Raw genomic sequence first — 112,259 nt, 5'->3', positions numbered from 1 at the left:
GATGATCAGACAGATCATCGTGGCAATGATGGCCAGCTTGAAGGACCGGAGGAACACCTCCGTATAGCCCCCCATCTGCACGAAGTTATCCAGAGTAAAGCCGCCGTCGGCGGAAGAAAAGGCGTAGACCACCATAATGACAATGGGGGCCACCACGAAGATCGCCATCCATACCTCGTAGGGTACGGCGAACCGGGAGAGCTTATTCTTCATCCCCGCTCTCCTCCTCGTCCGTCTCCAGAGAGGCGTCCGCCAGCTCCTCATACTCCTCGGAGTAGGAGCTGTAATCTCCGAACTGGCCGGAGTATTCGCTCTTTTTCATAATGTGGAAGCCGTCGGGATCGATCTTCACGCCGATGCGGGCGCCCTCCGGGGAGTGATCCGTGGTCTGAATGAGCCACTTGAAGCCCCGGAAGTCCACAATGATATCGTACTGCATCCCCTTGAAGGTGACGCTGGTGACGGTACCTACCAGCTGTCCCTGCTCCACGGGGACGATGTCAATATCCTCCGGACGGATGACCACGTCCACCGGCTCGTTGGGTGCGAAGCCGCCGTCCACGCAGGGAAACTCCCGACCGTACATCTTCACCACATTGTCCCGGACCATGACGCCGTTCAAAATATTGCTCTCACCGATGAAGTCCGCCACGAAGGCGTTCTTCGGCTCGTTGTAGATATCCTCCGGGGTGCCGATCTGCTGGATACGGCCCTTGTCCATCACCACCACGGTGTCGGACATGGTCAGGGCCTCCTCCTGATCGTGGGTAACGTATACAAAGGTAATGCCCATCTGCTGCTGGATCCGTTTCAGCTCGATCTGCATATCCTTCCGCAGGCGCAGGTCCAAGGCACCCAGCGGCTCGTCCAACAGCAGCACCTTGGGCCGGTTCACCAGCGCACGGGCAATGGCCACACGCTGCTGCTGGCCGCCGGAGAGCTGATGGATCCTCCGGTGCTCAAAGCCCTTCAGGCTCACCACGCCCAGCATCTCTGTCACCCGCTGCTCGATCTCGTCGGCAGGCACCTTGGCGATCCGCAAGCCAAAGGCGATGTTTTCAAAGACATCCAGATGGGGAAACAGGGCATACTTCTGAAAGACAGTGTTGATCTGCCGCTTATGCGGCGGAACGTCATTGATCCTCACACCGTCAAAGGTGACGTCTCCCGACGTGGGCGTCGTGAAGCCGCCAATGATCCGCAGCGTCGTGGTCTTGCCACAGCCGCTGGGGCCAAGCAGTGTGAGGAATTCGGAATCGTTGATATACAGATTGATGTGATCGAGAACCAGCTCGTCGTCAAACGCCATGCAGAGGTCCCGCAGGCGAATCAACTCTTTGGACATTTATCCTCCCCCGTTCGTTAAATAATATCTACCTCTTTTCTCTGTTCAAAGGGAGGCCTTGCGGACAGGCCTGATATCTCTCGTTGAAATTTGGCAGATTCACTATATATAAAAAGCGAAGAAATGTCAATGAATATTTTCCCCTGTTTAAGGAAAATTCTGCACGGTGGAGAATTTTACTCGTTTTTGCCGGAGATTTCCGGGGAATGGCAGAAGAAAGCCCCGGCTGCACCGGGCAGCCGGGGCGGCGATCAGCCGAAGTATTTCTCCCGGAAGGGGACGCTCTCCACCTGAAAGCTGCGGCCCCGGAGGTAATTCAGCAGGCCGGCGTCCGTGGGGAAGTCGAAGGTCAGGCGGTAGGAATACAGAGCCTGCCGGGTCTCGCCGTAGCGGCGGTTCACCGACCCGTCGCCGTACTTGCCGTCCCCCAGCAGGGGGCAGCCCAAGTCCGCCATGGTGGCACGGATCTGGTGGGTGCGGCCCGTCAGCAGCTCCACCTCCAGCAGGGACAGCTCCCCACGGGTCTCCAGCGTCCGGTAGCGGGTAACGGCGGTCTTGCCGCCGGGAACGGGCCTGTGGTATACGGCCACCTGCTTTTTCTTTTCGTCCTTCAGCAGGAAGCAGGATACCTCCCCCTGCGGGGGCCGTGGCGCACCCACGGTGATGCAGAGGTAGCGTTTGTCGATCTCCCGATCCCGGATCTTCTGGTTGATGATCCGCAGGGTCTCGGCGTTTTTGGCGGCGATGACGATGCCGCCGGTGTTGCGGTCGATGCGGTTGCACAGCGCCGGGGTGAAGGCGTTCTCCCACCGGGGATTCCACTCCCGCTTCTGGTAGAGGTATGCCTGAATGTGGTTGATGAGGGTGTTGACCTTCTCCGTCTCGTCGGCGTGGACCACCAGACCGGGGCGCTTGTTCAGCAGCATCAGATTCTCGTCCTCGTAGACGATATCCAGGCTGGGGCGGAACAGGGTGAGGAACAGATTATCCTCCCTGGGCTTGTCGAAGAACTCGTCGTTGATGTATAGTTGCAGCACGTCCCCCTCCTGCAGGCGCTGATCCCGCTGGGCCCGGCCTCCGTTGACCTTGATGCGCTTGAGGCGGATGTACTTTTGCAGCAGGGCCGGCGGCAGCAGCGGCAGGGCCTTGGAGACGAAGCGATCCACCCGCTGTCCGGCGTCATTTTTCCCGATGGTCAGCTCCCGCATGGCGTGTTTCCTCCTTTGATGGATGCTGTTTAAGGCTATTGTACCTGATTTTCGGAAATTGTCAAAATATTTCGCAGAAAATGTTTGACAAGCCGGGTGCAATCCTCTATAATACTATTCGTGTCATTAAGAGGTGTACTATGCGATTGAATGTAAACCGACTGCTGCATACCCCCGACGCCAGTCAGGAGGTCCGGTTTGAGATGGATCTGTCTCAGCTGGATTTCGGCGGCGCTGCGCCCATTATCCGTCCGGTCACTGTGGAAGGCCGTATTCGGAATCAGGCCGGGGTTCTGCTGTGCCAGCTGGAGATGCATACGACGCTGCACTGCGTGTGTGACCGGTGCATGGAGGAGTTCGATGCGCCCAAGTCCGTTTCTTACTCGTGCGTTTTGGCCGAGGAGAAGCAGGAGGAGGACAGCGACGAGATCATCCTGCTGGAGCACGACGAGGTGGATCTGGCGGAATTGGCCAGAGATGCGTTCATTCTCGACATGGACACGAAAACTCTTTGCTCCGAGGACTGTAAGGGTCTTTGCCCCGGCTGCGGCGTGAACCTCAACCGGGAGCCCTGCCGCTGTAAAAAGCAGGTGGATCCGAGGCTTGCCAAGCTGGCCAGTCTCCTGCAGGAGAAGGAGTAAAGCGCTCTCTATACTATCAATTACTGCTCAGGCAGTTAAGACCAAGGAGGTGTCAACATGGCAGTACCCAAGGGAAAAGTATCCAAGCAAAGACGCAACAAGAGACGCAGCTCCGTGTGGAAGCTGGCGACTCCCGGTCTGGTGGCCTGCACCAAGTGCGGTGCGCTGCATCTGCCTCACAGAATGTGCCCGGAGTGCGGTACCTACAATGGCCGTGAGGTCAAGCAGGTCAAGTCCGTGGCCGCTGGCAAATAATGATCGTGTGTCCTTGACAGGCGGGAAGCGTGGCTTTCCGCCTGCTTTTCTTTTTGCAGGGAAGGTCTGTATGTATGGTGCCTGCTTCGGCGGGATATCATGGTCTGTGCCGCAGCATGGGTGATGCCGTGCCACGGCAGAAGATCGCCGCGGGGTGGTCGGAGGACACAGCTGCGAAAAGCCTGCCGCCATGCACAGAACGCAAGGCGCAAGCTTCATAATGAATCAAGCGCAGGGGAGACGAGCCGTCTCTCCTGCGCTTTATTTTACTCCATCTCATCCAGCGTCAGCCGGAAGCTGGGGAGGAAATGCTCCCGGAAATAGGTCAGCTCCGGCAGATGAAAATCATCCAGCGCCTGCTCCGTCTGCTCCGCCGCCCGGCGGAACTCCAGATTCCCGGCCTTCAGCTCCTCCAGACATTTGATGTGGGCAGACAGCTTGTCCGCCGCCTTCACCAGTTCCTCCACCTCCGGGTCTGTGGGGGTCAGGGCCTCGGCAAAGTCCGGCTGCAGCTCCGGCGGCAGCATCCCCACCAGCTTGCCGCAGGCGATGTGCTCCACCTGCTTATAGGCATCCCGGATGGCGGGATTGTAGTACTTGATGGGGGTAGGCAGATCCCCGGTGAGGATCTCGCTGGCGTCGTGGTACAGGGCCGCCACCGCCACCGTGCCGGGGTCCACCCGGCCACCGAAGCAGCGGTTGCGGATCACCGCCAGCGCATGGGCCAGCACTGCCACCTGATGGCTGTGCTCCTGAATGTTCTCCGGCTGACTGTTACGCATCAGCGCCCAGCGGGAGATGAACCGCATCCGGGACGTATAGGCAAAAAAGTGTTCCATGTTATGTCACCTCTCCCATCAGGATATCGTTTACTACGCCTGTGATCTTCACATGACGAACGGTGTTATGGTAATCCTCCTGTGTCTGCACCTCCACCGGCATATAGTTGGGGGCATGGCCGGCGGCGCAGCCGTCCTTGCGCTGCTCGAAGAGCACGGGATAAGTCTGGCCCACGCAGCCCTGCAGATAGGCACGGTGCAGCTCCGCCGCCACCGCCGACGCACGGGCGGCACGCTCCTCCTTCACCGGGCCGGGGACCTGCTCCATCTCCGCCGCCTTGGTGCCGGGGCGGATGGAGTAGGGGAAGATGTGCATCTGGGCAAAGTCGCAGCGGCGCAGGAAAGCCAGCGTCTGGGAGAACTCCTCCTCCGTCTCGCCGGGGAAGCCGCAGATCAGGTCCGTGGTGATGGCGGGCCGGGGAAAGTACTGCCGCAGCAGAGTCACGGACCGGAGGAACCGGGCGGTGTCGTACCGGCGGTTCATGCGCCGCAGGGTGGCGTCACAGCCGGACTGCATGGACAGGTGGAACTGGGGGCAGAGGTTGGGGAGCCGGGCGGCCCGGCGGCAGAAATCCTCCGTCACGGTGCGGGGCTCCAGACTGCCCAGCCGCAGGCGCATCTCTCCCGCCGCCTGCGACACCGCCTCCAGCAGGTCGATGAGGCTGCGGCCGTCCTTGAAATCCTGTCCCCAGGAGGAGATCTCAATGCCGGTAAAGACCACCTCCCGGTAGCCCTCCCGCCGCAGCTGCTCCGTCTGGCGCACCGCCTCCTCCAGCGGTAGGGACCGCACCGGCCCCCGTGCGTAGGGGATGATGCAGTAGGTGCAGAAGTTGACGCAGCCGTCCTCCACCTTCAGCATGGCCCGTGTCCGGGCCGCCATGCCTCCGGCAGGCAGCACCTCGAAGGTGCGGCGGCGCAGGGCCTCATCCACCGCCACACGGCTGCGGTGGTCCTCCGCCGCCTGCTCCAGCAGGGTCAGAAACTCCATCCGGTCGCCGGTGCCGCCGATGAGGTCGATGCCCAGCTCCTGAGCCTCCGGGGTGTGGGTCTGCACATAGCAGCCGCAGGCAGCCACCACGGCCTGGGGATTGCGGCTCTTGGCCCTGCGGATCATCTGCCGGGATTTTTTATCGCTGACGGCGGTGACGGAGCAGGTGTTGATGATGTAGGCGTCCGCCGGGGACTCAAAGTCCACCAGCGTGTGGCCACGCCGCTGAAGCTCCTGCTCCATGGCCTGCGTCTCGTATTGGTTGACCTTGCAGCCGAGGGTGTAAATAGCAACTCGCATGGGGATTCTCCTTGCACTTTGCGGTTTTCTCCGATATAATAAGAATTTGTCTACATTATACGGTATCCGGCCGCCGGTGGCAAGAGGGTCTTTGCCCCTCCCCCCTGTCCGGCGCCGGTTTTTCTGAAAAAACGGGAGGTCTGCGCTATGATCTATCTGGACCACGCCGCCACCACGCCCCTGCCGGAGGCTGTGGCGGATACCATGTACGATGTGCTGCGCCATCAGTTCGGCAATCCCTCCGCCCAGTATCCTCTGGGCCGGGAGGCCAAGGAGCTGGTGGAGGAGGCACGCCGCACCATCGCCGGGGCGCTGGGGTGCCAGCCATCGGCCCTGCACTTCACCTCCTGCGGCACGGAGTCGGACAACTGGGCCATCCGGGCCGCCGCATGGCAGGGCCGCCACACGGGGCGGCACATCATCACCACTGCTGTGGAGCACAGCGCCGTGCTGGAGCCCTGCCGCCAGCTGGAACAGGAGGGGTATGAGGTCACCTACCTCAAGCCCGACCGCACGGGGCATATCTCCGCCGGGCAGGTGGCGGAGGCCCTGCGGGAGGACACGGTACTGGTGTCCGTGATGCTGGTGAACAACGAGACGGGGTGTCTCTTCCCTGTGGCGGATATCGCCCGGCTGCTGAAGGAGCGGGGGAGCCGTGCGCTCCTCCACTGCGACGCCGTGCAGGGCTTTCTGAAGGTTCCCTGCGCTCCGGCGGGGTGGGGCGTGGATCTGATGAGCCTGTCCGCCCACAAGATCGGCGGCCCCAAGGGCATCGGCGCTCTGTACGTCCGTCCGGACCTGCGGAACCTGCGGCCCCTGCTGGCCGGCGGCGGGCAGGAGGAGGGGCTGCGCTCCGGCACGGAGGCCACCGCTCAGATAGCGGGCTTTGCCAAGGCCGTGGCGCTGCGGCAGGAGGGGCTGGAGGAAAAGCTTGCCCACATGGCCCGCATCAAGGCCTACTGCCGGGAGCGGCTGCTGAGCATCCCCGGCGTGGTGCCGGTGGGCGGCGGCGAGGCCCCCCACATTCTGGCGGTATCTCTGGTGGGCTATCCCAGTGCCAACGTCATCAACGATCTGGGCAGTCAGGGCATCTGCCTGTCCGCAGGCTCCGCCTGTCACCGGGGCAAGGCCAGCCGGGGCTATGCCGCTCTGGGGCTGGATAAAAGGACCGCCGCCGGGGTGCTGCGGCTCAGCTTCGGGCCGGAAACCACGGAGGGCGACATCGACGCCCTGTACGAGGCGCTGCTGCGCCACAAAAATACGAGATTTTCCATGCTGTGAGGTTAACCATGCTGCAATGTCTGAAACGTGAACCGGGCTTTTACCGGTATCTGTGGGGTCTGACCGGCCCCATCGCCCTGCAAAACCTTATCACCTTTACACTGGGCCTGATGGACACGCTGATGGTCAGCTGGCTGGGCAACACCCAGATGGCCGCCGTCACCACCGCCAACGTGCCGGTGTTCCTGCTGATCTCCATCGTGTTCGGCGTGCAGAGCGGCCTGAGCATTTTGGTGAGCCAGTACTGGGGCAAGCGGGATATGGAGCACATCAGCCGTGCCATCGGCGTGGCGGCCATGCTGGGTACCGGCCTGACGGTGGTGCTGGCGGCGGTGCTGTACCTGTGGCCGGTGGAGATCATGGATCTGCTGTCCAATAACCATGAGTTGTCGGTGCTGGGTGCGCCGTATCTGAAGCTCATCGGCATCTCCTATGTGTTCAATATGCTCTCGTCCCTGTATGTCAGCGCCCGGCGCAGCGCCGAGGACGCCGGCTTCGGCATGAAGCTGTTTGCCATGTCCACGGTGCTGAACACGGGGCTGAACTACCTGCTGATCTTCGGCAAGTGCGGCCTGCCTGCGCTGGGCATTCAGGGTGCCGCCGTGGCCACCCTGTTGGCCCGCATCACAGAGTTCGCCGTGTGCAGCTTCTGTGCCGTCCGCAGCAGGCTCCTGCCCATCCAGTGGCGGGCCTTCTTCCGCCCCGGCTGGGAGATGCTCCGGCGGTTCGTGAAGTACTCCTCCCCTGTGGTCCTCAATGAGACGGCATGGGGCCTCGGCAACAGTATGCTGACGGTGATCTTGGGCTACACCGACAACTCCGTAGAGATGCTGGCAGCCAACGCCGTGATGGGCAACCTCAACCGCCTGTTCCTGGTGGTGTGCTTCGGTCTGGGTGCCGCCACCGCCGTGATAATCGGCAAATCCATCGGTGAGGGCCGCAGCCATCAGGAGGTCATGGACCTGAGCCGGACACTGTTGGTGTTCACGGCGCTGGTGGGTGCGGGGCTGACGGCCCTGTCTCTGCTGCTGGTGCCGACGCTGTTCGTGCCGGTGGTGTTCCCGCTGTTCAAGCTCTATGGAGAATCCGCCGCCATCGCCACGGCGCTGGCGGTGACGGGCTTTCTGTCCATCCCCCTCCACGCCTACTCCATCTCCGCCGTCACCGGCGTGCTGCGGGCGGGCGGCGACGTGTTCTGGTCCACCCTGCTGGACGTGGGGCCCCAGTGGTGCATGGCCCTGCCCCTGACGGCGCTGCTGGCGCTGGTGCTGAAGGCGGACTACTGGTGGATCGCCGCCGCCATCCAGTCGGAGAGCCTGCTGAAGGTGCCGCTGTGCGCCCTGCGTATCCGCACGGGACAGTGGATCCACGACGTCACCGTCCGAAAGGAGCGTGGGCAATGAGCCTGTTCGTCTGCCCCATCTGCGGGGCGGCGTTGGAGCGGGAGCCGGGGCGCTACCGCTGTCCGGCGGGCCACAGCTATGACGTGGCCCGTGAGGGCTACACCCATCTGCTGCCCGCCAACCGCAAGCATTCCAAAATGCCCGGTGACGACAAGGGCATGGCCGCCGCCCGCAGTGCCTTTCTCAGCAAGGACTACTACGCCGCCCTGCGGGATGCCCTGTGCCGTCTGGCGCTGGACTATGCCCCGGAGCATCCGGCGGTGCTGGACACCGGCTGTGGCGAGGGATACTACGCCAGCGCCGTCTACCGGGCGCTGCGGGATGCCGGAAGGATGCCGTGCATGGCGGGGACGGACATCTCCAAGGCCATCCTCCGCCGGGCCGCCAAGCGGGAAAAGGATGTGGAGTTCGCCGTAGCCTCCTCCTATCACCTGCCGGTGGCGGACCGATCCATCGATCTGCTGCTCAACTGCTTCTCTCCGCTGGCGCTGGAGGAATTTCGGCGGGCGCTCCGGCCCGGCGGCACGTTTCTCTATGTGGTGCCGTCGGAAAAGCACCTGTGGGAGCTGAAGCAGGTGCTCTATGACCACCCCTATCCCAACGAGGTGAAGGAGACTCCCTACGAAGGCTTCGCCTACGCCGAGATCCGCCATGTGGAGGACCGCATCCGGGTGCTGGGGCAGGAGGACCTCCACGCCCTGTTCCAGATGACCCCCTACTACTGGAAAACTCCCAAGTCCGGCTGTCAGCGTCTGGCGGCGCTGGAGGAGCTGGCGGTCACCATCAGCTTCGATATCCATGTCTTTCGCCGGGAGGCGTGAGGCTGCCAAAGCTTTCTCTGCCGATGGGCGCTGCTATGCAGCGCCCACTTTTTGTGAAACTCTCTGTTTTTTCTTGACATATTGCGCTCTATATTATACATTATAATCATAATTTGTCGTCATCTGGTGTAAAAAAGGAGGTATCCCATGAACCGTTTGTTCCGCCGCCTGTCGCTTCTTCTGTGCGTCCTACTGCTGCTGATAACGGCTCTCAGCGGCTGCGGTACATCCCCTGCCGCTCCCTCTGGCCCCTCCACACCTCAGGCCCCCACGGCGGAGGACGAGGCCCTGCGCCGTGCGCCCTTCCAGCCGGTCATTACCTGTGAGCTGGCCGGGGAGGCGGAGACCCTGACGGAGGAACAGCAGCAGGCCATCCTCTCCTATACCACCATGCTTTGCACCGCTCTGGCCCGACCCGATGATCCTCTGCCGGAGGAGCCCTATACCACGGACACCCTGCGTCAGGAGGCACTGACCCGTGGCTTCCTGTGGTCCAGCTATATCTGGGGGGAGCAGCGGGTACAGGTGTATCCCATGAACCCTATTTACCGCAGTGAGGATGCGGTGGAGGTGTGGGCCTCTCTCCGGGTGGAGGCCAATTATTCCAGCGACCTCACCCAGACCACCGGCGATACCTTCGGCTACGGCTCTCTGCACCATCTGACCCTGAACCGTACCGCCCAAGGCTGGCAGGTGGTGGGCGACGACTGCGAGGAGTCCGATCTGTGCGGCTATCTCAGCGGCTGCGGCACCGCCTCCCTCCCGTCGGAGGACATCCTCGCCGGCATCCAGAATTATCTGGACCTGCGGGCCGCCGTCATGGCCGGGCGAACCCCCGCCGCCCCGGCGTGCTGCACCGCTCCCCTGCGGGAGGATGCACAGGCTCTGGCGGAGGCCGCCGTGGACGAGTACGCCGTCATTTACGATGTACAGTGCCGCCCCGCCTACTTTGCCCCCATGCAGCAGAGCGGCGAGACGGTGCAGGTGACCTTTCGGGAGATCCTACGGGTGGATCACCTGCGGCAGGGCGTCATCGCCGCCACACGGACCTCCGTGGATCATACCCTGACCCTCCGGCGGCAGACGGACGGCTCGTGGCAGGTCTGCGGCGACAGCTATGAGGCGCTGGGACACACCTGCGCCGTCACGCCCTGATGGGCAGCTTTTTCAGGATATAGCTTTAGGAAAAAACCGGCAGACGCATGGCGTCTGCCGGTTTTTGTTGGCTGCACCGCCATCGGCATGGTCATGCCCAGATAGGTGATCATCTCGCCGTAGTAGGCAAATGTATAGGAGATGAATCCGTACAGCAGGCTAAAGAGCACCATCAGCACCTGTCCGATGGGGTTTCCCTTGGCGTTGAAGATAAGCGACGTGACGCCTATCAGCGAGGCGGCCAGCGTCAGATAATTCTCCCGGTCAAAGACGCAGAAGGATCCGACGATGAACACCACCGACAGGCCCCACAGGAGCCTCTCGGCTCTGGAAAAATATTGCAGCAGCTTTCTCCACATAAGGTCGGCCTCCAAAAAAACAGCACCCGCATACACATCTTCTAAGACCTGACGATGTGCAAACGAATGCTTTCCCATCTACTGCTCGGTAGCAATATCCATATAACAGGAATGTTTTACCATGAAAACCTGCAAAATTTCCCATAAACGACAGGGCGGCGCAGAGTTTTTCTACGCCGCCCTGTGGGTTTTATGGTTTTCTCATGGGGTGTGTGGGCTTCCCTGCCCCGTTACCGCAGCGCCACGCCCTCCGGCGTGAAGCGCAGGCTGCTCTCATAGCAGGCCCGCACGGCCCGGACAAAGGTCTCCACGTCCCGGCTGCCCATGGTCTCGAAGCAGGAGTGCATGGCCAGCTGGGCCATGCCGATGTCCACCGTGGGGATGGGCAGCTTGGTGTCGGCGATGTTCCCCAGCGTGGCCCCGCCCATCTGATCGGGGCGGTTGGCGTAGTGCTGCACCGGCACCTCTGTCCGGCGGCAGAGCTCCGTAAACACGGCGGCGGACACGCCGTCCGTGGCGTAGCGGGGGGAGTGCTTCACCACCACGCCTCCGTTGGGCACCGGGGCCTCGTTGGTGTCCGCCAGCTCCGGGTGGTTGGGATGGCGGGCATGGCCATTGTCGCAGGAGAGCATCATGCTGTCCGCCAGCAGCGCCCGGTGGTCGGCGGCGGAGAGGCCCAGCGCCTCCGAGATGGCCGCCAGCGTCTCCGGCAGGAATACGGAGGCCGCCCCCTGCTTGGTCTCGGAGCCGATCTCCTCGTTGTCAAACACGCACAGCACCGGCACCATGTCCCGCTCCTGCGCCGTCAGAAAGCCCTCGGTGCAGGCAAACACACAGGCCAGATCGTCCAGCCGGGGGGCCGACACGAACTCGCCCTCCGGCCCCCAGACGGTCCCCGGCTGGTTGTTGTACAGCACCAGATCCCCGGCTACCACGTCCTCCGGGGCGCAGTCCGCCGTTCTGGCCACCTCCCGATAGAAGCTGCCGCTGCCGGTTCCGGCAGCGTACAGGGCCACCAGATCACGGGCCGGGTCGTACTTGACTCCATTGTTGGTCTCCCGGTTCAGGTGGATGGCCACACGGGGGATCAGGGCCACATCCCGCTTCAGATCCACCAGACGGGCCTCCAGTCCGCCCTCCCGGCGGACCAGTACCCGACCCGCCACACTGAGGGGCCGATCCAGCCAACTGTCATTGATCATGCCGCCATAGCGCTCGGCGGACAGGCGGATATATTCCCCTGTCAGCTCCGCATGATCCCGCAGACGGAAGCAGGGAGAGTCGGAATGGCTGGCGGTCAGCAGGAAGCCGGCGGGGGCCTCCTGTGGGATGCGGAAAGCCATCAGAGAGGAACCGTTCTTGGTGGTGAAGTACTTCCCTCCTGCCGTCAGCTGCCACCGGCCGGGCCGCAGCTCCGTGTAGCCCTCCCGCAGCAGACGCTGGCGCAGCTCCTCCACGGCGTGGAAGCAGTCGGGGCTGCGCTGGATGTATTGCAGCATTGCAGAGATCATCTTATTCTTCCTTTCTCATCATGGGTGGCTGCTCTCCCGGAGAGCAGCCACAGCGTATGGTATGGAAAAAGGGTGCGCTGCCGGAAGCAGCACACCCTTTCGGACGGTGTGGTTCAGTGCAGAAGCAGCGTCAACAGCCAGATACACAGGCCGAGGCCGCCCAGAAACGCCAGTGCGATCAGCAGGGACGCCTTCATGGTGCCCAGCAGGAACGCCCATCGGTCGCCTCTGGACAAGGGCGGCACATAGTCGCCGTCGGACGGCTCCTGTTGCTTCTTCCGGGAGGTCCCCTCTTTATGACCGAACAGGGGCGGTCGGTCCAAACCGGACATATCCGCTACCGTGCGGCCGTCGTCCTCCCACTCCTTGTGCTGGTCGCTCATGCCTCGTCGTACAGATGGCAGACCACATAGTGGCCCGGCTCGATCTCACGCTGCTGAGGCACCTCGGTCTTGCACTTCTCCATGCAGTTGGCGCAGCGGGTATGGAACTTGCATCCAGCCGGCGGATTCGCCGGGGAGGGAATGGAGCCCTCCAGCACGATACGATCCATCTTTACCGTGGGATCCGGCACCGGGATGGCAGAGAACAGGGCCTTGGTGTAGGGGTGCAGCGGGTTGCGGAAGATGTCCTCCGTAGCGCCGTACTCCACCAGATTGCCCAGATACATGACACCCACCGTGTCGGAGATGTACTCCACCACGGACAGATCGTGGGAGATGAAGAGATACGTCAGGTTGTACTTTTCCTGTAGATTCTTCAGCAGGTTGATGATCTGAGCCTGAATGGACACGTCCAGAGCCGACACAGGCTCGTCGCAGACGATGAACTCCGGGTTCAGGGCCAGCGCACGGGCAATGCAGATACGCTGCCGCTGGCCGCCGGAAAACTCGTGAGGATAGCGGTCCTTGTGGAAGGGCTGCAGGCCACAGTTATCCATGACCTGATCGATGTAATCATCGAACTCCTCCTTGCTCACCAGACCGTGCTCACGCACTGCCTCGCCGATGATCTCGCCCACGGGCATACGGGGCTGCAGAGAGGAGAAGGGATCCTGGAAGATGATCTGCATCTTCGTGCGCATATCCCGCATTTCCTTGTCGGAGAGGGCGTACACATCCTTGCCGTTAAACAGCACCTGACCGCCGGTCTTTTCGCCGGCCAGACGCAGGATGGTGCGGCCGGTGGTGGTCTTGCCACAGCCGGACTCGCCCACCAGACCCATGGTAGTGCCGCGCTTGAGGTTAAAGGTGACGCCGTCCACGGCCTTCACATGGCCTACGGTCTTGCTGATCATACCGCCCTTGATGGGGAAGTGCTTCTTCAGATCCTTGACCTGCAGAATGTACTGGGGATCATACTCCACCGGCGTTTCAACGGCTTTCTTCTCGTGTGCCATGGTTATTCACCCACCTTTCCGTCAAAGTAACGATAGCAGCTGACCATATGCGTGGGGGAGAGCTGGATCATGTGGGGATACTCGCCGCTGCACTTCTCCACCTGCATCTCGCAGCGATCCTTGAAGTAGCAGTAGTCCGGCATATTGATGGGGTTAGGCACCTTGCCGGGGATGGAGTACAGCTTATCCACCTTCTTGCCCACCACGGGCTTGGAGGCCATCAGGCCGATGGTGTAGGGGTGGGCGGGATTGGCGAAGATCTCCTCCACCGTACCCTTCTCCACCACACGACCGGCGTACATGACCACCACGTAGTCCGCCATCTCTGCGATAACACCCAAGTCGTGGGTGATGAGCATGATGGAGGAATTGATCTTGTTCTTCAGGTTCCGCAGCAGATCCAGGATCTGGGCCTGAATGGTCACGTCCAGAGCCGTGGTCGGCTCATCAGCGATGATCAGCTTGGGGTTGCAGGACAGGGCCATGGCGATCATGACACGCTGGCGCATACCGCCGGACAGCTCGTGGGGGAACATATTGTACACGCCCTCGCAGTTGGCGATACCGGCCATCTCCAGCAGGTGGATGGAGCGTTCCTTGATCTCCTCCTTGCTCTTACCCTCGCCGTCGTGGAGGGCAATGACCTCGTCCAGCTGAGCGCCGATGCGGAACACCGGGTTCAGGCTGGTCATGGGCTCCTGAAAGATCATGGACATATAGTTGCCCCGCAGATTCTGCATCCGCTCCGTGGGGGTCTTGGTGATGTCGTAGCACTTGCCGTTGCCGAGGTTCAGACGAATTTCGCCGTCCACGATCTGGCCCTGCGGCCGCTGCAGCAGCTGCATGATGGAGAGGCTGGTAACGGACTTACCGCAGCCGGACTCGCCCACCACGCCCACGGTCTTGCCGATGGGGACGTCGAAGGAGACGCCGTCCACAGCACGGACGGTACCCACATCCGAGAAGAAGTAGGTATGCAGATTCTCGATCTCCAGTGCGTTGTTGGGATCCTTCATCTGAGTCAGATACTCGGACTCCGGCACATTCTTGCGCTTATGGCGCTTTTCCAGCTGATCTGTGATGCGGCGATTCTCACGGGAGATGCGCCGGGATTCCTTAGCGGACAGATAGCCGGTCTCATTCTTCTTAGACATACAGGCTCCTCCTTTCTCAGCGCTTCATCTTCGGGTCGAACGCATCCCGCAGACCGTCGCCGGCCAGATTGAAGGCCAGAACCGTCAGCAGAAGCAGCAGACCGGCGGGGATCCACACCCACCAGTAGTTGGTCAGCACGTGGGTGTTATTCACGTCGCTGATGATGTTGCCCCAGGAAGCGAAGGGGAACTTCACGCCCAAGCCAAGGAAGGACAGGGTGGCCTCGGTGATGATCACGGAGCCCAAGCTCATGGTGCAGTTGACGATCAGCTGAGGAATGACGTTGGGGATCAGGTGCTTGAAGATCCGGCGGGAGACGCTGATGCCACAGGCCTCGGTGGCCGTCATGAACTCCTGCTCACGCAGGGACAGGATCTGGCCACGGACCAGACGGGCGATACCGGCCCAGCCCAGGAAGCCCAGGATCAGCATCAGGTATATCATTCGCAGCCAGCCATCCACACGCTGAGCGTCCATGGCGGCGCCCAGAATGATGATGATGGGCATGGAGGGGATGCAGTAGAAAATATCCACCACACGCATGATGAGGTTATCCACCCAGCCGCCGAAGTAACCGGCAATGCCGCCGAAGATGACGCCGATGACCGTCTCAATGATGATCACGATGAAACCGATCATCAGAGACACACGGCCGCCGTACATCAGTCGGGTCAGCATATCCATGCCGTAGCCGTCGGTACCCATCAGGTGCTCCTTGCTGGGAGCGGAATACTTATCGTACTGGCGGCTGGTCTGCTCCTGCAGAACGGACCAGCTGTTGGTGGCAGCGTCGAAGGAGATATCATACTCCGCCGTAGCGCTCTGGGGCGTGTCATCAGGCATCTGACTGTCGTCGGGGGTGATGGCGCTGTTGGTACCGTCCTCCTCATCGGTGGCGGGTTCCTCATCCACGATGAGGGACTCGTCGGTGTAGGTGAACTTTTCGCCGCCGGCGTTGATGGTGTCGATGAGCTTATCCTTGAAGTCACGGGACAGGAACACGTCTGGCATCAGAGCCTGCACCACGTAGGGGCTGACATAGGCCACCTCGGTGGTGCCGTCCATGACGCTGCCGCTTTCATCCACGGTGTAGGTCTTGCCGTTCGCCGTGAAGGTATCCGCACCGTCGGTGAGATAGGCCTTCAGGGCCTGATAGGTGAACTCGAAGGACAGGGTGGCGTCCGAAGCGGAGGGACTCACCACGCTCTTGTAGGCAAGACCCACCACCTGACCATTTACGGAGACGCTGTAAAAGTCCTCCGCCTCCTTGGTCAGGGTGAATCTGTTGTCACGGTAGGTAAAGCCGTCCTTCTGCTGTTGGATGGCCAGCATAGCCTGCGCCTGAGCAGGCAGGCCGAACACGGAATCGTCCGCCGAAGAATAGCGGAACTCCGTATTCTTGATGACCGCCGCAAACTCCCGGCGGATGGTCTTATCGGCGTAGAAGAACTTATCCTGCTCATAGGGGGAGATCAGTCCGCCGATAAAGGAGAAAACAAACATGAACACGAGGATCGCCATACCGGTCACCGCCAGGCGGTTCCGGAAGAAGCGCTTGGCCACCAGCATACCGGGGGACAGCACCTTCACACGGCGGTCGTCGTTCAGAGAATAGTGCTCCTCCGCCGGCTTCTGGTCGGCGTGCTCGATCTCTTCATTCAAAGTATCCTTCAGATTCTCGTTATGATCTGCCATCGTTTATTTCCTCCTTTCTTAAGCGATACGTACACGGGGATCGACCACCGCATACAGGACGTCGGAGATCAGGTTGCCCAGCAGGGTCAGAATCGCCAAAAACGTCAGATAGAACATGGAGAACGGGATATCGCCGCCCACCATGGCATTATACGAGGTCATGCCGATGCCGGGGATGCCGAACAGGGTCTCGGTAATCAGAGCGCCGGAAAACAGACCCGGCAGACTGCCGCCGATGATGGTGACCAGCGGGATCAGCGTGTTGCGGAAGGCGTGGTGATAGATGACCTTCCGCTCGGACAGGCCCTTGGCCCGTGCGGTACGGATGTAATCGGCGTTCAGCACCTCCAGCATATTGGTGCGGGTGTAGCGCATCAGGGAACCGACGCTGATGACCACCAGCGTCACGATGGGCAGCACCAGGTGATGTGCCTTGTCCCAGAACTGACCGGCTGCAGACAGCTGCTGATAGTTACGGCCGATGAGACCGTACAGGTCGAACCAGCCCAGCTTCACGGAAAAGACCAGCTTCAGCAGGGATGCAAAGAAGAACGTAGGCAGGGAGATACCGGCCAACGCAAAAACAGAGATGGCATAGTCCGTCCTGCTGTACTGCTTGGTGGCAGCCAGCACGCCCAAGGGGATGGCAATGATGATCTCCAGAATGAAGGCGATACCGCCCATGATGAAGGACAGCCACACCGTTTCGTTAAACTTCTGGAGCACCGGCACCGTGTACAGCCAGCTGTCACCGAAGTTGCCAGTGAACATCTCGCCCATCCACGCAAAAAAGCCGGAAATGATCCCGCCGTTCATATGATACATCTCTTCCAGCTGGGCCAGCCACTCCTCATAGCCCTTGGAGCCGGGCGCCATAGCCTTCTGCTGTGCCATTCTCTCGATATAGGACGTCGGGAGACAGCGCATCAAGCCATAGATGATGAACGAAACAAAGAACAGGATCACAATGGAAATCAGTATTCTTTTCAAAACATATTTTCGCACAAATTCAACCTCCGTTCTGATGATACAACGGGCCGGCGCCGCTCAGACGCCATGCCGCAAAGCCCACTGCACATCAGGCAGCGACCTGCATATTTTTTGAAAGTCGCTTCCCGATATGCAGCCGGGGCGAACCGGTGACCGCAGTGGCCACCGGTTCGCCGGGTCTGCTCAGTCAGTCAGCAGGACTGACCGGATGCCATTATAAGCAAATTGCTTACTTCAGCTCCATGTTCTGAATCTCGCTCATCCAGCCATAGAAGGTGGTGATATCGGGAGTCACAGTGTCGATGTTGACACGCTCGGTGCTGAAGATGATAGCGTTCTGACGCTGATAGACAGGCACCTCGGTAGCCCAGTCAACGATGGTGTCCAGGCAAGCCTTGTACAGGGTCTTACGATAGGACTGATCCAGAGACTTACGAGCCTCCAGGATCATGTTATCCAGCTCCTCGTCAGCGACGCAGTACATGTAGCTGGAGTTACCCTGATCGGGACCACCCATGGGGTTGTAGCCATTGCCCATGTCGCCGTTGAAGTCGGCAACGTCGGCGTAGTAGATCTGATACATATCAGGATCCACAGTGGCGTTCCAAGCGGCACACCACATATCTACCTGACGGGCCCGGATGCCATCCCACAGAGCGGTAGAATCGGACAGGTCGGTGACCACGATATCCATACCGATCTCAGCCAGGGCCTTCTTAGCCTCGGTGACCATCATGAAGGAGGGGTGGTTGCCGGTACCGTCGGCAGGGATCTGAACCTCATACTGCATCTTGGCACCCTCAGGAGCGGCAGTGATCTTGCCGTTCTCGACGGTATAGCCGGCGGCCTGGAAGAAGCCCAGAGCAGCGGTCTTAGCGGCGGCATACTTGTCATCGGCGCTCATGCCGGAGGTGTAGATGGGCTTGCCATCGACATCCACGGAGAAGGCCACCTGATAGCCGGCGTCAGTTGCCTGAGGAGCAGCCCAGGAGGTGTTGGAGATGGGGTAGTTGATCACGCTGGCACGCTCGCCATAGTAGGACTCGACGCTCAGCTCACGGTAAGCGGCAAACACAGTGGCCAGACCCTTACGCAGGTCCTTGGAGGCCTTGGAACCGGGATCGCCGCCCACGTTCACGGCCACAGAGGAGATGCCCATGTAGCCGTAGCCCAGGTTATCCACGGTGTTGACGGTGATCTTGTCGCCGTTCAGCTCGCCGTTGCTGTTCTGCTGCTGGATAGCGTTCACGGTGTCGGCGCTGAAGGAAGGATCGGCGATATCAATGGTGCCGGTGACGACGCCGTTGAGCTTATCGGTCTCCTGAGACTCCAGGAAGTTGACGTACTTGATCTTGGGAGCGCCCAGATAGTAGGAATCGTTGGCCTCGAAGTTCACAGTACCGTTCTCGAACTTAACGAACTTGTAGGGGCCAGCGCCCATGGGCTGGGTGGTGACGGAACGGACATGGGACAGATCGCCCTTGTCGAAGCCGAACTTGTTGTTGGCGTAATCGTACTTGTCCTTCTCACCATAGTAGTGCATAGGAGCGATCATAACGCCCAGCTGATACACGGCGGTAGCGGAGACCTCGCTGAGCACAACACGCATGCTGTAATCGCCGGTCTTCTGGATACCGGTGATGCTGGCAGCGGACTCACCGAAGGTGACAGCCTTGGTGGAGGCGGCGTACACATCCGCAGGCAGCAGATCGGACAGAGCGGAACCGGCAGTCTCAGCCTCCATGGCGGAGAAGTTCCAGTCATACTTGGCAGCAATGGCCAGGAAGAGATCCTTAGCGGTAGCATCGTCAGCCAGGCCATCGAAGCCCCAGCCGGCAGCAGCGGCCTTGACATCGCCCTCGGCAACGCCGGCGTTAGCGACCATGTAGTCCACGATCTCCTGAGCGAACTTCACACCGCCGTCGTTGACGGCATCCCAGAAAGCCTTCTGAGTGGCCTCGTCAACCACGGAGAAATCAGTGCTGCCCTCACCCAGCTCGCCCAGATACTTGGACATGGTGGACATACCGGAACGGTACTCGGCCATACCCTGAATGGGCTGAGCGTACAGGGTGGCACCACCGTCATAAGTGGGGTCGCACAGAACGTACATGGAGAAGATGACGTCGTCGATGGTGATGGGCTCGCCATCGGAGAACTTCAGATCGTCACGCAGGGTGAAATCATAGTACACGGTGCCGTCGGGGTTCTCGCTGACGGTCATGTCGGCAGGACCATAGTAAGTATAGTCGGTGCCATTGTAGCTGCGGGTCTCGCCCTTGATGCCCTTCTCAACGATAGCGCCAGTACGGTCGCTAGTGAGCAGGGGGAGTGCGGTCATGATGTAAACATCCTGATCGTAAGCAGTCTCTGAGAAGAAGGGGGAGAACTTGCTGCTGAACGGGGAATAACCCACGACCAGCGTGTCTTTTGCGCCGGAATTGCCGCCATCTTTCTTGCCGCATCCGACGACCAAGCTCAGGCACATCACAACGGAAAGCGCAAGAGCAAGGATACGAGTTACTTTTTTCATTGGGATCCTCCTTAAATATATTTGAACAAAACGGATATCGCTATCCGACGTTCACACATGAAGCATCAGTCCGCTGTTTCCTTCGGCGGCCCTTCCCACGGCAGGGTCTGCACATAGCGCCGCAGCAGCCATGCCACGGCCAGAAGCGCCGCCTTCAGCAGAAGGCACAGCAGCAGCCCCGCCAGCCGTCCCGCCGTCCCGTGGACGATCATGCACAGCGCCGTTCCCAGTATTCCGGCCCCGGCGGCGCACATCACCAGCACGGCCCGTCCCGGCAGCGCCTGAACGGTGGCCTTGTAGACGTAGGCCCGCAGCGTCTCGCCGCCGGACGTCAGCCGCACCAGCGCCCAGACGACGCTGCCCACGGCTCCCACCTCCACGAGATAGGGCAGGATCTGGAACACACAGTGGGACATGGCCTCGCCGGAGAAGCCTCCCGCCAGCACCAGCACCACCAGCACGATCCCCAGCGCCCACAGCCGCAGGAGCACCTGCTTCCAGCCGTCCCCGGCAAAGTGGAAATGGCTGCCGTCATAGATATAGGCCCCGGTAAGATCCCGATGAAAATCGTTGAGATAGGCACGGCGGCCAGCCTGTTTTTTCTTCTTGTCAGCCATGCCTGCTCCTTCCGAGGGCCGCCTCCGGCAGCCGCTGAGATCATGGTACACACAGTAGGCGTACATTTATTGCCTTTCTGTGAACACCGATGTTTCTATGATTCTACCACAGTTCCGTCTGCATTTCAACACAAACATCAACTTTTTTTGTCATTTTGCAGAATTTGTACCTTCACCCCGGTTTTTTTGGTAAATAGCAGATTTCCGAAGAAAAATTTCGGCAGAAGTAACAAAGTTTCACAGGAATATCAGCACATGAAAAAAGCTCTGACTTCCTCCGGCATCATTTTCCATGGCCGTCGGTCATCTTTCCTCTCAAATGACGTGCCGCTTCATCGACACTTCCGTCTCCCGCTTCCGTATCCATTTTCGGATACAACTGTCTACGCAAAGAGCGGCAGGACCTGCGTCAAAGGGGGGAGAACCGCCGTAAGGCGGTTCTCCCCCTTTGCTATTCTTTCTTCCCCACCAGATCAGTCGATGGTCTTCATGTCAAAGGTTTCGCCGGTGGTGGTCTTCCAGACCATGGCCGTGATGACCTTATCATTTCCGTTCCGGTCCAGCACCTTGCTGCCGTAAACCGCCACATACTGGTTGGATCCGCTGCCCAGCGCCGCCGTATACAGAGACGCCGTGCCGGCGGAGATGGTGTTGCCGTCATCCGTCAGGATAAACTTGCTGGTATTATCCCTCTGACCGATGTTGATGGCCATATTCTTGGTCTCGGAATCTCCGGCCTGCTTGCTGATGTCAAAGGTGTTGTCCAGAATCGTGATCCCGGCCGTGCAGTTCCAGCCGATGCGTTCGATCTTTACCGGACGGGTGCTGGTGACTTTGTTGTTCACGAAGGTAAACTCCTTCAGGGAGTGGACACTCTCATCTGCGCCGGTACCCCAGTAGCCGGTGCCTGCACGCCACCAGATGGGGTTGGAGTTATTGGCATAGATCGCATTGGTGTAGTTGTTGAAGGTGCAGCCGTCAAAGATTGCCTTCTCCGCCGGGCAGGAGCCCACGACGATACCGTTGAAGGTGCAGTTCTTGAAGGTGATGGAGTGCAGATAGCTCCACGGAGAGGTGTACATCTGGATATCGAAGCTCACCACGCCGTTGAAGGTCATGTTCTCGAACACCACATCGCTGTTGCCGGGAACCAGCATATAGACGGAAGTATCCTTCAAATTGTCGATGGAGGAATAGCCCGTGGCGGCGCTGTTGATGGTGCCGTTTTTGAACACAAAGGTGTATTCGCCAGCCTTTGCCGGGGCCGCAGCATAGCTGTTCAGCTTGGTGCTGCCCAGCATCACACCCTTGCCGGTGTAGCCGGAACTATGCTCGCTGTAAGCGATATCGCCGGCATCCGTGTTGCCCAGCGCGACTTCCACCGGATCATGCTTGCCGGTAGCCTCGTTGGTGGGGATATCCGCCAGCGTCAGATTGGTGTTCAGGGCCTCGTGAGAGGTCACATAGGGCATCGCCGGATACTGGGCGTTGGCATCATAGGTATTGTTGAAGCTGTCGCTCTCCACGGTGTCCTGCGCAGCCACCACAGTGATGGCGATGCCGTCAATAGACTTATTCATGTAGTCGTTGCCGGCGCTCTCCTGCATCTTGCCGGAGATGGTCAGCACATCGGCATCCACGGTCTCACCGTTCTTGGCGGCCAGATGGTGCTCCTCGCCCAAGGCGTAGGCCGCACCGTCCAACGTCACGGCCCAGTCGATGACGTTGTTCAGCTCGGCATCGCCCCGAATACCGCTGATGACCAGCTTGTACTTCAGGGCCAGATTGCCGTTGTTCACCACACGCAGCTCCGGCAGGGTATAGGTGCAGCCCGGCTCCCACAGAACCTGCTCGCCCGCAGCAGCCTTGACCCAGTTCAGTGTCTTGCCCTCGGCGGAGACCCACTGGCCAGCGGCATCCTTCATTTCCAGCGCCACATCCAGCTTACCGGCCTGAATTTTGTTGACGTTGGTGCTTGCGGTGTCGGTGAACTATGCGAAGGTAGCGCCTACCAACATGGCCAGGCACAGAACCATGGCCATGACGCTGCCCAGCAAGGCCCGTTTGGTACTCTTGCGGTTTGTCATAGTATCTTCCCCCTAATTTTTTTGCATGTGCGGGTCTTGGCCGTTGGGCTTTTGCGGAAACTGCCACAAAGGGAATACGGATCGCCACAGCCCGTGTGAGCACTGGCTTCGCAATAACAGACGCATTTTTCGGAAATCCGTATTTTCCTTGAACCCTCCTTATCGTTTCTTTGAAACGATAAAAGCCCATGGGCTTTTCGCCGCACACTTGATAGTTGCATCATAACACCGTTTCCACCAAAACGCAAGTACCATTCGTCAAATTTCGTCATCATTGATAAATCCATCCCTCTACTTTTACCGGATATGTGCAAGAAAGGGACGTATTCGGCACACTCCCTCTGAAAACCGCATTATGTTGCTTACCTCGAAGCCCTATGCCTTCGCAAGCATAAAAAGAGGAGATATCCTTTCGGATATCTCCTCTTGTGTTGGCGCCACCTATCTTCCCGGGCCGTCTCCAGCCAAGTATTGTGGGCAGAAGCGAGCTTAACTTCCGTGTTCGGGATGGGAACGGGTGGACCCTCGCCCTAATCAGCACCAACTATGAAAGCTTACACCTTCAAAACCGAACAAAGAAGAGGATGGAAGGAAGGCCATTGCCTGCATAAATCGTAGGTCAAGCCCTCGGGCTATTAGTACCGGTCAGCTGCATACATTACTGCACTTCCACCTCCGGCCTATCAACCAGATCGTCTTTCTGGGCCCTTACTCCATAAAGGATGAGAGATCTCATCTTAGGGAGAGTTTCACGCTTAGATGCTTTCAGCGTTTATCTCGTCCGTACATAGCTACCCAGCTATGCCCTTGGCAGGACAACTGGTGCACCAGAGGTACGTCCATCCCGGTCCTCTCGTACTAAGGACAGCTCCCTTCAAATCTCTTACGCCCGCAACAGATAGGGACCGAACTGTCTCACGACGTTCTGAACCCAGCTCGCGTGCCGCTTTAATTGGCGAACAGCCAAACCCTTGGGACCGAATACAGCCCCAGGATGCGACGAGCCGACATCGAGGTGCCAAACCTCCCCGTCGCTGTGGACGCTTGGGGGAGATCAGCCTGTTATCCCCAGGGTAGCTTTTATCCGTTGAGCGATGGCATTTCCACTCACATACCACCGGATCACTAACTCCAACTTTCGTTACTGCTCGACCCGTCGGTCTCGCAGTTAGGCTCGTTTATGCGTTTACACTCAATGCACGATTTCCGTCCGTGCTGAACGAACCTTTGAGCGCCTCCGTTACTCTTTTGGAGGCGACCGCCCCAGTCAAACTGCCCGTCTAACAGTGTCCCCCGACCGGATTCACGGCCGCAGGTTAGGAAACCAGCAATACAAGAGTGGTATCCCACCGGTGACTCCACATAGCCTGACGACTATGCTTCCAAGTCTCCCACCTATCCTGTACATGCATTACCGATTCCCAGTATTAAACTGCAGTAAAGCTCCATGGGGTCTTTCCGTCTAGTTGCGGGTAACTGGCATCTTCACCAGTACTACAATTTCGCCGGGCGGGCTGTTGAGACAGTGCCCAAATCATTACGCCATTCGTGCGGGTCAGAACTTACCTGACAAGGAATTTCGCTACCTTAGGACCGTTATAGTTACGGCCGCCGTTTACCGGGGCTTCAATTCAATGCTTCACCTTAAGGTTGACATCTCCTCTTAACCTTCCGGCACCGGGCAGGCGTCAGCTCATATACGTCATCTTTCGATTTAGCATAAACCTGTGTTTTTGGTAAACAGTTGCTTGGGCCTATTCACTGCGGCCCCTTTCGGGGCTCCCCTTCTTCCGAAGTTACGGGGTCAATTTGCCGAGTTCCTTAACAACCCTTCTCCCGTTGGCCTTAGGATTCTCTCCTCATCTACCTGTGTCGGTTTGCGGTACGGGCACCTTAGCATACACCGGAGCTTTTCTCGCCTCTCAGCATCGCAGACTTCCCTACTATATTTCAGTCCCTTTCGCCCAGCTCTACCAACGGCTGGGTTCTGCTATCTGAAAGTGTCCTTCCGGTTTAAGGTTCGGTGGCTACGGAATTTCTACCGTATGTGCATCGACTACGCCTTGCGGCCTCGCCTTAGCTCCCGGCTTACCTTGGGCGGACGAACCTTCCCCAAGAAACCTTAGATTTTCGGCCATTATGATTCCCACATAATTCTCGCTACTCATTCCGGCATTCTCACTCGTGTACAGTCCACCGCTCCTTCCGATGCGACTTCACCCCCATACACGACGCTCCCCTACCACTGTCTTTAGACAATCCCAAGCTTCGGTTGTATACTTAGCCCCGTTACATTTTCCGCGCAGAGTCACTCGACCAGTGAGCTATTACGCACTCTTTTAATGAGTGGCTGCTTCTAAGCCAACATCCTGGTTGTTTTCGCAACTCCACATCGTTTTCCACTTAGCATACATTTGGGACCTTAGCTGTGGGTCTGGGCTGTTTCCCTTTTGACAATGAAACTTATCTCACACTGTCTGACTGCTATCCATCAATTATCCGGCATTCAGAGTTTGATAGGGTTCAGTAAGCTTATCGCCCCCTAGCCCATTCAGTGCTTTACCTCCGGTAATCTAAGATAACGCTAGCCCTAAAGCTATTTCGGGGAGAACCAGCTATCTCCGAGTTCGATTGGAATTTCTCCGCTAACCACAAGTCATCGCCGGTCATTGCAACGAACGTGCGTTCGGCCCTCCATGAGATTTTACTCTCACTTCAGCCTGCTCATGGTTAGGTCACCCGGTTTCGGGTCTATGGCAACGAACTTTATGCGCCCTATTCAGACTCGCTCTCGCTTCGCCTCCGGTACTGAATACCTTAAGCTTGCTCGTTACTATAACTCGCCGGACCGTTCTACAAAAAGTACCTCATCACACTTTAACGTGCTTTGAGTGCTTGTAAGCACAAGGTTTCAGGTTCTCTTTCACTCCCCTCCCGGGGTCCTTTTCACCTTTCCCTCACGGTACTGCTCCTCTATCGGTCATCAGGTAGTATTTAGGCTTGGATGGTGGTCCACCCGTTTTCCCGCGGGGTTTCACGTGTCCCGCGGTACTCTGGATACTCGCTGTCAGCTTCCTCTTTCACGTACGGGGCTCTCACCCTCTGTGGCCGGCCTTCCCATGCCGTTCTGTTAGATTCTTCTGATCGTGATGCAAGTCCTAACCCCGGAGAATAAATCCTCCGGTTTGGCCTCCTCCGTGTTCGCTCGCCACTACTTACGGAATCTCGGTTGATGTCTTTTCCTCGCCCTACTTAGATGTTTCAGTTCAGGCGGTTCCCCACGTACACCTATTTTGTTCAATGCACGTTACTGGAGTATTGCTCCAGTGGGTTTCCCCCATTCGGAAATCTCCGGATCACAGGATATTTGCTCCTCCCCGAAGCTTATCGCAGCTTGTCACGTCCTTCGTCGGCTCCTGATGCCAAGGCATTCCCCTTGCGCTCTTTATAGCTTGACCTATTAGAGATATTTTGGTTCTCTATAGTTGAATTATGCAGGCAATCACAGATCTAGCAAAATTGTAATTGTTACCCTCTTCTTTCACAGAAGTGTTCCACAATTAAAATTCACAACTTTTCTTTCAAGTTTCCTTGAAAGACCTCTCTGTTGCCTTGCTTTCATCACTTTCTTCTTTGTTCAGTTTTCAAGATGCAAGCTCCAGCCTCTTTTGAAGCCAGATCTTAAGATCCAATCCCTTGGGTCTTAAGATCCATCCGCAAAATGGAACTCTGGTGGGCCCGAGTGGGCTCGAACCACCGACCTTACGATTATCAGTCGTACGCTCTAGCCAGCTGAGCTACGGGCCCATGCGAAGGTATTCTCTTGGTGGAGATAGTCGGGATCGAACCGGCGACCTCCTGCTTGCAAGGCAGGCGCTCTCCCAGCTGAGCTATATCCCCGTGCTATCTGTCGTTCCGCCTGCCGGCGTATACCCTCTAAATTAAACAATGAACAAACTCAGTCCCATTCGGCTGACCAGGATGTTACAGCCAAGCCCGTAGGCTCGCTGAGGTCTCCTTAGAAAGGAGGTGATCCAGCCGCTCGTTCTCGAACGGCTACCTTGTTACGACTTCACCCCAATTATCGAACCCACCTTCGACTGCGCCCTCCGAATGGTTAGGCTACAGGCTTCGGGTGTTCCCGACTCTCATGGTGTGACGGGCGGTGTGTACAAGGCCCGGGAACGTATTCACCGCAGCATGCTGATCTGCGATTACTAGCGATTCCGACTTCATGTGGGCGGGTTGCAGCCCACAATCTGAACTGGGACGGCTTTTAGGGGTTCGCTCCACCTTGCGGTTTCGCATCCCTCTGTTGACCGCCATTGTATTACGTGTGTAGCCCAGGACATAAGGGGCATGATGATTTGACGTCGTCCCCACCTTCCTCCGTTTTGTCAACGGCAGTCTCGCTAGAGTGCTCTTGCGTAGCAACTAACAATAGGGGTTGCGCTCGTTGCGGGACTTAACCCAACATCTCACGACACGAGCTGACGACAACCATGCACCACCTGTCTCTACTTTCCCCGAAGGGCACCTAACATATCTCTATCTCGTTAGTAGGATGTCAAGCCCTGGTAAGGTTCTTCGCGTTGCTTCGAATTAAACCACATAATCCACCGCTTGTGCGGGCCCCCGTCAATTCCTTTGAGTTTCAACCTTGCGATCGTACTCCCCAGGTGGAATACTTATTGTGTTAACTGCGGCACGCAGGGGGTCAGTCCCCGCACACCTAGTATTCATCGTTTACAGCGTGGACTACCAGGGTATCTAATCCTGTTTGCTCCCCACGCTTTCGCGCCTCACCGTCAGTTGTCGTCCAGCAATCCGCCTTCGCCACTGGTGTTCCTCCTAATATCTACGCATTTCACCGCTACACTAGGAATTCCGATTGCCTCTCCGATACTCAAGAAAAACAGTTTCAAATGCAGTTCACGAGTTGAGCCCGTGGATTTCACATCTGACTTGCCTTCCCGGCTACACGCCCTTTACACCCAGTAAATCCGGACAACGCTTGCCACCTACGTATTACCGCGGCTGCTGGCACGTAGTTAGCCGTGGCTTATTCGTCAGGTACCGTCTTCTACTCGTCCCTGACAAAAGAAGTTTACAACCCGAAAGCCTTCTTCCTTCACGCGGCGTTGCTGGGTCAGGCTTGCGCCCATTGCCCAATATTCCCCACTGCTGCCTCCCGTAGGAGTCTGGGCCGTATCTCAGTCCCAATGTGGCCGGTCAACCTCTCAGTCCGGCTACTGATCGTCGCCTTGGTGGGCCGTTACCTCACCAACTAGCTAATCAGACGCGAGGCCATCTTTCAGCGATAAATCTTTGACATCAAGGCCATGCGACCCCAATGTGTCATGCGGTATTAGCAGTCGTTTCCAACTGTTGTCCCCCTCTGAAAGGCAGGTTCCTCACGCGTTACTCACCCGTCCGCCACTGTCCTCTACTTCACTTGGACGAATCCTCGATCCGTAGATTCTCGTTCGACTTGCATGTGTTAAGCACGCCGCCAGCGTTCGTCCTGAGCCAGGATCAAACTCTCTATAAATCGTATCAACACAGCGTCTCCGCTGAGCTAATCTCGTTACAGAGCTATTTGTCATAGCTTCAAAAACTTTTTATACTTAGCTTCGCAGGTAATTGACTTAACCCTGCTCCACCAAGTTTCGTCGCACATTTTCATGTGCTCCCGTCTGGTGCTTTTGTTCGTTCATTGTTTAATTTACAAGATACACGCCCGCTTCTGCGGAACATTCATTATTTTACCACAAACGCTTTGCATTGTCAAGAACTTTTTTCAAGGTTTTTAACTTTTTATCGAAAGCCTTTATGGTTGCCGCCCTTGCGGACAGCTTATTTAGGATACCACTCACGAGGACGTTTGTCAAGAACTTTTTTCGGCTCTTTTCGAACTTTTTCGCTTCGGTCCCCCGCCGCTCACCTCCCGGCGAACAGCTTGTTTACTTTACCACACTCCCCTCTCCTTGTCAACGACTTTTTTCCTTATTTTCAACTTTTTTCAACGCTTTGTAATCCCTGTCAAAATCTGGGCTTATATCTTCCCTGCCATCGTACACTTTTCCTTCCCTTGACATTTATGATACACTATTCCTATATTGGACGAATGTTGGACAGGGTTCGGCATGGGGTGGACAGTCCAAAAGCGTTCTGTTTCTGTCCGATTCCCTCCGCTCCGCAGAAGTTTCTCTCACCAGCGTTTTCAGCCGGAGTGTACGCCATAGGTGGACACGATATCTATTTCGTTTTGACCGATTCATCCTCCTGCGGATCCACGATGCCCTATCATGATATCTCTATGATATCCTTATTCCATGTAGCTTACCCGCTGCTTTGTTTGCATCTCTTCCTCGATCTCCATTCGCTCCCTCTCCTGTTTTTACATCCCCCATTACAATAATGTGAGGTTTCCTATGAACGATTTTTTCACCGGCGTGCTGCCATGGCTTCTCTGGGTCGGACGCATCGCTCTGTCCGCCGTGGCGGTCCTGCTTTTGATCCGCTGCGGGCGCACCTTACTCTCCGGAGGGAAACAGGAGAGCTGGGGCTTTCTCAGCCTCTCCAACGGCGCACGCTATCCGCTGTATCACTGGGAGAACATGATCGGCCGGGCCAGACAGGCGGATATTCGCATCAATTTCCCATCCGTCTCCCGCAGCCACGCCGCCCTGTGCCGGGACAGCGAGGGCATCTGGCGCATCTACCCCATCCGCACCGGCGGCACGCTGCTCAACGGCACGGTGGTGGAGCGCCCCACCGCCCTGAATCCCGGCGACGCCCTCTCCATGGGCGGGGTGGATATCTACTTCTTCCCCGACCAGAAGCAGGCCCGTCGGCCGGTCCGCACCGCCGCCTCCCCCGGGACGCTATGGCTGCTGACCCTGTTTCAGGTGCTGATGTTCCTGCAATTCCTTCCCGGTCTGACGGCCGAAGCCACACTGCCGGTGTGCATCGGCTTCGGTGGGCTGGTGCTGCTGTCGTGGGTCTTTTGCTCCCTGCGCCGCACCGGCTCCCGTGGGCTGGAGGTTCTGGCACTGCTGCTGACCACCGTAGGCTTCGCCGTCACCGCCGCCTACGACTCCCACTCCTTATATAAACAACTGGCCGCCGTGGTGCTGGGTATGGGGATATATCTGCTGATGGATCGGGTCTTGCAGAGCCTGCCGCTGGCGTTGAAGCTCCGGTGGCCGCTGGTAGCCGCCGCATCAGCGCTGTTGGCCTTCAACGTACTGTTTGGGCAGCGCATCTTCGGCGCCAAGAACTGGATTGCCATAGGCCCTATTACCTTCCAGCCCTCGGAGCTGGTGAAGATCGTATTCATTCTGGCGGGGGCCGCCACGTTAGACCGCCTGTTTGCCAAGCGGAACCTCATTTTCACCATTCTCTTCTCCGCCTACTGCGTGGGGTGTCTGGCCCTGATGAGCGACTTCGGCACGGCGCTGATCTTCTTCGTGGCATTTCTGTGCATTGCCTTTCTCCGCACCGGCGACCTGCCCTCCATCGTGATGATCACCGCCGCCGCAGGCTTTGCCGGGGGCATCGTCCTGCGCTTCAAGCCCTATGTACTGGCCCGATTCGCCGTGTGGCGGCACGCTTGGGAGTATGCCCAAGAGGAGGGCTATCAGCAGACCCGCACCATGTCCGCCGTGGCCTCCGGCGGTCTCTTCGGCGCAGGGCCGGAGGAGGCGTGGCTGAAATATGTGGGCGCCGCCAACACGGATCTGGTGTTCGGCGTGGTATCCGAGGAGTTCGGCCTGCTGCTGGCCCTGTGTGCTGCAGCCGCCGTGATCCTGCTGGGCATTTACGCCCTGCGGGCCGCCGGGCGCTCCCGCTCCAGCTTTTACGCCATCGCCGCCTGCGCCACCGCCGCCATGCTGGTGTTCCAGACCACCCTCAACGTGCTGGGTTCCGTGGACCTGCTGCCCCTGACCGGCGTCACCTTCCCCTTCGTCTCCATGGGCGGCTCCAGTATGCTGTCCTGCTGGGGGCTGCTGGCCTATTTGCAGGCGGCAGCGCCGCCGCCCGTATCCGTCAAGGCGGCCCCCAAGGCTCCGGCTCCCGCCGTCAAGCCGCCGCAGGCCACCGGTTTTCTGGATGAACTGGGAGTCGCCACGGACGACATCTTCGGAAAGGAGGATGCCCGATGAAGCAAGTGAAATTCCGCTCCGTCCTGCTCCTGCTGCTGATCGTACTGCTGGGGCTGGGGCTGGCGCTGTTCTGCCTGCGCTACACCTTCCGGGGGGAGGCGTGGGCCTCCTTCTCCGCCAACGGTCATGCCTACACCGACGGCGTGGTCCGCACCGGTCAGGTGCTGGACCGCAACGGCACCGTCCTCTATGACGGCCCCTCCGGCGTCTATCACGAGGACAGCGCCCTGCGGCAGGCCACCCTCCACGCCGTGGGAGATCAGCTGGGGAACATCTCCACCTCGGCGCTGGAGGCGTTCCAGTCCCGGCTCATCGGCTTTGACCCCCTCACCGGCACCCTATCCGGCGGTCACAAGGTGTATCTCACCATAGATGCCGACCTCAGCCGAACAGCGTGGGAGGCGCTGGACGGCCGCAAGGGGGTGGCCGCCGTGTACAACTATCAGACCGGCGATATCCTCTGCATGGTCTCCAACCCCTCCTTCGACCCCGCCGACCCGCCGGAGATCAGCGACGACGACAGCGACTATGAGGGCGTGTATCTGAACCGGCTTCTGTCCGGTCTGTACACCCCCGGCTCCGTGTTCAAGGTGGTCACCACCGCTGCGGCGCTGGAGCAGCTGCCCGGCGTGGAGGAGCGCACCTTCACCTGCGACGGCAGCGTTACCATCGGGGATCAGGTCATCACCTGCCCCTACGCCCACGGGGAGATGGATCTCTCCGACGCCTTCGCCCGCTCCTGCAACGGGGTGTATGCCCAGCTGGCGGTGGAGCTGGGGGCCGACGTTTTGCAGGACTACGCCCGGCAGGCGGGGCTGCTGGAGGGCTTCTCCGTCAGCGGCATCCCCACGGTCTCCGGGCTGTTCACCGCCGGGAGCGGCGGCGATCTGGGCTGGTCCGGCGTGGGACAGTATGAGGACATGGTGAACCCCTGCGCCATGCTGGCACTGATGGGCTCCATTGCCTCTGACGACAGGGCCGCCACGCCCCGGCTCCTGTACCGGGAGACCGGCGTACTGGGGCTGCCCGCCGCCATTCCCGCCAAGGAAAAGCGGGCCGCCGTGTTCACCGCCGAGACCCGCCAGACCCTGCGGGACATGATGGCCCACAACGTACAGGAGACCTACGGGCAGTCCCGGTTCGGGGATCTGGCGGTCTGCGCCAAGTCCGGCACGGCGGAGGTCAGCGACGGTGCTCCTCATGCGTGGTTCGTGGGCTTCGTGGACGACAACACCCTGCCGCTGGCTTTCGTGGTGGTGGTGGAGCACGGCGGCAGCGGCTCCGACGTGGCCGGCTCCGTCGCCGCTCAGCTGCTGGAGCAGGCACAGAGTTAAAAAATATCCGCTTCCGGTGTAGTGGAAGCGGATATTTTTTACAGGTATTTCACCAGCTGCTCCATGGGCTTGCGTTCCGTGTGCAGCCGGGCGGGATGGGCTCCCTCGGCGGGATAGCCCAGCGGCAGCATGGCGATGGGGACAAGACCCGCCATCTCCGGGAAGGCCGCCGTCAGCTTCTCCGGGTCGAACATCCCCACGTAGGTGGTGCCGAGGCCCAGATCCGCCGCCTGCAGCATCATCTGGGTCACGGCGATGGTGGCGTCGATCTCGCCGTGGTTCTTCCCGTCATCCTCCCGGTTCCATGCCTCCGCCGGGTCATAAGCCACCGCCAGCAGCACCGGCGGATGGAAGTGGCAGCCCATGCAGGCGTCCGCCTTCGCCATGGCCTCCGGGCTTTGCAGCACGAAGATGCGCTGGGGCTGGTTGTTATGGGCGGTGGGAGCGTTGCGTCCCGCCTCCAGCACCTGCTGCAGCAGGGCATCCTCCACCGGCCGGTCACTGAACTTACGCAGGGAGTACCGCTGCGCCGACAGCTCCGCAAAATTCATATCCATTCCTGCCTTTCTTCAGATAGTGTCCCCATTATACCATGTCCCGTCGGCGGTTGCCAGAAAAATTTTCTGCCGGGGCTTGACAAGTGTGTGCCGGACGCATATAATACTCCACAACAAGTACACAGCACAAACCTGTGAGAAAGAGAAGTAGTCGGTGCGGCAATTCCTTCAGAGAGCCCCGGATGGTGGGATCGGGGCGGTGAGCGGCCGGTGAATGGACTTTTGAGGGCGGACCGAACGGCGCAGGCCAAGTAGGGACCGACGGGAGCCCCACCCGTTACCCACCGGGGTGCGTATGATGGTACGCAGAAGCGAGCGGACGCCGCTGGGCGTCAATTTGGGTGGTATCGCAGAAGCAATGGCTTTTGTCCCATGTGGGACGAAGGCCGTTTTTTTATTTTCCGCAGGCCCCGGCACGGCCACGGGATCATCTGCCGCCTGAGATCATTTTTAGGAGGATACCCGTATGAAAAAGAAGAATCTGATGAAGTCCCTGACGGCGCTGGTACTGTCCGTGCTGGTGGTGCTGAGTCTGGCCGCCTGCGGCGCCAAGCCCTCTGACGGCGGTAAGGATGCGGATAAGGACGGCTATACCGTGGCCATCATCAAGCAGATGGATCATGCCTCGCTGGATGAGATCGCCGATGCCATTGCCGCCCGGCTGGATGCCATCGCTCAGGAGCAGAACGTCTCCATCCACTATACCATCACCTCCGGGCAGGGGGATCAGTCGGTGCTGAAGCAGCTGGCGGATCAGGCCGTGGCCGATCAGGTGGACGCCATTATTCCCATCGCCACCACCGCCGCTCAGGTGTCCGCCGTGGCGGCTGAGGACAGCCGGACGCCGGTGGTGTATGCCGCCATCTCCGATCCCGATACCGCCAAGCTCACCGGCATCGACTATGTTACCGGCACCAGCGATGCGCTGAATACCGAGTACATTCTGGACATGATGCTGGCGCAGGATCCCGGCGTCTCCAAGGTGGGGCTGCTGTACTCCCTGTCCGAGCCAAACTCCACCAAGCCCATTGCCGAGGCCAAGGCGTATCTGGAGCAGCACGGCATTACCTGTGTGGAGCAGACTGCCAACACCAACGATGAGGTAGTGGCCGCTGCCGCCGCCCTGATCTCCGCCAAGGTGGACGCCGTGTTCACCCCCACCGACAATGTTATCATGGCCGCCGAGCTGGCCATCGCAGACGATCTGGCCAAGGCCGGTATCCCCCACTATACCGGGGCTGACTCCTTTGTCCGCAACGGTGCCTTCGCCACCTGCGGCGTCAACTACACCGAGTTGGGCGCACGCACCGCCACGCTGGCCTATCAGGCCATGACGCAGGGCATGGACGGGATGGAGGACTACTACCGGATGGACGGCGGCATCATCACCGTCAACACCGACACCGCCGCCGTGCTGAAGGCCGACTACTCCGTGTTTGCCCAGATGGCCCAGCTGGTGGAGGTCACCACCACCAAGGACTAATGCTTTCCGACTGACTTTCCGAAAGGAGCCGAATCATGCTGCTTGTCGTACAAACTGCACTGGAGCTGGGCTTTCTCTATGCGCCGGTGGCGCTGGCGCTGTTCCTCAGCTTCCGGGTGCTGGACATTGCCGATCTCACCACCGACGGCTGCTTCGTGCTGGGGGCCGCCGTGTCCGTGACCCTTACCGCCGCCGGGCATCCCCTGCTGGCCGTTCCGGCGGCCATGCTGGCGGGGGCGTGCGCCGGGTTCATCACCGCCTTCCTCCAGACCCGGCTGTCGGTTCCCTCCATTCTGGCGGGCATCGTCACCAATACGGGGCTTTACACCATCAACCTCATGGCCATGGGCTGGCGCTCCAACGAGAGCCTGCTGGGCAGCGACACCGTATTTACCCTGCTGCGCTCCACCGGGTTGGGCGGTAACTGGTATGAGCTGGTGCTGGCCGCAGCAGTGACGCTCCTGTGCGCCGGTCTGCTGGCGCTGTTTCTGGGGACCCGGCTGGGACTTTCCATCCGAGCCACCGGCGACAATCCCGATATGGTCCGGGCCTCGTCGCTGGATCCCACCTTTACCGTCACCGTGGGGCTGTGCCTGTCCAATGCGCTGACGGCTCTGTCCGGCGCCATGGTGGGACAGTATCAGAAAACCGTGGACATCAACTCCGGCACCGGCATCGTGGTCATCGGGCTTGCGTGTCTCATCATCGGCGAGACCGTGCTGGGCCGCCGCACGGTGTATAAGGGTATTCTGGCGGCGCTGGTGGGTTCCGTGGTCTATCGCTTTATCTACGCCGTGGTGTTTTACACCAAGGTGGTGCCGGTGGAGTGCCTGAAGCTGCTCACCGCCGTCATCGTGGCGCTGGCCATTGCCGCCCCCGGTCTGCGGCGCTGGGCCGCTTTTCAGAAGCAGAAGCACAGCCGAAAGGAGGCCGCCTGATATGCTGGACATCACTGCCATTTCCAAGACCTTCCACCCCGGCACGCCCAATGCCCGGCAGGCTCTGCGGCAGCTCTCCCTGCATCTGGAGGATGGGGAGTTCGCCACCATCGTAGGCTCCAACGGCGCCGGGAAGTCCACCCTGTTTGGAGCCATCGCCGGGAGCTTTTACACCGACGAAGGACGCATCCTGCTGGACGGTACGGATCTGACCTTCCAGCCGGAGCACCGGCGCAGCCGGGTCATTGGGCGGCTGTTTCAGGACCCCATGCGGGGGACCGCCCCTCACATGACCATCGAGGAGAATCTGGCGCTGGCCTATCTGCGGGCCTCTCACGGAAGTCCCTTCCGCCGCATCACAGCCAAGGACCGGGAGCGGTTCCGCAGCCAGCTGGCCCAGCTGGACATGGGACTGGAGGATCGGATGCACCAGCCGGTGGGGCTGCTGTCCGGCGGTCAGCGGCAGGCGCTGACGCTGCTGATGGCCACCATGGTGCCGCCGAAGCTGCTGCTGCTGGACGAGCACACGGCGGCACTGGACCCCGCCACGGCGGACAAGGTGCTGGAGCTGACCCGGCGCATCGTGGCGGAGCACCGCATCACCTGTCTGATGGTGACCCACAACATGGCGCAGGCCCTGTCTCTGGGCAACCGCACCCTGATGATGGCGGAGGGCTCCATTGTACTGGATGTCTCCGGGGCAGAGCGGGAGGGGCTCACGGTCAATGACCTGCTGGAGCGCTTCCGCAGCGGCGCAGGCCATGCGCTAGATAATGACCGGATCCTGCTTGCGTGAGGGGATGTTTTGATTGCCGCCGGGGGTGCTTTCGATGGAATGAGCCTCCGGCGGGTAACTTTTCCCGGTTACTCTTTTTTGCCTCCGGCGGCCCACTTTTCCCACCAGCTGGAAAAGTGGGCAAAAGAGCCGTTTGAAACCGATGGTTTCAAAACTTCCTTTGCTCTCAAGAGTTGCGTTCGCTATGGGCTGTAAAGGGAATTGACTCTGCAACAGACCCGCTGCCGCTCCCACTCAGGTGAAGGGGCGTGTGGGTCTATCGCTGGGAAATGACAGGCTATCTCTATGGTGATAGCCTTCAGCTGTCATGATACGTCTCGCTCTTGTTGTCTCCGACGGGTAACTTCGGTGAGAACGTGCCTCCGGCGGCCTACTTTTCCCACCAGCTGGAAAAGTAGGCCGTCGGAGACACGTTCCTTATACAAAAAAGCTACAGAAAGAAAGTCACCCGCCGGAGGCAAAACAATGCACATAAAATATTGAAAGTCAGCACAAGGCCCCCGGACGGGAGGAATTTTCACTCCTTCTGTCCGGGGGTCTTGTAATAGATCATCCAAATAAACAGCAGCCCCATCCCGCGGGTCATTCTTCCTGACTATATCTCGACATATATAATTAGGTGTACCATCGATGGCCAAGAAGCTTGCAGGATGGGCGGATTTTGCCTGACAAAGCCTTGTTTGCTCCCGCTCATCGATGGTGGCCTTACCGCTCCAGACGGTGCATGGCCCCGGCAGTCAGCAGCGCTGCGCCCAGGGGCAGGACGTCCTCGTTGAACACCACCTTCGGATTGTGCATGGGCTGGCCGTAGCGGGGGTCCTCCTGAGGTACCCCCGCCCCCAGCAGCAGGTAGGCGCAGGGCAATTCATAGGTGTAGGAGGCGAAGTCCTCGGAACCCATACCCCCCTCCTTCAGCCGGTAGACCTTCTCCCGGCCCAGCAGTGTCTCCGCCAGCGCCGCCATATCCTCCGTCAGGGCCGGATCGTTTTGCAGCGGCGGGGCCGAGGCCAGCTCCTCCATCTGCGCGCTGCCCCGGAAGGCAGAGGCGATGCCCTCCGACAGTTGGCGGATGCGCTCCATGATCCGGGCCGTCACCGCCCGGTCAAAGGTACGGACCGTCCCCTCCAGCACCGCCTCATCGGGGATGATGTTGGGAGCCTGTCCCGCCTGAAACCGACCCACCGTCACCACTGCCGGGGTCTTGGCGGGAAGCTCCCGGCCGGTGATCTCCTGCAGGGCCAGCCAGATCTGGGCGGCGATGCCGATGGGGTCCACGCCCGTCTCCGGCATGGCCCCGTGGCAGCCCTTTCCCCGCACCGTGATACGGAACAGGGTACAGCCCGCCATGAAGGTCCCGCTGCCGCACAGCACCGTTCCGGAGGGGGTGCCGGAGTGAACGTGGAGGGCCAGCGCCTCGCTGGGGGCCGGAGCTTGCAGGACTCCCGCCGCCAGCATGGACTTGGCACCGGTGAAGCCCTCCTCGTCCGGCTGGAACACCAGCTTCACCGTGCCGGAGAGCTCCTGCCGGTGCTGCATCAGCAGTTGGGCCGCACCCAGCAGCATGGCAGTGTGCATATCGTGGCCGCAGGCGTGCATACAGCCGTTTTCCGACCGGAAGGACAGGCCCGACTGCTCCTGTCCCCGGAGGGCATCCATGTCCGCCCGCAGCAGGATGCAGCGTCCGGTGTCAGTTCCGGTGACGGTGGCGGTCAGGCCGCCGCCCAACTCCTGCGGATGGTATCCCATCTCCGTCAGCCGCCCCTTGACATAGGCCACTGTCTCCGGCAGAACGGCGCCTGCCTCCGGATTCTGGTGCAGGCGGCGACGATCCGCCGTCAGCTGAGGCTGCATGGTCTGCGCCTCCCGGCGTAGTTCCTGAATATCCATGGTATTCGCTCCTTTTGTTGTTGGTTTTTCTATGATTATACACACTGTGGTGGGAGAAATCTTGCATATTTTGAAAACAGCAGCGCCGGAAGCAAATATTTTTTCCGGAGTCCCTTGACATCTTCTTCCGCCGGTGGTATAGTACTACCAACCTACCGAATTAGTAGTATTATTAAAAACGATCATCGGCCCTTGCCGCATGGAAAGGAAGCGCTGTTATGTCCCGCATTTATCCCTCTGCCGATCAGCTCATCGGCCACACTCCCCTGCTGGAGCTGACCCATCTGGAGAAGAAGTACGGTCTGAAGGCCCGGCTGCTGGGCAAGCTGGAGTATCTCAACCCCGCCGGCTCCGTGAAGGATCGTATCGCCCGTGCCATGATCGATGACGCAGAGGCGAAGGGCCTGCTGAAGCCCGGCAGCGTTATCATCGAGCCTACTTCCGGTAATACCGGCATCGGTCTGGCCTCCGTGGCCGCCGCCCGTGGCTATCGGGTCATCATCGTCATGCCGGAGACCATGAGCGTGGAGCGCCGCCAGCTGATGAGGGCCTACGGCGCCGAGCTGGTGCTGACGGAGGGCTCCAAGGGCATGAGCGGCGCCATTGCCAAGGCGGAGGAGCTGGCCCGTGAGATCCCCGGCGGCTTTGTCCCCGGTCAATTTGTCAATGCCGCCAATCCCAAGGCGCACTTCGAGACCACCGGCCCGGAGATCTATGAGGATACCGACGGCAAGGTGGACTACTTCGTGGCCGGTGTCGGCACCGGCGGCACCATCACCGGTGTGGGGCAGTATCTGAAGTCCCGGAACCCGGAGGTGAAGGTGGTAGCCGTGGAGCCCAAGAGCTCCGCCGTTCTCTCCACTGGCGTGGCCGGCGCCCACAAGATCCAGGGCATCGGCGCAGGCTTCGTGCCGCAGGTGCTGGATACCAGGGTCTATGACGAGATCATCCCTGTGGAGAACGATGATGCCTTTGCGCTGGGTAAGGAGATGGGTCGCAGCGAAGGCGTGCTGGTGGGCATCTCCTCCGGTGCTGCGCTGTGGGCCGCCATTGAGATCGCCAAGCGGCCCAGCAGCGAGGGCAAGACCATCGTGGTGCTGCTGCCGGATACCGGCGACCGTTATCTCTCCACACCGCTGTTTGCCGACTGAGGCTCTTCCTTTGCTATCTTCTTTTTCCTTTTACTCTTTTTTACCCCTCTCTCTGCCCGAAAGGGCAAGGGGCAAAGACCCGGTATCCTGTCGATACCGGGTCTTTGCTCTGTTCTTTTCCGGTGGTGCTTACAGTCCCAGCAGCTTCGCTTTCAGCACGGCGGCCACGGTCTTGCCGTCCTCGATCTCGCCGGAGAGGCACCGTGCCAGCAGCGTATCGAAGGGGAGGCGCCGCACCTGCAAAAATTCGTCGGCATCGGGGTGCGTTGCCCCAAAGGTCAGGTCACGGGCCAGATACAGGTGCAGCACCTCGCCGTAGCAGCCGGGAGAAGGCAGAACGGCCCCCAGCGGCTGCCAGCGAGTGGCCTCGGCGCCGGTCTCCTCCCGCAGTTCCCGCCGGGCCGTAGTCAGCGGGTCCTCGCCGGGCTCCCGCTTTCCGGCGGGGATCTCCAGCAGCGTCCGGCCAAACACATAGCGGTACTGCTCCACCAGCACGGCGCAGTCCTCGTCATCCAGCGCCAAGATCCCCACGCCGCCGGGGTGGCGTACCACCTCCCGTGTGGAGGTATTGCCATTGGGCAGGGACACGGTATCCACCTGCACGTCGATGATGCGGCCATGGTAGATCTCCCGGCGGGAGAGCAGCTGTTCGGTCAGGTTCATAGTGATATCCTCCTTGCATTCTTTCTGCAGTATACCACGGCAGAGGCTGTGTGCCAAGAGGGCTTCTCTATCAGCAGTGTGGCGCATATTTCGGGCTTGTAATCAGCGGTGGAACGTGGTATACTATATGCCACACTTCAGGAAAGGAGCGCTTCCCATGGAAAAGCGTGGCATTAAGATCGCCGCACAGAACCGCAAGGCGTACCACGACTACTTCGTGGAGGAGCGCTATGAGGCGGGCATCGAGCTGGCCGGAACGGAGGTCAAGTCCATCCGGGGCGGGCGGGTGAATCTGAAGGATTCCTACTGCGTGGCCAAGGATGGTGAGCTGTTCGCCCTGAGTATGCACATCTCCCCCTATGAGCAGGGCAACATCTTCAACAAGGATCCGGATCGGCCCAAGCGGCTGCTGATGCACAAGCGGGAGATCCGCAAGCTCCACGATCTGCAAAAGCAGGACGGGTATGCCCTGATCCCTCTGAGCCTGTATTTCAAGGACAGTCGGGTAAAGGTGGAGCTGGGGCTGTGCAAGGGTAAGAAAAACTACGACAAGCGGGACGCCATCGCCAAACGGGACGCCAAACGGGAGATGGACCGTGCCATGCGGGAAAAGAACCGCTGACGCCTGATAAAAAGGAGAATGGATATGAGCAACCCTATTGTGACCATCGAAATGGAAAACGGCAAGAAGATCGTGGCGGAGCTGTACCCCGACATCGCTCCTCAGAGCGTGCGGAATTTCATCTCCCTCGCCAACGCCGGTTTTTATAACGGCCTGATCTTCCACCGCTGCATCTACGGCTTCATGATCCAGGGCGGCTGCCCCGACGGCACCGGCATGGGCGGCCCCGGCTACTGCATCAAGGGCGAGTTCGAGGCCAACGGCATCCGCAACGACCTGCGCCACACCCGTGGTGTGCTGAGCATGGCCCGTGCGCAGGATATGGACTCTGCCGGCAGCCAGTTCTTCATCATGCACAAGGACTCCCCCCATCTGGATGGACAGTACGCCGCCTTCGGCATGGTCATCGACGGTATGGACGTGGTGGACGAGATCGCCTCCCAGCCCCGGAATATGCTGACCAACAAGCCCAAGAAGCCGCAGGTGATGAAGTCCGTCACCGTGGATACCCAAGGTGTGGAGTACCCGGAGCCGGAGAAGCTGCCGGACCCCTTCCACAGCTAAGGAAATAACCGTCCGGGTGGGGGCGACCTCACCCGGAACGGTAGAAATATACAGTCTTTTCCCATACTTCGATACGGGGCTGCACCGGTTTCGACGGGGGTGTGGAGGCTGGATAAGCGGGCGGCGGCGCCTGACCGCCATAAAACGGGCAACTTAAAAATTAACTGACAACAATCGTATTGCTGTCGCTGCCTAACTAAGGGCAGCCGTCTGAACCGGAGAGGCCACAGGCCGGGGAAGGCGTCGTTGATGTGGCGGACGTGCGGCGGGTAAGAGTTGCCCCGCCCATGCATCATGACTCTACCAAGCCGTGCAGTCTGGGCAGTGCCTGCACGGGGCGGGAATCCTGAATCTGTCCTGCGCCCGGAGAAGGTCTTGTTAAAGCGCTTTCGGACAGGGGTTCGACTCCCCTCAGCTCCACCATAAGTCCACCGTAATTTTGATAGAATTACGGTGGACTTTTTCTATGCCCGAAAACCGCTTGAAATCAAGACTTTTGCCGTTTTTGAGCATAAACGAACCCCGCCGCAGAGCGATTCTGCAGCGGGGTTTTGTGCTTTACATGGGTTTTGTGGCTTTTTTGTCGTTGTAATCGTTAAACAGCTGGGGTAATCGTTGAACTGCTGGAGTATTCGTTAAACTACCGAGGTATTCGTTAAACTACCGAGGTATTCGTTAAACAGCCGAGTTCTGACAATACTCCTTATGAGAAAATCGGCGATGAAGTGCGGTCGCTGGCGGATTTAGCGTCTTTTGAGATACCTTCGTCATGGGAGTGGTGCCGGGTAGGCGACCTTTTCTCAAATATGCCTGGGCTTGCGTACAAAAAGGATACCCTCGCTATAAAGGCGGACAAAATGATAAGGGTACTGCGTGGCGGAAACATCGGTGGAGAGCAGTTCTATTTTAAAGGCGACGATGTTTTTATCTCAAGTGAGCTCGTAAAGCCGGAGCTGTATTTACGGTGTGGAGCGCTGTATTGACGATGAACTGCCCTTTGAGATACCGGAAAATTGGTGTTGGGCACGGCTCGGAAGCATCTCTTCTTATGCAGAAACCAAGCAAAAAGTAAACGCTGCGAATGCTGATTCTGCTATATGGGGGCTTGACCTTGAGGATATTGAGAAAGGTGGCAGATTGATTGTACGCAAAACTGTCGGTGAACGAAAAGCTATAGGCCATAAGAAGCGCGGCACGACAGAGCCATTCCCGTGATCGTTCACGGCAGGGCGCTGATCGAGAACTGCTGCGATAATGTTGCAGGTCGAAAACGATCGCCATGAAACAGCCACGGATCATTATGATATATCCGCACCGGAGGGCTCAGTTTCCGTCCCTGTCGGCAGCTCCACCGCAATGGTGGTTCCCTTATCTGAGCTCTCCTCTACCCGGACGCAGCCGCCGTGGAGATCGGTGATCTCCCACACCAGCGAAAGCCCCAACCCTACGCCGCCGTACTCCCGGCTGCGGGACTTATCCACCCGGAAGAAGGGCTGGAAGATGCTCCGCCGATACTCCTCCGGAATGCCGTAGCCGGTGTCGGAAACACAGATCAGGAGCTTTTCCGTCTTCTGCGTGACGCGGACCCACACCGAACCGCCGGGTCGGTTGTACTTGACGGCATTCTCCGTCAGGTTGAAGATCAGTCGGTAGATCAGTGCATCGCTGCCGGTCATAATACCGTCGCCCTCCGCCGTCAGCGTGACGCCCAGCTTATCTGAGAGCGGCGCAAGATCTGTGAAGATCTCCTCGATCATGGGAGCGAGCTGGATCCGCTCGTTCCGCGCCACCTGCTGCAAATTGCTCATCTCCAGCAGCGTCTTGGTCATCTGTATCAGCCGTTCCGTCTGCTCACGCAAAAGCGTGAGGAACTCCGCCGTCTCCGGTCGCACATCTGGATGCTCTGCGGAAAACAGCTCCAGCTGCGCCTGCATCAGCGCCAGCGGCGTGCGCAGCTCGTGGGCGGCGTTGCCGGTGAACTGCCGCTGGGCGGCAAAGGCGTTGTTCAGCCGCTCCAGCATCTGGTTGAACGAGCGGCTCAGCTGCCGGAACTCCGAAATAGCATCTTCATCGATCCTCATATCGGCAAGATTGTTCAGCTGCACCTGCTCCACCTGCGAGGCAAAGCTGCGAAGGGGCTTGAGGGCGCGTCCGCTGACAAAATAGGCGAGGATGCCGCTGAGCAGCGTTACCGCCGCTGTGATGTACCAGTTGGTGGTGCGGAAGCGCCCCTGCGCCCCATTGACGACGATGGTCAACTCCTCGTTGGGCGCTATGAGCTGCGGGTCAAAGCTCTCCGCTCCGCCATCATTCAGGATCGCCGTGCCGCCGCCTTGTAAACTGTCCGCAATGGTGTCCATATAGTACACACCGGAGGAACACAGCAGCAAATTCATGGTCACGCAGGTGATGCCGATGAGCAGGACGGACATCAGCGTGATGCGCCACTGCAGGGAAAGCCGCTTCATGCCTCCTCGCCTCCCATCAGATAGCCCTCGCCGATGCGGTTGCGGATGGGGTCATAGCCCAGCACGGTGCGGAGCTTTTTGCGCAGGGCGGAGATGTGGACGCGAATGGAGTTGCTGAAGCTGTCCACGCTATTGTCCCAAACGTGATCCATCAGCTCCTCCTGACTTACCGGCCTTCCTTGATGCACCATCAGGTATTCCAGGATCCCCGTTTCCTTCCGAGTGAGCGTCAGTGTCTGCCCGTTGACGGTGGCAGTACGGGAGCGGGTGTCAAAGGTCAGGCCTCCGCAGCTTAGCAGCACATCCTGCTGGGTGAACTGCCGCAATGTCAGGCTGCGGATGCGGGCCTCCAATTCAGCTAAGTGGAAGGGCTTCGCCAGATAGTCGTTCGCCCCGGCATCCAGCCCCTGCACCTTGTCCTCCACTTCGCTGCGGGCGGAGAGGATCAGCACCTTTGTCTCCCGGTCGGTCTGCCGCAGGGTGCGCAGCACCGTCATGCCGTCCTTTTTCGGCAGATTCAGATCAAGAAGTACCAGATCGTAGCGCTCCACGCCCAAAAGCTCCAGAGCCTTCTCCCCGTCGTAGCAGTAGTCCACGCTGTAGGCCAGCCGCCGCAGGCTGCGGACGATGGTTTCGCACAAGGCGCGTTCGTCTTCAATAACCAAAAGGTGCATGAGAGCCCTCCTTTTACATTTCTTCATGTTCACATTGTTCTTAATTATAGCAAAAACAGATAAGGTTTGTGTTAAATTTTTCTTCTTAACAGGGACTTTAACTCCCCTGTGCTATGATGACGGCAGAAAAAGTGAAGGGGTGATAAATTTGAGCCATGTAAAAAAGGCGGTGGCGCAGGCCATGTTGCTGGTTGTGGGTATCGCCATGCTGTGCTTCGGTGTCTGGCGGGGCGAGGCGGCGACGGTACTGAGCAAAGCGATCAAATTATGTCTGGAGTGTGTGGGCATTGGGTAAGAAAAAACGCGGCGTATCTCAGGTACTGTCCCGCTTCCGTGGCTGGATACAGGCGGGGGCAGCTTTATTGACCAACCTGCGTCTGCCGAACTTTCTCAAGGGCAAACTGTATCAAGGCGCAGGGAAAACCGTATGTGTACCCGGGCTGAATTGCTACTCCTGCCCGGCAGCCTCCGGTGCTTGTCCTATCGGGGCGTTTCAGGCGGTAGTGGGTTCTTCCAAGTTCAGCTTTTCCTATTATATCACAGGCTTTCTCATTTTGCTGGGAGTCCTGCTGGGACGCTTTATCTGCGGTTTTCTGTGTCCCTTCGGGTGGTTTCAGGAACTGCTGCATAAAATTCCCACGAAAAAGCTCTCCACGAAGAAGCTGAAGCCCCTGACCTATCTCAAGTATGCCGTCCTGCTGGTGATGGTTTTCCTGCTGCCGGCGCTTCTGGTGAACGATGTTGGCATGGGAGACCCGTTCTTCTGCAAATACCTCTGCCCCCAAGGCGTGCTGGAGGGAGCCATCCCGCTGTCCCTTGCCAATTCCGGCATCCGGTCGGCGCTGGGCAAGCTGTTTACATGGAAATTCAGCATCCTGCTGTCGGTGATCGTGCTGAGCGTACTGTTCTACCGTCCCTTCTGCAAGTGGCTCTGTCCGCTGGGAGCGTTTTACGCACTGTTCAACCGGGTGTCCCTCTTCCAGATGAAGGTGGATAGGAACAAATGCGTCTCCTGCGGGAAATGCGCCAAGGCCTGCAAAATGGATGTGGACGTGACAAAAACGCCCAACCATACCGAGTGCATCCGCTGTGGGATGTGCATCCGCGCCTGTCCCACCAACGCCGTCAGCTTCCGCTACGGCTTTGGAGACGGCAAAAAAGAACCTGTAAAACCTGCAGATAAATTAAAAACGGAGGAAACAAAATGAACGTAAAGAAAATCATCACACTGCTGCTGGCAGCACTGCTGGTGCTGTCCCTGGCCGCCTGCGGCAAACAGGGCAGCGACGACATGACAAAACCCGACGGCGAGCCCAAGAACGCCCAGGAGGCGGCCGCTATGTACAAGGACCTGATGGATCAGGAGAATGCCATTCTGATGGAAAACCAGTCCCTTTGGGAGAAGGTGTTCCTGTCCGCCGACAAGGGCATGACCACGCAGGAGGACGGCAAGAACTACGGTGATTTCCTGCTGGACACCATTGAATCCGCCAAGGACAAGTTTACCGCCGACGAGCTGAAGCTCCTGCGCCAGGGCGGCGAGAAGATCCGGGAGATCGAGCGCACCCTGGCCGCCATTGAGGCCAAGTTCCCCGATGCGGCTCCCAAGGCCCCGGGCAACGGTGACAGCATCCCTGCCGACAGCCCCACGACACCCGGCGACAGCGACAAGACGCAGAAGTTCCCCGCTTTCGAGGGCAAGGACCTCAACGGCAACACCGTCAAGAGCGATGACCTGTTCTCCAAGAACGCCGTCACCGTGGTGAACTTCTGGTTCACCACCTGCAATCCCTGCGCGGGAGAGCTTGCCGAGCTGGATGCGCTGAATAAGGAACTCGCAGAGAAGGGCGGCGCACTCATCGGTGTCAACACCTTCACGCTGGGCGGCGACGAGGCTGCGATTTCTGAGGCGAAGGATGTGCTGGCCAAGAAGGGCGTCACCTATCAGAATGTGTATTTTGACTCAGATGGTGAGGCGGGAAAGTTTACTGCCAACATCTTTGCTTATCCCACCACCTATGTGGTCGACCGCAACGGCAATATCGTGGGCGACCCCATCGTGGGTGCTATTACGGAAACGAAGCAGGCGGAGGCACTGCAAGCCCAGATCGACAAGGCACTGTCCGCCGATAAGGGTTGACCCAAGATTTTCAGAAAGTGTCTACGATGAAGAAAAAAACATCGTAAGCCGGCACATTCTGCGCACCATTGCATCGCCTCTGGCAAGCAAGCACCTATCCTATCGAAATGGCCTTTGAAGGCGAAACCGGAGCATCAGAGGGGGGCATCCTTGGAGGCCCCTGCTCCATCAAACAGGGATTGGACGAACACCTATTTCTTCAGCGGCGGTTTCGCCGTAAAGTGTTCGCTCTGATCCGCAGCAGAAAAGCGCCGTCTTGGAAGCGATTCCGGGACGGCGCTTTTTACTATCCGCACATTCGATTTCCGCTATTCCTCCTGCTGCTGTGATTACAGAAAGGAACGGGAGGGTATGCGAATGGAGAGATTTGTCGCAGATGAACGATGCCGTTACCTGCGAACATCCCTTTGCGTAATACAATAACCACAGAATCAAATGAAAACTAAACGGCCTGAGCCCTGTGCAGTACAGGATTCAGACCGTTCAGATCGCTTAATTCTTATTTTGTCTAACTTTGGGGGCGCTTCACACTGGCGCGCCGCTCTTTTTATCACATTTCGCTAAATTCCCGGATGGGGCTTACTTCTTCAGCTTCTGATCCACCACCTCGTGGAGCATGGCGGTGAAGTCCGCCACGGTCATGGCACCCAGATCCTCGCCGGTACGGGTACGGACGGAGACGGTACCCGCCTCCATATCCCGGTCGCCCACCACCAGCATATAGGGGATCTTCTCCAGTGTGGCCTCACGGATCTTCTTGCCGATCTTCTCGTTGCGGCTGTCCACCTCCACCCGGAAGCCCTCTTGCCGCAGCTGCTGGGCCTGCTGGGCGCAGTAGTCGGCGGCCCGGTCGGTGATGGGCAGCAGGCGCACCTGCTCCGGCATCATCCAGGTGGGCAGCGCACCGGCATACTCCTCGATGAGGTAGGCCAGCGTCCGCTCGTAGCAGCCCAGAGAGGTACGGTGGATGATATACGGCAGGGCCTTATTGCCGTTTTCGTCGATGTAGTACATCCCGAAGCGCTCGGCCAGCAGCATATCGATCTGGATGGTGACCAGCGTATCCTCCTTGCCGTACACGTTCTTATACTGGATATCCAGCTTGGGGCCATAGAAGGCGGCCTCGTCGATGCCGATGGAGTAGTGAACGTCCAGATCCTTCAAAATCTTCTCCATGGTGCTCTGGGCGTGATCCCACTGCTCCGCCGTACCCTCGTACTTGTTGTTGGGGTTGGCGGGATCCCACTGGGAGAACCGGAAGGTACACTTATCCAGCAGACCCACGGTGCCGAGGCAGTACTTGGCCAGCGCCAAGCAGCCCTTGAACTCCTCCTCCAGCTGATCGGGACGCAGCACCAGATGGCCCTCGGAGATGGTGAACTGGCGCACACGGATCAGGCCGTGCATCTCGCCGGAATCCTCGTTGCGGAACAGGGTGGACGTCTCGCCCAGCCGCATGGGCAGGTCACGGTAGGAGCGCTGGCGGTTCAGATACACCTGATACTGGAAGGGGCAGGTCATGGGCCGCAGGGCAAAGCACTCCTTCGTCTCGTCATAGGGGTCGCCCAGCACGAACATACCGTCCAGATAGTGATCCCAGTGGCCGGAAATTTTATACAGGTCCCGCTTGGCCATCAGGGGGGTCTTGGTCAGCAGGTAGCCGGCCTTCTCCTCGGTGTCCTCCACCCAGCGCTGCAGCTGCTGGATGACCCGTGCGCCCTTGGGCAGCAGGATGGGCAGGCCCTGACCGATGCAGTCCACGGTGGTGAAGTACTCCAGCTCACGGCCCAGCTTGTTGTGATCCCGCTTCAGAGCCTCCTCCCGCTCCTTCAGGTAGGCGTCCAGCTCCTCCTTCTTGGGGAAGGCCACGCCGTAGATACGCTGGAGGGTCTGGCGGCTGCTGTCGCCCCGCCAATAGGCGGCGTTGCAGGCCGTCAGCTTGATGCCGTTGCCCTTGATGCGGCCGGTGGAATCCAGATGGGGGCCGGCGCACAGATCAGTGAACTCGCCCTGCTTATAAAAGGAGATGTGGGCGTCGGCGGGCAGGTCGTTGATGAGCTCCACCTTGTAGGGCTCCTCCCGCTCCTCCATGAACTTCAATGCCTCCTCACGGGGCAGTTCGAAGCGCTCCAGCTTCAGCTTCTCCTTGCAGATCTTCCGCATCTCCGCCTCGATCTGGGCCAGATTCTCCTGTGTGAAGGCAAAGGGTGCGTCCAGATCGTAGTAAAAACCGCCGTCGATGGACGGGCCGATGGCCAGCTTCACCTCCGGCCACAGGCGCTTGACAGCCTGAGCCAGCACGTGGGAGCAGGTGTGCCAATAGGTCTTGCGATACTCCTCGTTTTCAAACGTGTACTTGTTTTCTTCGCTCATGATAGCTTCCTCCTTACTTGGTCGGGGCGGGCAACAAAAAAACCCCGCCCCTGATACGGTTCAGGGGTGAGGTAAAATAGCTTTACTCCACGGTTCCACCCTGCTTACGGAAATTTTTCCGTCGCTCGTGATCTCTGTAACGGGAGAACCCGGCCCGGCCTACTGGTTTCCGTTCGGCGAGCGGCTCGGAGGGGGTACCGTTCCGCTTCCCGTCAGATCCCTTGCACCACGGGGGGACCCTCTCTGTGACCTTCTGCGGACAGCTTCCTCGTCTATGCCTTTTTTATACCCCAGAATATAGCACCCCCGGCGGCGGTTGTCAACGGCCTTTTTGAAGTTTTCCCCGGATAAAACAAAAAAAACTACCCTTTTCACAGGAACTGTGCTATGATATAAGAGTATGATTGTCGTTTGATAAGGAGGGGACCTATGCGACATCTGAAACGCCCGGCCCTGTTGGGGCTGTTGCTGCTGGCCTGCCTGCTGCTGGCCGGATGCCAGATGGACAGCACCGTGGAGGAGCTGTTCACCCTGCCCCGCTTGCCCACGGAATACACCACCCTCTCCCGCCAGCTGGATCAGCTGCTGTCGGAGGGCTATGAATACATGGCTCCCACCTCCGGGCGGAACATCCAGTCCCTCCAGATGGTGGACATCGACGGCGACGGGCGGGACGAGGCGCTGGCCTTTTTCCGCCTCAGCAACGGTGAAAAGCCCCTGAAAATTTACGTGTTCCACTCCCGTGAGGACAGCTATGAGCTGGCCTCCATCATCGAGAGCAGCGGCACCGCCATCGACTCCATCTACTATGAGGATCTCACCGGCGACGGTCGGAAGGAGCTGATCGTAGGATGGAAGATCAGCTCCGACGTCCAGACCGTCACCGTCTACGATATGCGGCCCGGCCCGGTGCAGCTGATGCAGAGCAACTACACCCGCCTGTCCTTTCAGGAGCTCAACGGCGACGGCATCCCCAGCCTTCTGCTGCTGCGAACCAACAGCGACAACCAGCCGGTGGCGGAGTTTTGCAGCTGGCAGGAGGGGGCGCTGTCCGTCTCCCACCGCTGCACCCTATCCAGCACCATGGCGGAGCTGAATCAGGGCAGCGTGGTCACCGGCAAGCTGGATCAGGACACCCCGGCGGTGTTCATCACCGGCATCAACAGCCAAGGCATCGCCGTGACGGATATCCTCGTCTGGCAGGAAGACGCCGGGCTCGTCAACGCTGCGCTGGACCGCAGCACGGGGCTCTCCACCGCCACGGCTCCCTATCGTCAGCTGACGCCGCAGGACATCAACGGCGACGGCATCACGGAGCTTCCCCGGCCCGACAGCTCTGTCTCCGACACCAAGCAGGCCGACGGCATGGTCTTTTGGGAGCAGTACCGGCCCGACGGCCTTGCCACCGTGGAGCGCACCTATCACTGCCTGTCCGGCGGCTGGTACTTTATCCTGCCGGAGGATTGGACGGGCGATGTCACCGCTCTCGCCTCGGACGCCGGTATCGGTGAGACGCAGGTAACGTTGTCGGTGCAGGGGGAGAAGGCCCTGAGTATCTGCGCCCTTACCGGCGAAAACCGGGAGCGGCGGGCCCTCCGGGGCAATCGGGTGGTACTCAGGCGCCGCACCGGCACCATTTACGCCGCCGAGACCCTCAGTGAGATCTATTCGCTGGATGAGGAAGCGCTGCGTCATAATTTCAACCTGATCGTCCACTCTTGGGACGCCAACTAACGACATAGAAGGAGTAGCTTATGAAAAAAGTTCTGGTTCTGGAGGATGAATCCAGCATCCGCAGCTTTATCGTCATCAATCTGCGCCGTGCCGGTTATGAGGTCATCGAGGCAGGCACCGGCGAGGAGGCGCTGGAGATGCTGCAGCAGCACAGCGATATCCGTGTGGCGCTGCTGGATGTGATGCTCCCCGGCATCGACGGCTTCGAGGTATGCCGCCGCATCCGGGCCACCAACTCCCGCATCGGCATCATCATGCTCACCGCCCGCTCACAGGAGATGGACAAGGTCACGGGCCTGATGACCGGAGCCGACGACTACGTCACTAAGCCCTTCTCCCCCGCCGAGCTGACGGCACGGGTGGACGCCCTCATGCGCCGCAGCGGCGGCAGCATGGAGGAGCACTCCGGCGAGATCAGCCAGCCCCCCTTCCTGCTGAACACCCGCAACCGCACGCTGGAAAAGAACGGCAAGCCCGTGAAGCTGACGCAGGTGGAGTACTCCATCATGCGGATGTTCATGGAGAATCCCGGCAAGGCCCTGTCCCGTGAGGAGATTCTGGATCTGGTGTGGGGCCGGGATTACTTCGGTGAGCTGAAGATCGTGGACGTGAACATCCGCCGCCTGCGGCTGAAGATCGAGGACAACGCCACCAACCCCACTTTCATCAGCACTGTATGGGGCTACGGCTACAAGTGGGACGCCTGATGGCCCCGCAGCAAGGAGGTGACGGTCCATGAAGGAGCGTCTGCGAATACAGGGCCTGCGAAAGCGCTGGATCCTCAACAGCGTGGGGCCTGTGATCCTGATACTGGTGCTGGCGGCCATTCTGGCCTCGGCCACCGTGGCCAACAACTACTACGGCTCCGCCCGCTCCACGCTGGAGGCCAAGGCCAAGGCCGGCGCCGACTACTTCAACTCTTACAGCATGAGCAGCTACAGCGAGTACTACCGCAACGCCTCACTGTACGCCGCCAGCTTCGACAGCACCCGCATCGAGCTGCAATTCCTGAATCTCTACGGCCGGGTGGATAACTCCACTCAGGGCGTGGCCGCAGGCACGGCTCCCCAGACCCCGGAGCTCGCACGGGCGCTGGAGAGCGGCAGCATCGAGGTATTCAGCGGTAAGGACCCCGTCACCGGCGAGTCGGTGATGGCCGTCACTACACCCCTGAAGTTCAACGGCTCCACGGTGGCCTTTATGCGCTACGTCACCGCCACCCGGCAGATCGACCATCAGATCCTTCTGACCATCCTCATCATCAGCGCCATCATCGCCGGGGTCATCTGTCTGGTGCTGATCTCCAGTCTGCTGTTCATCAACAGCGTGGTGGCCCCGGTGGCTGAGGTGACGGACGCCGCCAAGCGCATCTCCGGCGGCAGCTACGGCATCCAGCTGCCCAACCCCTACACCGATGAGATGGGGGAGCTGGTGGACAACATCAACGATATGTCCCTGAAAATCAGCCAGAGTGAGAAAATCCAGACGGAGTTCATCTCCTCCGTGTCCCACGAGCTCCGCACCCCCCTGACGGCCATCAATGGTTGGAGCGAGACACTGCTGGAGGACGACGATCCCGCTCAGCTGCGCCGGGGCCTGCACATTATCCTCAAGGAATCCCGCCGACTCACCAACATGGTGGAGGAACTGCTGGAGTTCTCCAAGATGCAGGACGGTCGTTTTACCCTCCGCATCGAGGACGTGGACCTGCAGACGGAGTTCGAGGACGCCGTTTACACCTATCAGGAGCTGTTCCGACAGGACGGCATCCGTCTGGAGTATGACGACGACGGCGAACTGTACACCGATCCTATCCCCGGCGATCCGGAACGGCTGAAGCAGGTGCTGTGCAACGTACTGGACAACGCCGCCAAGCACGGCGGCTCCGGCAAGCGTATCATCGCCTCCCTGCGGCGGGAGGCGGACAACTATGTCATCCGCATCCGGGACTTCGGGCCCGGCATCCCCCCGGCGGAGCTGCCCTATGTGAAGCAGAAATTCTACAAGGGCTCCTCCAAGGCCCGTGGCAGCGGCATCGGTCTGGCGGTGTGCGATGAGATCATCACCCGCCACGGCGGCACCTTCGAGATCGGCAACGCCGACGGCGGCGGCGCTCTGGTGACCATTACCCTGCCCATTCCGCCCCACACGGAGCATCGATAGAAATAGAACAGTTGTTGCATTTCATTCGAGCAAGTGCTATACTTACGGAAAGGAACTTACATCGTCTATGGAACACAAACCCGGTACATTCCGCACCTCCATCGGCGGACAGGCCCTCATCGAGGGCATCCTCATGCGTGGCCCGGAGAAGCAGGCCATTGTGGTGCGCTCCCCGGAGGGCCTTGTGACCAAGGTGGAGGAGCTGACACTTATCAAGGACAAATACCCCATTCTGGGCCTTCCCATTCTGCGGGGGGCCGTGACCTTTCTGGACTCCATGATCCGGGGCGTCAAGGCCCTGATGTTCTCGGCGGACTACTTCCCCGACGACGAGGCCGCCCAGCCCTCCAAGCTGGACCTGTGGCTGGAAAAGCACGTTCCGGCAGAAAAGCTCCAGAACGTGCTGGTATGGGTGTCGGTGCTGCTGTCGCTGGGTATGACGCTGGTGCTGTTCATGCTGCTGCCCACCTTCGTGGCCGGGCTGTTCCACGCACAGAACGCCGCCCTCCACAATCTCATTGAGGGCGTCATCAAGGTGGCTATCTTTCTGGCCTATCTGATCCTCTGCTCCAAGCAGAAGGATGTGCGCCGGGTATTCTGCTACCACGGTGCCGAACACAAGACCATTTTCTGCTATGAGGCGGGCCTGCCCCTGACGGTGGAAAACGCCCGCATCCAGCCCAAGCATCATCCCCGCTGCGGCACCAGCTTCCTCTTTGTGGTCATCATCGTGTCCATCCTGTGCAGCAGCATCGTTTTCAGCTACGTCAACTGGCAGAACATCTGGGTCCGTATCGGGATGCATCTGCTGCTGCTGATCCCGGTGGTGGGCATCACCTATGAATTCAACCGGCTGGTGGGGCGGCACGACAACGCCCTCACACGGGTGCTGTCTGCCCCCGGTATGTGGCTCCAGAATTTCACCGTCAACGAGCCGGACGACTCCATGCTGGAGGTGGCCATTGAGGCCTTGAAGCTGGTGCTGCCGGAGGAGAAGAACAAGGATCGCTGGTGAGAAATTCCCGGCCGTTCTCCCCTGAAAAGCCCAAAATATGACAACGGAGCGTATTATGGCGACTACTTACAACAATTTGTATATGGATATCCGGCAGACTCTCCGCCGGGCGGGCATCGAGGCCGCCACGCTGGAGGCCCGTGAGCTGATGTGCTTCGCCTCCGGCAAGACCCGCAGCCAGCTGGTGCAGGATGGGCAGTTGTATGTCCCTCCGGCCATCGAGGAGCGGGCGAAGGATCTGGTGCGCCGCCATCTGGCAGGGGAGCCGGTGGCCTACCTCATCGGGGAGTGGGAGTTCTACGGGCTGCCGCTGGACATCTCCGAAAGCGTGCTGATCCCCCGTCCGGACACGGAGACGCTGGTGGACCACGTGGTAGCGTGGCTGCGGCCCCTGCCGGAGTGCCGGGTGCTGGATCTGTGTGCCGGCTCCGGCTGCATCGGTCTGGCCATCGCCAGTCAGGTCCCCGGCGCACGGGTGGTGCTGGGGGAGCTGGACGAGGGGGCCTTGCGGATCTGCCGCCAGAATATCCGCCGCAACAGTCTCAGCGGACAGGTGGTGTCCTTAAAGATGGACGCTCTGTCCGATCCGCCTCCCCGGCTGGGGGATTTTGACTGTCTGGTGTGCAACCCCCCCTACATTCCCTCCGGGGACATCGCCGGACTGGACGTCTCCGTCCGGGACTATGAGCCCCATCTGGCGCTGGACGGCGGGACCGACGGGCTGGACTTCTACCGCAGCGTCTGCCGCCGCTGGCGGGACGTGCTGCACACCGGAAGCCGCCTGGCCTTCGAGGTGGGCATCGGGCAGGCCGACGACGTGCTGCGGCTCATGCGAGGCGAGGGCTTCGGTGAGCTGGAGATCCTGCCGGATCCGGCGGGCATCCCCCGTGTGGTGACGGGCCTGCGCTATCGGGAGGTCTATGCCGACGCCTGATGACCGGCGAAACGACTTTGTAAATCGATGGGCCTCTGCCCATTTACCACGAAAATTTTCATTGATACAGGAGGAAGAAACATGGCAGCGAAGAAAGACAGCTCGATAGCTGCTCCCGTGGTCTCCGACAAGAAAAAGGCGCTGGAGACCGCCATGCAGCAAATCGAAAAAACCTACGGCAAGGGCTCTATCATGCGCTACGGCGACAATGTGCAGCCCAATGTGGAGGCTATCCCCACCGGCTCTCTGGCGCTGGATCTGGCGCTGGGCATCGGCGGCGTACCCCGTGGCCGCATCATCGAGATCTATGGGCCTGAGTCCTCCGGTAAGACCACGCTGGCTCTGCACGTTCTGGCGCAGGCCCAGAAAATGGGCGGCGAGGTGGCCTTCGTGGATGCCGAGCACGCTCTGGATCCCACCTATGCCCGTGCGCTGGGGGTGAAGATCGAGGATATGCTCATCTCCCAGCCGGACACCGGTGAGCAGGCGCTGGAGATCACCGAGGCGCTGGTGCGCTCCGGGGCCATCGACGTGGTGGTGGTGGACTCCGTGGCCGCTCTGGTCCCCCGTGCCGAGATCGAGGGTGAGATGGGTGACAGCTTCGTGGGGCTCCATGCCCGGCTCATGAGTCAGGCGCTGCGGAAGCTGACGGGCATCATCGCCAAGACCAATACCGTGGTCATCTTCATCAACCAGCTGCGGGAAAAGGTGGGCGTTATGTACGGCAACCCGGAGGTCACCACCGGCGGTCGGGCGCTGAAGTTCTACGCCTCCGTCCGCATCGATGTACGCCGCATCGAGACGCTGAAGTCCGGCGGCGAGATGATCGGCAACCGCACCCGTGCCAAGGTGGTCAAGAACAAGGTGGCGCCCCCCTTCCGGGAAGCGGAGTTCGACATCATGTACGGCGAGGGCATCAGCAAGCTGGGCGAGATGCTGGATCTGGGCGTGAAGCTGGATCTGGTACAGAAGAGCGGCTCCTGGTTCAACATGGGCGAGGTGCGCCTGGGGCAAGGCCGTGATGCCGCCAAGCAGTATCTGCGGGATCATCCCGACGAGGCCGATGCACTGGAGGCCAACATCCGCCGGGACTTCCACAAGCTGATGAGCAATCAGTCCAAGGTGGCGGCACGGGCCGCAGGCCGTGCGGTGGATGTATCCGCCGACGACTTCGACGATGCGGATTGATCGCATCGAGCCCTCCCGCCGCAAGAAGGATCGGGTACTGGTGTTTCTGGAGGGGGGCGACCTGCTGCGGGTGACGGAGCAGGAGCTGCTGGTCTTCGGGCTGCGGCCCGGTCTGGAGCTGCCGGAGCAGCTGTTGGCGCAGGTGGAGCAGTCCGCCAAGCGGTCGGAGATGAAGGCCCGTGGCGCCCGACTCACCGGCAGCCGAATGCTGTCGAAAAAGCAGGTGATGGAGCACCTGACCCGCAAGGGCGGCGACCGGGAGCTGGCGGAGGATACAGCCCAGTGGCTGGAGGAGTTGGGGGCCGTGGACGAGTCGGCCTACGCCGCCGCCATTGCCCGGCACTATGCCGCCATGGGCTACGGCCCCGGCCGGGTGCGGCAGGAGCTGCAGCGCCGGGGCATCCCGCAGGAGCTGTGGGACGATGCGCTGGCCCTGCTGCCGGAGGGCGAAGAGGCCATCGAGCGCTTTATCCGCAGCAAGTGTAAAGGGAAGCCCCTTGATCGAGAGACGCAGCGCAAGCTGGCTGCCGCTCTCCAGCGGCGGGGCTTTTCCTGGCAGGATATCCGTCCGGTGCTGAACCGTCTAGGCGAGGAAATGGCGGAGGAATAGGAAGAATCCCTTCCCAAAGGTAAATTGCTCCTATGCAAAACCCCCTCCGGCGGCATATTTTTGCCGATCATTCTTCTTATTGCCTCCGGCGGGAGCAGATCACATTTTTATCGTCTATCCAGAGAGCATCTCCTTGAATGCTCCTTTGCAAGATCACAAATCCACATACCAAACATCAGAGGAAACACAGCATGAACGTATCATTTATATCCCTGGGCTGCGACAAAAACCGGGTGAACACCGAGCAGATGATGGCCCTGTGCCTGCAGGCCGGACATACCGTGCAGGAGGATTGCTCCGGCAGCGACGTGGTGGTCATCAACACCTGCGGCTTCATCGACAGCGCCAAGAGCGAGGCCATCGATACCATTCTGGCGGCGGCGGAGCTGAAGGCCGCCGGTGAGGTGGGCAAAATTCTGGTAACGGGCTGTCTCAGCCAGCGGTATCAGGCGGACATTCTGGAGGAGCTGCCGGAGATCGACGGCATCATGGGGACCGGCTGCTTCGGTGACATCGTCACGGCGCTGGAGCAGGTGGTGAACGGTCAGGAGTGCCGCCATTTTGCCGACATCAACGGCCCCGTGGAGGAGCTGCCCCGTGTGTTGTCCACCCCCCGGCAGTACGCCTATCTCCGCATTGCTGAGGGGTGCAGCAACCGCTGCGCCTACTGCGTGATCCCCTCCCTGCGGGGAAACTACCGCAGCCGCCGGATGGAGGACATTCTGGAGGAGGCCCGTGCGCTGGCGGAGGACGGGGTGCAGGAGTGCATCGTCATCGCTCAGGATATCACCCGCTACGGCGTGGATCTGTACGGAGAGCGGCGGCTTCCGGAGCTGCTGCGGGAGCTGTGCAGGCTTCCCTTCCACTGGGTGCGGCTCCACTATCTCTACCCAGACAATCTCTCCGACCAGCTCATTGACACCATCGCCGGGGAGGCAAAGATCTGCAACTATCTGGATATCCCTATCCAGCACTGCAACGACACCGTTCTCAAGGCCATGCGCCGCCGGGAGACCAAGGCCGGGCTGGAGGAGCTGTTCCGCCGGGTGCGGGAGCGCATCCCCGGCGTGGTGCTGCGGACCAGCCTCATCACGGGACTGCCCTATGAGGACGAGGCGGCCTTCGAGGAGCTGTGCGACTTTTTGGGCGAGCAGAAGCTCCAGCGGGTGGGGGCCTTCCCCTACTCTCCGGAGGAGGGAACTCCGGCGGCCAGAATGCTGAACCGGGTGGACACCGAGGAGGCCCAGCGCCGGGCGGAGCTGGTAATGGAGATTCAAACACAGGTCATGGACGAGTTCAACGACAGCCGCATGGGCGACACCGTGGAGGTGCTGTGCGACGGCTATGACGTTCAGGCCATGAGCTATGTGGGCCGCAGCTACGCCGAGAGCCCCGGCATCGACGGGTGCATCTTCTTTACGGCGGAGCGGGATGTGGAGCCCGGAGACTTTGTCATGGTGCGTATCACCGGCGCCATGGACGGCGACCTCACCGGCGAAGCGGTAGAGGAACTTTCTGAGGAGGAATAAAGCTATGCCTATGAACACTGCCAACAAGCTGACCCTTGCACGGGTGTTTATGATCCCGCTGTTTCTTGTGATCGCATACTGGGGCTTCCCCGGCAGCCGCTATGTGGCGCTGGGGGTGTACATTCTGGCCTGCCTGACGGACCTGCTGGACGGGTATGTGGCCCGACACTATAATCAGGTGTCGGACTTTGGCAAGTTTGCCGATCCGCTGGCGGATAAGTGTCTGGTGATGGCGGCACTGTGCTGGTTCGTGGAGACCGGCGACATGGTGGGCTGGGTGCTGGCTGTGGTGCTGCTGCGGGAGTTCGCCGTGTCCGGAATGCGGCTCATTGCCGTGGAGAAGGGCCGGGTCATCGCCGCAGGCTGGTCCGGCAAGGTCAAGACTGCCAGCACCATGGTGTGCATCTGCCTGATGCTTTTCGGCATCCCCCACTGGCTGAATTTGGTGTGCCAGGGTGTCATTCTGGTGACCACCGTCTACTCCGGCGTGGAGTACTTCGCCAAAAACTGGGACGTATTTCAGGAGAAGAAGTAATCGGGAACACCAACCGTTTCATCCAAAAAACCAGAGGGGACGCAGCTGTTGCTGCGTCCCCTCTGGTTCTTTTGTAAGCAGGTCAGGACAGTGCGCTCAGATCCACATTGTAGAGCACCTTACTCTTGAAAGAATCGGATATGGACTTGACCTCCACCTCCACCGGCGAGGTGGTGTTGCCCAGCACATATGCACACTGGCACGACAGGGTCACACCGGGCCGGATATCCTTCATATAACTGTCTGAATCATAGTTATCGTCCCCCGTTATGATGGTGAAATCCAGTTCAACGCCGTCCTGAAACAGCTGAAAATACAGGCTCTCCATGGCAGACGTGGTCTCGTCGGAGTTGTTGGTGAAATCATAGTCCAGAATGATGGCATCTGCCCCGTCGTAGTCTTTGCCCAAGCGGACTCCGGTGATCTTCACGGCGTAATCGCCCACTTGCCCCTCGCCGGTATTCTGTGCATCACGGCCAGTATCGTCGGCATTGGTGTCCTCTTTGCCCCCGGTGCTGTCATTGCTCTGCTCCCCGGCAGGCAGGTCGGTCTTGTCCTCCACGGGAGCGTCCGCCTGCCCCGGTGTGGGATCGTTGGCCGGGGCGCTGCTGCAGCCCATCAGCAAGAGGGCCAGCACCAGCGATAAAAGCGCTGCAAATAGTCTTTTCATAGAGTCTCTCCTTTCTCATGTTGTCGCCATTATATAACATTTTGTTATTTTTGTCAATAAAACAAAATGTTTTACATATACTTCTTTGTATCTCCCATAAGCGAGGTGCAATATGTATCGAAGGATCCGGGACCTGCGGGAGGACGCCGATCTGCTTCAGAAGGATCTGGCGGCCTATCTGCAATGCACGCAAGTGTGCTACTCCTATTATGAATCGGGGAAACGGGATATCCCCACCGATGTTCTGATCCGGCTGGCCAAGCTCTATCAGGTGAGCACGGACTATCTGCTGGGCCTGACGGACCGGCGTCAACCGTACCCCGCCGGGAAAAGCCGCACTTGACACCGGCGGGAAATCCTGATACCATGTTACCGTAAATAGCACGTTGATCGGAAAGAGTACGCCCGGCGCTCCGGGCAGAGAGGGATGGCCACCGGCTGCAAGCCGTCCTGCGGAGCAAGGGCCGAAAGTGCGTCCGGGAGTGCGGGGGATGCAGACGCCCTCCGGCAGGCCGCCGTCACCGGCCATCGAGCGATAAACGAGAGTGGAACCGTGGAGCAGCCGCTTCGCCTCTCATGCCTGCGGGCATGGGAGGCGTTTTCTGTTCTGCACGGAGCTTTCCGAATTTTGCAGCTAAAATTTGCAGCCAAAAGGAGCTTGACTATGTATCTGTATAATTCTGCCACCCATAAGAAGGAGGAGTTCCGGACCCACACGCCGGGCCACGTGGAGATGTATACCTGCGGCCCCACGGTGTATCACTTTGCCCACATCGGCAACCTCCGCAGCTACATCATGGAGGATGTGCTGGAGAAGTACCTGCGCTATGTGGGCTACGATGTGAACCGGGTCATGAACATCACCGACGTGGGCCACCTGACCTCCGATGCCGACGAGGGCGAGGACAAGATGCTCAAGGGCGCCCGCCGGGAGCACAAGACCGTCATGGAGATCGCCCAGTTCTACACCGACGCCTTCTTCGAGGACTGCCGCAAGCTGAACATCAAGCGCCCCGACGTGGTGCAGCCCGCCACGGGGCTCATTGATGACTACATCCGCATCATCTCCCGCCTGCTGGAGAAGGGCTACGCCTATGTGGCCGGCGGCAACGTGTACTTCGACACCAGCAAGCTGGAGCGGTACTATGTGTTCAACGACCACAACGAGGAGGATCTGGCCGTAGGCGTCCGGGAGGGCGTGGAGGAGGACGTGAACAAGCGCAACAAGAACGACTTTGTGCTGTGGTTCACCAAGTCCAAGTTCGAGGATCAGGCCCTGAAGTGGGATTCCCCGTGGGGCGTGGGCTACCCCGGCTGGCACATCGAGTGCTCCGGCATCTCCATGAAGTACAACGGTGAGTATCTGGATCTCCACTGCGGCGGCGTGGACAACGCCTTCCCCCACCATACCAACGAGATCGCCCAGTCGGAGAGCTATCTGGGCCACCCTTGGTGCCCCCAGTGGTGCCATGTGGCCCACCTCAACACCAGCAGCGGCAAGATGAGCAAGTCCAAGGGTGAGTTCCTGACGGTGTCCCTGCTGGAGGAGAAGGGCTATGCACCGGTGGTATACCGGTTCTTCTGCCTTCAGAGCCACTACCGCAAGAGCTTGGTGTTCAGCTGGGAGAATCTGGACAACGCCGCCGTGGCCTATGGCAAGCTCATCGCCAAGATCGCCGCCCTGCCGGAGGAGGACGGTGCGGTGGATATGGCGGCGGCAGCGCCCTTGCAGCAGAAGTTCCGCACGGCCATGGACAACGACCTGAACACCTCCATGGCGGTGACGGTGCTGTATGACGTGCTGAAGGCCAAGACCAACGGGGCCACCAAGCGGTATGTGCTGGCGGACTTCGACCGGGTGCTGAGTCTGGATCTGCTGGAGAATGCCGCCCGGAAAAAGGCAGAGCAGAAGCAGACCGCTCCGGTCTCCGGCGGGTTCCAGATCGTCAGCGAGAGCGGCGAGACGGACGCTCAGGTGGAGGCTCTGCTGCAGGCCCGCTACGACGCCAAGAAGGCCAAGGACTTCACCGAGGCGGACCGCATCCGGGACGATCTGAAGGCCATGGGCGTGGAGATCACGGACATCCCCGGTGGTGTGCGCTGGAAGAGATAACGCTTTCATAGGTCAAGGGGAGGAGAATGCCTGTGCCGTTCTCCTCCCCTTTTGTTACCATCGGTGGCAGGCGTACTTGCCCTTGTTCATCGATGGTATGTTGTCGGCACCCTACTCTCCGGCAGTTCTTTCCTCTTTTGCCTCCGGCGCCTACTTTTCCCAGCAGTCTTTTCGTGCCTCCGGCGGGTGACTTTCTTTCAATATGCTTTTTTACATAGGAAACGTGCCCCACCGGCACGCAGAGTGACTTCTCCCAAGCGGATACTGCCGAATATCATCTGTATATTCCACCGTCAGGTATTGACAAATCTGCCCGATTTCAGTAATATGATAGAGAAAACAGGCAGAATATTGGAGGAAACGGTATGGAACTGCATCAGGCTGTGGCCGGAAATATTCACCGCATCCGCAAGTCCCAGCGACTGAGTATGGATCGGGCAGCGGAGCTGGCCGGCATCTCTGTGAGTATGTGGGGTCAGGTAGAGCGTGGCAGCGTGAACCCCACGCTGGCGGTGCTGGGCAAGATCGCCTCCGGACTCCACGTCCCTCTGGAGCTGCTCATTGAAAACCGTGAGGAGGCTCCCGCCACTCTGTACCGGGCGGTAGACGTGGCCGGGCAGCGCCTCTACGGCGGCAAAGTCATCCGCTATCCCCTGTTCCCCTTTGATACCGACAGCCGCAGCGAGAGCTGCCAGATGGATATTTTCATCAGCGGTGTCTATGAGGCGGCGGACCACGTCCCCGGCTCTCATGTGTACCTGACGGTGCTCAGCGGAACGGTGAAGGTCACCTGCGGCGGCGAAGTGTTCCGGCTGGAGAGCCGGGACTGCCTCTCCCTGCCGGGGCAGGCGGAGCGGCAGTATGTCAACGTGGGCAACACCACCGTGCGGCTGCTGGAGTGGACGGTCTACCGCAAGAACGGATGAATAATGTATGAAAAAGGATGAACCATGTTCTCGGTGGTTCATCCTTTTTTGACAGCTGCCGCAAAAAACGTAGGATTTTTCTGGATACCGTGTATGATCCAGTAGAAGCGAAGAGAGGGAGACCGTATGCAGGAGCGGAAGAGCATCGCCTTGCTGCGTGAGGGGGACGAGCAAGGGCTGCACGCCCTGCTGGTACACGATGGGCCGCTGTGCGATACGTCATCGCTCCCATTCTGCGGGACCCTCAGGAGCGGGAGGAGCGTCTTTCCGAGGTGACCATGCGGGTCTGGGAGAAAATCGATGTCTTTCAGGAGGAGCGGGGAAGCTGGAATGGCTGGCTGACCTCCCTCACCCGTCATACGGCGCTGAATCACGCCCGGCGGATCTCCCGGCACGGCGGGGCCGAAGCCCTGTCGGAGGATCCCCCCTCCCCGGAGCTGACGCCGGAGGAAGCGCTTTTGCGTCAGGAGCGGCAGACCGCCCTGTAAGCGGCGCTGGGGCAGCTATCCGCCGGTGAGCGGCTTCTGTTTTACCGAAAATACTACTATCTGCCCTCCACCGCCCAGATCGCCTTGGAGCTGGGGCTTACGGAGCGGGCGGTGGAGGGCCGGCTATACCGGCTGAAACGGCAGCTGCGGAAATTGCCGGGAGGTGATGAGCGTTCCTAAGGAGGACTGGGGCTTTCTGAACGAAAAGGCCTTCGAGGCCGCATTGCAGGCCAGTGTACCGGAGCGCCTGCCGGATAAGGTGGCGGTCACTCCGTGAAAGCGGGCCATGGGCCGGGTGCTGGCAGGCACGGCCCTGACCGCCCTGGGGACGAATCTCTGGGGACTGAACTACCTTTTGCCCGGTATCGGGCTGGTGCTGATGCTACTGGGCTTCCGGCTCCTGCGGCGGGAGGAGATCGAGGCCTGTCGCAGGGCCATACAGGTAGTGGTCAGCGTTCAGGAGTTCGACCAGAAGGGAGGCTTTTGCCGGAGCAGCGGCTCCAACCCGCTGTGCATAACCGGGGTAGGGGTAAAGCTGACGGGAGAGCCTGCCGGCTGGATGATCTTCCACCACTTTCTCTGGAACACGGCCCCGCCCTTCCATGGGACAGCCGCCATACAGCTCTGCCGGTATACCAGTCGGATGAGCTGTGGAGCGCCGCCGGAGAGGTCGCCGGCCGGGTTCTGTACGATCGGGACGGGGAGACCTTCCGGGCGCCCTACCACTCTCTGGAGGCGGATACCTCCCCCTACGGCTATCAGGGCATCTATGGACAGCGGGACATTTTCGGGACATTTTCTCTGTCCACTGCGGCGCAGCACGGGCGGGGCTATGTGGTCTATGCCGCCGATGAAATTCCTCACGCAGAATACCGAAATGTGCCGGATAGCCGGTTCAATTACAGCTATCCGTACAGATTTCTGCAATACCCGGCAAAAACGGCACTGGAAAACCGGATGTCCGATCATGGGGCATTTCGGACCGTCTGGAGCGATCTGCGCTACGGCCCCGAAGTAACTCCACCTGTCATCAAGAAGAACGATCAGCGGAATGACCCTCCGGCAAAAGCCGGAGGGTCATTCTGATATTTTTTCATTCGATAGTCTGCCGACCGGCAACGGGAGCAGAACAAAAAATTGGAAATTCACGGTTTATAGGATAAGTCATTTGGCAAGCCACCTCACCCGGCACGGTGCCGCATTTGGTAAGGCGGCCCATCTGGCAGGGTGTTCTACTCGGCAGGGTACACCATTTGGCAGGACACCTCATTGAGCAAGGTGTTCCAACCGGCACACACCGTTCGGAAAGATCTGCCGATTCGGGGATGGCAGCGTTACGGGCGCACCTGCGGAAGACTGGCGGCGGCTACGGACTGGCCGATGCGGCGGAAGCGATCGTCCGGCAGCAGCACCTCCAGCGGCAGCTGAGGGTACTCCTCCGCCAGCACACGGCGGCAGGTCTCCGTCATCCACTCCCCGCCGATACCGGAGGCCACACGGCCCAGCACCATCACATGGCGCAGCGGGTAAATTTCAGCGTACAGGGCCAGCGTATGGGCAAGGCACACCCCCATATCCCGGAAGATCCTCCGGGCAGCGGGATGGCCCTGCCGGGCCAGCTCCTGCACCTGCCGCAGCTGTTGAGCCGGGGTCAGGGCCGCATCTGTGGGAACTCCTGCGGCAGCGGCCAGCCGGATCACGGCGTCCTGAGAAAAGTACTGCCCCCCTACGCCGGTATCACCGGACCACGGGTCTCTGGGGGCCGCCTCTGCCAAATCCACCGGCGCAAAGGCCAGCTCATTGAGCCAGCCGGAGACACGGCCCTGTGCATCCACATAGCCCGCCGCCTGACTGGTCCCCATAGCGATGCCCATGACGGGGCCGGTGCCGAGACTCATATAGCCCGCCAGCGCCGTGACATCGCCGTCGTTGGCCACCGCCAGCGGGACATTCCCCATGGCGGCTGCGGCTCTGCGGTAGAGGGTACGTCCCTCCTGTTGGCGCTCCGGCGGGACGGCAGCCAGCAGCGCCGACACCATCAGCTCATCTCCCCGGACGATGCCGGCGGTGGAGACGCCGATGGCATCCACACGGGGCAGATGGGCCGCCGCCGTGCGGAGGGCGCAGAGCACCTCCCGCTGATGATACTGGGGGTCGGCGGCGGTCTTGGGGTGCCAGACCACCTCCTCGGAGTAGACGGTGCGGCCATCCACCACGGCGGAGACCTTGCGGTCAGAGCCGCCGGCGTCAAATCCGATGCGGCAGCCCTCCAGATGCCCGCCTATGGGGCGGGCCGCCGGTCGGGGCTCCGGGAAGCGCTCCCCCGCCGCCTCCACGCAAAATGGGCGGCCGTACACCGTCTCCATCATGGCCACGTCAAAGGCACGGGAGCCGTGGGGGCTGAAGATTTCCCCCAACTGGGAGATCAGAACTCCGTCCCCCTGCAGCGTCACCCGCCACCCTCCGACGCTCCACAGCAGCAGCTTGATGGTGCGCTCCAGATATTGCAGATCGGCAGGGCTCCCGCCACGGATGCGTGTCTCATACACCACGGTGCCGTTCCCCTCCACGGCGATGCGGAAGGGCTGGCGGGCCTGGGACAGATAGGCCGTCCGCCACGGGGCAAAGGGCAGAAAGTCCGGCTGCAGGCAGGGGACATTTTTTACGGAAAACGGGATGCCCAAATACTCCATAGCAGGCTCCTCCTTATGGGCGCTCTATTGGCAGTCCTCCGCCGGCTGTTCCTCCGGACGGCGGGCGGTGTCCACGGCGCCCCGGTACACCACCAGCCGGTCATAGACATATTCCGTGACCAGATTCAGCACCATGTTCAAAAACGTCACCAGATACTCGTTCCAATGGAGGGTATCCGCCAGATAGCTGCCCAGCAGGGTGGACAGGGGGGTGAAGGCACAGTAGTACAGCAGCACCAGCGCCATGGCCTGTGGGACGTTGTTGGCGCTCTGGAAGGTGAACTTTCGATTCAGGGTGAAGTTCCACAACACCGAGAGGGTCAGAGCGATGAGATAGCAGGGCCAGTAGCTCCCGTGCAGCAGCTCATTGAGCAGGGCAAAGGAGGCCATTTCGATGGCCCCGGCGGAGATGGAGAACAGTGTGAATTTCAGCACCCGGCCCCACTCTCTTTTGTTTTTCATGGGGTAAGTCGTTCCTTTCTGCGGGTCACTGGTTGGCCTTGCGGAGAAGGGTCTCCCACTCCTTCACGATGGAGCGGTCGGTAAAGTAGTCGATCCGCATGGCCTTGCGGACCTGCGCCAGCGTCTCGTTGGTGGTCTCCGCCGCCTTGACGGTGCCGGCGGCAAGGATATCGTACACCGTATCGATGTCCTTCGCCCATCTGGCCCGCTCCTCCCGGATGGGGGCCAGCGTCTCCTCCAGCACGTTGAAGAGGAATTTCTTGCAGGTGCCGTCCCCCAGGCCACCCCGACGGTAGTGGGCCTTCATCTCCTCCAGATTGGCGTAGTCCGGCAGGAACTCCGCAAAATGCTCGTCGGTGCAGAAGGCATCCAGATAGGTGAACACCACGTTGCCCTCGGTGTGGCCCGGATCGCTGATCTGGAGGTGGAGGGGGTCGGTGAACATCTTTCCGTTGATCTGTTTTTTCACCACGGCGGCACTGTCGGACAGGTAGATGCAGTTGCCAAGGGATTTGCTCATTTTGGCCTTGCCGTCCACGCCCGGCAGACGGCGCTGCATCTCGTTTTCCGGGATCATGGCGGTGGGCATGGTCAGCGTCTCGCCATAGATGCGGTTGAACTTCTCCACGATCTCACGGGTCTGCTCCAGCATGGGAAGCTGATCCTCGCCCACAGGCACCACGTTGGCGTGGAAGGCCGTGATATCGGCGGCCTGAGAGACGGGATAGGCGAAAAAGCCCACCGGCAGGCCCTCGTCGGCAAAGCCCCGCATCTGGATCTCGGACTTCACCGTGGGGTTGCGGGAGAGACGTGCCGTGGTGACCAGATTCATATAGTAAAAGGTCAGGGCATGGAGCGCCGGGAGGGTGGACTGCACGCAGATGGTGGACTTGGTGGGGTCGATGCCCACGGAGAGGTAGTCCAGCACGACGTTGATGATATTCTCCCGGATCTTGCCGGGGTTGTCGGCGTTGTCGGTCAGGGCCTGATCGTCAGCGATGAGGATGTTGATCTCGTCGAAGCGGCCGGAATTCTGAAGCTCCACCCGGCGCTTCAGGGAGCCCACATAGTGGCCCAGATGCAGGCGGCCGGTGGGACGGTCGCCGGTAAGAATGATGTTTTTCATGGTGATCCCTCCGCAAATCTTCGTTTGCTGTATGATGTCAGGATATTATACCACAGGTGCGCCGATTTTTCCAACAGAAAAATTGGGGGATGCTGCCCCGGTGGGCGGGTGGAATATTGCGTCCGGCTTTGACGTCCCGTTGGGCCGTGCGAAGCCGGAACTCGTTTCGAATCCACCAGATGCCAAAAAGAGACGCACCATGCGGAATGCCCAGCTTTGTGGTGTTAGAGGGAATCGCTTCCCTATGAGGCAAGGAAAGGGGCGTGTGAGGGGGAAACCTTGGGCGGTTTCCCCCTCACGATTTTAATCAAAGGCCGCTTGCGGCCCCGGTTTTTGCACAGCAAAAACCGGCAGGCACCAAAAAGAGAAGCACCGCTTTGCGGTGCTTCTCTTTTTGGTGCCCCGTCGGGGATTCGAACCCCGGACACCCTGCTTAAAAGGCAGGTGCTCTACCGACTGAGCTAACGGAGCGGACGGTTTATTTTCGCAGGAGGGCAGGCAGCCGATCATGCCGGTACGACCCTCCGGATACACTTTGGCAGGGATGGCTGGACTCGAACCAGCGAGTGAGGGAGTCAAAGTCCCTTGCCTTACCACTTGGCTACACCCCTGTGTGAAAAAAGGTCAGGGATTGGGATCTCTCCCAATCCCTGATATTCAGTGGGGTGGGTAAAGGGACTCGAACCCTCGACACCCGGAACCACAATCCGGTGCTCTAACCAACTGAGCTACACCCACCAAATATGAACCGCAAGGGATGCTGACGATGCTCCTTCAGCAAAAGAGTGGCGCGCCAGAAGGGACTCGAACCCCTGGCCTACTGCTTAGAAGGCAGTTGCTCTATCCAACTGAGCTACTGGCGCAAATAAAGTCAGTGGAGCGGGTGACGGGAATCGAACCCGCATCCCCAGCTTGGAAGGCTGGTGCCCTGGCCATTGTGCTACACCCGCATGGGTCCTCCGCAAAATCGTCAGCTTTGATATGTTACCATGTTTCACGCCCTTTGTCAACGGGATAATCGGATTTTTTTGAAGTTTTTTCCGGCGGGAGGCGGCGGCAGAGAGGCTCTTGTGAAGAAAATAACGCTTGTAAAGGCTGGGGCGGTATGCTATCATTATCACGATATACTCCCCATGATGTGGGGTCGGAAACAAAAAGATAAGGAGAATTTCATCATGAAAGTACTTGTCATCAATGCGGGGAGCTCTTCCCTGAAGTATCAGCTCATGGATCCGGAAACCGGCAAGGTCTTTGCCAAGGGCCTGTGCGAGCGCATCGGCCTGGACGGCAAATTCACCTACAAGCCCCAGGTGGAGGGCAAGGAGACCATCAAGGCCGCCGATGTGGCCATGCCCACCCACTCCGAGGCCATCCAGACCGTGCTGAACGCTCTGGTGGATCCCCAGAACGGCGTCATCTCCTCCATGAAGGAGATCGATGCGGTGGGTCACCGTGTGGTCCACGGCGGCGAGACCTTCGCCTCCTCCGTGCTCATCAACGATGAGGTGCTGAAGGCCGTGGAGGACTGCACGCCTCTGGCTCCCCTGCACAACCCTGCCAATATCATCGGCATCGAGGCCTGCCGCAAGGTGCTGGGCGACGACGTGCCGCAGGTGGCTGTGTTCGACACCGCTTTCCACCAGACCATGCCGGAGCACGCCTATCTGTACAGCATCCCCTACAAGTACTATGAGAACGACAAGCTGCGCCGCTACGGCTTCCACGGCACCTCCCACCGCTATGTGACCCTGCGGGCCGCCGAGCTGCTGGGCAAGGATCCCAAGGATCTGAAGATCGTGTCCTGCCATCTGGGCAACGGCTCCTCTCTGGCCGCTGTGGACGGCGGCAAGTGCGTGGACACCTCCACGGGTCTGACGCCGCTGGCCGGTCTGCCCATGGGTACCCGTGCCGGTGACATGGACGTGGGCGTTATCGAGTATGTGGCCAACAAGTACGACCGCTCCATCTCCTCTGTGATGGAAGGTCTGAACAAGCGCTCCGGCATGATGGGTCTGTCCGGTGTGTCCTCCGACTTCCGTGATCTGGAGGCTGCTGCCGCCAAGGGCCATCACCGCTCCGCCATCGCCCTGCGGATCTTTGAGTACCGTGTACACAAGATGATCGCTGAGTACGCCGCCGCCATGAACGGCGTGGACGTGGTGGTCTTTACCGCCGGTGTGGGTGAGAATGCCCCCTCCACCCGTGCTCACATTCTGGAGGGTCTGGAGTTCATGGGCATTACCTGCGACGAGGAGAAGAACAACACCCGTGGTGAGGAGCGCATTATCTCCAAGGATGGCGCCCCTGTCACTGTGATGGTCATCCCCACCAATGAGGAGCTGATGATCGCTCAGGACACCCTGTCCATCGTGGAGGAGAACAAGAACAAGTAAGCTTGTTTGACGCAAGGAGCCGACTGCTATGCAGTCGGCTCCTTTTTTGTTTGTTGGGGAGCCCGGAAATTTTTCCCTGTTGTCCGGTGGAGGGCAACAGGCGGTACAACTTTCCCAGCGGGGACGCCACAGGCAGAAGGGAGTGTGAGAACATGGAGACAATACGAGAGGAGGCGGCGGTATGGAGCTGCTGACGGTTCTGGCGGGCATCTCCTCCTGCGTCACCGGAATCGGTGCGGCGCTGATCCTGCTGCTGCGGCCGGTGCGGGAGGCGCTGACGGGGACGAAGCACCTGCGGGAGGGGCAGAAATGCCTGTTGCGGAGCAATATGCTGCATACATACTATAAGAATAGGGAGCACTCCGCCATCCGGCAGTATGAGTATGAGAATTTTCTGCTGGAGTACCGGGCCTATAAGGCCCTGCGGGGCAATTCCTTCATCGATCGTATCTATCAGGAGGTCAAGACCTGGGACATTATATCATAAGGAGGGCTTTTATGGAAAATCTGGGTATTGCCAGCGTGGCGGCCATCACCGTCATCACCTATCTCATGGGCATGGCCGTGCGGGCCAGCCGGATGGACAACAAGTGGATCCCCATTCTCTGCGGCCTGCTGGGCGGGCTGCTGGGGCTGGTGAGCTTCTATCTGCTGCCCATCCCCGACTATCCGGCGGGGGACCCTATCACCGCTGCGGCGGTGGGCATCGTCAGCGGTCTGGCGGCCACGGGACTGCATCAGGCGGCCAAGCAGCTGGGCAAGGAGGCGGGCGGAGATGCCTAAGGTGTATCTGTCCCCGGCGTATCACTACTGGAATCCCTGCGCCGTGGCGGGGTGCGACGAGACCACCCACAACAACCTCTATCTGGATGTGCTGGAGCCGTATCTGGCAGCCTGCGGCATCCAGTATAAGCGGGGGCCACGACGGACGCCCAAGTCCGGTGAGGACGGGGACGCCCTGATGCTGCAGGCGGTACGGGAATCCGATGCGTGGGGTGCCGACGTCCACTACGTCAGCCACACCAACGCCGCCAACGGCGGCGTCCGGGGCTACCGGCCTATGATCTATCCCGGCTCCGGCGGCGGGCGAAAGCTGGCGGCGTGTATCCTGAAGTATCGCCGGAAAATCTACGACCAGCCCATCCGACTGTCGGAGAGCAGCGTGTGGTATGAGCTGCGGGCTCCGGCGGCGGTGAGCTTCTATGAGGAGCACGTGTTCCACGACAACGCCTCCGACGCCCAGTGGTTCCACAGCCATCTGGGGGCCATTGCAGAGGCTACCTGCCGGGGACTGTGCGAGTATTTCGGTATCCCGTACCGGGCGCCGGGGACGGCCAAGCCGTCTCCTGCGCCGACCATCAGGAAGGAGGAACAGGTGACCGTGGAGCTGCGTATGCTGAAGCGTGGCATGGAGGGCGGTGACGTCCGGAGCGCCATGCTGCTGATGAAGGACAAGGGGTACTACCCCTACGCCATCCCCGTCAGTGACAAGCTGTTCGGGGCCAAAATGGAGGCCGGTCTGCGGAAGATGCAGGCCGACCACGGCCTCGGCGTGGACGGTATCTTGGGGGCCGCCAGTTGGGGCTATCTGCTGGGGCGATAAGGATAAAGTCAGAGCACACAGTGTAAGCTGTGTGCTCTGACTTGGATGTGTGAGATGCCGCCTGTTTCGTGCAGAGCTGCAGATTTTTGAGCAGAATCGCTGTGCTTGGACTTAGTCCTGCATGATGCGTTTCACGCTTTCACGAAGTTCTTCTATCGTATCGCACTGTCCAATCAGTTCAATAATTGCTCGCAGCAGTGCTTCCGTATAATTCATCTCCATTTTCTCCCTCCTCTCATTCCTTTGTCAGTTGGGTCAGGAAGGCCATGACCACACGGTTCAGATCCTTCATGGCGGCGGGGAAGTTGAAAGCGAAGTCGTGGTGCTCAAACAGGCAGTCCGACACGGACTTGATGGCCATGAACTTCACCCCGTTTCGCAGGCACACCTGCGCCACGGCGCAGCCCTCCATCTCGCACAGCAGCGGGTGGAAGGTATCGGCGATCCAGTGGGAGCGGGGGGTATCGGTGGCGAACCAGTCGCCGGTGGCCACCCAGCCGGTGCGATAGGGGACTCCGGTGGCATCCATGGCGGCCTTGGCGGCAGGCAGGTCCGCCGTGGGGAACTGAATCTGGTTGACGGTGGACACCAGTCCCACGGGATCGCCGATGGCGGTGGTGTCCACATCGTGCTGCACGAAGCCCTCCGCCAGAACGATGGTGCCGATGGGGACATTCTCGAAGCAGCCGGCCACACCGGCGTTCAGCACCAGATCCGGGTGGTAGAGGCTGATGAGCAGCTGGGCGCCCATGGCGGCGTTGACCTTGCTGACGCCGCAGCAGCAGGCGATGATATGGGGGCGGATCTGATAAAAGGACACGCCCGCCTCCGTGCGGATGGGAGTGCGGGTCTCGTCTGTCAGCAGCGTCTCTATTTCGCCGGGCATGGCGTATACCAGACCAATGGTCATGATGGAGTTCCTCCTTAAAGTGCGTATTTTTCTCCATTGTAACGGGATGGGGGACGTGTGTCAAGGGAAAGCGCCTGCGGGAGAGAAAAAGTCCCTCCGGGAAGGCCGGAGGGACTTTGGGACAGTGCTTACTCCCGGCGCAGGGCCTCGATGGGGTTCAGGCGGGAGGCCTTGACGGCAGGTACCAGACCGAACACGATGCCGATGACCATGGAGAAGGCCACCGCCACAATGCAGGCCGGGGCGCTGATGGCCACTGCCGTACCCATGACGTGGCTCAGCATCTCCGCCAGACCGATACCGCACAGGACGCCCAGCAGGCCGCCCAAGCTGGTAAGCACCGCCGCCTCCGTCAGAAACTGCCAGAGGATGCGGCTCTTCCGGGCGCCGATGGCGATTTTCAGGCCGATCTCACGGGTGCGCTCGGTGACGGAAACCAGCATGATGTTCATGACGCCGATGCCGCCCACCACCAGTGAGATGGCGGCGATCCAGATCAGCTGGCGGTTGGTGGTCTCCGACAGGCTTTGCAGCTCGGAGGCCTGCTTCAGCAGATCCTGCGCCTGATAGGTCAGCTGGCGGTTGGTGACCACCTGACTGTTCAGGTAATCCGCCACGCCGCTTCCGGCCTTGGTCATATCGTTGGTGGAGGAGGCCCGCACCGCCACGTTCATAGGCTCGTCGTAGCGGAAGGCGATGGGCCAGCAGCTCTCCGGGATCATAACGGTACCGGAGGTGGTGCGGGCGTACATCTGATAATCCTCTACACTGTTGATGACCGGCTGGGAGGTGACCCTCTGGCTCACCACGCCCACCACGGTGAAGGGTTCGCCCTGCATCTCGATGACACCGCCGATGGGGTTCTGTCCGGGAAACAGGCTCTGGGCCGCCGTCGTATCGATGACGGCCACCTTGCGGCGGGAGGAGAAATCCTCCGGCAGGAAGGCACGACCGTAATTCACCTGATAGCCCGCCACGGAGAGATAGTGGTCGTCCACGCCGTTGAGGGTGCCGGTGAAGGACTGGTTGCCGGCATAGATGCCGTCGGCCCACGTGCGCTGGCGGTACATGGCCACGGCGGAGACGCCGGGCAGGGCATCCATCTCGTCCCGCATGGCAGACGTGATGGCGGCGATGCCCTCCGGCAGCTCCCCGTAGGAGAAGTCCACGGTGCTGCCGTCCTGCGTCAGCTGCACCTGCACCATGTCGTTGCCGGCACCGATGAGGTTCTGCTTGATCTGCTCGTTGGTACCACGGATGGTGGAGACGATGGTGATGATGGCGGCAATGCCGATGATGATGCCCAGCATGGTCAGAAACGACCGCAGCTTATGGCTCCACACGCCTTGCAGCGCCAGATTGATATTTTCCAACATAGTTACCGCCTCCTTACCAGCTGTACAGGGCATCCACGGTGGCTTCCTCCGTTTTGGCTCCGGACACCACGTCCCGGCCATAGGGGAAGGCCACATAGTCCTCCGGCGTCAGGCCGCCACGGATCTGGGTGTAGCTGTCCCACACCACCTTACCGGTCTGGACCCAGCGCTGCTCCAGCTTGCCGTTCTCCCCACGGGCCATGACGTAGCTCTTGCCGTTTTCCGTGCGGACGTACATATTCTCCAGATACAGGCTGCTGCCGTCGCTGTCGGATACCGCCTGATAGCTGATGCTGACGCTCTCCCCCTCCTGCAGCTGCTGATCCTCGCTGACGAACACCTTGAAGGGGTAATAGGATACATTGGGGTTACCATCACCCCCATAGGAATCGCCGTCGGTGGGATAGGTGCTGATCTCCACCACCTCGCCGGTGCAGGCAGCCCCGGTCATCCGTGAGCTGATATTCACCGTCTGGCCCACCTTCACGGTGTCCAGCCGCAGCTCGCTGACGGTGCCGGTGACGTAATAGCCGCCGCCGGCAGAAACCTCCACCACCGCTTCGTTGTTGGCAGCGGCATCCCCCGGAGAACGGACGGTTTTGACCACACCATCCAGCTGGCTGTACACGCTGCCGTCGGATGCCTCCGTCTGCTTTTTACGCAGGTCCAGCTCCGCCATTTTGATGGAGGTCTCCGCCTCCTGAATCTCCCGGAGTTTATCGTTCTGCATCCGCAGCAGCTCCGCCTTGGTATAGGATCGGCTCAACAGCTCCTGCACCCGCTGCAGCTCCTTGCGCAGCTGACGTATCTCGTCGGTGGTGCCGTCCACGGAGATATCCTCCGCCGCCGGAAGCTCCGCCAGCGACACGGAGATGGCTCCGTTCTCTCCACGGATCAGGTGCAGGCCCCAGCTGCCGATGATGTCCCCCAGTGTCTCGTCGCCCCGGTGGGTCACCAGCACCACATACAGTTCCTTCTCCCCTTCCGGCAGCAGCACCGACAGGTTCTGCTCCGTCAGGGCATCACCGCTGTTCCAGTCGCAGTAGAGGGGATCCTCCGCCGTACCGGCGGCGCTGCCACGCAGCAGGGGCTTGCCGGGTTGGATGGGCTTGGAATCCCGGCGAATGATCTCGCCGGTAGAATCCGCCAGCTTCTTCTCGATCTTGGCGGACAGCGCATCCGCCTGCTGCTGGAGCTTCTCCTTGTCCTCGGCCAGCTGAAGCTGCTGGAGTTCCTTGCGGGTGTTCTCCTGTTGCAGCCGCAGGCGCTCCAGAGCGATGCGGGCCCGCTCCACGTCCAGCTCCGTCAGGGTGCTGTCGTAGCTCAGCAGGCGGTCTCCCTTCTTTACCGTCTGGCCCTCCGTCACATAGACCTGCGCAGAGCTCTGGGTCTTGGAGAGGTACACCTTCTGGAGCTTATCCATGGTAACGGTACCGCTGGTTTCCGTGGTGTCACCCCCATACTCCGTCATGCCGATTTCTGTCACGGGATAGACCTTTACGGCGCTGCGGCTGCCGTTGCGAAGCAGCGTCAGCCCACCCCACACCAGAGCGCACACACCCACTACGATACCCGCCGCCAGCAGCGGCCGCTTGAGCTTACTGTTCATGGTTGTCACCTCCGCTGAGGACACCATCCCGGATGGTCATGATCCGCTGGGCCTGCTGCGCCACCTGCGCATCGTGGGTAATCATGATAATAGTGGCACCGTTTTCATGGAGCTGATGGAACAGCTCCATGACCTGTGCGCCGCTGGCAGAATCCAAGGCGCCGGTGGGTTCGTCCGCCAGCAGCAGCTTGGGGCCGCCCACCATGGCCCGTGCAATGGCCACACGCTGGCACTGGCCGCCGGACAGCTGGTCCGGGCGATGGTCGATCCGGTCGCCGAGGCCCACCATCTCCAGCGCCGCACGGGCCCGCTCCCGGCGCTCCGCCTTCTTCACCCCGCCGTACAGCAGCGGCAGGGCCACGTTATCCAGCGCCGTCAGCCGGGGCAGCAGATGAAAGGACTGGAACACGAAGCCCAGCTCCTGGTTCCGCACCTGCGCCAGCTGTAGGTCCGTGCAGGCAGTGATATCCTGCCCGCACAGGAGATAGCTGCCGCTGGTGGGCTCATCCAAACAGCCGATGATGTTCATCAGCGTGGTCTTGCCGCTGCCGGATGGTCCCATGATGGCAAGGTATTCTCCCTCGGCCACATCCAGACTCACGTCCCGCAGCACACGGGTCACGGTCTTGCCCATGGGGTAGTCCTTGCAGATATTCCGCATTTCAAGGATCATGCTCAGCCCTCCGTCACGGTGTTGTCTTTGGCAGTACCGTCCGTTACGGCACCGCCACCACCCTCCGGCTGTTCAACGCCGCCACCCGATGCATTGCTATCGTCCGGCTTAAAGGTGCGCTGGTCATAGGGAACACAGATCATTCCCACCGTCAGTGTCTCATCCGGGTAGGCGATATAATCCTCCGTCGTCAGCCCGCTCTCCACGGGATAGGTGGCCAGCGTCTCCTCATAGGTACCCAAGGTCAGGCTGCGCTTTTCCAGCTTCCCGTTCTTATCCTGCGCCCACACCCACGGGGAGGTGTCGGCGTCATTGATGTAATAGGCGGGCAGGTGGATACCCTCCTGCCGCTGGCCCTGACCGTGATCCGGCTCGATGTAAACGTGCTGGCCCATCAGCAGACCATCGCTGCTGTCCAGCGTCACATAGAAGGGGTACTTGCTGGCGGTGGACACGTCGCTGCCGCCGTCCATGGTGTTTTGATTGCTACCGGTGGCGGGATTCTTCCAATCAATAGAACTGATACTGCCCTTCCAGACGTCACTGCCCACACGGGAACGGACCAGCACCTCCGCCCCCTTGGACAGGGCCGACGCATTGTTCTCATTGACGTAGCCCTTCACACGGAAGCCTGCCGTCTCCACGATGGTCATGAAGGGTAGGGCTTTGCCGTTGCTGTCGGTGCCTCCGTTCTCGTTCACCGCCTGCACCCGGCCGTCTACCGGAGAGGTGACGTCGGCGCTGCCGACGCTGTTGCCGAGACGCTGCACCTCCTTCTCCTTCAGGGTGATGTTGTACTGCTGCTCCAGAATGGCCGCCGTGGCCTCCCGGATCTCCAGATCGTATTGCAGCTGCTGATCTGCCGAGACGTTGCTCTTGTCCCGTTCCAGACGGGCTTTCTCCTCCTGCTTGGCGCTGAGGGTACTTTTCATCTGTTCCAGCTCCAGCTGGGCCTTCTCCAGATCCAACTGGGCCTGCGTCTGGTCGTAGGTAAAGAGGGTCTGGCCTTTTTTCACCTCGTCTCCGGTCTTTACGGCAACGGAAGCCACCTGACGGCTGTCATCCTTCTCCACCTTCGTTTCGCCCTGAGCGCTGACGACTCCGGCGAAGCGATCCGCCTGTCCCACGCCGCTCAGGCCGCAGATCATGGATACGGATTCCACCGACGCCTTGCCTTTGCTGCTTTTTCCGCAGCCCGCCAAGCTGCTCAGCAGCAACAGCGCCGCTAAAAGCAGTGCCATCTTTTTCATGTCATTTCTCCTTTAATTTCACTGTGTTTTGCCCAAGCGGCTCCTTGCGCCGCCGGTCTTTCCTTTTATAGGACGGCAATGGGCCGGAAAATGTTCCCTCCATCGCCTATGGCGGTGAAAATGAGCATTGACAGTCCACGCAACGCAGAGTATGATATATTACAGATATATCATGGAGGTAGGGCTATGGAACTGCTCAGCTATCGAACCTTAGGCACCGAGGCGTCCCTGTCCCGGCGAATGCCGGAGCGTGTCCTGCAATTTGGGGACGGCAACTTCCTGCGAGGCTTTGTGGATGATTTCATCGATCAGATGAACGAAAAGGCGGACTTTGACAGCAGCGTGGTAATCGTCCCTCCGGCCTCCACCGGCAAGACGGGGCGCATCAACCGGCAGGACGGGCTGTATCAGCTGTATCTGCGGGGAAGGCTCAACGGTCAGGTGGTCAACCAGCGGCGGCTCATCCGGTGCGTCAGTCGTGCACTGGACGTGTTCATTCAATGGCAGGAGCTGCTGGACTTCGGGTGCGGCGATGAACTGCGGTTTGTGATCTCCAACACCACGGAGGCAGGCATCGTCTATGACCCCACCTGCCGCTTTGACGACTGCCCGCCCGCCTCCTTCCCCGCCAAGCTGACCCGGCTGCTGTGGCAGCGCTGGCACGCCGGAAAGCCGGGGCTGATCCTCCTGCCCTGTGAGCTCATTGCCAACAACGGCACCGTCCTGCGGGACACCGTGCTGCGCCACGCCGCCGACTGGGCGCTGGAGGAGGACTTCCTGCGCTGGCTGCGGGAGGAGAACCGGTTCTGCAATACGCTGGTGGATCGCATCGTCACCGGCTATCCTGCCGCTCAGGCTCCCCGGCTCAATGCCGAGAACGGCTATGAGGATGCCCTGCTGGATACCGCAGAGCCCTTCGGGCTGTGGGTCATCGAGGGCGACGAGGCCCTGAGCCGGGAGTTTCCCGCCCAAAAGGCGGGGCTGCCGGTGAAGTTCGTGGCGGACCACCATCCTTATAAGGAGCAGAAGGTCCGCATTCTGAACGGCGCCCACACCAGCATGGTGCTGGCGGCCTATCTGGCGGGCCACGACATCGTCCGGGAGTGTATGGAGGACGAGGCCGTCCGGGCGTATCTGGAGGGGGCGCTGTTTCAGGAGATCATCCCCACCCTATCCCTGCCCCGTGAGGACTGCGAAGCCTTTGCCCGTGCGGTGGAGGAGCGGTTCGCCAACCCCTACATCGATCACCGGCTGCTGGATATCGCCCTGAACTCTGTCTCCAAGTGGCGGGCACGGGTGCTGCCCAGTGTCACCGCCTATCTGGAAAAGACGGGGCGGCTGCCGGTGCGGCTGACCTTCTCCTTCGCTGCCCTGTGTGCCTTCTATACCCAAGGTCAGCGCAGCGGCGAGACATACCCTGTGCGGGACGAGGCGGCCGTGCTGGAGTTCTTTGCCGCCCATGCAGAGGATACGTCGCAGATGCTGATAACGGCGTTGGCCGCACAGGAGAACTTCTGGGGGCAGGATCTGAACCAACTGCCCGGCTTTACAGCCGCCGCAGCCGCTCATCTGGAGCGCATCCGCCGGGACGGCATAGCCGCCGCCATGGATGCCTGCCGAAAGGAGGCGGTGCTATGAGTCATATTCTGCAAATCCATCCCGACGACAACGTAGCTGTGGCGCTGGAGCCTTTGAAGTCCGGAGAGACATTGGAAACCTCCGCCGGGACCGTAACCCTGCGGGAGGATATCCCCCAAGGTCACAAGCTGGCGCTGATGGATATCCCCTCCGGGGCCGCCGTAGTGAAATACGGCTTTCCCATTGGCCACGCTACCCAAGCCATCCATGTGGGCGACTGGGTCCACAGCCACGATCTGGCCACCTCCCTCGACGGAGAGGCCGTTACCTCGGCGTCCATCGCCGTCCCGACGCAATCAGTGGCCCCTGCCTCCCGCACCTTTCAGGGCTTTCGCCGCAAGGGAGGTGTGGGCATCCGCAATGAGATCTGGATCATCCCCACCGTGGGCTGTGTCAACAGCGTGGCTGAAACGCTGGCACGGATAGTCTCCCGCGATATCCGAGGCAGCGTGACGGGTGTCTACGCTTGGCCCCATCCCTATGGCTGTTCCCAAACGGGAGACGATCAGGAGCATACCCGTCGTATCCTGTGTGATCTGATCCGCCATCCCAATGCAGGCGGTGTACTGGTGCTGGGACTGGGCTGTGAAAACAGCAACATCGGGGAGCTGAAAAAGCTGCTGGGGGACTGGGACCCGGAGCGAATAGCGTTTCTGGAGTGCCAGTCCGTCCCGGACGAACTGGAGGCCGGCAAGGTTCTGCTGCGCCAGCTCATTGACCACGCCGCTAAGGATGTTCGGTGCAGCATCCCCGTCAGCGAACTGGTCGTCGGTCTCAAGTGCGGCGGCTCCGACGGTCTGTCGGGCATCACCGCCAATCCGCTGGTGGGCCGCATTGCCGACCGACTGGTGGCCATGGGCGGTACGGCTCTGCTGGCGGAGGTGCCGGAGATGTTCGGCGCCGAGGGGGTGCTGTTCCGCCGCTGTGCCGACGAAACAGTACAAAAGGAACTGCCGGCATTGGTGGCGGATTTCAAGGACTACTTCGTCCGCCACGGGCAGGTGGTGTATGAAAATCCCTCCCCCGGCAACAAGGCCGGCGGCATCACCACACTGGAGGAGAAGTCTCTGGGCTGTGTCCAGAAGGGCGGCAGTTCTCCTATCTGTGGGGTACTGTCCTACGGTCAGCGGGTACAGAACAGAGGCCTGACCGTACTCCAGACCCCCGGTAACGATCTGGTATCCACCACCGCTCTGGCGGCGGCGGGAGCGCACATGGTGCTCTTCACCACTGGACGGGGAACGCCCTTTGCCGGGCCTGTCCCCACGCTGAAGATCTCCACCAACACCGCCCTGGCCCAGCGCAAGCCCCGATGGATCGACTTCAACGCCGGTACGCTGGTGCAGGGGGACTCTTGGGATGATGCCGCAGAGACTCTGCTGGACCGGGTGATGGCCACAGCCTCCGGTCTGGCCACCTGCTCCGAAAATCTGGGCTACCGGGAACTGGCCATCTGGAAGGACGGCGTTACCCTGTAAACACAGCCTACCAAAGAACATAGAACGAAAGAGGGGACAGCCCAATGGGCTGTCCCCTCTTTTTTCTTTTACTCAGAAGGAGGCGTGCATCATCGTGTGGATGGCCTCCTGATACGACAGCTGGATGTGCTCCTCCATCAGACGGCAGGCCCGATCTACATCCTTCTCCAGAATGGCATCCAGAATGTCGATATGCTCCCGGTTACTGGTCTGATAGCGGTCAGCGCTCCACGCCGTGACCCGGATCAGGTTCAGGAAGTCTACCAGACTCCGCATGAGGTTGGAAGCATACTGATTGTGAAACACGTCCACCAACTCCAGATGAAACCGGTTATCCAAATCGATCAGCGGTGCCGCCGTCTCGCCGGCGTTGGAGGCCGTATCATCGGCATGACCCTGCAGCAGCGCCCGCATATCCACAGCCCACTGTGGATCCACCATGCCGCAGCACTGGCGCAGAATGGCAGGCTCCATGATCCCACGAATCTCGAAGATATCGTGGATGTCCTTGGGTGTAGGGCGTGTGACCTCGATGCCCTTGCGGGGATGGATGGTCACCAGCCGGTCCTGTGCCAGCGCCAGCACGGCCTCCCGCACCGGTGTCCTTCCCAGCTCCAGTGTTTCCTGCAGCTGTGACTCATTGATAAACTGCCCCGGCATCAGCTCCTTTTGCAGGATCATGACTTTGATGCGGTCATAGGCGACACGGGACAGACATTTTTGTTTTTCAGTGGCAATGCGTGGCATAGATACCTCCCTGATTGGCGTGTAATATATCACCAGTCCATTATTTCAAATCATATAATATATCAGACGCTCCTTATATTACTATTCCTTCCTGCATTTGTCAATCCTCTTTGTCACTTTGCACAAGATTTACTCGTAAAATTTGTACATTAAAATCGGCAAAAATCGGTGCTTTTTAGGCAAATGGCTGCATTTTCAACTTGACACCCCTCCTAAACTATGGTATCCTCGTAATCAAGAAATATATCACAGATATATCGATGATATATAAATAACGTCAGTGCGATGCAAGATCACGCTGTCCTTCGGACGGAGGTCACTGAAAATGAAGCATTTTATGGACGAGGAGTTTCTGCTGGATACCCAGACGGCCCGTGAGCTGTACCACGGTGTGGCGGAGAAGCAGCCCATCATGGATTATCATTGCCACGTCAGCCCCAAGGAGATCGCAGAAAACCGCTCCTTTGCCAACCTCACCCAGCTGTGGCTGGAGGGCGACCACTACAAATGGCGCCTGATGCGGGCCTGCGGTGTGCCGGAGCATCTCATCACCGGCGATGCACCGGATCAGGAGAAGTTCCGGGCATGGGCCGCCACACTGGAGCGGGCTGTGGGCAACCCCATTTACCACTGGAGCCATCTGGAGCTAAAGCGTTACTTCGGCTTTGACGGCTATCTCACCTCCCGCAACGCCGATGCGGTGTGGGAACACTGCCAGAAGGTCATCGGCGACGGGATGCGGGTGCGGGACATTCTGAAGAAGTCCAACGTCACTCTGCTGTGTACCACCGACGACCCGGCAGATGACCTCTGCTGGCACGAACAGCTGGCCGCCGATGATACGCTGGAGACCGTGGTGTTACCGGCCTTCCGCCCGGACAAGGCGGTAAATCTGGAAAAGCCAGACTTTGCCGATTACATTGCTAAACTCTCTCAGTCTGCCGGGACGGAGATCCAGAACATGGACACCCTGCTGGCGGCACTGGAACACCGGATGGACTACTTCGCCGCTCACGGCTGCACCGTAGCCGACCACGGACTGGACAACATCGTGTTCCGCCCGGCGGACACGGCAGCGCTGGATACCATCCTGCAAAAGCGGCTGACCGGCCTCCCCATCACCGAGGAGGAGCTGTGGCAGTATAAGACGGCGTTGCTGCTGTACTTTGGACGTGGCTATGCCCGGCGGGGCTGGGTCATGCAGCTGCACTTCGCCGCCCAGCGCAACAATAATACCCGGATGTTCCGCCAGCTGGGCCCCGATACCGGCTATGACAGCATCGGCCCGGCGGTAAACCTGCCGGATCTGGCCCGGCTGCTGGATACGCTGGAGGCCGAGGAGGCCCTGCCCAAGACCATCCTCTACTCGCTGGATCCCAACGACAATACCGCTCTGGTGACCCTTATGGGCTGCTATCAGGGTGAGGGAGTCCGCAGTAAGCTGCAGCACGGCTCTGCCTGGTGGTTCAACGACTGCAAGGACGGCATGGAGGCCCAGCTGAAGGGTCTGGCTGCCGGAGGCGTGCTGGGGAACTTCGTGGGGATGCTCACCGACTCCCGCAGCTTCCTCTCCTACACCCGGCACGAGTACTTCCGCCGCATCCTGTGCGGTCTGCTGGGCCGCTGGGTGGAGGAGGGCCAATACCCGGACGACCGTCCCCTGCTGGAGGAGATGGTGGCCGATATCTGCTACCGCAACAGCGTTTCCTATTTCGGATTCCAGCACCATCACTTACGGGGGTATGAAAAATGAGTATGATCAGCGTTAAGGGCCTGCGAAAGACCTTCGGCAAGAACGAGGTCCTCAAGGGCGTAGATATTGAGATCCAGCCCGGTGAGGTGGTGGCCATCGTTGGCCCCTCCGGCTGCGGCAAGTCCACCTTCCTGCGGTGTCTGAACCTGCTGGAAAAGCCCACCGGCGGCAGCATCATCTATCACGGCACCGATCTGGTCACCGCTCCGCCCAAGGAGAGCACCAAGCTCCTGCTGGGTATGGGCATGGTGTTCCAGCAGTTCAACCTTTTCCCCCACAAGACCGTGCTGGACAACATCATGCTGGCGCCTGTGAAGGTGCAGGGCGTGAATAAGAAAACCGCCGAGGAGCGTGCCATGGCTCTGCTCCAGACTGTGGGACTGGCAGACAAGCGTGACGCTTATCCCAATCAGCTCTCCGGCGGTCAGCAGCAGCGCATCGCCATCGCCCGCTCGCTGGCTCTGCAGCCGGAGGTCATGCTCTTCGACGAACCCACCTCCGCTCTGGACCCCGAAATGGTGGGTGAGGTGCTGGACGTTATGAAGAAGCTGGCCGCTGAAGGTATGACCATGCTGGTGGTAACCCACGAGATGGGCTTTGCCCGTGAGGCAGCCGACCGGGTCATCTTCATCGACGGCGGCGTCATCGTGGAGGACAGCGAGCCTCAGGAATTCTTCGCACATCCCAAGAACAAGCGTCTGCAGGATTTTCTCAGCAAGATGCTTTGATAAAAACAGACTTAAACAAACAGGAGGAACCTACTATGTCTCTCATTCAGGTAGCCCGGTACAGCGACGTCAAGTACGATTTCAAGGACGGCTTCGCCCGTGTACCCGTGCTGGAGAACGCCTTTGATCAGGCCTGCTTCGCCCATTGCGCCCTGCAGCCCGGCCACTCCATCACCCCCGACGTCTACTCCGTCACCGAACACAACCAGCTATTCTTCTTCACCAAGGGCAAGGGCTATATCACCACGCCCCGTCAGGCCTGGAACATCAATGAGCCCGGCGTATTCGTCCCGGAGTTCGACACCGAGCGCTTCACCATCACCTGCTCCGCCGACAGCAAGGAGCCTCTGGAGTTCCTGCACATCGTCACTGAGCTCAACGACTACGACAAGACCTGTCTGGTAGAGTCCCGCATGGTGCTGCCCCGCTTCCGCACCATCTCTCAGGGCTGGACCTATGACGAGGACTTTAAGGACAACTCCGTCACCACCTCCATGATGCTGCTGGAGCACCGCAATCTGGGCCGCCTGTCCATGGGCTGCGTCAAGGGCAACGGCCCCATCGAGATCGGTCAGCACATCCACAATGAGCTGGCCCAGTGGTACTTCCCCCTGCCCGGCTCCGACTTCATCTATACCGCAGGCGGTGAGGAGGTCCACATGACCGGCGGCGACCTGTCCTACACCCCCACCGGCTTCTGGCACGGCAGCCGTGTGGAGGCCGGCAAGAAGTGCGACTACATCTGGTTCGAGATGTGCATCGAGGGCTATCCCGGCGAGATCAAGTAAAAACGCTTTCCACGCCTCTTTTAGGCGCAGATACCGATATTTCCATACTGTAAAGGAGAATTTATCATGGCTCTGGTCAAGATTTCGAGAGGTGCTGATATCCAGCACAACTATGTCAACGGCGTCTCCCGTGTGAGCATTCTGGAGGGCGCTTATAAGGATGCCACCGTGGAGCGCATCTCCCTGCAGCCCGGTGCGGACTTCTCCGCCGAGCTGTATACCCGTGAGCAGCACAATCAGGTGTTCCTCATCACCGCCGGCAAGGGCTACATCGTCACCCCCCGCCGTGTATTCAACATCACCGAGGTTTCCGTCTTTGTCCCCGACTTCGACAAGGAGAGCGTCACCTTCCACTGCGCCGCCGATGCCAAGGAGACCATGGAGATCGTCCACTTTGTCACCGAGCTCAACGACTATGACAAGACCTGCCTGAAGGAAGCCCACATGAGCCTGCCCCGCTTCCGTGGTGTGTCCGGTGCATGGCACTACAAGGAGGACTTCACCGGCGCCGACATTCAGCAGATGATGCTGCTGGAGCACCGCAATCTGGGCCGTCTGTCCATGGGTGCCAACTTCGGCACCGGCCCCAACTACATCGGCCAGCACATCCACAATGAGCTGGAGCAGTGGTACATCATGCTGCCCGGTGCATCCTTCACCTACACCGCCGAAAACGAAAAGATCCACGTGCAGGGCGGCGACATCACCTACACCCCTCACGGCTCCCACCACGGCAGCGAGTGCGCCGACGGCGAGAAGTTCGCCTATGTGTGGTTTGAGCTGTGCGAGAACGGTTATCCCGGCGAGATCAAGTAAGAAATGGATCGGCTTTTAGGCTCCAATGGGCAATATAACCGCTTCCCCCTGCCGGTCTTTCTGGAGTCCATGCAGCGTCTGGGCCTCCAGCGGCTGGACTTTGTGCCGCAGGTGCCGCACTTTTTCTGTGGTTACCGGGGCCACGCCGACGTTGCCCCCCTGCGAGCCGCCCTGCAAGGGGCAGACCTTCGGGTCAGCGTCCTAACGCCGCCTCCCTATCGCTGTTCTCTTACCGCCCCGGCAGGTGAGCAGCGGGACGCCACCATCGGTTACTACGACAGCTGCATCCGTCTGGCGGCGGAGCTGAACTGTCACCGGCTGGTGCTGAGCGCCGCCGGGGCCTGCTGGGACATCCCGCCGCAGGAACTGGCGGAGCACGCAGCCGCCATGCTGACCCACCTGTGCCATACGGCGCAGGTGGAGGGCGTGACGCTGCTGCTGGCCCCGGTGATGGGCGCTGAAACGCCCCTCATTGCCGAGGCCCCGGTGCTGAACACCGCCCGGCAGCTCTCCCAGATGCTGGCGTGGGTCGATTCCCCGGCGCTGGGCGTGTGTCTGGATACCAACGTCATGAGCGCCAACGGCGATACCGTGGCCGATTGGCTCTCTCTCTTCCCCGGCCGCATCGGTCTGGTGCGGCTGTGCGACGGCAACTGGCACGGCTGGCGGGCGTGGGGCGACGGCGTTCTGCCGGTGGACCGCTACCTCTGCCAGCTGACAGAGGGCGGCTATCAGGGCGATTTCTCCCTGTATCTCCCCGGTGAGCGCTACATCGACTCTCCCACCTACCCCGATGAAAAGGCCGTGGCCGCCATGAAGGAGGTGCTGGCGTAATGGGCATCCGCCGCAGTCAGCTGGTGAACATGAACCAGCACTACCGCCGCTTCTCGCTGGACTATTTTCTGGACTGCCAGCAGCGTCTGGGTATCCGCCAGATCGAGCTCTGGTGCGGCGTCTCCCACTTCTGGCTGGACCACGAGGGCACCGGCGACGTCCCCGCTCTGAAACAGAAGCTTCTGGATCACGATGTCCGGGTGGTGTCCGTCACCGCCCCCAGCATCGCCTACCAGTATCAGTACGCCTCGCAGGAGCCGGAGCTGCTGGAATACTCCTTCCGCTACTTCTCCAACGCCATTCGTCTGGCCGCCCAACTGGGTGCCGACCGGGTGGTGGTGAACTCCGGCTGGGGCTACACCGGCGAGGACGAGAGTACCATGTGGAACCGCTGTCGGGATCATCTGTACCGCCTGTGCCGTGTGGCGGAAGCGGAAGGCATCCTTCTGGTAATGGAATCCCTGCGGGACGACGAGAGCAATCTGGTCTACGACCTGCCCCGTGCCCGTGAGATGTACCGGCAGATCGGCCACCCCAACCTGAAGATGATGGTGGACAACATCGCCACCGGCGCCGCCGGTGAGACGCTGGAGGACTGGTTCGCCGCCTTCGGCGGCGATCTGATCCATATGCACTTTCTGGATGGCGACCCTTGGCTCCACAACGTATGGGGCGACGGCAACACGTCCCTGTCCCGCCAGCTTCAGATCATGCAGGCCCACCACTTCACCGGCTATCTGGTGCAGGAGGTGGCCGACGAGCACTACTTTACCGACCCCTTCAGCGCAGACCGCAGAAACTTCCGGGTATTGGAACGTTTTCTGGAGGACTGAACCAACGTATTTCTCAGCGTCAGCTGAAAAATAAATAAAAAAGAGGAAAAGGTGAAACGAATGAAAGTGAAAAAGATTCTTGCAGCGGTCCTCGCTCTGATGATGATCGCCTCCCTGGCTGCCTGCGGCAAAAAGGCCGACGACAACAACGGTGACAACAACACCGACAACTCCCTGCAGCGTGTGCTGGACGCCGGCAAGCTGTCCATCGGCGCCGAGGGCAACTGGATCCCCTACGTCTACAACGATGAGGGAACCGGTGATCTCACCGGCTTTGAGGTAGAGGTTGCCAAGGAGATTGCCAAGCGTCTGGGTGTTACCGCTGAGTTCAACATCTCCGACAGCTGGGATCCCGTTATGGCTGGTCTGGACGCCGCCCGCTACGATGTGGTTATCTGCGGCGTGAACCCCAAGCCCGAGCGTCAGGAGAAGTACGCCGTGTCTGCCTCCTATGCAGAGAACCCCTTCTGCCTGGTGGTGAACGGTGACAACGAGGAGATCAAGTCCTTCGAGGATCTGGACGGCAAGGTCTGCGCTAACTCCCCCTCCTCCACCGCTGGTCAGATCGCCCAGAGCTACGGTGCCACCACCGCTGACGCCGACCTCACCGGCGCTATGGATATGCTGAACACCAAGCGTGTGGATGGCCACGTCAACAACGTGGCTGCCGTGGACGAGTACATGAAGAGCCGTCCCGACGTCAACGTGAAGATCGCCGCTGTTTTCCAGCCCGCCGATGACCAGAAGTACATGATCGAGTCCGCCGCCATGTTCCGCAAGGACGATCAGGCTCTGTGCGATAAGGTCTCCGAGATCATCAGCGAGATGATCCAGGACAAGACCCTGTATAACCTCACCGTCAAGTACTTCGGCCAGACTGTGGCCGACAGCGTCAGCCTGTACAACAAGTAAGCAACGCTTAGAAACTGAGGGGACGCCGCCTCCGGCGGCGTCCCCTCCTCTTAAAAAGGAGAAGCCCCTATGGAACTATTTCTTGAGTCCTTCTGGCCCATGTTTCGGGCCGGCTTGACGGTTTCTGTACCGCTGATGCTGGTTTCCTTTGCGTTGGGCCTCGTACTGGCTTTCATCATTGCACTGATGCGGATGTCCAAGTTGCCGCCCCTAAAGGGCATTGCATGGTTCATCGTCTGGGTCATCCGTGGCACACCTCTGCTGGTACAGATCTTCGTAATATTCTTTGGACTGCCGTCTATCGGCATCGTTCTCAAGCCTATTCCTTCCGCTATCATTGCCTTGGTCGTCAGCCAAGGTGCTTACAACTCTGAGGTGATTCGCGCTGCGCTGACTTCCATTCCCAAGGGACAGTTCGAGGCCTGCAAGGCGCTGGGCATGAGCAAGCTCCAGACCATGACCGAGGTCATTATCCCGCAGGCGGCGTTGGTGGCGGTGCCCTCTCTGGGCAACTCCTTCATCAGCTTGCTGAAGGATACCTCTCTGGTGGCATCCATCACCGTGCCGGAGATACTCATGACTTCCAAGAGCATCATTGCCGTTCGCTTTGAGCCCATGCTGCTGTACTGCGAGGCCGCACTGATTTACCTGATCTTCAGCACCATGCTGACTTGGCTGCAGGGCAAGCTGGAAAAGAAGCTGGGCAAGCATCTGGTGGATACCAGAGTCTGATACGAAGGGCGGCATTCTATGCTTCATCTGAACATTCAGGGTCTGCGGGACGAGAGCGGCTGGCAGGCGGCGCACATCGCCCTGCCCCGCTACGACGTCTCCGCCATGCAGGAGCGGACGCTGGCCCATCCCACTTGGATACACTTCGGCGCCGGCAACATCTTCCGTGCCTTTCTGGCGGCGGCCCAGCAGACCCTTTTGAACGCCGGTTGCACCGATACCGGCATCGTGGCGGCGGCGTCCCATAATTTCAGCGCCGCCACGGAGGGCTATACCCCCTACGACAACCTCTCCCTTCTGGTGCGGATGCACGCCGACGGCTCCTGCGACCGGGAGGTCATCGGCAGCGTGGCCGGCTGTCTGAAGGCGGACTGGCAGGACGGCGACTGGCAGACCCTCACCCGGATGTTCCGGGACCCCGCCCTGCAAATGGTCAGCTTCACCATCACTGAGAAGGGCTATGCCCTCCGGGATATGGACGGCACGCTCCTGCCCGTGGTGGCGCAGGATCTGGCGGCGGGGCCATTCCGGCCCCGGCACACGCTGTCCATCGCCGTCTCCCTGCTGTATCAGCGGTTTCTGGCAGGTGGAAGCCCCATTGCCGTGGTCAGCATGGACAACTGCGCCCAAAACGGCAAAAAGCTCCGGGACAGCTGTCTGACCCTTGCCGAGGGCTGGCAGAAGGGCGGCTTCGTGCCGGAGGATTTCCTCCGCTGGCTCTCCTGTGAGGAGAGCGTCAGCTTCCCCTGGTCCATGATCGATAAAATCACCCCCCACCCCTCCCAGAAGGTGGCCGACCAGCTGACGGCTCTGGGCGTGGCGGGCATGACCATCACCAAAAGCGCCACCGGCACCGTCTCCGCCCCCTTCGTCAATGCCGAGGTGACGGAGTATCTGGTGTTGGAGGATCATTTCCCCAACGGTCGGCCTCCGCTGGAACAGGCAGGTGTCTACTTCACCGATCGGGCCACCGTGGAGAAGTCGGAGAAAATGAAGGTCGGCACCTGTCTGAACCCCCTGCACACGGCGTTGGCGGTGTTTGGCTGCCTTTTGGATTATCAGACCATTTCCGCCGAGATGCAAGATACCGACCTTGTAACGCTGGTGGAACGTATCGCCGGCGAGAGTCTCCCGGTGGTGGAGGATCCCGGCATCCTCCGGCCCACGGAGTTTATTCATCAGGTGCTCCATGAGCGCTTCCCCAACCCCGCCATTCCCGACACGCCCCAGCGCATCGCCACCGATACCTCTCAGAAGCTACCAGTGCGCTACGGCGGCACCTTGCGCCGTTACCGGGAACGCAGCCTCCCCATGGTGCAGCTGCGGTATATCCCGCTGGTCTTTGCCGGCTGGTGCCGCTATCTGCTGGGAGTAGACGATGCCGGTAAGACGATGCCGGTGAGTCCGGATCCCCTGCTTCCCCAGCTGCAGCCGCTGCTGGCGGACGTAACCCTCGGAAAGCCCGATACCTTCACCCATCAGCTGCGTCCCATCCTGCAAAACGCCGATATCTTCGGTGTGGACCTGTATGAGGCAGGGCTGGCCAAAACGGTGGAGGACGATTTCCGTGCCATGCTGGCAGGGCCGGGAGCGGTGCGTGATATCCTGCGCCGGCAGCTGAGTGAGAGAGTAAGGAGCGATCAGCCATGAAAATGACATTTCGCTGGTATGGCAGTCAGATGGATCCCATACCGCTGCGCTATATCAAGCAGATCCCCAACATGAGCGGCGTTGTCAGTTCCTTGATGGATATGCCCGCCGGGGCTCTGTGGCCCACGGAGCGTATTCGGGCGCTGAAGCAAGAAGTCAACGACGCCGGTCTGGAGCTGGAGGTCATCGAAAGCGTCAATATCCACGAGGACATCAAGCTGGGCCTGCCCAGTCGGGACGAATACATTGACAACTACCGCCAGACCGTGGCCCGTTTGGGTCAGGCTGGGGTCAAGGTCATCTGCTACAACTTCATGCCGGTGTTCGACTGGACCCGCACGGATCTGGCCAAGCCCCGGCTCGACGGTGCTGCCGTTCTGGCCTATGACCAGTCCATTATCGACTGCATCACTGATCCGCAGGCCTTTGCCGACCGCATCCAACAGGGTGCCGGTGACTTCGAGATGGCGGGCTGGGAGCCGGAGCGTATGGCGGAGCTGAAAAAGCTCTTCGCCCAATACGCCTCCGTGTCCCACGAGGATCTGTTCCGCAACCTTCAGTACTTCCTGAAGGCGGTGATCCCCGTCTGTGAGCAGTACGATGTGAAGCTGGCCATCCATCCGGACGATCCCCCTTGGGATATCTTCGGCCTACCCCGCATCTGTACCAACGCCGAGAATGTCCGCCGCATCCTGTCGCTGGTGGACAGTCCCTATAATGGGCTGACCCTTTGCTCCGGCTCCATGGGCTCCAACCCCTGCAACGACATCCCCGCCATGGTGCGGGAGTTCGGCGCACAGGGCCGTATCCACTTCGCCCACGTCCGCAACATCCGGTTCACCGGCCCCGGCCAATTTGAGGAGGCCGCCCACTTCTCCGGCGATGGCAGTCTGGATCTCTACGAGATCATGAAGGCCTATCACGACGTGGGCTTCGACGGCTACATTCGCCCCGACCACGGCCGCATGATCTGGGATGAGCAGGGCCGTGCCGGTTATGGTCTTTACGACCGTGCGCTGGGCGCCGTGTACCTATCCGGCTTGTGGGAGGCGCTGGAGAAGGGCAGCAAGTAACCCCCTCCAAAACCCGAAAGAACCACCGCATCTGAGCGTGTTCCGGCAACATCCGGCGCTGACGCCGGGTGCGGTGTTTTTCCCTTTGTTCCCGTCTGCGTGTAAGCACGCAGCATCTGACCATTTCCACTACTACACAGAAAAGAGGGTCTATCCATGCATCCTGTTCTGAAACAAATCTCTGATATCGGCATCGTCCCGGTCATCGCCATCGACGACGCCGAAAAGGCCGTGCCGTTGGCAAAAGCACTGGCAGCCGGAGGGCTGCCGGTGGCCGAGGTCACCTTCCGCACCGCCGCCGGCGAGGCGGCTATCCGTGCCATCAGCCGGGAGGTCCCGGAAATGCTGGTAGGTGCCGGCACGGTGCTGACCCACGACCAGCTGGATCGTGCGCTGGACGCCGGTGCCAGGTTCATCGTCAGTCCCGGCTTCAACCCCGACATGGTGCGCTACGGTCTGTCCAAGGGTGCGCTCATGGTCCCCGGCACCGCCACTCCCGGCGAGATGGAGCAGGCCATGGCGCTGGGTCTGGAGGTGGTGAAGTTCTTCCCCGCCGAGCAGAACGGCGGCGTGGCCAAGCTGAAGGCTCTGGCCGGCCCCTACAAGACCCTGAAATGGATGCCCACCGGCGGCGTCAATGCCAAGAATCTGGCAGATTATCTGGTCTTTGACCAGATCGTGGCCTGCGGCGGCACCTGGATGGTGAAAAAGGACCTCATCCAACAGGAGAATTGGGCGGAGATCACCCGCTTGAGCCGGGAGGCCGTTCGCACCATGCTGGGTTTCTCTCTGGATCATGTGGGCATCAACTGCGGCAGCGAGGCCGAGGCCGACCGGCTGGCCCGTACCCTGTGCGATATGTTCGGCTTCGCCTATCAGATGGGCAACTCCTCTGTACAGGCCCTCCACGCCGTGGAGTGTACCAAGACCCCCGGCCGGGGCACCCACGGACACATCGCCATCGCCACCAGCAACGTGGACCGGGCGGTGTATCATCTGGGCCTGTACGGCGTCCACTGCCTGCCGGAGACCCGCAAGACGGATGCCAAGGGCAATACCAAGGCCATTTATATCGACGGTGAATTCGGCGGCTTCGCCATTCATCTGGTTCGCAGATAAGGAGGAATCACTATGAGCAAACGTATCGTCACCTTCGGTGAGATCATGCTGCGTCTGGCTCCCAACGGCTACTATCGCTTCTTTCAGGACGATCAGCTGCAGGCCACCTTTGGCGGCGGCGAGGCCAATGTAGCCGTGTCGCTGGCCAACTACGGCATGGACGCCGCCTTCGTCACCAAGCTGCCCGCCCACGCCATCGGACAGGGCGCCGTCAATGCCCTCCGTGGGCTGGGCGTGGACACCCGCTCCATCGTCCGGGGCGGCGATCGCATCGGCATCTACTATCTGGAAAAGGGTGCCTCCCAGCGGGGCAGCGTGTGCATCTACGACCGGGCGCACTCCGCCATTCAGGAGGCCCAGCCCTCCGATTTCGATTGGGATGCCATCTTTGACGGCGCCGACTGGTTCCACTTCACTGGCATCACTCCGGCGCTGGGTTCCGATCTGGTGGAGATCTGCAAGGAGGCCTGCGTAGCCGCCAAGAAGCACGGCGTAAAGATCTCCTGCGACCTGAACTATCGTGGTAAGCTCTGGACCCGTGAGCAGGCCCGTGCCGCCATGACGGAGCTGTGCCAGTACGTGGACGTCTGCATCTCCAATGAGGAGGACGCCAAGGACGTGTTCGGCATCGAGGCGGAGAACACCGACATCTACGGCGGCAAGCTCAATAAGGAGGGCTACAAGTCCGTGGCCAAGCAGCTGGCCGATCGGTTCGGCTTCGAGAAGGTGGCCATCACCCTCCGCACCTCCCTGTCCGCCAGCGACAACGACTGGGCCGGTATGCTGTACGACGGCGAGAATTACTGCTTCTCCAAGGAGTACCACCTGCATATCGTGGACCGTGTGGGCGGCGGCGACAGCTTCGGCGGCGGCCTGATTTACGCCCTGCTCAACGGCAAGGACAGCCAGAGCGCTATCGAGTTCGCCGTGGCGGCTTCGGCCCTGAAGCACTCCATCGAGGGTGACTTCAACCGTGTCACCGTGGCCGAGGTGGAGAAACTGGCCGGCGGCGACGGCTCCGGCCGGGTGCAGCGGTAAATCATTCTATCCCCTTCCTTTCCATAGCATGACCCCGGCAGCCAATGGCCACCGGGGTCATGCAGCGTGTCAAAAAAAGCCTCGCAGAGTTTGCCGCCCGCAGGCGGCAAAGAAGTAAAATCATTTTCTCTCGCGACATGTGCGTGAGAGAAAATACTTCTCAGGCTGCAAGCGTGGAATTTGTGCGCCTATGGCACACAAATTATGCGCACAGCAGACTGCAGCCTTTTGCCGGAAAAAACCTCCGGGTTTTTCCGACAGTCTCCATGACCCCGGCGGCCATTGGCCGCCGGGGTCATGCACTGTTTTCAGTTCCGACGGTTTTCCTATAAAGCAGTGGATAGGGGCCCCTCCTCGCCGCAATCGATCCTCCGATAAACCTCAACTCCCATATGCCGGTAAAGGCCCACAGCCTGAGGATTCGGTTTGTTCACTGTGACCTCCTCCCGCCGCAGTCCCGTCTCATACACACGGATCATAGTCTTCTCCTTCCGCAGGAAAGAAAAAGGGACTGGGCATTTGCTCAGTCCCTCTCGCTATTCTCTCAGGCCAATCGGCCGTAGATGCGGGTCAGCTTCCGGATGCGCTGCGCCAGCTCCGGCGTCAGCTCTCCCGGCAGCATCCGCCACTGCCAGTTGCCGGACTGGGTCCCCGGCTCATTGGTTCGGTGTCCCGCCCCCAACTCCAGATAGTCCTGCATCTGAGCTACAAACAGCTTGGCCACAGAGCTCATGCCGCCCCGGATGATGCCCCGGTTGAAGCCCTCCTCGTCGTTAAGCCCCAGATACTCCTTGGCAAAAGCGATATCCGCCGGGTCTGCCTCCTGCCGCCACAGAGCCAGCGGGCTGTTGTCATGGGTGCCGGTATAGCAGATGCAGTTCTCCCCATAGCTATGGGGCAGATAGCTGCTGGTATCACGGGAATCGAAGGCGAATTCCAACACCTTCATGCCCGGCAGACCGGAATCCCGCAGCAGCTGTGCCACCTCCGGGGTTGGATAGCCCAGATCCTCTGCGATGAACTCCAGCTGCGGGAACCAGCCGGTGAGCACGCCCACCAGCGCCATACCGGGACCCTTGACCCACCGGCCGTTTTTGGCCGTCGTCTCGCCGTAGGGTACTGCCCAGTAGCTCTCGAAGCCCCGGAAGTGGTCGATGCGGATGACGTCATACAGCTTCCCGGCGCCGTCGATGCGGCGGATCCACCAACCGAAGCCATCGGCCTGCATCCGATCCCAGCGATAAAGGGGATTGCCCCACAGTTGGCCATCGGCGCTGAAGTAGTCTGGCGGCACACCGGACACCTCCGTGGGAACGCACCGGTCATCCAGCTGGAAATTCTCCGGCTCGGCCCACACGTCGGCGGAGTCCATGGCCACGTATATGGGCAGGTCACCGATAACGTGGATGTCCCTCTCATGGAGATAGGTCCGCAAGGCCTCCCACTGCCGGAAGAACAAATACTGGATATAGGTGAACAGCTCCACATCCTCCCGCAGCAGGGTGCGGTACTGCTCCAGCACTTCCGGAGAGCGGCGCAGGCGGATGTCCTCATCCTCCCACTCCGTCCAGGAGCGCATCCCGAAATGGCGCTTGCAGGCCATGAACAGGGCGTAGTCCGGCAACCACCGGGCGTTCTCCGTCACAAAGGCCGTGACCTCCTCCCGGTCACGCTCCCAGCCCCGTTTTTTGGCCTTGGACAGCAGCTTCAGCCGGCTGGCGTACACAGCGCCGTAGTCCACATGGCGGGGATCATCCCCCCAGCGGTAGGCCTTCACCTCCCGCTTCGTCAAGAGGCCGTCCTCCACCAGCAGGTCCGGATCGATGAAATAGGGATTACCGGCAAAGGTGGAAAAGCTCTGATAGGGGGAGTCCCCATAGCTGGTGGGGCCAAGGGGCAGCATCTGCCAGTAGTGCTGGCCCGCCTCCGCCAGAAAGTCCGCAAAGTCATACGCCGCTTTGCCCAGCGTGCCGATGCCATAGGGGGACGGCAGGGAGAAAATGGGCATCAGAATGCCGCTGCTTCGATTCATAGGTAGTCACTCACTTACTTATAGAAATGCTTTGAAATTCTTATCAGCCCCGCCCTCCGAGCGGAGGCTCTATGCTCCTTAGCCCTTCACCGCACCGGCGGCCACGCCCTTGATGATGTGCTTCTGGCAGCACAGATAGAAGATAATGACCGGCAGGATGCTCAGCATGATCAGGGCCATGGTGGCGCCCATGTCCACGGTGCCATAGCTGCCCTTGAGGTACTGAATGTGGATGGGGATGGTGCGGTACTGGTTGATGTCCAGCACCAGGCTGGGCAGCAGATAGTCGTTCCATACCCACATGATCTCCAGCACGCCCACGGAGATCATGGTGGGCTTGAGCATAGGCAGCACCACCCGGAAGAAGGTGCCCACCGGGCCGCAGCCGTCGATGGCGGCGGCCTCCTCGATCTCCAGCGGCAGGCTCTTGACAAAGCCCGTGAACATAAACACGGCAAGGCCCGCACCGAAGCCCAGATATACCACGGGGATGGTCCAGGGGGTGTTCAGATGCACCCGGTCCGCCGTCCGGGCCAGGGTGTACATGACCATCTGGAAGGGCACCACCATGGAGAATACGCACAGGTAGTACACGATCTTGCTGACCAGGCTCCCCACCCGGGAGATGTACCACGCCGCCATGGACGTGCACAGCAGGATCAGCGCTGTAGAGGTAATGGTGATGAAGAAGCTGTAGAATACCACCTTATAGAAGGCGAAGTTGCCGAAGGTCATGCCCTTGACATAGTTCTTCAGCCCCACAAAGGATTCCGCCGTGGGCAGCTTGAAGGTCTCGGTGTTGACAAAGGCGTTGGCCTTCAGGGAGTTGATGAGCACCAGGAGCACCGGCATCAGATAGATCACGGAGATGATGGTGAACACCACCGTCAGCAGCGCCTGACGGCGCTCTCTGCGGCGCAGAGCTTCGGTTTTGATCATTGCTGCACCTCCTTGCGGCGGCTGGCCTGAAGCTGGATGATACTGATGGCCGCCACCACGATGAAGAAGATCACGGCCTTGGCCTGACCCACGCCGCGGTTGCCGCCGCCGCTGGTGCCGAAGGCGTTGACGATGTTCAGGGCCAGCATTTCCGTTGTTTTGATGGTCTCTCCGTTGCCCAGCTGCTGGAAGGGACGCCCGGCGGTCAGGGCCAGGTTCTGGTCAAACAGCTTGAAGCCGTTGGTCAGGCTCAGGAACATGCAGATGGTGATAGAGGGCATCACGTTGGGGATAGTGACCCGCCACAGGGTCTGCCAGCGGTTGGCGCCGTCGATGCGGGCCGCCTCCAGCATATCCTCCGGCACGGCCTGGAGTCCGGCAATATAGATGATCATCATATAGCCGATCTGCTGCCAGCACACCAGGATCACCAGACCCCAGAAGCCGTATTTCGTCTCCAGGATCACGGAGGTGTTGTACTTGATGAGGATGCCGTCGAAGATCATGGACCAGATATAGCCCAGCACGATGCCGCCGATGAGGTTGGGCAGGAAAAACACCGTGCGGAACACGTTGGTACCCTTGAACTTCTGGGTCAGTGCATAGGCAATGGTAAAGGCAAACAGATTGATAACGATCAGGCTCACCAGAGCAAACAGCGCCGTGTACCAGAATGCGTGCATATAGCCGGGGTCCTGGAAGGCCTTCCGGTAGTTTTCCAGCCCCGTCCATGTCCACTGGCTGGTAATGCGGAAGTTGCAGAAGGACAGAAACAGCCCCTTGAAGAAGGGGTACAGGAAGCCGATGCAGAAGGCGGCAAAGGTGGGCAGCAAAAACAGCCACACCATGCGCTTGATGGGGCGGCGGATCAGCCGGGAATTCAGCGCGGCCTCATCCCGGCGGTGTTTCGGAAGTTTCATGACGCCTCTCTCCTATCTATGTTTTTTCCGGGCGGCGCCCGGAGCTCTTGCCCGGTCCATACCGGCCAACAGCTCTGTGCGCCGCAGGTGAGAAAATCGGGGGCGGGCGATAAGCCCGCCCCCGGTCCTATTGCGTTACAACGGAGCGCTTATAGCTCAGCCGTTCTCCTTGGCATACTGGGTGGCCCAGCCGTCCACGAAGGCGGTCTTGACGTTGTCCCAGCTGCCGCCGTTGACGGTGTACTGGGTCAGAGCGTCCACCACGCCCGCACGCCAGTCATCCACGGCGGGAGTCCAGTTGAAGGCCCAGGTCACAATGTAGTTGCCGGCAGTGGTATAGGCGTTGGCATCGGCAAAGAACACGTTCTCGGGGGTCTTGGCGTTCTTGAAGGGGCAGGGGCCAAACTGCTCAGCCAGCATGGTGGTGCCCTCGTCGGAGGTAACGACCCACTTCATGAAGTCCAGAGTGGCCTGAATGTCCTCTTCCTTGGCGTTCTTGTTAACAGCCCAGCAGTTCTCGGTGCCGCAGCACAGGCCGGACTTCTCCTCGCCCTCAACGCCGCAGTAGATGGGGATCATGGCCAGATCCTCGGGGTTCATCTTAAAGCCCTTCTCCTCGCCGGTGAGGTTGGCATATTCCCAGGAACCGTTCTGGAAGAACACGGCCTTGCCCTGACCGAATTCGGCCTCGGAGGTGTCGCCGGTGGCGGTGGTCAGAGCAGCGCCGGTGGTGGCGGAGTCAGTGGTGTACAGATCCCAGACGTTCTTGAAGTTGTCCAGATAGGTGCCCTTGATGGTGGCGGGCTGAGCGGTGACGTTGTCATCCCGGAACTCATAGAACAGGGGCATGTTGGCCAGGTGACCGGAGAAGCGCCAGCTGGAGGAGCCCTCCAGACCGGCGGAGCTGAAGGCGTCAAAGCCCAGTTCGTTGGCACGGGCGTGGATATCATCGGCCACCTTCTTCAGAGACTCGAAGTTGGTGATGTCGGTGATCTCATAACCGGCCTGCTTCAGCAGAGCCTTGTTGACGATGATGCCATAGGCCTCATAGCAGTAGCCGATGGACACGGTCTCGCCGTTGGCATTCTTCAGGTTGAAGTCCTGGGTGGTCATTTCCTTCATGACGTCGGTGTTATCCAGAGGATAGCAGAAATCGCCATAGGAGTTGACGGCGCCCTGATTGCCCACCTGGAACATGGTGGGAGGAGCGGACTTGTCCAGCTCGGAGGTCAGCATGGTGTCATACTGGCCGGAGGCGGCGGTGACGACCTTGACCTCCACGCCGGTCGTCTCGGTGTAGGTCTTGGCCAGATCCTGCCAGGCCTTGTCGGCCTCGGGCTTGAAGTTCAGGTAGTACACGGAACCCTTCGCTTCGTCTCCATTGCCCTTGTTGTTGTCATCTGCCTTCTTGCCGCAGGCTGCCAGAGACAGCGCCATAGCAAGAGCCAGAGCCAATGCAAGAAACTTCTTCATTTTCATTTCTCCTTCATTTATTATTTTTCACATCCCTTGGGATGGGAAAAACTCAGTTGATCCGCCGCACGGACGCTCCCCGGCGCAGCACGGTCCGCACCGTCTCGCAGCGAGGCCGTCCCCGGCCGTGGATCATGTCCATCAGGATCTCCACGCTGCGCCGCCCCATCTCCTCCATGGGCTGACAGAGTGTGGTGAGCATGGGATGGAAATACTCCGACATGGTCAGCCCGTCGATGGCGATAACGGAGCAGTCCTCCGGTACCCGGCGTCCCGCCTCCCGCAGCGCCCGCATGGCGCCCAGCGCCATGTTGTCGGCAATGGAAAACACCGCCGTGAAGTCCGCCTCCTGCCGCAGCTTCTCCGCCGTGGCCCGGTAGGCGTCCCCGATGTCAAAGGACCCGGCGCGGATCACCAGCTCCTCCTCCGTCGGCAGGCCGCAGTCCGCCAGCGCCCGGAGATACCCCTGATAGCGCAGCTGGCTGATGGCCCGGTCATCGGTGCGGGCCACCAGCGCCGCAATGCGGCGGTGTCCGCAGCGATACAGCTCCGTCACGGCCCGATAGGCCTCCTCCTCGTCAGCGATGGACACCGATGCGTAGGAGCCCTCCGGCAGCGTGCCGTACTGATTGGCGTAGGAGCAGCAGACAAAGGGGACGTTCAGCACGGTCAGCTCCTCCGGCGTGTAGTCGGATCGTCCGCCCAGAAACACGATGCCCCGCAGCCGCTTCTCCCGCTCCATCATAGCCCCCCGCTTGATCTCGTCATCGCAGGTGCCGATCTGCTGCATCACCATGGTAAAGCCCTCGGCGGTGATGCTGTCCTCGACGGCCCGGATGATGTCGGTGTAGAAGGGGTTGGACACGCCCCGCACCACCAATCCAATGGCGTCGGACTTGGTCTTGACCAGATCCCGTGCGGTGTTGTTGGGGATGTAGTTGGAGCTTTCAATGACCTCCAGCACCCGGCGTCGATTCTCCTCGCTGACGTCAGGTCGGTCATTGAGCACACGGGATACCGTGCTGACGCTGACGCCGCAGAGCCGGGCAATATCTTTGATGGTCATCGGTGATCCCTCCGGAGATAGTACCGAAAACTTGGAAACCTTTCCGGTAACGTTTTCGGTTTGTTGACGCTACCATCTTAGCAACTTATACATAGGCTGTCAATGGGGCCGGACCATTTTTTCAGAATCTCACAGTTTTTTCGCCGGGTCTCTTGTGATTTTGACCAAACACGCCTCGCCCTCTGTCAGCAGTTCTCCCATCCGGGACTCCCCCAGCACCGGGATGCCCTCCCGGCGCAGCAGCTCCGCCGTCACGCCCCAGCCCTCCACCACCGTACCGGTGAAGGTGCCGTCATAGATCTCCCCGGAGCCGCAGGAGGGGCTGCGCTCCTTCAGAATGGCCGCCTGCGCCCCGGTGAGCCGGGCCAGACGCACCACCTCCTCCGCCCCCCGACGGAAGGCATCGGTGACATCACCGCCGTCGCTTGCAAACACGCCGCCCTCCCAGCGTTCGGAGGGGAGCCGGGGCGTGGGCAGCCCCCCGAAGATCTCCCCGCACACGGGGATCACCTCATGGCGGCGGCACAGCTCCTGCGCCAGCGGGTGGAGCTTGCTCTGCCCGTCGTAGCGGCAGGCCACTCCCAGCAGACACGCACTGACCAGCAGCTTCATCGCTCCATCTCCCTTCCGTTGAGGGCGGCATAGGCCAGCCGCTCCCCCTCATAGCGCAGCTTCAGGGAGAAGAACGGCACCTCCCGCCGCAGCAGCTCCAGAAAGATGCGGTCCCCCTCCCACTGGGGCAGGGCTGCCAGCCGATCCCGGTGGATCCACTCCAGCACGCCCTCGTCGCAGTCCTCCCGGATGCGGCCCGTCCAGCCGGTGGCGGTGAACAGGTGCATATATTCCGTCTCCCATCGGTCGGAGACAAAGGTGACGATCCCCCGATACCGATAGTCGGTAAGAGTCAACCCCGTCTCCTCCAGCGTCTCCCGCAGGACACACTCCTCCGGACTCTCTCCGTCCTCGAATTTCCCGCCCACACCGATCCATTTGTCGTGGTTGCAGTCGTTCTCCTTCTTCACCCGGTGGAGCATCAGATACTCCCCGGCCGGATTTTCGATGTAGCACAGGGTGGTGTTCTTCATGGTGCAGTCTCCCCTTTCAGCATATGTCCTTTCCTGTATGATAACACAGTTTTTGCCTTTTGGGAACCGATGTGGTATACTGATCCCAAAAACGGAGGTGGAGTATATGGCGGACATCCAACCGGGGCGGTATCGCCACTTCAAGGGCAATGAATATCAGGTGCTGGGCATCGCCCACCACTCGGAAACACTGGAGGAGCTGGTGGTGTACCGTGCCCTCTACGGCGACGGCGGCCTATGGGTGCGCCCTGCGTCCATGTGGACGGAGACCGTGGAGCGGGACGGCTATCACGGCCCCCGGTTCACTTGGGTGGCAGAGCGATGACGGACTATCGGGTGGTGCGGAGCCGCCGCCGCACCGTGGCCCTGCAGGTGGACCAGTCCGGCAGCGTGATAGTGCGGGCGCCCATGACCCTCCCGGCAGAGGAGATCCGCACCTTCGTGGAAAAGCACGAGACATGGATCCATCGCCAGCAGCAGCGTCAGGTTCGGTATCGGGCGGAACACCCGGAACCCACCCCTCAGGAGCAGGAGGCCCTTCGCCAGCAGGCCAAGACCCTTCTGCCCCAGCGGGTAGCCTATTGGGCCGGGGTCATGGGCGTCCGGCCCACCGGGATCAAGATCACCTCCGCCCGGACACGATTTGGCAGCTGCTCCGGGAAAAACAGCCTCTGCTTCTCCCTGTACCTGATGGCCTATCCCCCGGAGGCCATCGAGTATGTGGTGGTGCATGAGCTGGCCCATATCCGCCATAAAAACCACAGCCCCGCCTTCTACGCCGAGGTGGAGCGTTACCTGCCGGACTGGCGGCGCCGCCAAGCCCTGCTGAAACGGTGAGCTTCCCGTATAAAAAAGCCGTCCCCGGCCAGTGGCCGGGGACGGCTTTTCTATTCTTCTCTTACCGCAGGATGGGTGCCGTAGCGGCCATGAGCCACGCCAGCTCCTCTCCATCCAGATGGGGTGCGATGGCAGCCCGCACCTTCTCATGATAGGCGTTCAGCAGCGCCAGCTCCTCCTCCGACAGCAGGCTCAGCTCCAGCGCCGTCCGGTCAAAGGGAACCATGGTCAGCGGCTCGAAGTGCAGGAAGCGGCCATACTCGTTCTCGCCGTCCCGCTGCACCAGCTCCAGATTCTCATGGCGGATGCCGAACTGTCCGGCGGCATAGTAGCCGGGTTCATTGGATACCACCATGCCCTCTGCCAGCGCCGTGACCTTCTGGTTCTCCGGCAGCCGCCAGTGGAGCCGCTGCGGCCCCTCATGGACGCTGAGCACATACCCCACGCCGTGACCGGTGCCGTGGTTGTAGTCCATCCCCTGCTCCCACAGAGGCAGCCGGGCCAGAATATCCAGATTCTGCCCGCACAGGCCCTCCGGGAACCGGGCCGCTCCCAGCCGCAGATGACCCTTCAGCACCACCGTATAGGCCCGGCGTTCCTCCTCCGTCAGCGGCCCCAGCGGGATGGTACGGGTGATGTCCGTGGTTCCCTGCAAATAGTGTCCGCCGGTATCCGCCAGACAGAAGCTGCGGGGCTCCAGCGGCACATCCGTCTCCGCCGTAGGCTCATAGTGGACGATGGCTCCGTGGGGGCCGAAGGCCATGATGGAGTCAAAGCTTGGCCCCAGATAGTCCGGCTGCTGAGCCCGGAAGCTCTCCAGCTTGGCGGCAGCGCTGCACTCGGTGATGGGTTCCTTGCCCACATGGCTCTGCAGCCAGCAGATGAACCGGCACACCGCCACACCGTCCTTGATGTGGGCGGCCCGGAAGTTCTCCTGCTCTGCCGGGGTCTTCATGGCCTTCATCAGCTGCACCGGGCTGGGTCTGTCCAGCACCTTGGCCCCGGACAGGCTCTGCAATACGCAGTAGTTGGCCGTGGCGCTGTCCGTCTGCACCGCCGTCCCTGCCGGGATGGCCCGCAGCCGGTCATAAATGCTCTCATAGGGGGCCAGCGCCACGCCGCAGGCCACCAGCTTCTCCTTCAGTTCTCCGGACAGGATCTGCTCCTGCACACACAGGGTGGCCTCCTCCTGCCGCAGCAGCAGGAAGGACAGGAACACCGGCGTGCAGCGCACGTCGTCGCCCCGGAGGTTCAGCGTCCACGCCACCTCGTCCAGCGCCGTCAGCACCAGTACCTCTGCCCCGGTCTCCCGCATCTTCTCCCGCAGCAGATGCAGCTTCTCCTCACGGGTCAGCCCGGCGCACTCCGCCGGCAGCTCCCACACCGGCTGCGCCGACAGCGCCGGCCGGTCCGGCCACACGGCCCCGGCCAGATCCTGCTCATAGGCGAAGCGGACGTTCTTCCCCTCCAGCGCAGCGGCCATCGTCCGGGCAAAAAGACTGCTGACGGTGCGTCCGTCAAAGCCCACGGTGCCTCCCTGCGGCACCCTCTGTGCCAGAAAAGCCCCGATGGTGGGAACGCCGGGCTGCCCCGCCCGCATCAGGTCGATGGTGCTCCCGGCCAGCTGATCCGCCGCCTGCAAAAAGTACCGCCCGTCCGTCCACAGGGCGGCGCTGTCCGGCAGCACCACCAGCGTACCGGCAGAGCCGGTGAAGCCCGACAGGTACTCCCGTGCCTTAAAATAGTCACCCACGTACTCCGAGCCGTGGAAATCATCCGTTACCACCACATAGGCGTCCATGCCCTGCTCCTGCATCCGCTGCCGCAGCAGTCGGAGCTTTTCAGCGCTGTTCATTGCGATTACCGCCTTTCATTTATCAGTTGGCCCTATTGTACCACACCGCCGGAAAAAAGCAACGCCCAAGTGTTCCGTTGCAAAATCTGCGGATGTATGGTATGATTCTGGCAAGATCTCGTAAATACCCGACAAATTGTTTATTTCTCCGTTGAAACCAGAGAAATTTCCACAAATCCGTGCATCCCGCAACTGAATTGTAACCTTTTGTAACATTTTAAGGGGGAACATCGTGAACGCCATTGGTATCATATGTGAATACAATCCCTTCCATCTGGGCCATGCCCGGATGCTGGAGGGCCTGCGGCGGCAGTACGACGCCCCCCTTGTATGCGCCATGAGCGGCAACTTTGTCCAGCGGGGCGACGCCGCCGTGGCGCACAAGCACGCCCGTGGGGAGATGGCCGTCCGCTGCGGCGCCGATCTGGTTCTGGAGCTGCCCACCCCGTGGGCCATGGCCTCGGCGGAGCGGTTTGCCGACGGCGGTGTGGCGCTGCTGACCTCCACCGGCGTGGTGTCCCATCTGGCCTTCGGCAGCGAGTGCGGTGACCTGACCGCCTTACAGGCGGCGGAGGCGGCCCTCTCCCGCCCGGAGCTGATGCCCCGCATCCGGCAGCTGCTGGCCCAAGGCATGGCCTATGCCCCGGCCCGGCAGCAGGCGGCGGAGGAGTTGGGCGCTCCCCCCCGGATGCTCTCCCGTCCCAATGACATTCTGGCCATCGAGTACCTGAAGGCTCTGCGGCGGCAGAAGGCTCCCATGGAGCCGCTGGCCGTCCTGCGTCAGGGTGCCGGCCACGACGGCACACCCTCCGGCGACACGGCCTCCGCTTCCTATCTGCGGACGCTGCTGCGCTCCGGCCGTACCGACGAGGCCCTCTCCTATCTTCCCGCCCCCGCGGCGCAGGTGCTGCGGCGGGAACTGGCGCTGGGACAGGCCCCGGCGGACCTTTCCTATTGCCAACGGGCTATTCTGGCCCGGCTTCGGCAGCTGCGGGAGGAGGACTTCCTCCCCTACGACGGCGGCAAGGAGGGCCTGTACCACCGGTTCTATCAGGCAGTACGCACCTCCTGTTCCCCTGAGGCGCTGCTGGAGACCGCCAAAACCAAGCGCTACCCCACCTCCCGGCTGAGGCGGATGCTGCTGTCGGCGTGGCTGGATGTCACGCCCCCGGCGGGCGGTATCCCCTATCTCCGTGTGCTGGCTGCCAACGAGCGGGGCCGGGATCTGCTGCGGCAGATGCAGCGGCAGGGCGCACCGGTACTGACCCGCCCCGGTGACGTGTCCCGCCTGGGGCCTGCGGCGGAGACTCTTTTCCGTCAGGAGTCTCTCTGGACGGATCTCTACGTCCTGACCTATCCCCAGTCCTCCCGCAGCGTCTGCGGCAGCGACTGGCGCACGAACCCCATCCTTCTGTGAGGTGAACCCCCATGAAAAAGCTACTGGCTCTGGCCATGCTGCTGGTCCTGTGTACCGTTCTGACGGGCCTGTTGACCGGCTGTAAGGTCTCCGCCGCCAACACCATGATGGTAGACGACACCCCGAAGGTGGCCGTGACCTCCCCGGACGTCCCTGTCATCTCCACGGAGTGGACCGAGCGGCAATATACCGTCAGCGAGCAGGACGAGACAGTGCTGCTCACCGCCCGATATCAGATCCCCGTGCTGACCCTCACCGGCAGTCCCGACAACAGCGACACCGCCGCCAAGAACCGGCAGGCCGCCGTGCAGCGCATCAACGACTGGTTCACCGACTGGCGGGATCAGCAGGTGGATATGCTGGACGAGATGGAGCAGATGGCTCGTGAGGAGTACGAGACCACCGGCGGAGAGCGCTGGAAAACCGAGGACTTCGCCTATCGGGATGAGGCAGGGATCTCCTGGTGGCAGAATGAGCGCCTGCTGTGCGTCACCCTGTCCTATGTCTCCTATACCGGCGGCGCCCACCCCAGCACCTGGCGGCAGGCCGTCTCCTTCGACCTCTCCACCGGCAAGACCGTGTCCGTCACGGATCTGGCCACCGACATCAACCAACTGGAGGAGGCCGTGTACCAGCTGATCCTCCGTCAGATTCAGGACAGCGGCGACACCTCCTATTTCAGCGACTACGACAAAACGGTGCTGGACTGGATCGAGCGCAGCGTGTTCTATAACGCCAAGGGTGTGACCATCGTCTTCAACACCTACGACATCGCCCCCTATTCCGCCGGTGAGCAGACCTTCTTCATCCCCTATGATCTGGTGAAGCCCTACCTCAACGACTACGGCCTCCACCTGCTGGAGCTGGATACATAAAGCGCACAAAAAGGCAAAAACAGAGCGCCGATCCGTATGGATCGGCGCTCTGTTTCTTCTGTTTTCCTCACTCCGTAAAGTGAACGTGGGAGAAGATATGATCCTGACAGAAGCAGTGATAGCCCACGCACTTGCTGCAATACCGGAACTGCAGATCCGGATAGTCCGTATCCGTGCGGCCGCACACGGCACACTTGTGGTGATACCCCTGCTGCTTCTGCTGCTGATGGACGGCCTTCTTGAAGTTCACCGCCTGCCGGGAGTGCTGATACTGCTGCCGCTGCGCCCAGCCCTGCAGGGTGGGCCATGCGAAGATCAGGAAGTTCAGCAGCGCCATGACCGGCAGGATTACCCCACCCCAGTTCCGCACCAGAATGGCCCGAATGATGCCCGCCGCAAACAGTCCCACATCGATGTAGGCCAGCCACTTCATCTTCACCGGGATGATAAACATCAGCAGCACCTGCGTATTGGGGAACAGCAGCGCAAAGGCCAGGAACATGGACAGGTTCACGTAGCTCGTCCCCGCCACCGCAAAGTTGCCGCCCGTAATGGCGCTGGCCAGCAGAGCGCCGATGACCGTCAGCAGCACGCCGCTCCAATAGTAGAGGTTAAACCGTGCCGTTCCCCACTCCCGCTCCAGCGTGGAGCCGATCCAGTAGTAGAAATACAGCTCCACCACCAGCCAGAACACACTGGTGGTACTGGGTACGAAAATGTAGGTGACGATGCGCCACACCTCACCCCGCAGCACCATCTGCGGATCAAAATACAGGAAGTTCAGGGCATTGGCGTTGGTGCCTCTGGTCAGCATGATCAGAAAAAACACCACCACATTGCCGATAACGATATAGCGCATCAGATCCGGCACGCCGAAGCGGGGATGCCGGGCGCAGAACCGGTCTGCGGCGTCATAGAGCTTTCTCAAGGGAAATTTCCTCCAAACACTTATTTTCATTCATTGTACCCCATTGTACGGAAAAAGTCATGACATTTTTTTGAATATTCCGGAGAAAATGCCGCAAAATCTCCCCAAAAGGCGTTGACAAAGCCTCGCCCGGCTGGTATACTTTATAAGCCGCTTTGAATGGGTAGAAGTTTCGGCTCCCGCAGCCGACGCCCCCGACAGCGAGTCCGTTATAAAGGAAAGGCAGGTGCAACAAGTAATGCAGGCAATTATCGTGACCGGTGGTAAGCAGTACAACGTTTCCGAGGGTGATACGCTTTTCATCGAGAAGCTGGACGTCAACGCCGGCGACGCCGTGGTCTTTGATCAGGTGCTGGCCATCGTGGACGGCGAGAACTCCAAGTTCGGCACTCCCGTGGTGGAGGGTGCCAAGGTGGATGCCACCGTGGTGAAGAACGGCAAGGGCAAGAAGATCCGTATCTTCAAGTACACCCCCAAGAAGGGTTACCGCAAACGGCAGGGTCATCGTCAGCCCTACACCAAGGTGGAGATCGGCAAGATCTCTTTCTAAGGCATGACGACCGTTACATTCCTCACGGAGGATGCACGCATCATCGGGTTTGACGTGCAGGGCCACAGCGGCTGGGGAGAATCCGGCGAAGACATCGTCTGCGCCGCCATTACCAGCGCCGTCCGTCTGGTGGAGGCCACCGTAAACGACGTGATGGGTCTGTGTGCTGCGGTAAAGGTGCGGGAAGCGGATGCCTCGATTTCCCTTCGGCTCCCCGGCGGACTGGCCAACACGGCCGAGTCCACCTGTCAGAATCTCCTGACGGGGCTGATGGTCTATCTGGCGCAGCTTCACGACGAATATCCCGATAACATTGAAGTTATGGAAGGCTGACCGCCCTCCTCTTCTCTACCCTTACAGAAAGGATGGTACTGAAATATGCTGAACATTGGTCTGCAATTCTTCGCCCACAAAAAAGGTATGGGCTCCACCAAGAACGGCCGTGATTCCGAGTCCAAGCGCCTGGGTCCCAAGCGTGCGGATGGTCAGCACGTTCTGGCCGGCAACATTCTGGTTCGCCAGCGTGGCACGCATATCCACGCCGGTGCCAACGTGGGCCGTGGCTCCGACGACACCCTGTTCGCCAAGGCTAACGGTGTGGTTCGCTTCGAGCGTCTGGGCAAGGATCGTAAGCAGGTTTCTGTTTACCCCGCCGAGTAAAATTTACGTTCAAAAAACCGTGGAAGCACAGCTTCCACGGTTTTTTCCTTTCTCACGGCCGCCGCTTTTTCTCCAGCGCCTGCAGCGACAACTCCCCTGCCAGCTTCAGCAGTGCATCCGCCATGACCCGCTCCGCCGGCAGGCCCCCGGCCTGCGCCCCTACCTTCCGGTAGAATTCGTATAGGCTCTCCTCCACCAGTATCTCCACCCGCTTCATCTATTCCACCCCCCAATTTAGATAGGTCCATTCTACACCTTTTTGTCGTCGGGGTCAAGTGACCTCATTCCGTTCTTTGCTTCCTGTTATGATAACAGGGAAAGAAGGTGAGGTCATGGTCAGCGCCGCTCTGGTGGGGCAGGTGATTCAAAGCTATCGGCTCCGAAAGGGAATGTCACAGGAGGTCCTCAGCGGTCTGGCCGGTCTGGACCGCACCCATTACAGCAAAATCGAGCGTGGACTGCGGAGTCCCACCCTCGATACCCTTTTCAAAATCGCACAGGCGCTGGATATTCCGCCCAGCGATATCGTCCGGCAAATTGAGCAGCAAATATCAGAGTACCCCGAACCATAATTTTATGGGAGGTAAGCCCGTGGAACAGAAAATCAAGCAGGACAGCATCCGCATCGGAGAGAATATACGCCGCATCCGTCTGGCTCAACACATCAAGCAGACCCAGCTGGTGCAGCTGCTGCAGCTGGAGGGCATCAACATGACCCGTGAGACACTGGTGAAGATCGAACGTGGTGTCCGACATATTGAAGCCACCCAGCTCCGGGGCATCCGAGACGCCCTGCACACCACCTATGACGAATTATTCCGGGAATCATAACCAGCTGAAAAAATAGCGGCAGGAACTTCGTTCCTGCCGCTATTTTTTTATTTAGCTTATCTCTTGCCTCCGCCGAAGCCTTTCCCGCTGAAGCCGCCGCCACGGCTGCCTCCGCCGGAACGGGAGCTCCCGCCGAAGCCCTTGCCGCTGAAGCCACCGCTGCGGCTCCCGCCGCCGAAGCTCCGGGAGGGCCGGGAACCGGAAGGCCGGGAGGGTCGAGGGGTACTGGGCCGGGATCCACCGGGCCGAGGACCGCCGCCCATCGGCGGTCTGGGGCCGCCCCCCATAGGAGGCCGAGGACCACCGCCCATGGGCGGACGGGGGCCACGGGGCGGTGCAGGCCGCCGTGGCGGACGGGGATGCCGTCCCCAGAACACGGGATAGTACACAGGCCCGCCTACCACCACCGGGCGGCGGCGATACCGGCGATACCGCAGGCCATCCAGCAGGATCCACACCACAAAGATGCCCACCACCAGCAGCACCACAGCCGCCACAGAGCCGGAGTCATTGCCCTGCCACGCACCGTTATCCTCATAATCGGAATAGCTGCCGCCGCTCTGCTGACGGCCCAGCGTCTGGGCATAGAACACATCCGCCTGCCGGAAGAAGGCCAGCGCCGCTGCGTCGTAATCCCCCTGATAGTAGGGAGCCTCCACAGCGCCCTGCAGGCCCGCCTGATAGGTGTCCGTCATGGCGTCCAGCACGTTGTCGCCCAGCGCCACGTAGTAGTCGCTGTCCTTTACCAACAGCAGCAGCATATCATTGCCGCCCAGCCCCCACTGGGAGCCAAGCTCCGCCGCTGCCTTCTCATAGGTCCAGCCGTTCAGCGTGTCCAGCGTCGCCACGGCGATGATGGCCCGATAGTCGCTGTCCCAGCTCTGGTCATACTGCCGCAGGGAGGCCTCCGTCTCGTCCGTCAACAGGTCGGCGTCGTCCCGCAGCCAGTTGCCGTAGGATACCTGGGGCAGGTCGGCGGGCTTTTTGCTGATGCCGTAGACGCAGGAGCCCAGAATGGCCAGCACCAGCACCACCAGCGCAAAGCCACGTTTTTGATAAAATTTCATGGTAGTCTCCCTTCACGGAGAAGTCGTATCTCTCAGCTTAACCACGCAGCTCCAGCAGCTTCTGCTTCAGTTCGCCCTCGATGCGGCCCAGCTGGGCCTCGGCCTCCTTGCGCTTGGCGGCGCCCTCCTGCTGGATGCGGGCCACCTCGTCCAGAGACTCGATGAGCTGCTGGTTGGTGTGCTGCAGCGTCTCGATGTCCACGATGGAGCGCTCGGCCTCCTTGGCGGTGGCGATGGTCCCCATCTTCAGGGTGTCGGCGTTCTTCTTCAGCAGCTCGTTGGTCATCTCCGTCACGGCGCTCTGAGCCGCCGTGGCCTGACGGCTGTGCTCCAGCCCCAGCGCCAGCACCATCTGGCTCTTCCACAGGGGAATGGTGTTCACCAGCGAGGACTGGATCTTCTCGATCATCAACGTGTCGTTGTTCTGCAGCAGCCGGGTCTGGGGGCCCATCTGCACCGACACCATCCGGGTCAGCTCCAGATCGTGGATCTTCTTTTCAAACCGGTTGCACAGGTTCACCAGATCGTTATAGGCCTGTGCGTCCTCTGCCGTGCCGGACTGCTCCGCCTTCTTGCGAAGCTCCTCCAGTTCACCGCTGCGTACCTCCTCCAGCCGCTTTTTACCGGCCAGAATGTACATGGTCAGTTCCTTGTAGTACTTCAGGTTCAGCTCATACATCTGGTCGAACATGGCCACGTCCTTGAGCAGCGTGATCTGGTGCTGCTCCAGAGACTGGGCGATCTTCTCCACGTTGGCCTCCACCTTGCCGTACTGGGCCTTCATGCTCTCCAGTCGGTTCCCGGCCTTCTTGAACAGGCCCATGAGACCCTTCTTTTCTTCGCCGTCGCCGAAGCCCTTCAGCTCCACCACCAGACGGCTCAGGTCCTGCCCGATCTCGCCCAGATCCTTGCTACGAACGTTATTCAGGGCGCTCTCGGAAAAACCCGCCACGCTCTTCTGTGCGGCGGCGCCGTACTGCAGGATCATGTTGGTATCCCGCACGTCGATCTTGTGGGAAAACTCCTCCACCGCCTTCTTCTCCTCGTCGGTCAGGAGCTTTTCATCCATCTCCACCGGCTCGATCTTCTTCTCCTCCGGCTCCGGCACTTCGGGAGCCGTAGGCTCCAGCGTCAGCTGGGGAACGGCCTCGGCCGCCGCCGTAGGCTCCAGGGTCAGTTCAGGCATCATGTTGTCTGTCATGGTCATAGTTCCTTTCTATCTCATATTGTTTGTTTACTCGCATTTCCCGAAAGACGCCGCCCCATGGGCCGCCCTCCTCTCAGGGTCTTTTTACAGCTCCAGCTGGATGCCGTCGCCGTCCTCGCCGCTCTCCTTCTCCTCCGCCGCCGGAGTCTCCTTCTGGGTCTGGTGGATGGGGTCGTCGCTGAGTCCCTCACGGGCCATCATGTTCTCCAGCACCGTGATATCCGTGGAGATATCCAGCGCCTGATCCCCAAAGAGACTGTCCAGCTGCCGTTCAAAGGCAGTGACAATGGTGCTCATCATGCTCTCCACCCGCTCCATGGTGCCGCTGATGTTCTGACCCTCCACGCCCTGACTGCTCATGCGGTCATAGGCGTTGAGGAGCTTCAGCGTGGTAGGCAGGTAGTAGTTCATGAATTTACGGATCTGCGGCAGCTTCTTGGGATCTGCCTTAACACAGTCGAAGATTTTGTTGGAGACCTCCTCCAGCCGGTCGATCTGCCGGCTGATGGTCTCGTCCTTGATGCTGTCGTTGAGGCGCTTCATCTCCCGGATGGCCAGCTCACCGTCGGAGATCATCTTGTCCAGCTCCGGGTTACCGGTGGGCTGGGGCTTCTCCTCCACCTCCTCCACAACGTCCTTGCAGAAGATGCGGGCGATGAGAAATACCACTACCGACGCCGCAGCCGCCATGATAAAGTGGCCCGGCTTGTACAGGGGCAGCAGCAGGGCATACAGCACCCACACCACCGCCGCTGCGTATATGGGCGCAGCCGATTTATGCACGATCTTTTTCATTGCACGCCTCCGTTTCTGACCTGTCATATACAGTTGGTTCGATTATACCCCATGCGCTCCTCCCGGTCAAGAAAAAATCCCAATATCGGGACATCCAATCGGGTCATCGCCCCTCCGGTCGCCGAAACCCGGACGATGCTCTCCCACCGGCAAGCGGATGCGGCAAATCGGCAAGGGCAGGCATGCCCTCCGGCGTGCCTGCCCTTGCCCGCTTATCACATTTTGCAAGCCGTCTCCCCCACCCGCAGACCTACCGCAGTGGGATGCCCCGGCTTCCGTCGGTGGGATCCACGAACAGCGGCAGCTGGGGCGGTGCGTAGGTCCACCAGATGGCCAGCCCCCACACCGCCAGCAGCGTCACGCCGCCTAAGATCTGCCACACCGGCCCGTCCAGCACCCGCCGGGCCTGAACGCTCCAGCTGACCCAAAAGGCCAGCAGCACCGCCAGCTGGAAAATCAGTACATCCACCCACATGATCCCCCGGCCCAAAATTCCCTGATAGGTGTAAAACAGCGCCGGGATGGCCGCAAGGCCCGTCAGCAGCCCCAATCCACGGGCGGGCAGCAGGGCGCCGTGGCCCCGTAGGGCGATGCATTCCACCAGTGACCACAGCACCCACGGAGTGATGAAAAGCTTCATGTGCTCCCATGTGGATTCGTTGACGGCGGCCAGCGGTGCCGCTATGGGACTCTGCCCCGTCCAGTCGTAAACAAAGTGCAGCAGGTTCCCCGCCGCCAGCACCACCAGCAGGCCCACCGTCTCCCAAGTGCGCCACCGTTTTTCTGCCATGTAAAAGCCCTCCGTTTCCATGTACCTGATACCTCAGTGTACACGAAAACGGAGGGGCTTATACCTACTCTGGTTTTTGGACATTTTCCGGACAAAAACCGGACAGAATTTTCCCTTACCGACGGGGGAAGATCACAACACCCGACGTCCCTTTGGACGTCAGATCCAGCGTCTCTCCCGTCAGTCGGTGTACCGGCTGCTCCGGGAGGCGGGAGAGAAAGTCCTCCAGCGTGGTCAGCTCCGGGAAGCCCTGCTCCCCTCTCCGGAAATGCATGGGCAGCACCAGTCGGGGGTGCAGCCGACGCACCAGCTCCGCCGCCGCAGCGGCATCGATGGTATAGGTGCCGCCCACCGGCAGCATCAGCGCATCGCAGCCCGAAATTTTCTCCTCCT

Annotated in this window: 107 protein-coding genes, 7 tRNA genes, 3 rRNA genes, 1 other RNA gene and 1 other annotated feature (2 of these 119 only partly in view); of the genes, 61 read left to right on the top strand and 57 right to left on the bottom strand. The window is 60.2% G+C overall.

Features of this window, described 5'->3' with window-relative positions; translation table 11 throughout:
• The 3 genes from KJS28_RS01410 to KJS28_RS01400 form a co-directional block, all read right to left on the bottom strand.
• Positions 1–213: the start of an ABC transporter permease gene (locus KJS28_RS01410; protein ID WP_213541449.1), read on the bottom strand. 642 nt of this gene lie to the left of the window's left edge; 213 of the gene's 855 nt are visible here — the first part of the coding sequence; it begins with the start codon at positions 211–213; the stop codon falls past the left edge of the window.
• Positions 203–1,345, bottom strand: a complete 1,143-nt coding sequence (potA, locus tag KJS28_RS01405) for a spermidine/putrescine ABC transporter ATP-binding protein (RefSeq protein WP_213541448.1) — start codon at positions 1,343–1,345, stop codon at positions 203–205. Before potA ends, KJS28_RS01410 begins: the two co-directional genes overlap by 11 nt.
• 251 nt (positions 1,346–1,596) lie before the next feature.
• On the bottom strand, positions 1,597–2,553 hold the full coding sequence (locus tag KJS28_RS01400; protein ID WP_213541447.1) for an RluA family pseudouridine synthase: 957 nt from the start codon (positions 2,551–2,553) through the stop codon (positions 1,597–1,599).
• A 140-nt stretch (positions 2,554–2,693) separates the two neighbouring features.
• Between KJS28_RS01400 and KJS28_RS01395 the strand changes: the two genes are divergently transcribed.
• The gene (locus KJS28_RS01395) at positions 2,694–3,194 is read left to right on the top strand and encodes a YceD family protein (protein WP_213541446.1); all 501 of its coding nucleotides are present in this window, start codon (positions 2,694–2,696) and stop codon (positions 3,192–3,194) included.
• 57 nt (positions 3,195–3,251) lie between these two features.
• Positions 3,252–3,449, top strand: a complete 198-nt coding sequence (gene rpmF, locus KJS28_RS01390) for a 50S ribosomal protein L32 (RefSeq protein WP_021858452.1) — start codon at positions 3,252–3,254, stop codon at positions 3,447–3,449.
• A 266-nt stretch (positions 3,450–3,715) separates the two neighbouring features.
• Here the strand turns inward: rpmF and yfbR are convergent, their stop codons facing one another.
• Positions 3,716–4,288: a 5'-deoxynucleotidase gene (yfbR, locus tag KJS28_RS01385; protein WP_213541445.1), complete on the bottom strand. Its 573-nt coding sequence runs from the start codon at positions 4,286–4,288 to the stop codon at positions 3,716–3,718.
• A gap of 1 nt (position 4,289) precedes the next feature.
• On the bottom strand, positions 4,290–5,576 hold the full coding sequence (gene mtaB / locus KJS28_RS01380) for a tRNA (N(6)-L-threonylcarbamoyladenosine(37)-C(2))-methylthiotransferase MtaB (protein ID WP_213541444.1): 1,287 nt from the start codon (positions 5,574–5,576) through the stop codon (positions 4,290–4,292).
• Positions 5,577–5,723: 147 nt separating this feature from the next.
• Here mtaB and KJS28_RS01375 point away from each other — a divergent pair, with 147 nt between their 5' ends.
• The 4 genes from KJS28_RS01375 to KJS28_RS01360 all read left to right on the top strand — a co-directional run bounded on the left by KJS28_RS01375 (position 5,724) and on the right by KJS28_RS01360 (position 10,236).
• Positions 5,724–6,857, top strand: a complete 1,134-nt coding sequence (locus KJS28_RS01375; protein WP_213541443.1) for a cysteine desulfurase family protein — start codon at positions 5,724–5,726, stop codon at positions 6,855–6,857.
• 8 nt (positions 6,858–6,865) lie between these two features.
• Positions 6,866–8,260 carry an MATE family efflux transporter gene (locus tag KJS28_RS01370; protein ID WP_213541442.1) on the top strand — a complete coding sequence of 465 codons (1,395 nt, stop codon included), beginning with the start codon at positions 6,866–6,868 and terminating at the stop codon, positions 8,258–8,260.
• Positions 8,257–9,081: a putative RNA methyltransferase gene (locus tag KJS28_RS01365; protein ID WP_213541441.1), complete on the top strand. Its 825-nt coding sequence runs from the start codon at positions 8,257–8,259 to the stop codon at positions 9,079–9,081. The genes KJS28_RS01370 and KJS28_RS01365 overlap by 4 nt, the downstream gene beginning before the upstream one ends.
• 147 nt (positions 9,082–9,228) lie before the next feature.
• Positions 9,229–10,236 (top strand): hypothetical protein, encoded by a 1,008-nt coding sequence (locus KJS28_RS01360; RefSeq protein WP_213541440.1) that lies wholly within the window; start codon positions 9,229–9,231, stop codon positions 10,234–10,236.
• On the opposite strand, the gene KJS28_RS01355 is transcribed toward KJS28_RS01360, so the two are convergent.
• The 15 genes from KJS28_RS01355 to KJS28_RS01285 form a co-directional block, all read right to left on the bottom strand.
• On the bottom strand, positions 10,197–10,595 hold the full coding sequence (locus KJS28_RS01355; protein WP_213541439.1) for a nicotinamide mononucleotide transporter: 399 nt from the start codon (positions 10,593–10,595) through the stop codon (positions 10,197–10,199). The two genes, KJS28_RS01360 and KJS28_RS01355, sit on opposite strands and share 40 nt — an antisense overlap.
• A 230-nt stretch (positions 10,596–10,825) precedes the next feature.
• On the bottom strand, positions 10,826–12,106 hold the full coding sequence (locus KJS28_RS01350) for a M18 family aminopeptidase (RefSeq protein WP_213541438.1): 1,281 nt from the start codon (positions 12,104–12,106) through the stop codon (positions 10,826–10,828).
• Between the two features lie 113 nt (positions 12,107–12,219).
• Positions 12,220–12,489, bottom strand: coding sequence for a hypothetical protein (locus KJS28_RS01345; protein ID WP_213541437.1), 270 nt, complete (start codon positions 12,487–12,489; stop codon positions 12,220–12,222).
• Positions 12,486–13,505: an ABC transporter ATP-binding protein gene (locus tag KJS28_RS01340; protein WP_213541436.1), complete on the bottom strand. Its 1,020-nt coding sequence runs from the start codon at positions 13,503–13,505 to the stop codon at positions 12,486–12,488. Before KJS28_RS01340 ends, KJS28_RS01345 begins: the two co-directional genes overlap by 4 nt.
• Before the next feature lie 2 nt (positions 13,506–13,507).
• On the bottom strand, positions 13,508–14,521 hold the full coding sequence (locus KJS28_RS01335) for an ABC transporter ATP-binding protein (RefSeq protein ID WP_337363215.1): 1,014 nt from the start codon (positions 14,519–14,521) through the stop codon (positions 13,508–13,510).
• Between the two features lie 154 nt (positions 14,522–14,675).
• A complete protein-coding gene (locus KJS28_RS01330; protein WP_213541435.1) occupies positions 14,676–16,355 on the bottom strand; it encodes an ABC transporter permease in 1,680 nt (559 codons plus the stop codon).
• A gap of 18 nt (positions 16,356–16,373) precedes the next feature.
• A complete protein-coding gene (locus KJS28_RS01325; RefSeq protein WP_213541434.1) occupies positions 16,374–17,360 on the bottom strand; it encodes an ABC transporter permease in 987 nt (328 codons plus the stop codon).
• 214 nt (positions 17,361–17,574) lie between these two features.
• On the bottom strand, positions 17,575–19,878 hold the full coding sequence (locus KJS28_RS01320; RefSeq protein WP_213541433.1) for an ABC transporter substrate-binding protein: 2,304 nt from the start codon (positions 19,876–19,878) through the stop codon (positions 17,575–17,577).
• 65 nt (positions 19,879–19,943) lie between these two features.
• Positions 19,944–20,495, bottom strand: coding sequence for a hypothetical protein (locus tag KJS28_RS01315; RefSeq protein ID WP_213541432.1), 552 nt, complete (start codon positions 20,493–20,495; stop codon positions 19,944–19,946).
• A 473-nt stretch (positions 20,496–20,968) separates the two neighbouring features.
• Complete coding sequence (locus KJS28_RS01310; protein WP_213541431.1) at positions 20,969–22,420, bottom strand: hypothetical protein; 1,452 nt, start codon at positions 22,418–22,420, stop codon at positions 20,969–20,971.
• Positions 22,421–23,011: 591 nt separating this feature from the next.
• A 5S ribosomal RNA gene (rrf, locus tag KJS28_RS01305) occupies positions 23,012–23,127 on the bottom strand.
• A gap of 70 nt (positions 23,128–23,197) precedes the next feature.
• Positions 23,198–26,040: ribosomal RNA gene (locus KJS28_RS01300) — 23S ribosomal RNA — on the bottom strand.
• A gap of 272 nt (positions 26,041–26,312) precedes the next feature.
• Positions 26,313–26,389 (bottom strand) — tRNA-Ile (locus tag KJS28_RS01295).
• Between the two features lie 17 nt (positions 26,390–26,406).
• Positions 26,407–26,482 (bottom strand) — tRNA-Ala (locus KJS28_RS01290).
• Positions 26,483–26,604: 122 nt separating this feature from the next.
• Positions 26,605–28,133: ribosomal RNA gene (locus KJS28_RS01285) — 16S ribosomal RNA — on the bottom strand.
• The 16S, 23S and 5S rRNA genes sit together here with 2 tRNA genes alongside, the layout of an rRNA operon.
• An 883-nt stretch (positions 28,134–29,016) precedes the next feature.
• Here KJS28_RS01285 and KJS28_RS01280 point away from each other — a divergent pair.
• Together KJS28_RS01280 and KJS28_RS01275 are read left to right on the top strand one after the other, a co-directional pair.
• Positions 29,017–30,750 (top strand): FtsW/RodA/SpoVE family cell cycle protein, encoded by a 1,734-nt coding sequence (locus tag KJS28_RS01280; protein ID WP_213541430.1) that lies wholly within the window; start codon positions 29,017–29,019, stop codon positions 30,748–30,750.
• The gene (locus KJS28_RS01275; protein ID WP_213541429.1) at positions 30,747–32,084 is read left to right on the top strand and encodes a penicillin-binding transpeptidase domain-containing protein; all 1,338 of its coding nucleotides are present in this window, start codon (positions 30,747–30,749) and stop codon (positions 32,082–32,084) included. Before KJS28_RS01280 ends, KJS28_RS01275 begins: the two co-directional genes overlap by 4 nt.
• A gap of 38 nt (positions 32,085–32,122) precedes the next feature.
• Here the strand turns inward: KJS28_RS01275 and KJS28_RS01270 are convergent, their stop codons facing one another.
• Entirely contained in the window at positions 32,123–32,641 is a 519-nt protein-coding gene (locus tag KJS28_RS01270; RefSeq protein WP_324614752.1) for a nitroreductase family protein, read from the bottom strand.
• A gap of 125 nt (positions 32,642–32,766) precedes the next feature.
• Positions 32,767–33,017 (top strand) — a binding site (T-box leader).
• 90 nt (positions 33,018–33,107) lie between these two features.
• On the opposite strand from KJS28_RS01270, the gene KJS28_RS01265 reads away from it, so the two are divergent.
• Genes KJS28_RS01265 through KJS28_RS01255 form a run of 3 tightly spaced genes read left to right on the top strand, consistent with a single transcriptional unit; the run spans position 33,108 to position 35,858 of the window.
• Complete coding sequence (locus tag KJS28_RS01265; RefSeq protein ID WP_213541428.1) at positions 33,108–34,124, top strand: ABC transporter substrate-binding protein; 1,017 nt, start codon at positions 33,108–33,110, stop codon at positions 34,122–34,124.
• Between the two features lie 35 nt (positions 34,125–34,159).
• Entirely contained in the window at positions 34,160–35,062 is a 903-nt protein-coding gene (locus tag KJS28_RS01260; RefSeq protein ID WP_213541427.1) for an ABC transporter permease, read from the top strand.
• Between the two features lies 1 nt (position 35,063).
• Positions 35,064–35,858 carry an ABC transporter ATP-binding protein gene (locus KJS28_RS01255; protein ID WP_213541426.1) on the top strand — a complete coding sequence of 265 codons (795 nt, stop codon included), beginning with the start codon at positions 35,064–35,066 and terminating at the stop codon, positions 35,856–35,858.
• Between the two features lie 705 nt (positions 35,859–36,563).
• Here KJS28_RS01255 and KJS28_RS01250 read toward each other — a convergent pair.
• Entirely contained in the window at positions 36,564–37,745 is a 1,182-nt protein-coding gene (locus tag KJS28_RS01250) for a M20 metallopeptidase family protein (protein ID WP_213541425.1), read from the bottom strand.
• Between the two features lie 218 nt (positions 37,746–37,963).
• Here KJS28_RS01250 and cysK point away from each other — a divergent pair, with 218 nt between their 5' ends.
• A complete protein-coding gene (cysK, locus tag KJS28_RS01245) occupies positions 37,964–38,896 on the top strand; it encodes a cysteine synthase A (RefSeq protein WP_213541424.1) in 933 nt (310 codons plus the stop codon).
• Between the two features lie 129 nt (positions 38,897–39,025).
• Here cysK and KJS28_RS01240 read toward each other — a convergent pair whose 3' ends face one another.
• Positions 39,026–39,559, bottom strand: a complete 534-nt coding sequence (locus KJS28_RS01240; RefSeq protein ID WP_213541423.1) for an NUDIX domain-containing protein — start codon at positions 39,557–39,559, stop codon at positions 39,026–39,028.
• Between the two features lie 157 nt (positions 39,560–39,716).
• On the opposite strand from KJS28_RS01240, the gene smpB reads away from it, so the two are divergent.
• From smpB to KJS28_RS01220, 4 genes are all read left to right on the top strand, one after another.
• Positions 39,717–40,181: an SsrA-binding protein SmpB gene (gene smpB, locus KJS28_RS01235; RefSeq protein WP_021858967.1), complete on the top strand. Its 465-nt coding sequence runs from the start codon at positions 39,717–39,719 to the stop codon at positions 40,179–40,181.
• Between the two features lie 24 nt (positions 40,182–40,205).
• Positions 40,206–40,745, top strand: coding sequence for a peptidylprolyl isomerase (locus KJS28_RS01230; protein WP_021858966.1), 540 nt, complete (start codon positions 40,206–40,208; stop codon positions 40,743–40,745).
• A 75-nt stretch (positions 40,746–40,820) separates the two neighbouring features.
• Positions 40,821–41,168, top strand: a transfer-messenger RNA (tmRNA) gene (gene ssrA, locus KJS28_RS01225).
• Between the two features lie 543 nt (positions 41,169–41,711).
• Positions 41,712–41,960: a hypothetical protein gene (locus KJS28_RS01220; RefSeq protein ID WP_213541422.1), complete on the top strand. Its 249-nt coding sequence runs from the start codon at positions 41,712–41,714 to the stop codon at positions 41,958–41,960.
• A gap of 83 nt (positions 41,961–42,043) precedes the next feature.
• Here KJS28_RS01220 and KJS28_RS01215 read toward each other — a convergent pair whose 3' ends face one another.
• The gene (locus KJS28_RS01215) at positions 42,044–43,213 is read right to left on the bottom strand and encodes a sensor histidine kinase (RefSeq protein WP_213541421.1); all 1,170 of its coding nucleotides are present in this window, start codon (positions 43,211–43,213) and stop codon (positions 42,044–42,046) included.
• Positions 43,210–43,887, bottom strand: coding sequence for a response regulator transcription factor (locus KJS28_RS01210; RefSeq protein WP_213541420.1), 678 nt, complete (start codon positions 43,885–43,887; stop codon positions 43,210–43,212). Before KJS28_RS01210 ends, KJS28_RS01215 begins: the two co-directional genes overlap by 4 nt.
• Before the next feature lie 148 nt (positions 43,888–44,035).
• Here KJS28_RS01210 and KJS28_RS01205 point away from each other — a divergent pair, with 148 nt between their 5' ends.
• The 3 genes from KJS28_RS01205 to KJS28_RS01195 are packed head-to-tail and all read left to right on the top strand — an operon-like array spanning position 44,036 to position 46,027.
• Positions 44,036–44,182, top strand: a complete 147-nt coding sequence (locus KJS28_RS01205; RefSeq protein ID WP_213541419.1) for a CD1871A family CXXC motif-containing protein — start codon at positions 44,036–44,038, stop codon at positions 44,180–44,182.
• A complete protein-coding gene (locus KJS28_RS01200) occupies positions 44,175–45,095 on the top strand; it encodes a 4Fe-4S binding protein (RefSeq protein ID WP_213541418.1) in 921 nt (306 codons plus the stop codon). The genes KJS28_RS01205 and KJS28_RS01200 overlap by 8 nt, the downstream gene beginning before the upstream one ends.
• The gene (locus KJS28_RS01195) at positions 45,092–46,027 is read left to right on the top strand and encodes a TlpA disulfide reductase family protein (protein ID WP_213541417.1); all 936 of its coding nucleotides are present in this window, start codon (positions 45,092–45,094) and stop codon (positions 46,025–46,027) included. The genes KJS28_RS01200 and KJS28_RS01195 overlap by 4 nt, the downstream gene beginning before the upstream one ends.
• A gap of 579 nt (positions 46,028–46,606) precedes the next feature.
• Here KJS28_RS01195 and thrS read toward each other — a convergent pair.
• Positions 46,607–48,400, bottom strand: coding sequence for a threonine--tRNA ligase (thrS, locus tag KJS28_RS01190; protein ID WP_213541416.1), 1,794 nt, complete (start codon positions 48,398–48,400; stop codon positions 46,607–46,609).
• 429 nt (positions 48,401–48,829) lie between these two features.
• Between thrS and KJS28_RS01185 the strand changes: the two genes are divergently transcribed.
• The 9 genes from KJS28_RS01185 (at position 48,830) to pgsA (ending at position 58,108) form a co-directional block, all read left to right on the top strand.
• Positions 48,830–50,134 carry an FG-GAP repeat domain-containing protein gene (locus KJS28_RS01185; protein ID WP_213541415.1) on the top strand — a complete coding sequence of 435 codons (1,305 nt, stop codon included), beginning with the start codon at positions 48,830–48,832 and terminating at the stop codon, positions 50,132–50,134.
• A gap of 20 nt (positions 50,135–50,154) precedes the next feature.
• Entirely contained in the window at positions 50,155–50,841 is a 687-nt protein-coding gene (locus tag KJS28_RS01180) for a response regulator transcription factor (RefSeq protein ID WP_213541414.1), read from the top strand.
• A gap of 28 nt (positions 50,842–50,869) precedes the next feature.
• The gene (locus tag KJS28_RS01175) at positions 50,870–52,297 is read left to right on the top strand and encodes a sensor histidine kinase (protein WP_213541413.1); all 1,428 of its coding nucleotides are present in this window, start codon (positions 50,870–50,872) and stop codon (positions 52,295–52,297) included.
• 67 nt (positions 52,298–52,364) lie between these two features.
• Positions 52,365–53,312 carry a DUF1385 domain-containing protein gene (locus KJS28_RS01170; protein WP_213541412.1) on the top strand — a complete coding sequence of 316 codons (948 nt, stop codon included), beginning with the start codon at positions 52,365–52,367 and terminating at the stop codon, positions 53,310–53,312.
• A gap of 55 nt (positions 53,313–53,367) precedes the next feature.
• The gene (prmC, locus tag KJS28_RS01165) at positions 53,368–54,246 is read left to right on the top strand and encodes a peptide chain release factor N(5)-glutamine methyltransferase (RefSeq protein ID WP_213541411.1); all 879 of its coding nucleotides are present in this window, start codon (positions 53,368–53,370) and stop codon (positions 54,244–54,246) included.
• 81 nt (positions 54,247–54,327) lie between these two features.
• Positions 54,328–55,434: a recombinase RecA gene (recA, locus tag KJS28_RS01160; RefSeq protein ID WP_021858609.1), complete on the top strand. Its 1,107-nt coding sequence runs from the start codon at positions 54,328–54,330 to the stop codon at positions 55,432–55,434.
• Positions 55,424–56,044, top strand: coding sequence for a regulatory protein RecX (locus KJS28_RS01155; protein WP_213541410.1), 621 nt, complete (start codon positions 55,424–55,426; stop codon positions 56,042–56,044). Before recA ends, KJS28_RS01155 begins: the two co-directional genes overlap by 11 nt.
• Positions 56,045–56,235: 191 nt before the next feature.
• On the top strand, positions 56,236–57,573 hold the full coding sequence (gene rimO / locus KJS28_RS01150) for a 30S ribosomal protein S12 methylthiotransferase RimO (RefSeq protein ID WP_213541409.1): 1,338 nt from the start codon (positions 56,236–56,238) through the stop codon (positions 57,571–57,573).
• Positions 57,574–57,583: 10 nt separating this feature from the next.
• Positions 57,584–58,108: a CDP-diacylglycerol--glycerol-3-phosphate 3-phosphatidyltransferase gene (pgsA, locus tag KJS28_RS01145; protein WP_213542198.1), complete on the top strand. Its 525-nt coding sequence runs from the start codon at positions 57,584–57,586 to the stop codon at positions 58,106–58,108.
• A gap of 82 nt (positions 58,109–58,190) precedes the next feature.
• Here the strand turns inward: pgsA and KJS28_RS01140 are convergent, their stop codons facing one another.
• The gene (locus KJS28_RS01140) at positions 58,191–58,778 is read right to left on the bottom strand and encodes a DUF5067 domain-containing protein (protein ID WP_213541408.1); all 588 of its coding nucleotides are present in this window, start codon (positions 58,776–58,778) and stop codon (positions 58,191–58,193) included.
• Between the two features lie 112 nt (positions 58,779–58,890).
• On the opposite strand from KJS28_RS01140, the gene KJS28_RS01135 reads away from it, so the two are divergent.
• From KJS28_RS01135 to KJS28_RS01110, 6 genes are all read left to right on the top strand, one after another.
• Positions 58,891–59,121 carry a helix-turn-helix domain-containing protein gene (locus KJS28_RS01135; RefSeq protein WP_213541407.1) on the top strand — a complete coding sequence of 77 codons (231 nt, stop codon included), beginning with the start codon at positions 58,891–58,893 and terminating at the stop codon, positions 59,119–59,121.
• A gap of 321 nt (positions 59,122–59,442) precedes the next feature.
• Positions 59,443–60,891, top strand: a complete 1,449-nt coding sequence (gene cysS / locus KJS28_RS01130; RefSeq protein ID WP_213541406.1) for a cysteine--tRNA ligase — start codon at positions 59,443–59,445, stop codon at positions 60,889–60,891.
• A 365-nt stretch (positions 60,892–61,256) separates the two neighbouring features.
• Complete coding sequence (locus KJS28_RS01125; RefSeq protein WP_213541405.1) at positions 61,257–61,817, top strand: helix-turn-helix domain-containing protein; 561 nt, start codon at positions 61,257–61,259, stop codon at positions 61,815–61,817.
• A 209-nt stretch (positions 61,818–62,026) separates the two neighbouring features.
• Entirely contained in the window at positions 62,027–62,305 is a 279-nt protein-coding gene (locus tag KJS28_RS01120; protein ID WP_213541404.1) for an RNA polymerase sigma factor, read from the top strand.
• Positions 62,306–62,311: 6 nt separating this feature from the next.
• Positions 62,312–62,485 carry a sigma factor-like helix-turn-helix DNA-binding protein gene (locus KJS28_RS12740; protein WP_213542197.1) on the top strand — a complete coding sequence of 58 codons (174 nt, stop codon included), beginning with the start codon at positions 62,312–62,314 and terminating at the stop codon, positions 62,483–62,485.
• Positions 62,486–62,788: 303 nt separating this feature from the next.
• Positions 62,789–63,391 (top strand): hypothetical protein, encoded by a 603-nt coding sequence (locus KJS28_RS01110; protein WP_213541403.1) that lies wholly within the window; start codon positions 62,789–62,791, stop codon positions 63,389–63,391.
• 248 nt (positions 63,392–63,639) lie between these two features.
• Here the strand turns inward: KJS28_RS01110 and KJS28_RS01105 are convergent, their stop codons facing one another.
• The 8 genes from KJS28_RS01105 to KJS28_RS01070 all read right to left on the bottom strand — a co-directional run bounded on the left by KJS28_RS01105 (position 63,640) and on the right by KJS28_RS01070 (position 67,536).
• Positions 63,640–64,998: an ROK family protein gene (locus tag KJS28_RS01105; protein ID WP_213541402.1), complete on the bottom strand. Its 1,359-nt coding sequence runs from the start codon at positions 64,996–64,998 to the stop codon at positions 63,640–63,642.
• A gap of 24 nt (positions 64,999–65,022) precedes the next feature.
• Positions 65,023–65,460 carry a GtrA family protein gene (locus KJS28_RS01100; protein WP_213541401.1) on the bottom strand — a complete coding sequence of 146 codons (438 nt, stop codon included), beginning with the start codon at positions 65,458–65,460 and terminating at the stop codon, positions 65,023–65,025.
• Between the two features lie 25 nt (positions 65,461–65,485).
• Positions 65,486–66,586, bottom strand: coding sequence for a tryptophan--tRNA ligase (gene trpS, locus KJS28_RS01095; RefSeq protein ID WP_021858597.1), 1,101 nt, complete (start codon positions 66,584–66,586; stop codon positions 65,486–65,488).
• Positions 66,587–66,981: 395 nt separating this feature from the next.
• Positions 66,982–67,057 (bottom strand) — tRNA-Lys (locus KJS28_RS01090).
• Positions 67,058–67,122: 65 nt separating this feature from the next.
• Positions 67,123–67,197 (bottom strand) — tRNA-Gln (locus tag KJS28_RS01085).
• 50 nt (positions 67,198–67,247) lie between these two features.
• Positions 67,248–67,324, bottom strand: a tRNA-His gene (locus KJS28_RS01080).
• A 48-nt stretch (positions 67,325–67,372) separates the two neighbouring features.
• A tRNA-Arg gene (locus tag KJS28_RS01075) sits at positions 67,373–67,449 on the bottom strand.
• A 12-nt stretch (positions 67,450–67,461) separates the two neighbouring features.
• A tRNA-Gly gene (locus KJS28_RS01070) sits at positions 67,462–67,536 on the bottom strand.
• A gap of 225 nt (positions 67,537–67,761) precedes the next feature.
• On the opposite strand from KJS28_RS01070, the gene KJS28_RS01065 reads away from it, so the two are divergent.
• From KJS28_RS01065 to KJS28_RS01050, 4 genes are all read left to right on the top strand, one after another.
• Entirely contained in the window at positions 67,762–68,979 is a 1,218-nt protein-coding gene (locus tag KJS28_RS01065; protein WP_267873549.1) for an acetate kinase, read from the top strand.
• A 181-nt stretch (positions 68,980–69,160) separates the two neighbouring features.
• Positions 69,161–69,466, top strand: coding sequence for a hypothetical protein (locus tag KJS28_RS01060; protein ID WP_213541400.1), 306 nt, complete (start codon positions 69,161–69,163; stop codon positions 69,464–69,466).
• Positions 69,467–69,477: 11 nt separating this feature from the next.
• Positions 69,478–69,762, top strand: a complete 285-nt coding sequence (locus KJS28_RS01055) for a phage holin family protein (RefSeq protein ID WP_213541399.1) — start codon at positions 69,478–69,480, stop codon at positions 69,760–69,762.
• Positions 69,755–70,582, top strand: a complete 828-nt coding sequence (locus tag KJS28_RS01050; protein ID WP_213541398.1) for a peptidoglycan-binding domain-containing protein — start codon at positions 69,755–69,757, stop codon at positions 70,580–70,582. Before KJS28_RS01055 ends, KJS28_RS01050 begins: the two co-directional genes overlap by 8 nt.
• Before the next feature lie 235 nt (positions 70,583–70,817).
• Here the strand turns inward: KJS28_RS01050 and mtnN are convergent, their stop codons facing one another.
• From mtnN to KJS28_RS01025, 5 genes are all read right to left on the bottom strand, one after another.
• Positions 70,818–71,492: a 5'-methylthioadenosine/S-adenosylhomocysteine nucleosidase gene (mtnN, locus tag KJS28_RS01045; RefSeq protein ID WP_213541397.1), complete on the bottom strand. Its 675-nt coding sequence runs from the start codon at positions 71,490–71,492 to the stop codon at positions 70,818–70,820.
• 128 nt (positions 71,493–71,620) lie between these two features.
• The gene (locus KJS28_RS01040) at positions 71,621–72,868 is read right to left on the bottom strand and encodes an ABC transporter permease (RefSeq protein WP_021858954.1); all 1,248 of its coding nucleotides are present in this window, start codon (positions 72,866–72,868) and stop codon (positions 71,621–71,623) included.
• Positions 72,869–72,881: 13 nt separating this feature from the next.
• The gene (locus KJS28_RS01035) at positions 72,882–74,477 is read right to left on the bottom strand and encodes a biotin/lipoyl-binding protein (RefSeq protein ID WP_213541396.1); all 1,596 of its coding nucleotides are present in this window, start codon (positions 74,475–74,477) and stop codon (positions 72,882–72,884) included.
• Positions 74,467–75,156, bottom strand: coding sequence for an ABC transporter ATP-binding protein (locus KJS28_RS01030; protein WP_456341205.1), 690 nt, complete (start codon positions 75,154–75,156; stop codon positions 74,467–74,469). Before KJS28_RS01030 ends, KJS28_RS01035 begins: the two co-directional genes overlap by 11 nt.
• Entirely contained in the window at positions 75,153–76,400 is a 1,248-nt protein-coding gene (locus tag KJS28_RS01025; protein ID WP_213541395.1) for an efflux RND transporter periplasmic adaptor subunit, read from the bottom strand. The genes KJS28_RS01030 and KJS28_RS01025 overlap by 4 nt, the downstream gene beginning before the upstream one ends.
• Before the next feature lie 186 nt (positions 76,401–76,586).
• Between KJS28_RS01025 and KJS28_RS01020 the strand changes: the two genes are divergently transcribed.
• The gene (locus KJS28_RS01020; RefSeq protein ID WP_213541394.1) at positions 76,587–78,038 is read left to right on the top strand and encodes a tagaturonate reductase; all 1,452 of its coding nucleotides are present in this window, start codon (positions 76,587–76,589) and stop codon (positions 78,036–78,038) included.
• Positions 78,035–79,516 (top strand): UxaA family hydrolase, encoded by a 1,482-nt coding sequence (locus KJS28_RS01015; RefSeq protein ID WP_213541393.1) that lies wholly within the window; start codon positions 78,035–78,037, stop codon positions 79,514–79,516. Before KJS28_RS01020 ends, KJS28_RS01015 begins: the two co-directional genes overlap by 4 nt.
• Before the next feature lie 72 nt (positions 79,517–79,588).
• On the opposite strand, the gene KJS28_RS01010 is transcribed toward KJS28_RS01015, so the two are convergent.
• The gene (locus KJS28_RS01010) at positions 79,589–80,263 is read right to left on the bottom strand and encodes a GntR family transcriptional regulator (protein WP_213541392.1); all 675 of its coding nucleotides are present in this window, start codon (positions 80,261–80,263) and stop codon (positions 79,589–79,591) included.
• Between the two features lie 325 nt (positions 80,264–80,588).
• Between KJS28_RS01010 and uxaC the strand changes: the two genes are divergently transcribed.
• The 12 genes from uxaC to KJS28_RS00950 all read left to right on the top strand — a co-directional run bounded on the left by uxaC (position 80,589) and on the right by KJS28_RS00950 (position 92,539).
• Entirely contained in the window at positions 80,589–82,016 is a 1,428-nt protein-coding gene (uxaC, locus tag KJS28_RS01005) for a glucuronate isomerase (protein WP_213541391.1), read from the top strand.
• A 2-nt stretch (positions 82,017–82,018) separates the two neighbouring features.
• The gene (locus KJS28_RS01000; protein ID WP_213542194.1) at positions 82,019–82,744 is read left to right on the top strand and encodes an amino acid ABC transporter ATP-binding protein; all 726 of its coding nucleotides are present in this window, start codon (positions 82,019–82,021) and stop codon (positions 82,742–82,744) included.
• A gap of 35 nt (positions 82,745–82,779) precedes the next feature.
• On the top strand, positions 82,780–83,532 hold the full coding sequence (locus KJS28_RS00995) for a cupin domain-containing protein (RefSeq protein WP_021858483.1): 753 nt from the start codon (positions 82,780–82,782) through the stop codon (positions 83,530–83,532).
• A 66-nt stretch (positions 83,533–83,598) separates the two neighbouring features.
• Positions 83,599–84,348: a cupin domain-containing protein gene (locus KJS28_RS00990; protein WP_213541390.1), complete on the top strand. Its 750-nt coding sequence runs from the start codon at positions 83,599–83,601 to the stop codon at positions 84,346–84,348.
• 3 nt (positions 84,349–84,351) lie between these two features.
• Complete coding sequence (locus tag KJS28_RS00985) at positions 84,352–85,182, top strand: sugar phosphate isomerase/epimerase family protein (RefSeq protein ID WP_213541389.1); 831 nt, start codon at positions 84,352–84,354, stop codon at positions 85,180–85,182.
• Positions 85,182–86,015: a sugar phosphate isomerase/epimerase family protein gene (locus KJS28_RS00980; protein WP_213541388.1), complete on the top strand. Its 834-nt coding sequence runs from the start codon at positions 85,182–85,184 to the stop codon at positions 86,013–86,015. Before KJS28_RS00985 ends, KJS28_RS00980 begins: the two co-directional genes overlap by 1 nt.
• A gap of 60 nt (positions 86,016–86,075) precedes the next feature.
• Entirely contained in the window at positions 86,076–86,927 is an 852-nt protein-coding gene (locus KJS28_RS00975; RefSeq protein ID WP_213541387.1) for a transporter substrate-binding domain-containing protein, read from the top strand.
• Between the two features lie 69 nt (positions 86,928–86,996).
• Positions 86,997–87,659 carry an amino acid ABC transporter permease gene (locus KJS28_RS00970; RefSeq protein WP_213541386.1) on the top strand — a complete coding sequence of 221 codons (663 nt, stop codon included), beginning with the start codon at positions 86,997–86,999 and terminating at the stop codon, positions 87,657–87,659.
• A gap of 18 nt (positions 87,660–87,677) precedes the next feature.
• Positions 87,678–89,309: a mannitol dehydrogenase family protein gene (locus tag KJS28_RS00965; protein ID WP_213541385.1), complete on the top strand. Its 1,632-nt coding sequence runs from the start codon at positions 87,678–87,680 to the stop codon at positions 89,307–89,309.
• Positions 89,306–90,382: a mannonate dehydratase gene (gene uxuA, locus KJS28_RS00960; RefSeq protein WP_213541384.1), complete on the top strand. Its 1,077-nt coding sequence runs from the start codon at positions 89,306–89,308 to the stop codon at positions 90,380–90,382. Before KJS28_RS00965 ends, uxuA begins: the two co-directional genes overlap by 4 nt.
• A 156-nt stretch (positions 90,383–90,538) precedes the next feature.
• A complete protein-coding gene (locus KJS28_RS00955; RefSeq protein WP_213541383.1) occupies positions 90,539–91,501 on the top strand; it encodes a bifunctional 4-hydroxy-2-oxoglutarate aldolase/2-dehydro-3-deoxy-phosphogluconate aldolase in 963 nt (320 codons plus the stop codon).
• 12 nt (positions 91,502–91,513) lie between these two features.
• A complete protein-coding gene (locus tag KJS28_RS00950) occupies positions 91,514–92,539 on the top strand; it encodes a sugar kinase (RefSeq protein WP_213541382.1) in 1,026 nt (341 codons plus the stop codon).
• 326 nt (positions 92,540–92,865) lie between these two features.
• Here KJS28_RS00950 and KJS28_RS00945 read toward each other — a convergent pair whose 3' ends face one another.
• From KJS28_RS00945 to KJS28_RS00910, 8 genes are all read right to left on the bottom strand, one after another.
• Positions 92,866–93,018: a hypothetical protein gene (locus KJS28_RS00945; RefSeq protein ID WP_228298410.1), complete on the bottom strand. Its 153-nt coding sequence runs from the start codon at positions 93,016–93,018 to the stop codon at positions 92,866–92,868.
• Between the two features lie 65 nt (positions 93,019–93,083).
• Positions 93,084–94,571 carry a 4-alpha-glucanotransferase gene (gene malQ / locus KJS28_RS00940; protein ID WP_213541381.1) on the bottom strand — a complete coding sequence of 496 codons (1,488 nt, stop codon included), beginning with the start codon at positions 94,569–94,571 and terminating at the stop codon, positions 93,084–93,086.
• A gap of 78 nt (positions 94,572–94,649) precedes the next feature.
• Complete coding sequence (locus KJS28_RS00935; protein ID WP_213541380.1) at positions 94,650–95,510, bottom strand: carbohydrate ABC transporter permease; 861 nt, start codon at positions 95,508–95,510, stop codon at positions 94,650–94,652.
• Complete coding sequence (locus KJS28_RS00930; protein WP_213542193.1) at positions 95,507–96,379, bottom strand: carbohydrate ABC transporter permease; 873 nt, start codon at positions 96,377–96,379, stop codon at positions 95,507–95,509. The genes KJS28_RS00935 and KJS28_RS00930 overlap by 4 nt, the downstream gene beginning before the upstream one ends.
• A gap of 207 nt (positions 96,380–96,586) precedes the next feature.
• Positions 96,587–97,903: an ABC transporter substrate-binding protein gene (locus KJS28_RS00925; RefSeq protein WP_324614747.1), complete on the bottom strand. Its 1,317-nt coding sequence runs from the start codon at positions 97,901–97,903 to the stop codon at positions 96,587–96,589.
• Positions 97,904–97,955: 52 nt separating this feature from the next.
• Positions 97,956–98,969, bottom strand: coding sequence for a LacI family DNA-binding transcriptional regulator (locus KJS28_RS00920; protein WP_213541378.1), 1,014 nt, complete (start codon positions 98,967–98,969; stop codon positions 97,956–97,958).
• Between the two features lie 129 nt (positions 98,970–99,098).
• On the bottom strand, positions 99,099–99,581 hold the full coding sequence (locus KJS28_RS00915) for a 2-thiouracil desulfurase family protein (protein ID WP_213541377.1): 483 nt from the start codon (positions 99,579–99,581) through the stop codon (positions 99,099–99,101).
• A complete protein-coding gene (locus KJS28_RS00910; RefSeq protein WP_021857814.1) occupies positions 99,578–100,054 on the bottom strand; it encodes an NUDIX hydrolase in 477 nt (158 codons plus the stop codon). The genes KJS28_RS00915 and KJS28_RS00910 overlap by 4 nt, the downstream gene beginning before the upstream one ends.
• Before the next feature lie 106 nt (positions 100,055–100,160).
• Between KJS28_RS00910 and KJS28_RS00905 the strand changes: the two genes are divergently transcribed.
• The gene (locus tag KJS28_RS00905) at positions 100,161–100,379 is read left to right on the top strand and encodes a DUF1653 domain-containing protein (protein ID WP_213541376.1); all 219 of its coding nucleotides are present in this window, start codon (positions 100,161–100,163) and stop codon (positions 100,377–100,379) included.
• Positions 100,376–100,891 carry a M48 family metallopeptidase gene (locus KJS28_RS00900; protein WP_213541375.1) on the top strand — a complete coding sequence of 172 codons (516 nt, stop codon included), beginning with the start codon at positions 100,376–100,378 and terminating at the stop codon, positions 100,889–100,891. The genes KJS28_RS00905 and KJS28_RS00900 overlap by 4 nt, the downstream gene beginning before the upstream one ends.
• A 61-nt stretch (positions 100,892–100,952) precedes the next feature.
• Here the strand turns inward: KJS28_RS00900 and KJS28_RS00895 are convergent, their stop codons facing one another.
• Complete coding sequence (locus KJS28_RS00895; RefSeq protein ID WP_213541374.1) at positions 100,953–102,746, bottom strand: aminopeptidase P family protein; 1,794 nt, start codon at positions 102,744–102,746, stop codon at positions 100,953–100,955.
• Positions 102,747–102,978: 232 nt separating this feature from the next.
• Here KJS28_RS00895 and KJS28_RS00890 point away from each other — a divergent pair, with 232 nt between their 5' ends.
• Both KJS28_RS00890 and KJS28_RS00885 read left to right on the top strand, forming a co-directional pair.
• A complete protein-coding gene (locus tag KJS28_RS00890; RefSeq protein WP_213541373.1) occupies positions 102,979–104,163 on the top strand; it encodes a tRNA(Met) cytidine acetate ligase in 1,185 nt (394 codons plus the stop codon).
• A gap of 11 nt (positions 104,164–104,174) precedes the next feature.
• The gene (locus tag KJS28_RS00885; RefSeq protein WP_213541372.1) at positions 104,175–105,038 is read left to right on the top strand and encodes a DUF3298 and DUF4163 domain-containing protein; all 864 of its coding nucleotides are present in this window, start codon (positions 104,175–104,177) and stop codon (positions 105,036–105,038) included.
• Positions 105,039–105,105: 67 nt separating this feature from the next.
• Here the strand turns inward: KJS28_RS00885 and KJS28_RS00880 are convergent, their stop codons facing one another.
• The gene (locus KJS28_RS00880; RefSeq protein WP_228298409.1) at positions 105,106–105,966 is read right to left on the bottom strand and encodes a rhomboid family intramembrane serine protease; all 861 of its coding nucleotides are present in this window, start codon (positions 105,964–105,966) and stop codon (positions 105,106–105,108) included.
• Positions 105,967–106,204: 238 nt separating this feature from the next.
• Between KJS28_RS00880 and rplU the strand changes: the two genes are divergently transcribed.
• From rplU to rpmA, 3 genes are read left to right on the top strand one after another with little or no spacing between them, the layout of a single operon-like run.
• Positions 106,205–106,516: a 50S ribosomal protein L21 gene (gene rplU / locus KJS28_RS00875; RefSeq protein ID WP_021858051.1), complete on the top strand. Its 312-nt coding sequence runs from the start codon at positions 106,205–106,207 to the stop codon at positions 106,514–106,516.
• A gap of 3 nt (positions 106,517–106,519) precedes the next feature.
• Complete coding sequence (locus KJS28_RS00870) at positions 106,520–106,849, top strand: ribosomal-processing cysteine protease Prp (RefSeq protein ID WP_021858052.1); 330 nt, start codon at positions 106,520–106,522, stop codon at positions 106,847–106,849.
• A 45-nt stretch (positions 106,850–106,894) separates the two neighbouring features.
• The gene (gene rpmA, locus KJS28_RS00865) at positions 106,895–107,176 is read left to right on the top strand and encodes a 50S ribosomal protein L27 (RefSeq protein ID WP_021858053.1); all 282 of its coding nucleotides are present in this window, start codon (positions 106,895–106,897) and stop codon (positions 107,174–107,176) included.
• 52 nt (positions 107,177–107,228) lie between these two features.
• Here rpmA and KJS28_RS00860 read toward each other — a convergent pair whose 3' ends face one another.
• The gene (locus tag KJS28_RS00860) at positions 107,229–107,393 is read right to left on the bottom strand and encodes a hypothetical protein (protein WP_021858054.1); all 165 of its coding nucleotides are present in this window, start codon (positions 107,391–107,393) and stop codon (positions 107,229–107,231) included.
• Positions 107,394–107,508: 115 nt separating this feature from the next.
• Between KJS28_RS00860 and KJS28_RS00855 the strand changes: the two genes are divergently transcribed.
• Together KJS28_RS00855 and KJS28_RS00850 are read left to right on the top strand one after the other, a co-directional pair.
• A complete protein-coding gene (locus tag KJS28_RS00855; RefSeq protein ID WP_021858055.1) occupies positions 107,509–107,748 on the top strand; it encodes a helix-turn-helix domain-containing protein in 240 nt (79 codons plus the stop codon).
• Between the two features lie 19 nt (positions 107,749–107,767).
• Positions 107,768–108,007, top strand: coding sequence for a helix-turn-helix domain-containing protein (locus KJS28_RS00850; RefSeq protein ID WP_228298408.1), 240 nt, complete (start codon positions 107,768–107,770; stop codon positions 108,005–108,007).
• 56 nt (positions 108,008–108,063) lie between these two features.
• Here KJS28_RS00850 and KJS28_RS00845 read toward each other — a convergent pair whose 3' ends face one another.
• The 5 genes from KJS28_RS00845 to KJS28_RS00825 all read right to left on the bottom strand — a co-directional run.
• Positions 108,064–109,074: a TPM domain-containing protein gene (locus KJS28_RS00845; RefSeq protein ID WP_213541370.1), complete on the bottom strand. Its 1,011-nt coding sequence runs from the start codon at positions 109,072–109,074 to the stop codon at positions 108,064–108,066.
• Between the two features lie 37 nt (positions 109,075–109,111).
• Entirely contained in the window at positions 109,112–110,275 is a 1,164-nt protein-coding gene (locus tag KJS28_RS00840) for a toxic anion resistance protein (RefSeq protein WP_213541369.1), read from the bottom strand.
• 90 nt (positions 110,276–110,365) lie between these two features.
• Positions 110,366–111,076 (bottom strand): 5-bromo-4-chloroindolyl phosphate hydrolysis family protein, encoded by a 711-nt coding sequence (locus KJS28_RS00835; protein ID WP_213541368.1) that lies wholly within the window; start codon positions 111,074–111,076, stop codon positions 110,366–110,368.
• A 250-nt stretch (positions 111,077–111,326) separates the two neighbouring features.
• Positions 111,327–111,866, bottom strand: a complete 540-nt coding sequence (locus KJS28_RS00830; RefSeq protein ID WP_213541367.1) for a DUF6512 family protein — start codon at positions 111,864–111,866, stop codon at positions 111,327–111,329.
• Between the two features lie 115 nt (positions 111,867–111,981).
• Positions 111,982–112,259, bottom strand: partial view of an MBL fold metallo-hydrolase gene (locus KJS28_RS00825; protein ID WP_213541366.1) — the end only. It continues 334 nt past the right edge of the window; the window shows 278 of its 612 coding nt (coding positions 335–612); the start codon falls outside the window, past its right edge — the gene reads right to left on this strand; it ends in the stop codon at positions 111,982–111,984.

Origin of the sequence: Vescimonas coprocola, assembly GCF_018408575.1 — a bacterium.
GTDB classification, from domain to species: domain Bacteria; phylum Bacillota; class Clostridia; order Oscillospirales; family Oscillospiraceae; genus Vescimonas; species Vescimonas coprocola.
This window is presented reverse-complemented; position numbering and strand designations above follow the sequence as displayed.

What these genes read in the sequence shown, in the direction of transcription:
- KJS28_RS00970 (WP_213541386.1), top strand. Translation starts at nt 86,997, where the DNA reads ATGGAACTATTTCTTGAGTCCTTCTGGCCCATGTTTCGGGCCGGCTTG.
- KJS28_RS01315 (WP_213541432.1), bottom strand. Translation starts at nt 20,495, where the DNA reads ATGGCTGACAAGAAGAAAAAACAGGCTGGCCGCCGTGCCTATCTCAAC.
- KJS28_RS01365 (WP_213541441.1), top strand. Translation starts at nt 8,257, where the DNA reads ATGAGCCTGTTCGTCTGCCCCATCTGCGGGGCGGCGTTGGAGCGGGAG.
- KJS28_RS00935 (WP_213541380.1), bottom strand. Translation starts at nt 95,510, where the DNA reads ATGATCAAAACCGAAGCTCTGCGCCGCAGAGAGCGCCGTCAGGCGCTG.
- trpS (WP_021858597.1), bottom strand. Translation starts at nt 66,586, where the DNA reads ATGAAAAACATCATTCTTACCGGCGACCGTCCCACCGGCCGCCTGCAT.
- KJS28_RS00980 (WP_213541388.1), top strand. Translation starts at nt 85,182, where the DNA reads ATGGGCATCCGCCGCAGTCAGCTGGTGAACATGAACCAGCACTACCGC.
- KJS28_RS00840 (WP_213541369.1), bottom strand. Translation starts at nt 110,275, where the DNA reads ATGACAGACAACATGATGCCTGAACTGACCCTGGAGCCTACGGCGGCG.
- KJS28_RS01010 (WP_213541392.1), bottom strand. Translation starts at nt 80,263, where the DNA reads ATGCCACGCATTGCCACTGAAAAACAAAAATGTCTGTCCCGTGTCGCC.
- KJS28_RS01340 (WP_213541436.1), bottom strand. Translation starts at nt 13,505, where the DNA reads ATGGCACACGAGAAGAAAGCCGTTGAAACGCCGGTGGAGTATGATCCC.
- KJS28_RS01370 (WP_213541442.1), top strand. Translation starts at nt 6,866, where the DNA reads ATGCTGCAATGTCTGAAACGTGAACCGGGCTTTTACCGGTATCTGTGG.
- KJS28_RS00895 (WP_213541374.1), bottom strand. Translation starts at nt 102,746, where the DNA reads ATGAACAGCGCTGAAAAGCTCCGACTGCTGCGGCAGCGGATGCAGGAG.
- KJS28_RS01040 (WP_021858954.1), bottom strand. Translation starts at nt 72,868, where the DNA reads ATGTTGGAAAATATCAATCTGGCGCTGCAAGGCGTGTGGAGCCATAAG.
- malQ (WP_213541381.1), bottom strand. Translation starts at nt 94,571, where the DNA reads ATGAATCGAAGCAGCGGCATTCTGATGCCCATTTTCTCCCTGCCGTCC.
- KJS28_RS00955 (WP_213541383.1), top strand. Translation starts at nt 90,539, where the DNA reads ATGCATCCTGTTCTGAAACAAATCTCTGATATCGGCATCGTCCCGGTC.
- KJS28_RS01015 (WP_213541393.1), top strand. Translation starts at nt 78,035, where the DNA reads ATGAGTCATATTCTGCAAATCCATCCCGACGACAACGTAGCTGTGGCG.
- KJS28_RS01350 (WP_213541438.1), bottom strand. Translation starts at nt 12,106, where the DNA reads ATGATCTCTGCAATGCTGCAATACATCCAGCGCAGCCCCGACTGCTTC.
- KJS28_RS01255 (WP_213541426.1), top strand. Translation starts at nt 35,064, where the DNA reads ATGCTGGACATCACTGCCATTTCCAAGACCTTCCACCCCGGCACGCCC.
- KJS28_RS01185 (WP_213541415.1), top strand. Translation starts at nt 48,830, where the DNA reads ATGCGACATCTGAAACGCCCGGCCCTGTTGGGGCTGTTGCTGCTGGCC.
- KJS28_RS00975 (WP_213541387.1), top strand. Translation starts at nt 86,076, where the DNA reads ATGAAAGTGAAAAAGATTCTTGCAGCGGTCCTCGCTCTGATGATGATC.
- KJS28_RS00870 (WP_021858052.1), top strand. Translation starts at nt 106,520, where the DNA reads ATGACGACCGTTACATTCCTCACGGAGGATGCACGCATCATCGGGTTT.
- KJS28_RS01025 (WP_213541395.1), bottom strand. Translation starts at nt 76,400, where the DNA reads ATGAAAAAGATGGCACTGCTTTTAGCGGCGCTGTTGCTGCTGAGCAGC.
- KJS28_RS01270 (WP_324614752.1), bottom strand. Translation starts at nt 32,641, where the DNA reads ATGGATATGAATTTTGCGGAGCTGTCGGCGCAGCGGTACTCCCTGCGT.
- KJS28_RS01345 (WP_213541437.1), bottom strand. Translation starts at nt 12,489, where the DNA reads ATGAGCGACCAGCACAAGGAGTGGGAGGACGACGGCCGCACGGTAGCG.
- KJS28_RS00835 (WP_213541368.1), bottom strand. Translation starts at nt 111,076, where the DNA reads ATGAAAAAGATCGTGCATAAATCGGCTGCGCCCATATACGCAGCGGCG.
- KJS28_RS00945 (WP_228298410.1), bottom strand. Translation starts at nt 93,018, where the DNA reads ATGATCCGTGTGTATGAGACGGGACTGCGGCGGGAGGAGGTCACAGTG.
- KJS28_RS01230 (WP_021858966.1), top strand. Translation starts at nt 40,206, where the DNA reads ATGAGCAACCCTATTGTGACCATCGAAATGGAAAACGGCAAGAAGATC.
- KJS28_RS00990 (WP_213541390.1), top strand. Translation starts at nt 83,599, where the DNA reads ATGGCTCTGGTCAAGATTTCGAGAGGTGCTGATATCCAGCACAACTAT.
- KJS28_RS01275 (WP_213541429.1), top strand. Translation starts at nt 30,747, where the DNA reads ATGAAGCAAGTGAAATTCCGCTCCGTCCTGCTCCTGCTGCTGATCGTA.
- KJS28_RS01175 (WP_213541413.1), top strand. Translation starts at nt 50,870, where the DNA reads ATGAAGGAGCGTCTGCGAATACAGGGCCTGCGAAAGCGCTGGATCCTC.
- recA (WP_021858609.1), top strand. Translation starts at nt 54,328, where the DNA reads ATGGCAGCGAAGAAAGACAGCTCGATAGCTGCTCCCGTGGTCTCCGAC.
- KJS28_RS01055 (WP_213541399.1), top strand. Translation starts at nt 69,478, where the DNA reads ATGGAAAATCTGGGTATTGCCAGCGTGGCGGCCATCACCGTCATCACC.
- KJS28_RS00965 (WP_213541385.1), top strand. Translation starts at nt 87,678, where the DNA reads ATGCTTCATCTGAACATTCAGGGTCTGCGGGACGAGAGCGGCTGGCAG.
- KJS28_RS01280 (WP_213541430.1), top strand. Translation starts at nt 29,017, where the DNA reads ATGAACGATTTTTTCACCGGCGTGCTGCCATGGCTTCTCTGGGTCGGA.
- cysK (WP_213541424.1), top strand. Translation starts at nt 37,964, where the DNA reads ATGTCCCGCATTTATCCCTCTGCCGATCAGCTCATCGGCCACACTCCC.
- KJS28_RS00860 (WP_021858054.1), bottom strand. Translation starts at nt 107,393, where the DNA reads ATGAAGCGGGTGGAGATACTGGTGGAGGAGAGCCTATACGAATTCTAC.
- KJS28_RS01375 (WP_213541443.1), top strand. Translation starts at nt 5,724, where the DNA reads ATGATCTATCTGGACCACGCCGCCACCACGCCCCTGCCGGAGGCTGTG.
- KJS28_RS01320 (WP_213541433.1), bottom strand. Translation starts at nt 19,878, where the DNA reads ATGAAAAAAGTAACTCGTATCCTTGCTCTTGCGCTTTCCGTTGTGATG.
- rpmA (WP_021858053.1), top strand. Translation starts at nt 106,895, where the DNA reads ATGCTGAACATTGGTCTGCAATTCTTCGCCCACAAAAAAGGTATGGGC.
- uxaC (WP_213541391.1), top strand. Translation starts at nt 80,589, where the DNA reads ATGAAGCATTTTATGGACGAGGAGTTTCTGCTGGATACCCAGACGGCC.
- KJS28_RS01020 (WP_213541394.1), top strand. Translation starts at nt 76,587, where the DNA reads ATGGAACTGCTCAGCTATCGAACCTTAGGCACCGAGGCGTCCCTGTCC.
- KJS28_RS00885 (WP_213541372.1), top strand. Translation starts at nt 104,175, where the DNA reads ATGAAAAAGCTACTGGCTCTGGCCATGCTGCTGGTCCTGTGTACCGTT.
- KJS28_RS01400 (WP_213541447.1), bottom strand. Translation starts at nt 2,553, where the DNA reads ATGCGGGAGCTGACCATCGGGAAAAATGACGCCGGACAGCGGGTGGAT.
- KJS28_RS01100 (WP_213541401.1), bottom strand. Translation starts at nt 65,460, where the DNA reads ATGAAAAACAAAAGAGAGTGGGGCCGGGTGCTGAAATTCACACTGTTC.
- KJS28_RS01360 (WP_213541440.1), top strand. Translation starts at nt 9,229, where the DNA reads ATGAACCGTTTGTTCCGCCGCCTGTCGCTTCTTCTGTGCGTCCTACTG.
- KJS28_RS01215 (WP_213541421.1), bottom strand. Translation starts at nt 43,213, where the DNA reads ATGAAGCGGCTTTCCCTGCAGTGGCGCATCACGCTGATGTCCGTCCTG.
- KJS28_RS01240 (WP_213541423.1), bottom strand. Translation starts at nt 39,559, where the DNA reads ATGAACCTGACCGAACAGCTGCTCTCCCGCCGGGAGATCTACCATGGC.
- KJS28_RS01180 (WP_213541414.1), top strand. Translation starts at nt 50,155, where the DNA reads ATGAAAAAAGTTCTGGTTCTGGAGGATGAATCCAGCATCCGCAGCTTT.
- rimO (WP_213541409.1), top strand. Translation starts at nt 56,236, where the DNA reads ATGAACGTATCATTTATATCCCTGGGCTGCGACAAAAACCGGGTGAAC.
- yfbR (WP_213541445.1), bottom strand. Translation starts at nt 4,288, where the DNA reads ATGGAACACTTTTTTGCCTATACGTCCCGGATGCGGTTCATCTCCCGC.
- pgsA (WP_213542198.1), top strand. Translation starts at nt 57,584, where the DNA reads ATGAACACTGCCAACAAGCTGACCCTTGCACGGGTGTTTATGATCCCG.
- KJS28_RS00845 (WP_213541370.1), bottom strand. Translation starts at nt 109,074, where the DNA reads ATGAAATTTTATCAAAAACGTGGCTTTGCGCTGGTGGTGCTGGTGCTG.
- KJS28_RS00920 (WP_213541378.1), bottom strand. Translation starts at nt 98,969, where the DNA reads ATGACCATCAAAGATATTGCCCGGCTCTGCGGCGTCAGCGTCAGCACG.
- KJS28_RS00915 (WP_213541377.1), bottom strand. Translation starts at nt 99,581, where the DNA reads ATGAAGCTGCTGGTCAGTGCGTGTCTGCTGGGAGTGGCCTGCCGCTAC.
- KJS28_RS00995 (WP_021858483.1), top strand. Translation starts at nt 82,780, where the DNA reads ATGTCTCTCATTCAGGTAGCCCGGTACAGCGACGTCAAGTACGATTTC.
- KJS28_RS01330 (WP_213541435.1), bottom strand. Translation starts at nt 16,355, where the DNA reads ATGGCAGATCATAACGAGAATCTGAAGGATACTTTGAATGAAGAGATC.
- KJS28_RS00900 (WP_213541375.1), top strand. Translation starts at nt 100,376, where the DNA reads ATGACGGACTATCGGGTGGTGCGGAGCCGCCGCCGCACCGTGGCCCTG.
- KJS28_RS01170 (WP_213541412.1), top strand. Translation starts at nt 52,365, where the DNA reads ATGGAACACAAACCCGGTACATTCCGCACCTCCATCGGCGGACAGGCC.
- KJS28_RS00985 (WP_213541389.1), top strand. Translation starts at nt 84,352, where the DNA reads ATGGATCGGCTTTTAGGCTCCAATGGGCAATATAACCGCTTCCCCCTG.
- KJS28_RS01395 (WP_213541446.1), top strand. Translation starts at nt 2,694, where the DNA reads ATGCGATTGAATGTAAACCGACTGCTGCATACCCCCGACGCCAGTCAG.
- KJS28_RS01060 (WP_213541400.1), top strand. Translation starts at nt 69,161, where the DNA reads ATGGAGCTGCTGACGGTTCTGGCGGGCATCTCCTCCTGCGTCACCGGA.
- KJS28_RS00950 (WP_213541382.1), top strand. Translation starts at nt 91,514, where the DNA reads ATGAGCAAACGTATCGTCACCTTCGGTGAGATCATGCTGCGTCTGGCT.
- KJS28_RS01125 (WP_213541405.1), top strand. Translation starts at nt 61,257, where the DNA reads ATGGAACTGCATCAGGCTGTGGCCGGAAATATTCACCGCATCCGCAAG.
- mtnN (WP_213541397.1), bottom strand. Translation starts at nt 71,492, where the DNA reads ATGACCATTGGTCTGGTATACGCCATGCCCGGCGAAATAGAGACGCTG.
- KJS28_RS00905 (WP_213541376.1), top strand. Translation starts at nt 100,161, where the DNA reads ATGGCGGACATCCAACCGGGGCGGTATCGCCACTTCAAGGGCAATGAA.
- KJS28_RS01265 (WP_213541428.1), top strand. Translation starts at nt 33,108, where the DNA reads ATGAAAAAGAAGAATCTGATGAAGTCCCTGACGGCGCTGGTACTGTCC.
- KJS28_RS01155 (WP_213541410.1), top strand. Translation starts at nt 55,424, where the DNA reads ATGCGGATTGATCGCATCGAGCCCTCCCGCCGCAAGAAGGATCGGGTA.
- KJS28_RS01135 (WP_213541407.1), top strand. Translation starts at nt 58,891, where the DNA reads ATGTATCGAAGGATCCGGGACCTGCGGGAGGACGCCGATCTGCTTCAG.
- thrS (WP_213541416.1), bottom strand. Translation starts at nt 48,400, where the DNA reads ATGAGCGAAGAAAACAAGTACACGTTTGAAAACGAGGAGTATCGCAAG.
- KJS28_RS01310 (WP_213541431.1), bottom strand. Translation starts at nt 22,420, where the DNA reads ATGAAGGATGCCGCTGGCCAGTGGGTCTCCGCCGAGGGCAAGACACTG.
- KJS28_RS01210 (WP_213541420.1), bottom strand. Translation starts at nt 43,887, where the DNA reads ATGCACCTTTTGGTTATTGAAGACGAACGCGCCTTGTGCGAAACCATC.
- cysS (WP_213541406.1), top strand. Translation starts at nt 59,443, where the DNA reads ATGTATCTGTATAATTCTGCCACCCATAAGAAGGAGGAGTTCCGGACC.
- KJS28_RS01250 (WP_213541425.1), bottom strand. Translation starts at nt 37,745, where the DNA reads ATGGATATTCAGGAACTACGCCGGGAGGCGCAGACCATGCAGCCTCAG.
- KJS28_RS01050 (WP_213541398.1), top strand. Translation starts at nt 69,755, where the DNA reads ATGCCTAAGGTGTATCTGTCCCCGGCGTATCACTACTGGAATCCCTGC.
- KJS28_RS01035 (WP_213541396.1), bottom strand. Translation starts at nt 74,477, where the DNA reads ATGAACAGTAAGCTCAAGCGGCCGCTGCTGGCGGCGGGTATCGTAGTG.
- KJS28_RS00910 (WP_021857814.1), bottom strand. Translation starts at nt 100,054, where the DNA reads ATGAAGAACACCACCCTGTGCTACATCGAAAATCCGGCCGGGGAGTAT.
- mtaB (WP_213541444.1), bottom strand. Translation starts at nt 5,576, where the DNA reads ATGCGAGTTGCTATTTACACCCTCGGCTGCAAGGTCAACCAATACGAG.
- prmC (WP_213541411.1), top strand. Translation starts at nt 53,368, where the DNA reads ATGGCGACTACTTACAACAATTTGTATATGGATATCCGGCAGACTCTC.
- KJS28_RS01140 (WP_213541408.1), bottom strand. Translation starts at nt 58,778, where the DNA reads ATGAAAAGACTATTTGCAGCGCTTTTATCGCTGGTGCTGGCCCTCTTG.
- smpB (WP_021858967.1), top strand. Translation starts at nt 39,717, where the DNA reads ATGGAAAAGCGTGGCATTAAGATCGCCGCACAGAACCGCAAGGCGTAC.
- KJS28_RS01260 (WP_213541427.1), top strand. Translation starts at nt 34,160, where the DNA reads ATGCTGCTTGTCGTACAAACTGCACTGGAGCTGGGCTTTCTCTATGCG.
- rpmF (WP_021858452.1), top strand. Translation starts at nt 3,252, where the DNA reads ATGGCAGTACCCAAGGGAAAAGTATCCAAGCAAAGACGCAACAAGAGA.
- uxuA (WP_213541384.1), top strand. Translation starts at nt 89,306, where the DNA reads ATGAAAATGACATTTCGCTGGTATGGCAGTCAGATGGATCCCATACCG.
- KJS28_RS01195 (WP_213541417.1), top strand. Translation starts at nt 45,092, where the DNA reads ATGAACGTAAAGAAAATCATCACACTGCTGCTGGCAGCACTGCTGGTG.
- KJS28_RS01065 (WP_267873549.1), top strand. Translation starts at nt 67,762, where the DNA reads ATGAAAGTACTTGTCATCAATGCGGGGAGCTCTTCCCTGAAGTATCAG.
- KJS28_RS01335 (WP_337363215.1), bottom strand. Translation starts at nt 14,521, where the DNA reads ATGAAGGATCCCAACAACGCACTGGAGATCGAGAATCTGCATACCTAC.
- KJS28_RS00855 (WP_021858055.1), top strand. Translation starts at nt 107,509, where the DNA reads ATGGTCAGCGCCGCTCTGGTGGGGCAGGTGATTCAAAGCTATCGGCTC.
- rplU (WP_021858051.1), top strand. Translation starts at nt 106,205, where the DNA reads ATGCAGGCAATTATCGTGACCGGTGGTAAGCAGTACAACGTTTCCGAG.
- KJS28_RS01355 (WP_213541439.1), bottom strand. Translation starts at nt 10,595, where the DNA reads ATGTGGAGAAAGCTGCTGCAATATTTTTCCAGAGCCGAGAGGCTCCTG.
- KJS28_RS01105 (WP_213541402.1), bottom strand. Translation starts at nt 64,998, where the DNA reads ATGGAGTATTTGGGCATCCCGTTTTCCGTAAAAAATGTCCCCTGCCTG.
- KJS28_RS00830 (WP_213541367.1), bottom strand. Translation starts at nt 111,866, where the DNA reads ATGGCAGAAAAACGGTGGCGCACTTGGGAGACGGTGGGCCTGCTGGTG.
- KJS28_RS01000 (WP_213542194.1), top strand. Translation starts at nt 82,019, where the DNA reads ATGATCAGCGTTAAGGGCCTGCGAAAGACCTTCGGCAAGAACGAGGTC.
- KJS28_RS00925 (WP_324614747.1), bottom strand. Translation starts at nt 97,903, where the DNA reads ATGAAGAAGTTTCTTGCATTGGCTCTGGCTCTTGCTATGGCGCTGTCT.
- potA (WP_213541448.1), bottom strand. Translation starts at nt 1,345, where the DNA reads ATGTCCAAAGAGTTGATTCGCCTGCGGGACCTCTGCATGGCGTTTGAC.